The organism is Blastococcus sp. SYSU DS0533, from assembly GCF_054050775.1.
Genome location: NZ_JBJGZZ010000002.1, coordinates 170434 through 282809, shown reverse-complemented (window position 1 = coordinate 282809; position 112376 = coordinate 170434). Strand labels below are relative to the sequence as shown.

At 73.6% G+C, this 112376-nt stretch carries 109 protein-coding genes and 2 pseudogenes (2 of these 111 only partly in view); 57 read left to right on the top strand and 54 right to left on the bottom strand.

What is annotated here, in order from left to right; translation table 11 throughout:
• The 8 genes from ACI79W_RS04435 to ACI79W_RS04400 all read right to left on the bottom strand — a co-directional run.
• Window positions 1-24, bottom strand: the 5' end (the start) of a protein-coding gene (locus ACI79W_RS04435) for an aldo/keto reductase (RefSeq protein ID WP_456560863.1). 951 nt of this gene lie to the left of the window's left edge; the window shows 24 of its 975 coding nt (coding positions 1-24); its start codon is at window positions 22-24; its stop codon lies off the left edge, out of view.
• Window positions 25-26: 2 nt separating this feature from the next.
• Window positions 27-782, bottom strand: a complete 756-nt coding sequence (locus tag ACI79W_RS04430) for an enoyl-CoA hydratase/isomerase family protein (protein ID WP_456560862.1) — start codon at window positions 780-782, stop codon at window positions 27-29.
• 23 nt (window positions 783-805) lie between these two features.
• Complete coding sequence (locus tag ACI79W_RS04425; RefSeq protein ID WP_456560861.1) at window positions 806-1333, bottom strand: acyl-CoA dehydrogenase family protein; 528 nt, start codon at window positions 1331-1333, stop codon at window positions 806-808.
• Entirely contained in the window at window positions 1297-1866 is a 570-nt protein-coding gene (locus tag ACI79W_RS04420; protein WP_456560860.1) for an acyl-CoA dehydrogenase family protein, read from the bottom strand. The genes ACI79W_RS04425 and ACI79W_RS04420 overlap by 37 nt, the downstream gene beginning before the upstream one ends.
• Window positions 1863-2357: an acyl-CoA dehydrogenase family protein gene (locus ACI79W_RS04415; protein WP_456560859.1), complete on the bottom strand. Its 495-nt coding sequence runs from the start codon at window positions 2355-2357 to the stop codon at window positions 1863-1865. Before ACI79W_RS04415 ends, ACI79W_RS04420 begins: the two co-directional genes overlap by 4 nt.
• A complete protein-coding gene (locus tag ACI79W_RS04410) occupies window positions 2285-3022 on the bottom strand; it encodes an acyl-CoA dehydrogenase family protein (protein WP_456560858.1) in 738 nt (245 codons plus the stop codon). Before ACI79W_RS04410 ends, ACI79W_RS04415 begins: the two co-directional genes overlap by 73 nt.
• Window positions 3023-3095: 73 nt before the next feature.
• Window positions 3096-3827 carry an NADPH-dependent F420 reductase gene (npdG, locus tag ACI79W_RS04405; RefSeq protein WP_456560857.1) on the bottom strand — a complete coding sequence of 244 codons (732 nt, stop codon included), beginning with the start codon at window positions 3825-3827 and terminating at the stop codon, window positions 3096-3098.
• Complete coding sequence (locus ACI79W_RS04400; RefSeq protein ID WP_456560856.1) at window positions 3824-5461, bottom strand: AMP-binding protein; 1638 nt, start codon at window positions 5459-5461, stop codon at window positions 3824-3826. The genes npdG and ACI79W_RS04400 overlap by 4 nt, the downstream gene beginning before the upstream one ends.
• 104 nt (window positions 5462-5565) lie before the next feature.
• Between ACI79W_RS04400 and ACI79W_RS04395 the strand changes: the two genes are divergently transcribed.
• From ACI79W_RS04395 to ACI79W_RS04385, 3 genes are read left to right on the top strand one after another with little or no spacing between them, the layout of a single operon-like run.
• Window positions 5566-6399, top strand: a complete 834-nt coding sequence (locus ACI79W_RS04395) for a MaoC/PaaZ C-terminal domain-containing protein (protein WP_456560855.1) — start codon at window positions 5566-5568, stop codon at window positions 6397-6399.
• Window positions 6392-7513 carry a CaiB/BaiF CoA transferase family protein gene (locus ACI79W_RS04390; RefSeq protein ID WP_456560854.1) on the top strand — a complete coding sequence of 374 codons (1122 nt, stop codon included), beginning with the start codon at window positions 6392-6394 and terminating at the stop codon, window positions 7511-7513. The genes ACI79W_RS04395 and ACI79W_RS04390 overlap by 8 nt, the downstream gene beginning before the upstream one ends.
• Before the next feature lie 15 nt (window positions 7514-7528).
• Entirely contained in the window at window positions 7529-8467 is a 939-nt protein-coding gene (locus ACI79W_RS04385; RefSeq protein ID WP_456560949.1) for a zinc-binding dehydrogenase, read from the top strand.
• Window positions 8468-8473: 6 nt separating this feature from the next.
• Here ACI79W_RS04385 and ACI79W_RS04380 read toward each other — a convergent pair whose 3' ends face one another.
• A complete protein-coding gene (locus ACI79W_RS04380; RefSeq protein ID WP_456560853.1) occupies window positions 8474-9271 on the bottom strand; it encodes a sugar phosphate isomerase/epimerase family protein in 798 nt (265 codons plus the stop codon).
• A gap of 66 nt (window positions 9272-9337) precedes the next feature.
• Between ACI79W_RS04380 and ACI79W_RS04375 the strand changes: the two genes are divergently transcribed.
• A complete protein-coding gene (locus tag ACI79W_RS04375; RefSeq protein ID WP_456560852.1) occupies window positions 9338-11299 on the top strand; it encodes an oxidoreductase in 1962 nt (653 codons plus the stop codon).
• Between the two features lie 10 nt (window positions 11300-11309).
• Here ACI79W_RS04375 and ACI79W_RS04370 read toward each other — a convergent pair whose 3' ends face one another.
• The 5 genes from ACI79W_RS04370 to ACI79W_RS04350 are packed head-to-tail and all read right to left on the bottom strand — an operon-like array spanning window position 11310 to window position 15929.
• Window positions 11310-12041 (bottom strand): SDR family NAD(P)-dependent oxidoreductase, encoded by a 732-nt coding sequence (locus ACI79W_RS04370; protein WP_456560851.1) that lies wholly within the window; start codon window positions 12039-12041, stop codon window positions 11310-11312.
• Between the two features lie 8 nt (window positions 12042-12049).
• Entirely contained in the window at window positions 12050-13063 is a 1014-nt protein-coding gene (locus ACI79W_RS04365; RefSeq protein ID WP_456560850.1) for an LLM class flavin-dependent oxidoreductase, read from the bottom strand.
• Window positions 13064-13120: 57 nt separating this feature from the next.
• Window positions 13121-13984 (bottom strand): ABC transporter permease, encoded by an 864-nt coding sequence (locus ACI79W_RS04360; RefSeq protein WP_456560849.1) that lies wholly within the window; start codon window positions 13982-13984, stop codon window positions 13121-13123.
• Window positions 13984-14817, bottom strand: coding sequence for an ABC transporter ATP-binding protein (locus ACI79W_RS04355; protein WP_456560848.1), 834 nt, complete (start codon window positions 14815-14817; stop codon window positions 13984-13986). The genes ACI79W_RS04360 and ACI79W_RS04355 overlap by 1 nt, the downstream gene beginning before the upstream one ends.
• A gap of 23 nt (window positions 14818-14840) precedes the next feature.
• Entirely contained in the window at window positions 14841-15929 is a 1089-nt protein-coding gene (locus ACI79W_RS04350; protein WP_456560847.1) for an ABC transporter substrate-binding protein, read from the bottom strand.
• A gap of 129 nt (window positions 15930-16058) precedes the next feature.
• Here ACI79W_RS04350 and ACI79W_RS04345 point away from each other — a divergent pair, with 129 nt between their 5' ends.
• Both ACI79W_RS04345 and ACI79W_RS04340 read left to right on the top strand, forming a co-directional pair.
• Window positions 16059-18224, top strand: a complete 2166-nt coding sequence (locus tag ACI79W_RS04345; protein ID WP_456560846.1) for an acetate--CoA ligase family protein — start codon at window positions 16059-16061, stop codon at window positions 18222-18224.
• Complete coding sequence (locus tag ACI79W_RS04340; RefSeq protein ID WP_456560845.1) at window positions 18221-19651, top strand: MFS transporter; 1431 nt, start codon at window positions 18221-18223, stop codon at window positions 19649-19651. Before ACI79W_RS04345 ends, ACI79W_RS04340 begins: the two co-directional genes overlap by 4 nt.
• On the opposite strand, the gene ACI79W_RS04335 is transcribed toward ACI79W_RS04340, so the two are convergent.
• Window positions 19626-20084 carry a MaoC family dehydratase gene (locus tag ACI79W_RS04335; RefSeq protein WP_456560844.1) on the bottom strand — a complete coding sequence of 153 codons (459 nt, stop codon included), beginning with the start codon at window positions 20082-20084 and terminating at the stop codon, window positions 19626-19628. The genes ACI79W_RS04340 and ACI79W_RS04335 overlap by 26 nt on opposite strands.
• Entirely contained in the window at window positions 20081-20986 is a 906-nt protein-coding gene (locus ACI79W_RS04330; protein ID WP_456560843.1) for an HpcH/HpaI aldolase/citrate lyase family protein, read from the bottom strand. The genes ACI79W_RS04335 and ACI79W_RS04330 overlap by 4 nt, the downstream gene beginning before the upstream one ends.
• Window positions 20987-21091: 105 nt before the next feature.
• Between ACI79W_RS04330 and ACI79W_RS04325 the strand changes: the two genes are divergently transcribed.
• The 4 genes from ACI79W_RS04325 to ACI79W_RS04310 are packed head-to-tail and all read left to right on the top strand — an operon-like array spanning window position 21092 to window position 25088.
• Complete coding sequence (locus ACI79W_RS04325; protein WP_456560842.1) at window positions 21092-22258, top strand: acyl-CoA dehydrogenase family protein; 1167 nt, start codon at window positions 21092-21094, stop codon at window positions 22256-22258.
• Between the two features lie 7 nt (window positions 22259-22265).
• On the top strand, window positions 22266-23099 hold the full coding sequence (locus tag ACI79W_RS04320; RefSeq protein WP_456560841.1) for a sugar phosphate isomerase/epimerase family protein: 834 nt from the start codon (window positions 22266-22268) through the stop codon (window positions 23097-23099).
• A 4-nt stretch (window positions 23100-23103) separates the two neighbouring features.
• Complete coding sequence (locus ACI79W_RS04315) at window positions 23104-24339, top strand: MFS transporter (protein ID WP_456560840.1); 1236 nt, start codon at window positions 23104-23106, stop codon at window positions 24337-24339.
• Window positions 24336-25088: an SDR family NAD(P)-dependent oxidoreductase gene (locus tag ACI79W_RS04310; protein WP_456560839.1), complete on the top strand. Its 753-nt coding sequence runs from the start codon at window positions 24336-24338 to the stop codon at window positions 25086-25088. Before ACI79W_RS04315 ends, ACI79W_RS04310 begins: the two co-directional genes overlap by 4 nt.
• 3 nt (window positions 25089-25091) lie before the next feature.
• Here the strand turns inward: ACI79W_RS04310 and ACI79W_RS04305 are convergent, their stop codons facing one another.
• From ACI79W_RS04305 to ACI79W_RS04290, 4 genes are all read right to left on the bottom strand, one after another.
• The gene (locus ACI79W_RS04305) at window positions 25092-25862 is read right to left on the bottom strand and encodes an enoyl-CoA hydratase/isomerase family protein (protein ID WP_456560838.1); all 771 of its coding nucleotides are present in this window, start codon (window positions 25860-25862) and stop codon (window positions 25092-25094) included.
• Window positions 25859-26707 (bottom strand): amidohydrolase family protein, encoded by an 849-nt coding sequence (locus ACI79W_RS04300; RefSeq protein WP_456560837.1) that lies wholly within the window; start codon window positions 26705-26707, stop codon window positions 25859-25861. Before ACI79W_RS04300 ends, ACI79W_RS04305 begins: the two co-directional genes overlap by 4 nt.
• Window positions 26704-27921 (bottom strand): CaiB/BaiF CoA transferase family protein, encoded by a 1218-nt coding sequence (locus ACI79W_RS04295; protein WP_456560836.1) that lies wholly within the window; start codon window positions 27919-27921, stop codon window positions 26704-26706. The genes ACI79W_RS04300 and ACI79W_RS04295 overlap by 4 nt, the downstream gene beginning before the upstream one ends.
• A 117-nt stretch (window positions 27922-28038) precedes the next feature.
• Window positions 28039-29172: an acyl-CoA dehydrogenase family protein gene (locus ACI79W_RS04290; protein ID WP_456560835.1), complete on the bottom strand. Its 1134-nt coding sequence runs from the start codon at window positions 29170-29172 to the stop codon at window positions 28039-28041.
• 115 nt (window positions 29173-29287) lie between these two features.
• Between ACI79W_RS04290 and ACI79W_RS04285 the strand changes: the two genes are divergently transcribed.
• Genes ACI79W_RS04285 through ACI79W_RS04275 form a run of 3 tightly spaced genes read left to right on the top strand, consistent with a single transcriptional unit; the run spans window position 29288 to window position 32045 of the window.
• Window positions 29288-30502 (top strand): thiolase family protein, encoded by a 1215-nt coding sequence (locus ACI79W_RS04285; protein ID WP_456560834.1) that lies wholly within the window; start codon window positions 29288-29290, stop codon window positions 30500-30502.
• A gap of 2 nt (window positions 30503-30504) precedes the next feature.
• Window positions 30505-31269 (top strand): SDR family NAD(P)-dependent oxidoreductase, encoded by a 765-nt coding sequence (locus ACI79W_RS04280; RefSeq protein ID WP_456560833.1) that lies wholly within the window; start codon window positions 30505-30507, stop codon window positions 31267-31269.
• A complete protein-coding gene (locus ACI79W_RS04275; protein ID WP_456560832.1) occupies window positions 31266-32045 on the top strand; it encodes a crotonase/enoyl-CoA hydratase family protein in 780 nt (259 codons plus the stop codon). Before ACI79W_RS04280 ends, ACI79W_RS04275 begins: the two co-directional genes overlap by 4 nt.
• A 3-nt stretch (window positions 32046-32048) precedes the next feature.
• Here ACI79W_RS04275 and ACI79W_RS04270 read toward each other — a convergent pair whose 3' ends face one another.
• Together ACI79W_RS04270 and ACI79W_RS04265 are read right to left on the bottom strand one after the other, a co-directional pair.
• Window positions 32049-32801, bottom strand: coding sequence for a FadR/GntR family transcriptional regulator (locus ACI79W_RS04270; RefSeq protein WP_456560831.1), 753 nt, complete (start codon window positions 32799-32801; stop codon window positions 32049-32051).
• A gap of 249 nt (window positions 32802-33050) precedes the next feature.
• A pseudogene (locus tag ACI79W_RS04265) lies at window positions 33051-34415 on the bottom strand (IS1380 family transposase); the annotation flags it as partial.
• Between the two features lie 582 nt (window positions 34416-34997).
• Between ACI79W_RS04265 and ACI79W_RS04260 the strand changes: the two are divergent.
• Window positions 34998-35405 (top strand): integrase core domain-containing protein, encoded by a 408-nt coding sequence (locus ACI79W_RS04260; RefSeq protein WP_456560830.1) that lies wholly within the window; start codon window positions 34998-35000, stop codon window positions 35403-35405.
• Between the two features lie 573 nt (window positions 35406-35978).
• A complete protein-coding gene (locus ACI79W_RS04255; protein ID WP_456560829.1) occupies window positions 35979-36791 on the top strand; it encodes a class I SAM-dependent methyltransferase in 813 nt (270 codons plus the stop codon).
• A 187-nt stretch (window positions 36792-36978) separates the two neighbouring features.
• On the opposite strand, the gene ACI79W_RS04250 is transcribed toward ACI79W_RS04255, so the two are convergent.
• The 6 genes from ACI79W_RS04250 to ACI79W_RS04225 all read right to left on the bottom strand — a co-directional run bounded on the left by ACI79W_RS04250 (window position 36979) and on the right by ACI79W_RS04225 (window position 41353).
• Window positions 36979-37257, bottom strand: a complete 279-nt coding sequence (locus ACI79W_RS04250; protein WP_456560828.1) for a hypothetical protein — start codon at window positions 37255-37257, stop codon at window positions 36979-36981.
• A gap of 207 nt (window positions 37258-37464) precedes the next feature.
• Window positions 37465-38280: an SRPBCC family protein gene (locus ACI79W_RS04245; protein ID WP_456560827.1), complete on the bottom strand. Its 816-nt coding sequence runs from the start codon at window positions 38278-38280 to the stop codon at window positions 37465-37467.
• A 233-nt stretch (window positions 38281-38513) separates the two neighbouring features.
• Window positions 38514-39287: a tyrosinase family protein gene (locus ACI79W_RS04240; RefSeq protein WP_456560826.1), complete on the bottom strand. Its 774-nt coding sequence runs from the start codon at window positions 39285-39287 to the stop codon at window positions 38514-38516.
• Window positions 39288-39580: 293 nt separating this feature from the next.
• A complete protein-coding gene (locus ACI79W_RS04235; RefSeq protein ID WP_456560825.1) occupies window positions 39581-39895 on the bottom strand; it encodes a tyrosinase family protein in 315 nt (104 codons plus the stop codon).
• 238 nt (window positions 39896-40133) lie between these two features.
• Window positions 40134-40364 (bottom strand): hypothetical protein, encoded by a 231-nt coding sequence (locus ACI79W_RS04230; protein ID WP_456560824.1) that lies wholly within the window; start codon window positions 40362-40364, stop codon window positions 40134-40136.
• Window positions 40365-40588: 224 nt separating this feature from the next.
• Window positions 40589-41353, bottom strand: coding sequence for an AfsR/SARP family transcriptional regulator (locus ACI79W_RS04225; RefSeq protein WP_456560823.1), 765 nt, complete (start codon window positions 41351-41353; stop codon window positions 40589-40591).
• A 334-nt stretch (window positions 41354-41687) separates the two neighbouring features.
• Here ACI79W_RS04225 and ACI79W_RS04220 point away from each other — a divergent pair, with 334 nt between their 5' ends.
• On the top strand, window positions 41688-42584 hold the full coding sequence (locus ACI79W_RS04220; RefSeq protein ID WP_456560822.1) for a response regulator transcription factor: 897 nt from the start codon (window positions 41688-41690) through the stop codon (window positions 42582-42584).
• On the opposite strand, the gene ACI79W_RS04215 is transcribed toward ACI79W_RS04220, so the two are convergent.
• A complete protein-coding gene (locus tag ACI79W_RS04215) occupies window positions 42560-43246 on the bottom strand; it encodes a pyridoxamine 5'-phosphate oxidase family protein (RefSeq protein WP_456560821.1) in 687 nt (228 codons plus the stop codon). The genes ACI79W_RS04220 and ACI79W_RS04215 overlap by 25 nt on opposite strands.
• 337 nt (window positions 43247-43583) lie before the next feature.
• Between ACI79W_RS04215 and ACI79W_RS04210 the strand changes: the two genes are divergently transcribed.
• Entirely contained in the window at window positions 43584-44555 is a 972-nt protein-coding gene (locus ACI79W_RS04210; protein WP_456560820.1) for an NAD(P)H-dependent flavin oxidoreductase, read from the top strand.
• Between the two features lie 259 nt (window positions 44556-44814).
• Entirely contained in the window at window positions 44815-45234 is a 420-nt protein-coding gene (locus ACI79W_RS04205; RefSeq protein ID WP_456560819.1) for a nuclear transport factor 2 family protein, read from the top strand.
• Window positions 45235-45422: 188 nt separating this feature from the next.
• Here ACI79W_RS04205 and ACI79W_RS04200 read toward each other — a convergent pair whose 3' ends face one another.
• From ACI79W_RS04200 to ACI79W_RS04190, 3 genes are read right to left on the bottom strand one after another with little or no spacing between them, the layout of a single operon-like run.
• Window positions 45423-46223 (bottom strand): ABC transporter ATP-binding protein, encoded by an 801-nt coding sequence (locus tag ACI79W_RS04200; RefSeq protein WP_456560818.1) that lies wholly within the window; start codon window positions 46221-46223, stop codon window positions 45423-45425.
• Window positions 46220-47050 carry an ABC transporter permease gene (locus ACI79W_RS04195; protein WP_456560817.1) on the bottom strand — a complete coding sequence of 277 codons (831 nt, stop codon included), beginning with the start codon at window positions 47048-47050 and terminating at the stop codon, window positions 46220-46222. The genes ACI79W_RS04200 and ACI79W_RS04195 overlap by 4 nt, the downstream gene beginning before the upstream one ends.
• Window positions 47047-48042 (bottom strand): ABC transporter substrate-binding protein, encoded by a 996-nt coding sequence (locus ACI79W_RS04190; protein WP_456560816.1) that lies wholly within the window; start codon window positions 48040-48042, stop codon window positions 47047-47049. The genes ACI79W_RS04195 and ACI79W_RS04190 overlap by 4 nt, the downstream gene beginning before the upstream one ends.
• A gap of 194 nt (window positions 48043-48236) precedes the next feature.
• Here ACI79W_RS04190 and ACI79W_RS04185 point away from each other — a divergent pair, with 194 nt between their 5' ends.
• From ACI79W_RS04185 to ACI79W_RS04090, 20 genes are all read left to right on the top strand, one after another.
• Entirely contained in the window at window positions 48237-49307 is a 1071-nt protein-coding gene (locus ACI79W_RS04185) for an acetamidase/formamidase family protein (RefSeq protein WP_456560815.1), read from the top strand.
• Window positions 49304-50821 (top strand): AtzH-like domain-containing protein, encoded by a 1518-nt coding sequence (locus tag ACI79W_RS04180; protein ID WP_456560814.1) that lies wholly within the window; start codon window positions 49304-49306, stop codon window positions 50819-50821. Before ACI79W_RS04185 ends, ACI79W_RS04180 begins: the two co-directional genes overlap by 4 nt.
• Window positions 50822-50866: 45 nt before the next feature.
• On the top strand, window positions 50867-51364 hold the full coding sequence (uraD, locus tag ACI79W_RS04175; protein WP_456560813.1) for a 2-oxo-4-hydroxy-4-carboxy-5-ureidoimidazoline decarboxylase: 498 nt from the start codon (window positions 50867-50869) through the stop codon (window positions 51362-51364).
• Entirely contained in the window at window positions 51361-51675 is a 315-nt protein-coding gene (gene uraH / locus ACI79W_RS04170) for a hydroxyisourate hydrolase (RefSeq protein ID WP_456560812.1), read from the top strand. Before uraD ends, uraH begins: the two co-directional genes overlap by 4 nt.
• Window positions 51675-52571, top strand: coding sequence for a factor-independent urate hydroxylase (gene pucL / locus ACI79W_RS04165; RefSeq protein ID WP_456560811.1), 897 nt, complete (start codon window positions 51675-51677; stop codon window positions 52569-52571). Before uraH ends, pucL begins: the two co-directional genes overlap by 1 nt.
• On the top strand, window positions 52568-53908 hold the full coding sequence (gene allB, locus ACI79W_RS04160) for an allantoinase AllB (protein WP_456560810.1): 1341 nt from the start codon (window positions 52568-52570) through the stop codon (window positions 53906-53908). Before pucL ends, allB begins: the two co-directional genes overlap by 4 nt.
• Window positions 53908-55128, top strand: coding sequence for a pyridoxal-phosphate-dependent aminotransferase family protein (locus ACI79W_RS04155; RefSeq protein ID WP_456560809.1), 1221 nt, complete (start codon window positions 53908-53910; stop codon window positions 55126-55128). Before allB ends, ACI79W_RS04155 begins: the two co-directional genes overlap by 1 nt.
• A complete protein-coding gene (locus tag ACI79W_RS04150) occupies window positions 55125-56378 on the top strand; it encodes an allantoate amidohydrolase (RefSeq protein ID WP_456560808.1) in 1254 nt (417 codons plus the stop codon). The genes ACI79W_RS04155 and ACI79W_RS04150 overlap by 4 nt, the downstream gene beginning before the upstream one ends.
• Entirely contained in the window at window positions 56375-57190 is an 816-nt protein-coding gene (locus ACI79W_RS04145; protein WP_456560807.1) for a MurR/RpiR family transcriptional regulator, read from the top strand. Before ACI79W_RS04150 ends, ACI79W_RS04145 begins: the two co-directional genes overlap by 4 nt.
• Window positions 57190-57999 (top strand): FAD binding domain-containing protein, encoded by an 810-nt coding sequence (locus ACI79W_RS04140; protein WP_456560806.1) that lies wholly within the window; start codon window positions 57190-57192, stop codon window positions 57997-57999. The genes ACI79W_RS04145 and ACI79W_RS04140 overlap by 1 nt, the downstream gene beginning before the upstream one ends.
• Window positions 57996-60638, top strand: a complete 2643-nt coding sequence (locus ACI79W_RS04135) for a molybdopterin-dependent oxidoreductase (protein WP_456560805.1) — start codon at window positions 57996-57998, stop codon at window positions 60636-60638. Before ACI79W_RS04140 ends, ACI79W_RS04135 begins: the two co-directional genes overlap by 4 nt.
• Window positions 60635-61111, top strand: a complete 477-nt coding sequence (locus ACI79W_RS04130) for a nucleoside deaminase (protein ID WP_456560804.1) — start codon at window positions 60635-60637, stop codon at window positions 61109-61111. The genes ACI79W_RS04135 and ACI79W_RS04130 overlap by 4 nt, the downstream gene beginning before the upstream one ends.
• 170 nt (window positions 61112-61281) lie before the next feature.
• On the top strand, window positions 61282-62340 hold the full coding sequence (locus tag ACI79W_RS04125) for an ABC transporter substrate-binding protein (RefSeq protein ID WP_456560803.1): 1059 nt from the start codon (window positions 61282-61284) through the stop codon (window positions 62338-62340).
• Between the two features lie 28 nt (window positions 62341-62368).
• On the top strand, window positions 62369-63196 hold the full coding sequence (locus tag ACI79W_RS04120) for an ABC transporter ATP-binding protein (protein ID WP_456560802.1): 828 nt from the start codon (window positions 62369-62371) through the stop codon (window positions 63194-63196).
• Entirely contained in the window at window positions 63193-63984 is a 792-nt protein-coding gene (locus ACI79W_RS04115; RefSeq protein ID WP_456560801.1) for an ABC transporter permease, read from the top strand. The genes ACI79W_RS04120 and ACI79W_RS04115 overlap by 4 nt, the downstream gene beginning before the upstream one ends.
• A complete protein-coding gene (locus tag ACI79W_RS04110) occupies window positions 63981-64826 on the top strand; it encodes an ABC transporter permease (RefSeq protein ID WP_456560800.1) in 846 nt (281 codons plus the stop codon). The genes ACI79W_RS04115 and ACI79W_RS04110 overlap by 4 nt, the downstream gene beginning before the upstream one ends.
• Window positions 64823-65935, top strand: a complete 1113-nt coding sequence (gene add / locus ACI79W_RS04105) for an adenosine deaminase (RefSeq protein WP_456560799.1) — start codon at window positions 64823-64825, stop codon at window positions 65933-65935. Before ACI79W_RS04110 ends, add begins: the two co-directional genes overlap by 4 nt.
• Window positions 65932-66981, top strand: a complete 1050-nt coding sequence (locus tag ACI79W_RS04100; RefSeq protein WP_456560798.1) for an isopenicillin N synthase family dioxygenase — start codon at window positions 65932-65934, stop codon at window positions 66979-66981. The genes add and ACI79W_RS04100 overlap by 4 nt, the downstream gene beginning before the upstream one ends.
• 124 nt (window positions 66982-67105) lie before the next feature.
• Window positions 67106-67546 carry a hypothetical protein gene (locus ACI79W_RS04095; RefSeq protein ID WP_456560797.1) on the top strand — a complete coding sequence of 147 codons (441 nt, stop codon included), beginning with the start codon at window positions 67106-67108 and terminating at the stop codon, window positions 67544-67546.
• Complete coding sequence (locus ACI79W_RS04090; RefSeq protein ID WP_456560796.1) at window positions 67543-68325, top strand: DUF6544 family protein; 783 nt, start codon at window positions 67543-67545, stop codon at window positions 68323-68325. The genes ACI79W_RS04095 and ACI79W_RS04090 overlap by 4 nt, the downstream gene beginning before the upstream one ends.
• Before the next feature lie 33 nt (window positions 68326-68358).
• On the opposite strand, the gene ACI79W_RS04085 is transcribed toward ACI79W_RS04090, so the two are convergent.
• A complete protein-coding gene (locus ACI79W_RS04085; RefSeq protein ID WP_456560795.1) occupies window positions 68359-68784 on the bottom strand; it encodes a phosphatase PAP2 family protein in 426 nt (141 codons plus the stop codon).
• The gene (locus tag ACI79W_RS04080; RefSeq protein ID WP_456560794.1) at window positions 68754-69062 is read right to left on the bottom strand and encodes a hypothetical protein; all 309 of its coding nucleotides are present in this window, start codon (window positions 69060-69062) and stop codon (window positions 68754-68756) included. Before ACI79W_RS04080 ends, ACI79W_RS04085 begins: the two co-directional genes overlap by 31 nt.
• 209 nt (window positions 69063-69271) lie before the next feature.
• Here ACI79W_RS04080 and ACI79W_RS04075 point away from each other — a divergent pair, with 209 nt between their 5' ends.
• Both ACI79W_RS04075 and ACI79W_RS04070 read left to right on the top strand, forming a co-directional pair.
• Window positions 69272-70075, top strand: a complete 804-nt coding sequence (locus ACI79W_RS04075) for an ABC transporter ATP-binding protein (protein ID WP_456560793.1) — start codon at window positions 69272-69274, stop codon at window positions 70073-70075.
• 1 nt (window position 70076) lies between these two features.
• Complete coding sequence (locus tag ACI79W_RS04070) at window positions 70077-72611, top strand: ABC transporter permease (protein ID WP_456560792.1); 2535 nt, start codon at window positions 70077-70079, stop codon at window positions 72609-72611.
• 65 nt (window positions 72612-72676) lie between these two features.
• Here the strand turns inward: ACI79W_RS04070 and ACI79W_RS04065 are convergent, their stop codons facing one another.
• Window positions 72677-74317, bottom strand: coding sequence for an ATP-binding protein (locus ACI79W_RS04065; RefSeq protein WP_456560791.1), 1641 nt, complete (start codon window positions 74315-74317; stop codon window positions 72677-72679).
• A gap of 133 nt (window positions 74318-74450) precedes the next feature.
• On the opposite strand from ACI79W_RS04065, the gene ACI79W_RS04060 reads away from it, so the two are divergent.
• The 4 genes from ACI79W_RS04060 (at window position 74451) to ACI79W_RS04045 (ending at window position 77279) form a co-directional block, all read left to right on the top strand.
• Window positions 74451-75647, top strand: a complete 1197-nt coding sequence (locus tag ACI79W_RS04060) for a sensor histidine kinase (RefSeq protein ID WP_456560790.1) — start codon at window positions 74451-74453, stop codon at window positions 75645-75647.
• A complete protein-coding gene (locus ACI79W_RS04055) occupies window positions 75644-76309 on the top strand; it encodes a response regulator (protein WP_456560789.1) in 666 nt (221 codons plus the stop codon). The genes ACI79W_RS04060 and ACI79W_RS04055 overlap by 4 nt, the downstream gene beginning before the upstream one ends.
• Window positions 76310-76783: 474 nt before the next feature.
• Window positions 76784-76912: a hypothetical protein gene (locus ACI79W_RS04050; protein WP_456560788.1), complete on the top strand. Its 129-nt coding sequence runs from the start codon at window positions 76784-76786 to the stop codon at window positions 76910-76912.
• 184 nt (window positions 76913-77096) lie between these two features.
• Window positions 77097-77279, top strand: a complete 183-nt coding sequence (locus ACI79W_RS04045) for a hypothetical protein (protein WP_456560787.1) — start codon at window positions 77097-77099, stop codon at window positions 77277-77279.
• On the opposite strand, the gene ACI79W_RS04040 is transcribed toward ACI79W_RS04045, so the two are convergent.
• Both ACI79W_RS04040 and ACI79W_RS04035 read right to left on the bottom strand, forming a co-directional pair.
• Window positions 77249-77560 carry a ubiquitin carboxyl-terminal hydrolase 14 gene (locus ACI79W_RS04040; protein ID WP_456560786.1) on the bottom strand — a complete coding sequence of 104 codons (312 nt, stop codon included), beginning with the start codon at window positions 77558-77560 and terminating at the stop codon, window positions 77249-77251. The genes ACI79W_RS04045 and ACI79W_RS04040 overlap by 31 nt on opposite strands.
• Window positions 77557-77916: a rhodanese-like domain-containing protein gene (locus ACI79W_RS04035; RefSeq protein ID WP_456560785.1), complete on the bottom strand. Its 360-nt coding sequence runs from the start codon at window positions 77914-77916 to the stop codon at window positions 77557-77559. The genes ACI79W_RS04040 and ACI79W_RS04035 overlap by 4 nt, the downstream gene beginning before the upstream one ends.
• Before the next feature lie 122 nt (window positions 77917-78038).
• On the opposite strand from ACI79W_RS04035, the gene ACI79W_RS04030 reads away from it, so the two are divergent.
• Window positions 78039-79724 (top strand): FAD-dependent oxidoreductase, encoded by a 1686-nt coding sequence (locus tag ACI79W_RS04030; RefSeq protein WP_456560784.1) that lies wholly within the window; start codon window positions 78039-78041, stop codon window positions 79722-79724.
• A 79-nt stretch (window positions 79725-79803) separates the two neighbouring features.
• Here ACI79W_RS04030 and ACI79W_RS04025 read toward each other — a convergent pair whose 3' ends face one another.
• Together ACI79W_RS04025 and ACI79W_RS04020 are read right to left on the bottom strand one after the other, a co-directional pair.
• Window positions 79804-80724: a CPBP family intramembrane glutamic endopeptidase gene (locus tag ACI79W_RS04025; RefSeq protein WP_456560783.1), complete on the bottom strand. Its 921-nt coding sequence runs from the start codon at window positions 80722-80724 to the stop codon at window positions 79804-79806.
• Window positions 80721-80990 carry a 2TM domain-containing protein gene (locus tag ACI79W_RS04020; protein WP_456560782.1) on the bottom strand — a complete coding sequence of 90 codons (270 nt, stop codon included), beginning with the start codon at window positions 80988-80990 and terminating at the stop codon, window positions 80721-80723. Before ACI79W_RS04020 ends, ACI79W_RS04025 begins: the two co-directional genes overlap by 4 nt.
• Before the next feature lie 102 nt (window positions 80991-81092).
• Between ACI79W_RS04020 and ACI79W_RS04015 the strand changes: the two genes are divergently transcribed.
• Window positions 81093-81785 (top strand): TetR/AcrR family transcriptional regulator, encoded by a 693-nt coding sequence (locus ACI79W_RS04015; protein WP_456560781.1) that lies wholly within the window; start codon window positions 81093-81095, stop codon window positions 81783-81785.
• Window positions 81786-82312: 527 nt separating this feature from the next.
• Here ACI79W_RS04015 and ACI79W_RS04010 read toward each other — a convergent pair.
• The 11 genes and pseudogenes from ACI79W_RS04010 to ACI79W_RS03960 all read right to left on the bottom strand — a co-directional run.
• Window positions 82313-82585 (bottom strand): annotated as a pseudogene (locus ACI79W_RS04010) (HXXEE domain-containing protein); the annotation flags it as partial.
• On the bottom strand, window positions 82582-83175 hold the full coding sequence (locus ACI79W_RS04005; RefSeq protein WP_456560780.1) for a hypothetical protein: 594 nt from the start codon (window positions 83173-83175) through the stop codon (window positions 82582-82584). The pseudogene ACI79W_RS04010 and the gene ACI79W_RS04005, both read right to left, overlap by 4 nt.
• Window positions 83172-83795 (bottom strand): GNAT family N-acetyltransferase, encoded by a 624-nt coding sequence (locus ACI79W_RS04000; RefSeq protein ID WP_456560779.1) that lies wholly within the window; start codon window positions 83793-83795, stop codon window positions 83172-83174. Before ACI79W_RS04000 ends, ACI79W_RS04005 begins: the two co-directional genes overlap by 4 nt.
• 40 nt (window positions 83796-83835) lie before the next feature.
• On the bottom strand, window positions 83836-84465 hold the full coding sequence (locus ACI79W_RS03995) for a GNAT family N-acetyltransferase (RefSeq protein WP_456560778.1): 630 nt from the start codon (window positions 84463-84465) through the stop codon (window positions 83836-83838).
• A gap of 14 nt (window positions 84466-84479) precedes the next feature.
• A complete protein-coding gene (locus ACI79W_RS03990) occupies window positions 84480-87746 on the bottom strand; it encodes a heavy metal translocating P-type ATPase (RefSeq protein WP_456560777.1) in 3267 nt (1088 codons plus the stop codon).
• Window positions 87747-87848: 102 nt separating this feature from the next.
• Window positions 87849-88811 carry an EamA family transporter gene (locus ACI79W_RS03985; protein ID WP_456560776.1) on the bottom strand — a complete coding sequence of 321 codons (963 nt, stop codon included), beginning with the start codon at window positions 88809-88811 and terminating at the stop codon, window positions 87849-87851.
• Window positions 88812-88941: 130 nt separating this feature from the next.
• Window positions 88942-89475 carry an N-acetyltransferase family protein gene (locus ACI79W_RS03980; RefSeq protein WP_456560775.1) on the bottom strand — a complete coding sequence of 178 codons (534 nt, stop codon included), beginning with the start codon at window positions 89473-89475 and terminating at the stop codon, window positions 88942-88944.
• A 43-nt stretch (window positions 89476-89518) separates the two neighbouring features.
• On the bottom strand, window positions 89519-92047 hold the full coding sequence (locus ACI79W_RS03975; RefSeq protein ID WP_456560774.1) for an FtsX-like permease family protein: 2529 nt from the start codon (window positions 92045-92047) through the stop codon (window positions 89519-89521).
• Between the two features lie 6 nt (window positions 92048-92053).
• Complete coding sequence (locus ACI79W_RS03970) at window positions 92054-92833, bottom strand: ABC transporter ATP-binding protein (protein ID WP_456560773.1); 780 nt, start codon at window positions 92831-92833, stop codon at window positions 92054-92056.
• Window positions 92834-92955: 122 nt separating this feature from the next.
• Window positions 92956-93093 (bottom strand): hypothetical protein, encoded by a 138-nt coding sequence (locus ACI79W_RS03965; protein WP_456560772.1) that lies wholly within the window; start codon window positions 93091-93093, stop codon window positions 92956-92958.
• Window positions 93094-93198: 105 nt separating this feature from the next.
• Window positions 93199-93432: a heavy-metal-associated domain-containing protein gene (locus ACI79W_RS03960; RefSeq protein ID WP_456560771.1), complete on the bottom strand. Its 234-nt coding sequence runs from the start codon at window positions 93430-93432 to the stop codon at window positions 93199-93201.
• A 346-nt stretch (window positions 93433-93778) separates the two neighbouring features.
• On the opposite strand from ACI79W_RS03960, the gene ACI79W_RS03955 reads away from it, so the two are divergent.
• The 4 genes from ACI79W_RS03955 (at window position 93779) to ACI79W_RS03940 (ending at window position 98821) form a co-directional block, all read left to right on the top strand.
• Window positions 93779-96496: an AAA family ATPase gene (locus ACI79W_RS03955; RefSeq protein WP_456560770.1), complete on the top strand. Its 2718-nt coding sequence runs from the start codon at window positions 93779-93781 to the stop codon at window positions 96494-96496.
• Between the two features lie 116 nt (window positions 96497-96612).
• A complete protein-coding gene (locus tag ACI79W_RS03950) occupies window positions 96613-97101 on the top strand; it encodes a hypothetical protein (RefSeq protein WP_456560769.1) in 489 nt (162 codons plus the stop codon).
• A gap of 46 nt (window positions 97102-97147) precedes the next feature.
• Window positions 97148-98290, top strand: coding sequence for a flavin-containing monooxygenase (locus ACI79W_RS03945; RefSeq protein WP_456560768.1), 1143 nt, complete (start codon window positions 97148-97150; stop codon window positions 98288-98290).
• Between the two features lie 180 nt (window positions 98291-98470).
• Window positions 98471-98821 (top strand): hypothetical protein, encoded by a 351-nt coding sequence (locus tag ACI79W_RS03940; protein WP_456560767.1) that lies wholly within the window; start codon window positions 98471-98473, stop codon window positions 98819-98821.
• A 413-nt stretch (window positions 98822-99234) separates the two neighbouring features.
• Here the strand turns inward: ACI79W_RS03940 and ACI79W_RS03935 are convergent, their stop codons facing one another.
• Together ACI79W_RS03935 and ACI79W_RS03930 are read right to left on the bottom strand one after the other, a co-directional pair.
• Entirely contained in the window at window positions 99235-99894 is a 660-nt protein-coding gene (locus tag ACI79W_RS03935) for a response regulator (protein WP_456560766.1), read from the bottom strand.
• Complete coding sequence (locus ACI79W_RS03930) at window positions 99891-101003, bottom strand: sensor histidine kinase (RefSeq protein WP_456560765.1); 1113 nt, start codon at window positions 101001-101003, stop codon at window positions 99891-99893. The genes ACI79W_RS03935 and ACI79W_RS03930 overlap by 4 nt, the downstream gene beginning before the upstream one ends.
• Window positions 101004-101156: 153 nt before the next feature.
• Here ACI79W_RS03930 and ACI79W_RS03925 point away from each other — a divergent pair, with 153 nt between their 5' ends.
• From ACI79W_RS03925 to ACI79W_RS03915, 3 genes are read left to right on the top strand one after another with little or no spacing between them, the layout of a single operon-like run.
• Window positions 101157-101501 (top strand): YrdB family protein, encoded by a 345-nt coding sequence (locus ACI79W_RS03925; RefSeq protein WP_456560764.1) that lies wholly within the window; start codon window positions 101157-101159, stop codon window positions 101499-101501.
• Window positions 101498-102337, top strand: a complete 840-nt coding sequence (locus ACI79W_RS03920; RefSeq protein ID WP_456560763.1) for a hypothetical protein — start codon at window positions 101498-101500, stop codon at window positions 102335-102337. Before ACI79W_RS03925 ends, ACI79W_RS03920 begins: the two co-directional genes overlap by 4 nt.
• Window positions 102334-102525, top strand: a complete 192-nt coding sequence (locus ACI79W_RS03915) for a hypothetical protein (protein ID WP_456560762.1) — start codon at window positions 102334-102336, stop codon at window positions 102523-102525. Before ACI79W_RS03920 ends, ACI79W_RS03915 begins: the two co-directional genes overlap by 4 nt.
• A 294-nt stretch (window positions 102526-102819) precedes the next feature.
• On the opposite strand, the gene ACI79W_RS03910 is transcribed toward ACI79W_RS03915, so the two are convergent.
• Window positions 102820-104220 carry an FAD-binding oxidoreductase gene (locus ACI79W_RS03910; protein WP_456560761.1) on the bottom strand — a complete coding sequence of 467 codons (1401 nt, stop codon included), beginning with the start codon at window positions 104218-104220 and terminating at the stop codon, window positions 102820-102822.
• Between the two features lie 104 nt (window positions 104221-104324).
• Window positions 104325-107774 (bottom strand): BTAD domain-containing putative transcriptional regulator, encoded by a 3450-nt coding sequence (locus ACI79W_RS03905; protein ID WP_456560760.1) that lies wholly within the window; start codon window positions 107772-107774, stop codon window positions 104325-104327.
• A 424-nt stretch (window positions 107775-108198) separates the two neighbouring features.
• Here ACI79W_RS03905 and ACI79W_RS03900 point away from each other — a divergent pair, with 424 nt between their 5' ends.
• The 4 genes from ACI79W_RS03900 to cydD all read left to right on the top strand — a co-directional run.
• On the top strand, window positions 108199-109398 hold the full coding sequence (locus ACI79W_RS03900) for an MFS transporter (RefSeq protein ID WP_456560759.1): 1200 nt from the start codon (window positions 108199-108201) through the stop codon (window positions 109396-109398).
• A 335-nt stretch (window positions 109399-109733) separates the two neighbouring features.
• Entirely contained in the window at window positions 109734-111167 is a 1434-nt protein-coding gene (locus ACI79W_RS03895; RefSeq protein WP_456560758.1) for a cytochrome ubiquinol oxidase subunit I, read from the top strand.
• Between the two features lie 2 nt (window positions 111168-111169).
• Complete coding sequence (gene cydB / locus ACI79W_RS03890) at window positions 111170-112204, top strand: cytochrome d ubiquinol oxidase subunit II (protein WP_456560757.1); 1035 nt, start codon at window positions 111170-111172, stop codon at window positions 112202-112204.
• Between the two features lie 25 nt (window positions 112205-112229).
• Window positions 112230-112376 carry the 5' end (the start) of a thiol reductant ABC exporter subunit CydD gene (cydD, locus tag ACI79W_RS03885; RefSeq protein ID WP_456560756.1) on the top strand. The gene runs 1485 nt beyond the window's last position, so 147 of the gene's 1632 nt are visible here — the first part of the coding sequence; it begins with the start codon at window positions 112230-112232; the stop codon falls past the right edge of the window.

Genomic DNA, 112376 nt, shown 5'->3' with positions numbered 1-112376 from the left:
GGCCCCCAGCTTCCGGTAGCGCATGATCAGCTCGCCGACCGGCGCATCGACCACATCTGGGCCGGCCGCTCGAATTGCGTCGCGACCTCCCAGCTGACCGCCCCGTCGATCACCTCGCGGCGGAAGTTGCCCACGGCCGCCCGCGCCAGCTCTGGATCGGCCGCCACCCGCGCGGCCAGCTCCCGCGCCCGGCCCTCGACCGCGGCGTCGTCCACCGACTCCCACGCCAGCCCGAGCTGCACCGCCCGCGGCCCGTTGACCTCCTCGCCGAACAGCGCCATCGCCGCCGCGGCCTCCCGGCCGATCAGCCGCGACAGGATCACGAAGTGCCCGCCACCCGGGTGCAGCCCCCGCTTGAGGAAGCCGCAGATCAGCCGGACGTCGTCCGCCACGATCCGCAGGTCGGCCGCCAGCAGCATGTTCATGCCTGCGCCCACCGCCGAACCGCGCACCGCGGCCACGGTCGGCACCTTCACCTGCCCGAGCCGGTAGAAGGAGTCGTAGATCCGCCCCATGCCGGCGTACGCGTCCGGCGCCGCCGGGTCCTTGCCCGCCGACGTCAGTGTCGCGATGTCCCCACCCGCGCAGAACGACTTGCCCACGCCCGTGATCACCAGGGCGCCGACGTCGGAGCGGCCGTCCACCTCATCGAACGTGGCGATCAGCTCGTCGGCCATCGCCGGGGTCAGCGCATTGCGGCGGTCGGGCGCGTTGAGCGTCACCACCGCCACGCCACCGTCGACCTCGAGCAGGACCTCACCGGAACCCGACAACGCACACACCTTTCAGAAGTTGCAGAGAGAGATCAGACGACGCGGGTCAGGGCCGGCCAGATGTCCGGGCCGTCGGCGAGCAGACCGGCGGCCAGCACCCGCGACCACACCAGCTCGCTGCCGGCCTCGTCGCGCCACGACCACAGCCGCAGGGTCAGGTGGTGCAGCTTGTGCTCCTGCGTGAAGCCGATGGCCCCGTGCACCTGGTGTGCCAGCCGCGCGACGACCTCGACGGCGGCCCCGGCCCGCACCTTCGCCGCCGCGGCGGCGAGCACGAAGGACGCATCACCGTGCTCCAGCGACTGGACGGCGGCGTCGGTCAGCGCCGTCACCGCGGTCACCTCGCCGGCCATCTCGGCCAGCTCCATCTGGATCGCCTGGAACTTGCCCAGCGGCCGGCCGAACTGCTGCCGCTCCCCCGCGTACTGCACCGTCCACGCCAGCACCTGCTCCAGCGCCGCGGCCAGCTGCACCGACCGCGCCAGCGCATACCGGGCCTTCAGCTCCTCGACCTGCGCCGAGGTCAGCAGCGCACCCGAGGCCGCCACGTCGTCCAGCACGATCGAACCCCGCGGCTCCCCCGCCAGGTTGAACGCGTCGGTCGCCGCCAGCTTCGAGACGTGACCAGTGTCAGCACCGGACCGGCCGCACCGGCCGCCAGGACGACCAGGTGCGACGCCACCCCGGCCCACGCCACGTCGGCAACCGTCCCGCTCAGCGTGAACCGGCCCGGGCCGTCGCCGTCGTCGGAGGCGTGCGCGGTCACGTCCGGCCCCAGCGCGAAGGTCATCGGTTCCTCGACCGGCGGCAGGTCCAGATCGGCCGCCACCACCGCCGGGCCCGCGACCAGCAGCTGCTCGGCCACCGGCACCGCGCCGGCGCCCGCGGCCAGCGTCCGCACGATCGCCACGGCGTCGGCCAGCTCGCCGCCCGATCCCCCGGACGACTCCGGCAGCCCCACCCCGGTCAGCCCGGCCTCGGCCAGCGCCGACCACAGCCCGTCGTCCCACCGCCGGTCGGCCGACAGCGCGAACGGCTCGAAGCCGGACAGGATGTCCTTGACGGTCTCGACCACCAGGTCCTGGTCGCTCATCGCAGCCCCAGCCCGCGCGCCACGATCCCCCGCAGAATCTCGTTGGTGCCGCCCCGCAGCGTGTAACCCGGCGCGTGCAGCTGCGCCTCGGCCAGCGCCCGCGCCAGCGGATCCGGCGAGTCCAGCGACGGTGTCCCGTCCACGACGCGACGGATCTCCTCGATCACGTCCCCCTCGAACGTCGTCCCCACGTCCTTCACCAGTGCGGCCGGGATGTTCGGCAGCTCCCCGCGGTCCAGCGCCGCCGCGATCCGCAGCGACATCTGCCGCAGCGCCAGCAGCCGAGCCGACAGCCGGCCCAGCACGGTCAGCGCCGCCGGGTCACCGGAGTCGGCAACTCGACGAGCGAACTCGGCGACAAGTGGATAGGTCGACAGGAACCGCTCCGGCCCCGACCGCTCGAAGGCCAGTTCCGCCGTCACCTGGTGCCAGCCGTTGCCCTCCTCGCCCAGCAGCATGTCGCCGGGGACGACGACGTCCTCGAAGACCACCTCGTTGAAGTGGTGCCCGCCGTCGAGGATGCGGATCGGGTTGATCGAGATGCCGGGCAGCGACAGGTCCACGAGGAGCTGCGACATGCCCGCGTGCGGTTCGCCGGGTCGGACGGCGCCGTGCGCACCAGCACGATCCCGTAGTGCGAGTGGTGCGCGTTCGACGTCCAGATCTTCGCGCCGTTGACCACCCAGTCCCCGTCGGCATTGCGCACAGCGCGCGTGCGGATCGACGCCAGGTCCGAGCCCGAGTCCGGCTCGCTCATCCCGATGACGAAGAAGCACTCCCCGGCGACGATGCGCGGCAGGATCTCCTGCCGCTGCTTCTCCGTGCCGTAGGTCAGCAGGTTCGGACCGGACTGGCGGTCGGCGATCCAGTGCGCGGCCACCGGCGCACCAGCGGCCAGCAGCTCCTCGGTCACGGCGTAGCGCTCCATCGCCGAGCGCTCGTGGCCGCCGTACTTCGCCGGCCAGGTCATGCCCAGCCAGCCGCGCTCGCCGAGCTTCTTCGAGAAGGCCGGGTCGACACCGGACAGCCACGTGTCGACGTGGGTCTCGAACGTGCCGGCGGCGCGCTCGGCGGCCAGGAACTCGCGGACCTCCGCGCGCACCGCCTCGGCGGCCTCCGACCGCGGCGCAGGCGCCAGCGTCAACGAGTTGCTCATGCGACTCCTCAGTCCCGGGTGTTCGCGCTGGGGTCCGTTCTACAGGCGACCGCCCGGCGGCGCGCCCGCGGCCTCACACGTCGGTGACGCGGATCCCGGCGTGCACCTTGTAGCGGCGGTTGACCGACACGAGGTTGATGGTGAGCGCCTCGACCTGGCGCGCGTTGCGCAGCCGCCCCGCGTAGATGCCGCGCATGCCCGGGATCCGGTCGGCCAGCGCCTGCACGGTGTCGGTCGCCTCGCGGTCGTCGCCCACCACCATCACGTCGCCGTCCAGCGAGGGCCGGAACAGGTCCTCCAGCAGGACGGCGGACAGGTGGTGGAACGCCCCGACCACGGAGCTGTCCGGCAGCAGCGCCGCCGCCTGCTGGGTGACGCTCCCCTCCGGCACGTCGAGCACGTAGGCGCCCTGCTTGTCGAAGGCCATCGGCACGACGCAGTCGACGACGACCTTCCCGGCCAGCGGCGCGGCGAGCTCGGCCAGCGTCGCCGCGTGGCCGGCGAACGGCACCGCGACGATGACCAGGTCGGCCTCCGCGGCGACGTCCACGTTCGACCCGCCGCGCACCTGCACGTCGACGTCCGGCGCCGCCTCGGCCGCCCGCTCGGCGACGTCCGCGGCGACCTCCGCGGCCCGCTCGGCGTCCCGGGAGCCGAGCAGCATCCGCTGCCCGGCCGCGGCCAGCCGGACGGCGAGGCCCCGCCCCTGCGGTCCGGTGCCGCCGAGCACGCCGACGGTCAGCCGGGAGACGTCGACGGTCGAGTCGCCGGGCCGGGGAGCCGTGCTCGTCGGTGCGGCGCTCACGACGCGGCCGCCAGGCGGTCGAAGGTGCCGGGCGCGACGCCGTCCGAACGCAGCACCGCCTTCTGCACCTTCTCCGACGGCGTCTTGGGCAGGGCGTCGAGGAAGCGCAGGAACCGCGGGACGGCGAACGCCGGCACCCGGGTCGAGCAGAAGTCCCACAGCTCGCTCGGCGACGGGTCGCCCTCCACCACCAGGCAGGCCATCACCTCGTCCTCGCCCGCCTCGATGCCGGCCGCGACCGCGATGACCGCGCACTCGAGCACCGCCGGGTGGGCCAGCAGCGCCTGCTCCACCTCGTAGGAGCTGATGTTCTCCCCACGCCGCCGCAGCGCGTCCTTGTACCGGTCGACGAAGTAGTACCAGCCGTCCTCGTCGCGCCGCAGCGCGTCGCCGGTGTGGAACCACAGGTTCCGCCACGCCTCGACCGTCTTCTCCGGAGCCCCGTAGTAGCCCGAGCTCACCGTCCACGGCTGCTTGGGGCGGATGACCAGCTCGCCGACCTCGCCGACCGGCACCTCGTCGTCGGTCTCCGGGTCGACCAGCTGCACGTCGAACCAGTCGGCGACCGCCAGCCCCGCGGCACCCGGCGGCCGCTTCTCGCCGTAGGGCGACAGGATCGGCATCGAGATCTCCGTCAGGCCGAAGACCTCGACGAACGCCTCGACGCCGAACCGCTCGCTGAACCCGTCCACGATCGAGCTCGCCGTGGGGGCGGCGAAGATGCAGCGCAGGCCGTTGACCGCGTCGTTCTCGCGCGGAGGCTGCTTCCAGACGAAGTCCATCATCACGCCGAGGAAGTTCGTGACCGTCACGCCGCCCTCGCGCACCCAGTCGATCCACCGGGAGGCGCTGAACTTCCGCCGGAGCACGAACCGCGCCCCCGCCACCAGCGCCGGGTAGGCCGCCAGCCACTGCGCGTTCCCGTGGAACAGCGGGGTGGTGACCATGTAGGTGTCCTCGGCCGTCAGCCGGGTGAGGTTCACGCACTCGACCGCGTCGAAGTAGAACTGGGCGTGCGGCATGGCCACGCCCTTGGACGGGCCGGTCGTCCCCGATGTGAAGAAGATGGCCCCGAGGTCCTCGCTGACGATCTCCGGCAGGACGACGTCGCGACGCGTGCGCAGGTCCTCGAACGGCTCCGCGGTCCAGCCGGCCTCGCGCAGTGTCTTCAGCGCGGTGTCCTGGTCGCCGGTGTCGATCACCCAGAACTTCTCGATGCCGCCGCAGTCCTCCGCGATCTGCACGAAGCGGTGCGCGAAGACGTCGTCCACGACCGCCAGCCGCGGCTGGGAGGTGCGGATCTGGTGGGCCAGGAAGTCGTACTCGTAGGCGGTGTTGATCGGCACCTCGACCAGCCCGCCGACCGCCGCGCCGAACCAGGTGAGGACCAGCTGCGAGGAGTTCCCGGCCTGGATCATCACCCGGTCGCCGTAGCCGGCGCCCGCGGCGTGGAAGCCGGTGGCCACGGACTCCGCCGCCTCCAGCGTCTCGGCATAGGTCAGCCGGAGGTCCTCCTCCGGAGCGTCCAGGTAGACCGCATCGGGCCGCTCGGCGGCCTGGTGCCGGAGCACGGTGGCGAGGTTCCAGTCCTTGCGGTCCTGGAACGGGATCTCGAGTCCGGTGTACGTGCGCATCGTCGCCCTTGCTGCCGGAGGTCGCAGGCTCGTCGGCCTCTATAATGCTGCGCACTATAACTAGGTTTGGTGTCACAGGCCAGCACCGCCCGAACGGAGACCCCGTGGACCCTCAGACACCCCCTGTCGGGCACACCGCCGAGCCGTTCCGCATGGTCGTCGAGGAGGGCAAGGTCCGGGAGTTCGCGGTGGCGACCCACGCCGTCCTGGACGAGAGCACGCGGCCGCTGCGGTCGACGCCCACCTTCCTCGCCGCCTCGGCCCTCTGGATGCGCCCGGAGAACAGCGTCTGGCACGGCATCGAGCGCGACTACCGCCGGGTGCTGCACGGCGAGCAGGAGTTCACCTTCCCGGCCGGCCCGCCCGCCGTCGGCACCGCCCTCACCGCGGTGCAGCGGATCGACGACAGCTACGTCAAGACCGGCAGCCGGGGCTCGATGACCTTCACCGTCGTCGTCACCGACTTCCGGGACGAGCGGACGACGGAGCTCCAGGCCAGCGCGCGGTCGACGTCCATCACCCTCGAGCAGCCGCCCTCGGGCGGGGCCGGGAGCGGCACCCCCGGGCCACCGGCGCAGGACCCGCTGGCCGTGGTCACCGAGTCGCCCCTGACCGTCACCGACTTCGTCCGCTACCAGGGCGCATCGGGCGACTTCAACCCGATCCACCACGACACCGAGTTCGCGCAGGCCGCCGGTTACCCCGGCCCGATTGCGGTCGGCATGCTCACCGCCGGCATCGCCGCCGCCGTCCTCACCCGCGACCAGGACCCGGCCACCCTGCGCCGGTTCAGCGCCCGGTGGAAGAGCCCGGCCCAGCGCGGCGACGCGCTCACCTATGCCGTGCTCCCGGGGTCCGACGGCGTCCGCGAGGCCCGCGTCACGCGCCCGACCGGTGACGTGCACCTGCTCGCCCGAGCGGAGTTCGACCGTGGCTGACCGGCCGGGCCACGGGCCGCTGGCCGGGCTCCGGGTGCTGGAGATGGCCGGCCTCGGGCCGGTGCCGCACGCGGCGATGATGCTGGCCGACCTCGGCGCCGACGTCGTCCGAGTCGGCCGGCCCGGTCCCCGACCGATGGCCGAGCTCGCCGGCGCCGTCGACCACGTCCTCCGCGGCCGCACCGACACGACCGCCGACCTCAAGTCGCCCGACGGGCTCACCGCGGTGCGGGCGCTCGCGGCGCGGGCCGACGTCCTGCTCGAAGGCTTCCGGCCCGGCGTCATGGAGCGGCTCGGCCTCGGACCGGCCGAACTGCTGGCGGCCGACCCCGGCCTCGTCTACGGGCGGATGACCGGCTGGGGTCACCAGGGACCCCTCGCCCTCTCCGCCGGGCACGACCTCAACTACCTGGCGGTCACCGGCGTCCTGCACGCCCTCGGGCCCGCCGACCAGCCGCCGCCGGTGCCGCTCACGCTGCTCGGCGACTACGGCGGTGGGTCGATGTTCCTCGTCACCGGGGTCCTCGCCGCCCTCTGGGAACGCGCCCGCTCCGGCCGCGGCCAGGTCGTCGACGCCGCGATGGTCGACGGGATCGGGGTCCTCGCGCAGAAGTTCTGGGCCATGCGCGGCGCCGGCACCTGGACCGACGACCGCCACGCGAACCTGCTCGACGGCGCCGCGCCGTTCTACGACACCTACGTGTGCGCCGACGGCCGCCACCTCGCGGTCGCCGCGATCGAGCGCCCGTTCTTCGCCCGGCTCATGGCCGGCCTCGGCCTCGACCCCGCGGCCCACGGCGACCAGTACGACCGAGCGGCGTGGCCGCAGCTCCGGACCGCGATCGAACGCGCCGTCTGCTCCCGCACCCGCGACGAGTGGGCGGTGGAGTTCGACGGCACCGACGCCTGCGCGAGCCCGGTGCTCACCTTCGCCGAGGCGCTCGAGCACGCCCACCACCGCGCCCGCGACGCGTTCGTCGAGATCGACGGCGTCCCCCAGCCGGCGCCGGCACCCCGGTTCGACCGCACTCCGCCACCCACCCCGGCCCCGCCCGGGTCGACCACCGTCCCTCTCGAGCAGGCCGTCCTGCTCTGGAGCACCGATGCGCGCTGAAGCCACCATGGCGGCCTGACGGTTCGTCGGCACCGGTCAGCCACTGCAGCTGGCGACGGTCGAGCGCCCCCGGCCAGGTCCGGCCCAGGTCGTGGTGGAGATACGGGCGGCGGGCTCTGCCACATCGACGTCGGGATCCTGGACGACGAGGAGTGGCTCCAGCGGCTCGGCCCGCGGCCGCTCACCCTCGGGCACGAGGTGGCCGGCGTGGTCGCCGAACTCGGCGAGGGCGTGACCGGCGTGCGCGTCGGCGCCCCGGTCGGCGTCTCCCCCTCGGGCTCGACCCGGCCCGGCCTCGCGCGGGACGGCGGCTACTCCTCCGCGTGCGTCGCCGACGTCGGCGACCTGGTGCCGATCCCGCCCGGCGTCGGCTTCGCCCAGGCGGCGGCCGGCGCCGACGCCGGCCGGGCGGCCTACCGCGCGGTCATGGTGCGCGGCCAGGTCACCGCCGGGCACCGGGTCGGCATCATCGGCCTCGGCGGCCTCGGCCAGTTCGCCGCGCGGATCGCCGTGCTGGCCGGCGCCGAGGTCTACGTCGCAGAGGTCAAGGAGTCGCACTGGCCGCTCGCCCGCGAGCTGGGCGCGGCCGACGTGGCCGCCGACATCCGCGCCTTCGCCGACCGCGACCTCGACGTCGTCGTCGACTTCGCCGGCTTCGGCACGACCACCGCGGCCGCCATCGAGGCGGTGCGCCGCGAGGGCCGGGTCGTACAGGTCGGCATGGCCCGGTTGGAGGCGACGATCCCCACCGGCACGCTGATCTTCAAGCAGGCGACACTGCTCGGCTCCCGCTCCGGCACCACCGCCGACATCGCGGCCGTCTACGAGCTGATCGCGAGCGGCGACCGGCGTCCGCGGCTCACCGATATCACGTTCGACGACGTCCCGGAGGGACTGCGCCGGCTCCACGATGGCCAGGTGGCCGACCGGCTGGTCATGACCCGGCCGGGATGACCCGCCTCAGCCCAGCAGCGCGCGGGTCGCGTCGGCGGCGCGGGCGGCCGCGGTCAGCGGGTCCAGCGCCCGCATCTCGGTCGAGATGACCTCGACGCCGACGGGCACCTCCACCCCCAGTGCCGTCAATCGGTCGAACAGCGCCGGGAGGTCGAACTGCCCCTCCCCCGGCACCCGGCGCAGGTGCTTGGTGTCGTGCTGTTCCTCCACCACGACCTCGAGCGGCCCGTCGCTCAACTGGACGGCGACGATCCGCTCCGGCGGGACGTCGTCCAGGTCGGCCAGCACACTGGTGCCGCGGAAGAAGTGCCAGGTGTCGAGCATGATGCCGGCGTTGGGCCGCCCCGCCGACTCGACGACCTGCCACGCCTCGCGCAGCCCGCTGACGTCCCGCCAGGGCAGGAACTCCAGGGCCACCGCCAGCCCGTGCCCGGCCGCCCGGTCGCACACCGCGGCGAACCGCGCCGCCACCTCCGCGAGCGGGGCCTCCAGCGGGCCGCCGACGGCGAGCAGGTGCCGGCCACCGAGCGCGTCGGCGAGGGCCAGGATCTCCCGCTCGCTCTCCCGCGAGGCGGCCTCGTCGCCGCCGGGCCACCAGTCGGCGAGGAAGCCGACCTCGACGACCTCGAGCCCGCCGTCGGCCAGCCGCGACCGGACGTCGGCCACCGACCACCCCTCGGCCAGGGCGCGCTCGAGGTGCACGGGCCGCAGCCCGACGCCCTCGTAGCCGGCCGCGGCGGCGGCGTCGAGACGCGCGCCGAGCTCGGCGTCGAGCATCGTCGATGCGCAGAGGTAGAGCTCCACTGCCGGCCTCCGTGAGTACGCGGTTCAGGCGTTGACCCCGTCGATCGATCTGGACATACTATTATTATGGATAACGCTCTGGAGCAGTTGTTCACGCCCGTGCAGCTGGGCCCGGTGACCGCGCGCAGCCGCGTCATGATGCCGCCCCACACGTCGGCGATCGGCAACCTCTGGGGCACCGAGGACGAGGCCGAGAAGAACCTCGCCTACATGCGGCTCCGGGCCGAGTCCGGCATCGCCTGGGCCACCATTCCCGGCCGCATCGCCAACGTGCTCAACACCGGCTTCGAGCCGTCGGGCATGAGCGCCGAGACCCGCGGCGTCTTCCGCCTCCCGATCTACCGGGAGCGGGTCCAGCGCTTCGCCGACGTTCTGCACGAGGCCGGCGCCCTGGCCGCTACCCAGTTCACGATGGTCGGCGGCTACCCCCACGCCCCCTCGCCGGTGGTCAGCTCGCCGTTCTCCAACCTGATGCCGCACGTGCTGACCCGCGGCGAGATCCAGGCCTTCATGCAGGAGTACGCCTTCTCGGCGCGTACCGCCGCCGACGCCGGCCTCGACATCTTCGAGCTGCACATGAACCACGATGACCTGCACGAGTGGTTCATCTCGCCGCTGACCAACCAGCGCTCCGACGAGTACGGCGGCGACCTGGCCGGCCGGCTGCGGTTCACCGAGGAGACGCTGCGGGCGATCCGCGGCGAGCTCGGCCCCGACCGGTGCCTCGGCGTCCGGATGAACATGTTCGAGCACGACGCCCGCGGCTACGACATCGAGGCCGGGCTGGCGATCGCCCGCGCGCTGGAGGCGACCGGGCTGGTCGACTACTTCCACATGGTGCTCGGCACCCCCTGGGGCAACCCCAGCTACATCCAGCCGCACTTCCACGAGCCCGGCTCGTGGTCCGGCTCGGCCCGGCGCTTCCGCGAGGCGCTGTCGGTGCCGGTCATCCACACCGGCCTGGTCAACAGCGTCGAGGTGGCCGCCCGCATCATCGCCTCCGGCGACGCCGACCTCGTCGGCATGGCCCGGGCGCACGTCGCCGACGGCGAGCTGCTGGTCAAGGCGAAGGCCGGGAAAGCGGCGTTGGTGCGGCCCTGCGTCGGCGGCAACGACTGCATCAACCGCCGCTACGTCGACGGCCTGCCCTTCGGCTGCGCGGTCAACCCGCACACCGGGCGCGAGCTCGAGGGCCCGTGGGGACGGCGCCGGATCGACCGTGACCTGGTCGTCGTCGGTGGCGGACCGGCCGGCCTGGAGCTCGCCGCCCTCGCGGCCGAGGCCGGCGCCCGGGTGCGGCTGCTCGAGCGGTCCGACGCGCTCGGTGGGCAGCTCCGGACGGCGGCGGTGGCGGCCTCGTTCGGCAGGTACGGCGACTACCTCGCCTGGCAGGTCGCCCGCGTGCGCGACCTCGGCGTCGACGTCCGGCTGGGCACGGCCTTCGAGCCGGGCGACGAGCACGACCTCGCCGCGGGCACCGTCCTCGCCTTCGCGACCGGCGCCGTCGAGCGGGTGCCCGACATCGAGGGCGTGAAGTCCGACCACGTGCTGCTCTCCCGGGACGTCCTCGACGGCCGGGCCACGCCCGGGCGCTCTGTCGCCGTCGTCGCCCAGGACGACCACATGCCGCCGCTCGCCCTCGCCGAGCACCTGGCCGCGCAGGGCGCCGAGGTCACGATGTTCTACGGCACGCAGAGCCCGGCCCTCCTGCTCGGCCGCTACATCGCCGGTTCCGCGCTGGGCCGGCTGGACTCCCTCGGCGTCGTGATCCGGACGATGGAGGAGGTCGTCGGCATCGAGGACGGCGCGGTACGGGTGCGGCACATCTACTCGGGCCGGGAAACGACGGTGGGCGGGTTCGACTCCGTCGTCCTGTCCTGCGGCGGGGTGTCGGACTCCGCGGTGTTCGACCGGGTCTCCGCATCGCGGCCCGACGTCCACGTGCTCGGGGACGCCTACGCGCCGCGCCGGCTGGTCTTCGCCACCCGCCAGGCGATCGCCCTGGCCGACCTGCTGCTGACCGGCTGACTGCGAGCCGCTACTCGGCGGTGAGGCCCCCGTCGGCCAGCAGTGCCTGACCCGTCACGAACGACGCGTCGTCCGAGGCGAGGAACGCCACGACCGACGCGATCTCCTCCGGCCGGCCGTGGCGGCCCATCGGGGTCTGCGTGCTGCTGCCGACGGTCATCGGCGTCTCGATCGGCCCCGGGCACACGCAGTTCACCCGCACGCCCCGGCTCGCGTACTCGACGGCCAGGGCGCGGGTCAGCATGAGGACGCCGCCCTTGCTCGCCCGGTAGGGCGCACTCCCGCCGCGCACCGCGACGAAGGACGACGTCGAGCCGCAGAACACGATCGCCCCTCGGCCGCGGCGCATCATCGAGGGCAGGACCGCCTGGGCGGCGAAGAAGGAACCGTCGAGGTTGACCGCGAGCGTCCGGGTCCAGTCCGCCTCGTCCAGCTCGTGCGTCGGGGTCCGTGGCCCGGAGATGCCGGCCGCGGTGAACAGGACGCCGATCCCGCCGGTGCGGGCGACCACCTCGTCCACCGCGTCGCGGCACGCCTGACGATCGCGCACGTCGGCCGTCACCGCGTCGACCCGCCCGCCGTCGCCGGCGATCCGGTCCACGACCGCGGTCAGCGCCTCGCCGTCCCGGTCCACGGCGACCACGTGCGCGCCCTCGGCGGCCAGCCGCGCGGCGGTGGCCGCGCCGATCCCGGAGCCGGCGCCGGTCACGAACGCGACCTCGCCGGCAAGCCGCTGGTGCACGGCCGGGATCAGCAGAAGTGCGGGAGGACCTGCTCGCGGAACAGCTCGAGGCTCCGCAGCACCCGCTCCTGCGGCATGTCAAACCACTGCATCCGGAGCACGACCTGGGTGACGCCGATGGCCTCGAGCTCCTTGAGCGCGGTAACCGCGCCCGCCGGGTCGGAGAAGATGTAGGCCTCGCGGGCCTTCTTCTGCAGGGCCTCGGCGTCGGCGAGGTGCGAGTAGTCGGCCGTCTTGTCCGGGGCGTTGTAACGCGAGTACTCGCGGGTGAGCGCCCCGCGCGCGGCCTCCCCGGCCGACCAGGCGCGGTCGGCGTCCTCATCGAGGAAGATCTCGCGGCGCACGACCAGCTGCGGCGTCCGGTCGGGCGCGTGCTTGGTCCGCTCCTCCGCATAGGTCGACAGCGCGCTGACCAGCCGGTCTCCGGTCACGTGCGGCGGGACGATCCAGGCGTCACCGAGCGCGGCGGCCCGCTCGACGCCCTTGCGGTGCGCGCCGGCCCCGACCCAGATCTGCGGGCCGCCAGGCTGCACGGGCGCCAGGCTGATCTTCTCGTCGTCCAGCCGGAAGTGCTTGCCGGCGTAGCTCACCCGCTCGCCCGACCACAGCTTCCGGATGATCTCGACCGACTCGGTGTAGCGGCCGACCCGCTCCTCCATCGGCACGCCGAAGGCAGCGAACTCGTTCTCGCGGTACCCCATGCCGAGGCCGGCGACCGCGCGGCCGCCGCTGATGTGGTCCAGCGTCGCGAACTCCTCGGCCAGCCCGACCGGGTGCCGCAGCGGGAGGATGTACATGTTGGTGCCGAGCCGGCACTCCCCCGAGAACGGCGCGAGCGAGGCCAGCAGCAGCAACGGCTGCAGCGTCGGCATCGAGCCGAGGTAGTGCTGCAGGACCCACAGGGAGTCGATCCCCGACCGGCTCGCCTCGGTCGCCTGCTCGCGGAGCTGGGCGATCCGGTCCGCGGGCCGCGACCCGGGCGGGAAGTCGTTCATCAGGGCAAGACCGAACTTCAGCGCCATGTGCCTGTACCGCTCTCTTCCAGGTTCGGGGACGTGCCGGGGACGCGCGGCGCGAGATCACATCGCGGACTTCGAGTTCTTCCACTGCAGCGGCCGCTTCGTCACCAGCGTCATCAGCCGGTCGATCACGAAGCCGATGATCAGCAGGGCGAAGATCGCGGCGAAGGTGCCCTTGCTGTTGAACAGGCCGGCGTTGCGCGCGACCAGGTAGCCCAGCCCGCGGTCACCGGCCAGCATCTCGGCGACCACGACGCCGACGATCGCCTGGGGCACCGCGAGCTTGAGCGCCGCGACCACCCAGATCAGCGCCGAGGGCAGCCGCACCCGGGCCATCACGTCCAAGTTCGACCCGCCCATCACCCGCACCGAGTTGATCAGGGCGCGGCTGACGTCCTTGATCCCGAAGAAGGTGTTGAAGAAGACCAGGAAGAAGACGATCACCGCCGCGGTCAGGACGCGCAGCTCCGTGCCGATGCCGACCCACATGATGAACAGCGGGATGAGCGCGTGCTTGGGCAGCGTGTACAGCGCGGTGATGAACGGCTCGAAGATCTCCGCCAGCCGCTCGGACTGGCCGAGCACCGCGCCGACGATCAGACCGGCGAGACCACCGGCGAGCAGCCCCATCACGGCGTCCTTGAGGGTGCTGGACGCGTGGTAGAAGAGGTCGCCGTTGGTCACCCAGGTCCAGAAGGTCGGGAAGATCTCCGACGGCCGGCTGATCAGGAGGTCGTCGATCAACCGTCCGGCGGCCAGCTCCCACAGCCCGAGGAAGCCGGCGATCACCGCGATCTGGATGAGGATCACGTTGCGGCGGTGGGCGTTGCGGGCCCGGCGGTCCTTGCGGGCCCGTCCGGCCTCGGCCTCCGCCTCGGTCAGCGGGTCGGCCAGCGGATCGGTGTCGATGGTGGCACTGGCCATCAGTGCTGCCCTCCCAGCTTGTGCGCCGGCCGGGCGTTGAGCAGCCCGGCGTGCAGGGTGCGCTCGACCTGCGCGAACTCCTCGGAGAAGCGCAGGGCGGCGAGGTCGCGGTCCTGACCGAAGGGCATCCGGTGCTCCTCGACGATGCCCCCGGGAGGGCCACCGCCGACGATGAGCACCCGGTCGGACAGGGTGGCCGCCTCGGAGATGTCGTGCGTGACGAACAGGACGGTCTGCTTGAGCTTCTTGACCGTCTGCCGCAGCTCGACGTGCATCTGGTGCCGCATCTGGGCGTCCAGCGCCGCGAACGGCTCGTCCATGAGCATCAGCTTGGGCTCGTAGATCATGCTGCGGGCCAGCAGCGCCCGGCGGCGCATGCCGCCGCTGAGCTGGCCCGGCAGCAGAGAGCCGGCGTGCCCGAGGTCGAGCAGCTCCAGGTAACGGGTGACCCGCTCGTCGATCTCCTGCTTGGGCACCTTGCGCAGCTTGAGCGGGAGACCGATGTTCGAGTGCACCGACCGCCAGGGCAGCAGCGTGTCGTCCTGGGTCATGTAGCCGACATCGGTGTTCACGCCGCTGATCTGCTTGCCGGCGAAGCGGACGTAGCCCGACCGCGGTGCGAGCAGACCGGCGGCGAGGTTCAGGATCGTCGTCTTCCCGCAGCCGCTGGGGCCGAGCAGGGTGAGGAACTCACCCTGCTCGATCTGCAGCGTGACGTCGCGGAGGACGTCCTTCCCCTCGTTGAACCCGATGGCCAGGTCCCGCACCTCGAAGATGGGCTCGCCCTCGGCCGGCGTGGCGGGCGCGGTGCGCCCTGCGGTGCGTCGGCTCATCTGTGCCCTCATCTCGGTCAGCATCACGCGTTCCCCCGGGCCGCCTTGACCACGAAGTCGTCGTAGTTCAGCGAGGCGTAGTCCTTCTCGGAGGCCTCGTCGAAGAGGTCCACGAAAGTGTCCCAGTTGTCCTCGGTGAAGCTCATGCCCTCGGGGTAGGCGCTCTCGACCTGGCTCCACACCTCGTCGAAGACCTTCTGGTCGAGCTCGGCGAAGATCGTGCTCTTGAGGACCTTGGCGACCTCGTCGGGGTCCTCGGTCGTCATCTCCTGCGCGGCGACGAGGGTGTCGTGGACGGCGTCGATGGTGTCGGGGTTCGCCTGGGCGTAGCGGCCGCTGGTGAACGCCACGATGCCCATGAAGTCGTTGAGCTCCTCCAGGTCACCCTTGGGGACCGAGAGCCAGAGAACGGCGTCGCCGGACGCGACGCTGACCTCGCCGGCGCCGACGGCCACGAAGCTGGCGTCGAACTGGCCGCTGTTCAGACCGGCGGGGATCGCGCCCAGGTCGGTGATCGGCACCATCTCGACGTCCCGGTCGGGGTTCAGCCCGGCGTTCTCGAGGATCGTGCGGAGCACGCTGTTGCCGGTGGAGCCGGGCGGGCTGACGGCGATTTTCAGGCCCTTGAGCGCCTTGACCCGGTCCTCGGGGTCGTCCTCGACGTCGACGTCGAGACCGTCGGCCACCTTCTTGTTCAGGACGACGCTGAAGTTCAGCGGACCCACACCCGCGATGATCTTCACGTCGGCGCCCTCGGCGATGGCGTCGACAACGGTGTTCGTGCCGCCGATCGCGACGTCGAGGTCACCGGACAGCAGGGCCGCGACCTGGTTGGTGCTGCCCGCACCGGCGATCGTCGTGCTCTGCAGGTCGATGCCGAACTCCTCGCCGAGGTGCTCCTCGACCGCCAGGTGCGGCATCGCGGTGTTGACCGTGGGGACGAGCCCGATCTTGACGGTGGTGAGCTCCTGGGCGCCCTGCTGACCGCCCGAGTCGGCGGAGGACTTCTCGTCGTCGCCGCCCCCGCAGGCGCTGAGCGTCAGCGCGAGCACGGCGGCCGAGGCGACCCCGAGCCGTCGAAGAGTGCGAACGTCCCTGACCGTGCTCGCCATGCCGGTTCCTCTCGCCATCCGTTCTCGCCCGTCGGTTGAGGGCCTTAACGAGGCGTACTATGCCTATGATTTTCATCTCTGTCAACGAGGTCACATTCGGCCCTCACGAGGGCCTCGGGAGGAGCACCGATGTCCGCAGAATCCGGCCTGGCAGGCGGCCTGGACGGGGATGGACGAGCGGGCGGAACCGCCGCTCCGGCCGGCCGCGGCGCGCCTCCGCTGAACCTCCGGGCACTGCTCGCGCCGCGTTCCGTGGCCGTCATCGGGGCCTCCCCCGACCCCGGCCGGCACAACGGCCGGCCGATCGCCAACCTGCTCCGCACCGGCTTCGCGGGCGCGATCCACCCGGTGAACCCGCGCCACGAGACGGTGGCCGGGCTGCCCTGCGCCGACTCGGTGCTCGACATCGACACCCCCGTCGACCTGGCGTACGTGATGGTCCGCGCCGACCTCGTGGAGAAGGCGGTGACCGAGTGCGCGCAGGCCGGCGTCCCCGCCATCGTCGTCTGCACGTCCGGCTTCGCCGAGGAGGGGGGTGCCGGCGCGGAGCAGCAGCAGCGGCTGCGCGACATCGCGTGGGCGGGCGGCTCGCGGCTCGTCGGGCCCAACTGCATCGGCGTGGCCGGCATCCCGGAGAACGCCGTCTCGTGCACGACCCTGAACGTCACGACGACCTTCACCCCCGGATCGGCGGCGATCGTGAGCCAGAGCGGCGGGATGGCCGCCAACCTCTTCAACATCGCCCAGGGAGAGGGCATCGGGGTCCGCGCGATGCTGAGCCTGGGCAACGAGGCCGACGTCGACGTCGCCGACGTGGTGCTCGCGCTGGCCGACGACCCGCAGACCGACGTCGTCCTGCTCTACGTCGAGCAGGTGCGGGACTTCCCCCGGTTCGCCTCCGCCGTCGCCCGCGCACGGGCGACCGGGACGCGCGTCCTCGCGCTGAAGGCCGGACGCACGGCGGCCGGGACGCGCAGCACGAAGAGCCACACCGGCGCCATGTCCGGGTCGTTCGAGGTCTTCCGCGACGTCATGACGTCGATCGGCGTGGTCGTCGTCGACTCGATCCCCGATCTGCTGAACGGCGCCCGCGTGCTGCAGCAGCTGCCCCTGCTCCGGGGACGGCGGCTGCTGGTCGTCTCCCCCTCGGGTGGCGAGTGCGGCTACGTCTCCGACCGGGCGGAGTCCTCCGGCCTGTCCATGCCCGACCTCAGCGAGGAGCTACGGGCCGAGCTCGCCGGCGCGATGCGCTTCGGCACCCCCGGGAACCCGCTCGACCTCACCGGTCAGGTGATCGGCGACGAGGAGCTGCTCGACTCGGTGTTCGGGATCATCGCGAAGTACGACGAGTTCGACGCCGTCCTGGTCGCCCTGCCGACCTGGGGCGAGTTCGACTCGGCGCGGCTCATGCCGCCGCTGCTCCACGCGGCCCGGAGGTCCGGCGTCCCGCTCGCGATCTCGGCGTGGCGCGCGCGCAACCTCACCGAGTACCGGGACGAGCTCCTCGACGGCGCGGGCGTCGCGCACTTCGACAGCGCCGACCGCGCGGTGGACGCGCTGGCCGTGCTCGCCGACCTGAGCGAGCGCGCCGCGGAGGCGGCGGCCGACGAATCCGCCACCGGGACCCCGGAGCCCGTCGACGTGCCGGCGGAGGCGCTCGCGAACGAGGCCGACGCGAAGGCGTTCCTCGCCGCCCAGGGCGTACCGGTCAGCCAGGAGTGGGTCGCCGCCGACCTGGCCGGGGCCCGCGCGATCGCGGCGGGTTCCGGCTGGCCGCTGGTCGTCAAGGGCATCGCCCCGGGGGTGGGCCACAAGTCCGAGCTTGGGCTGGTCGCTCTGGGAGTACGCGACAAGGAGGCCCTGGAGCGGGCGGTCACCGGGATCGAGGACGCCGCCCGGCAGCACGGCGTCGATCTCGAGGGGTACCTCCTGGCCCGCCAGTACGAGGGGCTCGAGGTCATCCTCGGCATGGCCGCCGATCCGGAGTTCGGTCGCGTCCTGCTCCTGGGCGCCGGCGGGGTGCTCGCCGAGGTGATGGACGACAAGGCCTTCCTGCGATGCCCGGCCAGCAGAGCCGACGTCGAACGAGCGCTGCGCCGGCTCCGCATCGGGCGGGTGCTCGCCGGGCATCGCGGCCGCACGTACGACGTCGAGAGCCTGGTCGACCTGGTGGTGGGCTTCTCCGAGCGGGCGCCCACGTTCGCCGGTGTCGAGCAGATCGACCTCAACCCGGTCATCGTGAGGGAGGGGCGGGGCGGCAGCGTCGTCGTCGACGCGCTCCTGGTCGGCAGGTGACCCGGACCGACCGACCACGCCCCGCCGGCGCCGCCGCCGAACCCTTCCCACCGCTGCGGCGCGGGGTGGTCCCCGCGCTCGTCTACTGCGGGTTGTGCACGTCGGTGGTCGGGTCCCTGGGGGCCTTGCTCATCCCGACCATCGCCGACGTCCAGCAGATCCCGCGCGGCACCGCCCAGTGGGTGCTCACCGTCGCCCTCCTGGTTGGCGCGGTGGCCACCCCGGTCCTGGGCGCGCTCAGCGACGGCCCGCGCCGGCGCCGCGTCCTGCTCGGCACCCTCGGGCTGGTCGTCGTCGGCTCGGCGCTGGCCGCCACCGCCGAGTCCTTCGGCCAGCTGATCGCCGGGCGGGCCCTCCAAGGCCTGGCCTACGGCGTCATCCCGATGGCGACCGCGACGGCCCGCGCCCTCCTGCCGCCCGAACGGGTGCGCCGCACCATCGCCGCGCTGTCGGTCACCACCGTGACCGGGGCCGGCCTGAGCTTCCCCCTCACCGGGCTCGTGGTGCAGGTGTGGAACCACCACGTCGCCTTCTGGCTCGCGGTGGTCTTCACCGGCGCGGCGTTCCTGGCCGTCCTGCTCACCGTGCCCCGGGACGCGCCGGCCGCTGCCAGGTCGGCACCGCGGCTGGACTGGATCGGCGCGGTCCTGCTCGCAGGCGGACTGGTCTGCCTGCTCGTGGCGGTCAGCGAGGGCGGCACCTGGGGGTGGAACTCCCCCGCCGTGGTCGCCCTGTTCGCCGGGGCCGCCGTTCTCTTCCCGCTCTGGACGTGGGTGGAGCTGCGCGCCGCCCGGCCACTGGTCCAGCTGCGGTCGCTGGCCCACCGCGACGTCGCGCTGGCCAGTCTCACGACGCTCGCGCTGGGCGCCATGCTCTTCGCCGGCGCGTCGGCGGTGAGCCAGCTGCTGCAGACCCCGGCGTCGACCGGCTACGGGTTCGGGCTGCTGATGTTCGCCGCCGGGCTGGCGATGCTGCCGACCTCGATCGGCAGCGTGGCGGCCAACGGCGTCGTGCAGGTCCTCGAGCGCTGGTTCTCGCCCCGGGCGTTGCTCCCGCTCGGGCCGCTGTTCATCGGCATCGACATGGCGTTCGTCGCGCTGTTCCACGAGCACCTGTGGCAGGTGCTCGTGGGCGTCTTCTTCCAGGGCCTGGCCATCGGGGCCAGCCTGGTGCTCATGCCGGTGCTGATCCTCGGCGCCGTCCCCGCCGACCAGACCGGCAGCGCGATCGCGCTCAACCAGGTGCTGCGGACGGTCGGCGGGTCGATCGGCAGCGCGCTGACCAGCGCCCTGCTCGCGACGGCGACGCCGCTCGGCGAGCGGCTGCCCCTGGAGTCCGGCTACACCCTGGTCTTCGCCTCCACCGGGATCGGGTGCGCGGCGCTCACCCTGGCGCTGCTGCTCACGCCTCGGCGGGCCGCCGCATGATCATGCCGACGCGCTTGCAGAGCATGACCAGCTCGTCGCGCTGGTTGTAGCCGCGGTGCTCGAACCAGACGATGCCCCGGTCGGGACTGCTCTTGGACTCGCGCTTGTCGAGAATCGTGGTCTCCGCGCGCAGGGTGTCGCCGTGGAAGACCGGTGCGGGGAACTGGACGTGCTCGTAGCCGAGGTTGCCCAGCGAGGTCTGGAAGACCAGGTCCGGCACGCTCATGCCGCCGATCAGCGCCACCGTGAAGAGGCTGTTCACCAGCGGCTTCCCGTACGGCAGGGTCTTGGCGTACTCCGCGTCGAGGTGCAGCGGCGCCACGTTCATCGTCAGCGACGTGAACAGGACGTTGTCCATCTCCGTCACGGTGCGGGTGAGGACGTGCTTGATCACCGTGCCCGGGACCATCTCCTCGAAGTACAGACCCTTCACTTCGCTTCCCTCCGCTCCGCGACGAGCCGGTCCAGCTCGCCGGCCCGTGCCAGCCATTCCCGCGCCTTGTCCACGTGCGCCTTGTCGATGTGGCTGCCCCGGTAGACCACCGCGCCGGCGCCGGCCGCGGCACCCTGCTCGTAGGCGGCGACCAGGCCCTCGAAGAACTCCCGCTGCTCGGCGTCCGCGCCGTAGACCTCGTTGATCACCGGGACATGGCTCGGGTGGATCGCGATCTGGCCGCGGAAGCCCAGCCGGCGGCCCTGGAGGCAGAACTCGCGCAGGCCGTCGAGGTCGTGGATGCGCTCCCACAGGCCGGTCATGGCGTGCACTCCGGCGACGCGGCAGGCCAGGAGCACCCGGCTGCGCATCGCGAGGGTCTCCAGACCCTCGGGCGTCCACTCGTAGCCGACCTCCCGGGCGACGTCGGCGTGCTCGGCGGTGGAGCCGATCACCGCCCCGATGCGCGGCGTGCTGGCCGCGATCTCCTCGCAGCGCGAGAGCGCCCGGGCGGTCTCCATGGGGACGACCAGCTGCACGTCGCGCGCGCCGTTGCGGATCTCGAAGTGCTCCAGCAGCGTTGCGAAGCGGTGCGCATCCAGCGCCGACTCGACCTTGGGCGCGAAGACGCCGTCCAGACCGGGGACGACGGTGGCCTCGAGGTCCAGGCCGGCGCGCCCGGTGGCCAGCGCGTTCGGCCGGACGAGCACGCCCACGCCGGAGCCCTCGGCGCGGAGCCGCTCGATGGAGGCGGCGACGACGGCGCGCGCGGCGTCCTTCTCCTCCTCCGGGACCGAGTCCTCCAGGTCCAGGACGACGGCGTCGGCGCCCGACCGCACCGCCTTGTCCACCCAGTCGGCCCGGTGCCCCGGGACGAAGAGCATCGATCGGTACGCCCGCATGCACGGCCTCCTCGTCTGGTGCCACCGCTCCGGCGGTGTGGTCCTCGACACCTCGGACCATCAATGGGTATCATACCCATAGTTTTTTCGAGGAGGCCGATCTGCATGCACGACGTCAGCGCCGAGGCTGAATCCGACATCCGCTCGTCCGTCCGCGCGATCTGCGCCAAGTTCCCGGACGAGTACTGGATGAATGCGGACACCGACCACGAGTTCCCCTGGGACTTCTACAAGGCCGTCGCCGAGGGCGGTTGGCTGGGCATCTGCACCCCCGAGGAGTACGGCGGCGGCGGCGCGGGCGTGCAGGAGGCCGCGATCTTCATGGAGGAGATCGCCGGCAACGGCGGTGCGCTGAACGCGGCGACCACGGTGCAGGTCGCGCTGTTCGGCCTCGAGCCGATCGTGAAGCACGGCAGCGAGGAGCAGCGCAAGCGCTTCCTCCCCCTGGCCGTCGAGGGCAACCTCCAGGTCTGCTTCGCCGTCACCGAGCCCGACGCCGGCACCGACACCAGCCGCATCTCCACCGTGGCCACCAAGGTCGACGGCGGGTACCGGATCACCGGCCGCAAGGTGTTCATCTCCCGCGCGCTCGAGGCCGACCGGATGCTGCTGATCACGCGGACGACGCCCCGCGACCAGTCGGCCCGGTCGACCGACGGCATGACCCTGTTCTTCGCGAGGATGGACCCCGACCACGTCAAGATCCAGCCCATCCCGAAGCTCGGCCGCAACGCGATCGCCACCAACTCGCTGTTCATCGACGACCTGTTCGTCCCCGACGAGGACCGCGTCGGCGAGGAGGGCAAGGGCTTCACGTACCTGCTCAGCGGCCTCAACGCCGAGCGGATCATCGTCGCCGCCGTCTGCCTCGGCATCGGGCGGGCCGCGCTGCGCAAGGCCGTGCAGTACACGAAGGAGCGCCAGGTCTTCGGCCGCCCGATCGGCATGAACCAGGGCGTGCAGTTCCCGCTCGCCGACTCCCTGGCCAAGCTGGACGCCGCCGAGCTGCTCGTGCGCCGCGCGGCCTGGCTCTACGACAACGGCCTGCCGTGCGGCAAGGAGGCCAACGAGGCGAAGTACCTCACCTCGGAGTGGGCCTTCGAGGCCGCCGACCGGGCGATGCAGGTGCACGGCGGCTACGGCTACACGAAGGAGTACCACGTCGAGCGCTACTGGCGGGACGTCCGCGTGGAGCGGATCGCCCCCATCTCCAACGAGCTCGTGCTCGCCTTCCTCGGCGAGAAGGTCCTCGGCCTCCCCCGCTCCTACTGAGGGCCCGGTGACCGCCGCGTTCGCACCGCTCTACCTCTGCGCGTCGACGATCGACGACGCCGACCTCGACACCCGCATCGCCGCCGCGGTCGCGGCCGGCTACGCGGGCATCGGGCTGCGCCCGGGGCACCTCGCCCGGGCGCTCGCCGGGGGCGGGACGGTCGCGGACGTCCGGGCCAAGCTGGCCGACGCCGGGCTCGAGCTGGTCGAGATCGGCTTCCTCGCCGAGTGGTGGCACGGGGACGACGTCCGCGCCGCCCGCACGCTGGAGCACGAGCGGGCGCTGCACCGGCTCAAGGACGAGGTCGGCGGCAGGCACGTCATGGTGATCGGCGGCCCCCTGGAGCAGCCGCTGGACGTCGTGGCCGAGCGGTTCGCCGGGGTCTGCGACCGGGCCGCCGAGCACGGCCTCGTCGTGGGGCTGGAGTTCCTGCCCTGGACCGACACCGACAGCGCCGTCCGCGCCTGGGACGTCGTCCGGACGGCCGGCCGGCCCAACGCCGGGATCGTCCTGGACACCTGGCACCACGTCCGCGGCAGCCGGACCCTCACCGACCTGGACGCCGTTCCGCCGGAGCGGGTGGTCGCCGTTCAGCTGAGCGACGGGCCGCTCGCCCCCGTCGGCACGGAGCTCGAGGACACCTTCCGGCGCCGTCAGCTGCCCGGCCACGGCGAGTTCGACCTAACCACGCTGCTCCGGCGCGTGCTCGAGCTCGGCGTGCGGGCACCCCTCGGCGTCGAGGTGCTCTCCGACGAGCTGCGAGCGCGCAGCCCACAGGTCGCCGCGGCCGCGGCTGCCGACGCGACCCGGGCGCTGCTCGAGCGGGTCGGGACGCGGTAGCGGCGTGGACGTCATCCCCGGGCCGGTCGAGCCGGCCGCGCGCGAGCACGGCGGCGTCGTCGCCACCCTGTCCGTGACCGCGATCGTCACGCTGTCGGTCCTGCCCGTGATCCTCACCGGCGCCGCGGCCGTGCTCATCGCGCGCGAGGAGGGCATGGCCGTCGCCCAGCTGGGCGCCACGATCACCCTGTTCTTCCTCGCGGGCGCGGCCACGATGTACGCGGGCGGGCGGGTGGCCGACCGGGTCGGGCCGCGGCCGGTGCTCCGGCTGAGCGCGGTGCTCAGCAGCGTCACCCTGCTACTGGTGGGCTGGGTCGTGGAGCAGCCGTGGCACCTCCAGGCGCTGCTCACCGTGGCCGGCGCGGCGAACGGGTTCACCCAGCCGGCGACCAACCTGGCCATGCAGGGCGTGGCGCGCCGGGTCGGCGTCGCGTTCGGCGTGAAGTACTCGAGCGTCCCGCTGGCCTCGCTCGTGGCCGGGGCGATCGTGCCGACCCTCGGGGTCGAGCACGGCTGGCGCGTCCTCTTCCTCGCCGCCGGCGCCGGCGGGCTCGTCATCGCGCTCCTGGTGCCGCGGCTCGTGCCCGGCGAGGCAGGGCACCGCGGGCAGGGCGTGCGGCGCCGGCCCGAGTCCGGCCGGGCGACCCTGCTGTCGCTGGCCGGGGCGTCCGGGGCGGGGAACGCGGCGACCACCTCTCTGGGCGCCTTCGTGGTCGCCGGCGGTGTCGCGGCCGGCCTGCACGTCTCGACCGCCGCGTGGCTGCTGAGCATCTGCGGCGTAGCGGGGGTGGCCTCGCGGATCCTCGTCGGCCTGCTGATCGACACCACCCGGGTCACGCCGATCCCCGTCGTGGTGGTCCTGCTGCTGCTGGGCTCGGTCGGCTACGGGCTGCAGGCGATCGGCGCCGTCACCGTCTACGTCGTCGGCGCGCTGGTCGCGCACTTGTTCGGCGCCGGGTGGATCGGCCTGCTCAACCTCGCCGTCGTGCGGCTGAACCCGACCGCGCCGGCGACGGCGAGCGGGTTCGTCGGCACCGGCGGCATCCTCGGCGGCGCGCTGGGACCGGTGGTAATCGGCGTCGTCGCCGACACCTCCGGCTTCTCCGCCGCCTGGGCCGTGATGGCCGGGCTGGCCCTCACCTCGGCCGGGCTCATGGTCGTGGCGACCGTCGTCGCCCGGCGTCCCCGGCCGGTCGACTCCGCTCCACCCTTGTCCACGATCTCCGGAGGGTCCGCATGACCGATCAGTTCAGCCTCGAGGGCCGGGTCGCCCTGGTCACCGGTGGCAGCCGCGGCCTGGGCCGCGCCATGGTGCGCGGCTTCGCCGAGGCCGGCGCCGACGTGGTCATCGCCAGCCGGGACGGAGCCGCATGCGAGGCCTACGCCGAGGAGATCCGGGCCACCACCGGCCGGCGCGCACTCGGCCTGGGCGCGCACGCCGGCCGCTGGGCCGACCTCGACGCCCTCGCCGACGCCGCGTACGACGAGTTCGGACAGGTGGACGTCCTGGTGAACAACGCCGGCATGTCACCGCTGTACGACTCGATCGAGAGTCTCTCCGAGGAGCTGTTCGACAAGGTCCTGGCGGTGAACCTCAAGGGGCCGTTCCGGCTCGCGGCGACCGTCGGGACCCGCATGGCCGCCGCGGGGCGCGGCTCGATCATCAACATCTCCAGCGCCGCGTCGCAGCGGCCCAAGCCGCACGTGCTGCACTACGCGGCGGCCAAGGCCGCGCTCAACGCGCTCACCGTCGGGCTGGCGCACGCACTCGGTCCGGCCGTCCGCGTCAACGCCATCCTCGCCGGCACGTTCATGACCGACGTGAGCAAGGCCTGGGACGAGCGGGCGTTCGCCGAGCGGGCGCAGGGCTTCGCCCTGCGGCGGGGCGGGCAGCCCGAGGAGATCGTCGGCACCGCCCTCTACCTGGCGTCGGACGCGTCGTCCTACACGACCGGCGCCCTGCTCGCGGTGGACGGCGGGCAGCCCTGAGGGTCAGGCGTCCGGTGCGGGGAACCGGGGGCGGCGCTTCTCCATGAAGGCCTGCGCGCCCTCGGCCATGTCGGGGCTGCCGATGGCCTGCACGAGCATGCCCAGGCCGGTGCTGAACGAGTCCCGTGCGGCGTTCCACCACATGTTGGAGCTGACCTTGGTGATCTCCAGGTAGCGAGGCGAGAGCTGGGCCAGCTCCCCCACCAGGGCGTCGACCGCGTCCACCAGTTCGTCGTCGGGGACGACGCTGTTCACGAGCCCCAGCTCGAGGGCCTGCGCCGCGGTGTACCGGCGGCACAGCATCGCCATCTCCTTGGCCCGCTTCTCGCCGATCTGCACGCCCAGGACGTTCGTGGCGCCGGTGACCGGGGCGCTGCCCACGCGGGGGCCGGTCTGGCCGAAGGTCGCCGACTCGGCCGCGACGGCCAGGTCGCAGGCGATGACCAGCTCGTTGCCCCCGCCGGCGGCGGGGCCGTTGACCGCGGCGATCACCGGCCGCGGGCACTGCCGGATGGCGTCGAAGAGCCGCAGCGAGCTGCGGTACATCTCCCGCATGCCGGCCATGTCCGGCTTCGCCAGGCTGCCCAGTGCTCCCCCGGCGCAGAAGCTGCCGGGGACGCCGGTGATCACGACCGCCCGGCTGCGGGTCGCCGCCTCGACGGCGTCGACGATCCGGTCGGACATGTCGGGGTCGAAGGCGTTGCGCCGGTCGGGCCGGTTGAGGGTGATCCAGGTCGCGTCGCCGCGCTGCTCGACCAGGACGTCGTCGGTCACGGGATCTCGTCCTCTCCCAGGGGGCCGGGCGCGGGCTCGCCGGGGGCGATCCCCATGAGCCGCGCGAAGTTGCCGCCGAGGATCCCGGCGGTGGTCTCGTCGTCGTAGCCCAGAGCGCGGATCGCCGCGATCTCCCGGGCCGGGTCGGCCATCGGCCAGTCAGAGCCGAACACGATCCGGTCCGCGCCGTGCCGGTCGATGATCGCGCGCACCCGCTCGGGGGCCAGCTCGGCCATCGTGGGCGGCCACGAGGTCTCCAGGTGCACGTTCGTGCCCAGGAGCTCCGCCTCGGCTTCCTCCAGCCGGTGGTAGCCGCCGAAGTGGCAGGCGATCAGCCGCAGGTCGGGGAAGCGCCGCACGATGTCGCGGATCATCGCCGGGGTGGCCCGGTCGTTGCTCTCGCGATCACCGCCGGCGCCGACGTGCGCGATGACGGCGATCTCGGAGCCGAACGCCTCGAGCAGCTCCCACACGCGCGGGTCGTCGTAGGCGAAGCCCTGGAACAGCGAGTGCAGCTTCACGCCGGGGATCCGGTTCCGGCGGAGGGACGCCAGGTTCTCCTCCGCCGGAAGGTCTGGGTGGACGGTGCCGAATCCGAGCAGGTTGCCGCCCCGGCTCCGGGCCACGAACCGGTTGGTGCCGTCGACGTACTTGGCGGTGTCGGCGATGCCCAGCAGCACGCCACGGTCGACGCCGGCCGCCTCCAGCACCCGGGGAAGGGTCGAAATCTTCCCGTCGCCGACCCGGGGCAACTGGGGCACCCGCGGGCCGAGCGCGCGCTGGGCGAGGGCGTCCGGCCAGGCGTGGCAGTGGACGTCGATGATCAGGTCGGTCGCCGTGCTCATCGGGCCGCCACCGGCACCGGGCCGACGACGCCGGCGGCCCCGAGCCCCGACAGCTGCTCGGCGCTCAGGTCGAGCAGCTCCGGCAGCACCTCGATCGTGTGCTCCCCCACCGAGGGGACGCCATCGTAGACGGGGCCGTCGTAGCTGCCGAGGTGCAGGACCGGCCCCGGGACCAGCGCCTCACCCAGCGGCGTCCCCGACAGCCGGCGCAGGGTGCGGTCCAGGAAGTGCGGGTCCTCCGCGACGTCGCGCGCGTCGTTGACCGGCGAGGCGACCACCTCGTGATCCTGCAGGTGCGCGATGACGGCGCCCCGGGGGCGCTGGGCGACCCAGGCCTTCACGTGCTCCTGCAGCTCGTCGTTGTGCTGCATCCGCGCGACGTTGGTGGCGAACCTCGGGTCGTCGCAGAACTCCGGCCGGCCCATGGCGGTGAACAGCCGCATCGCGATCGTCTGGTTGGAGGCGGCGATGGCCAGCCAGCCGCCGTCGGCCGCCTGGTAGATGCCGCGCGGGGACGCCGAACCCGAGCCGTTGCCGACCCGCTCCTGGACGAAGCCGGTGGCGGTGTAGTTGAGGACCAGGTCGCCGAGGATGAACAGCAGCGGCTCGTACAGCGCCACGTCGACGACGTCCCCGCGCCCGGTCCGGGCCCGCGCGGTCAGCGCGGTCGTCGTCCCGAACGCGGCCGCCAGGCCCGCGATCGAGTCGGCGAAGCCGAACGGCGGCGAGGTCGGCGGGGTGTCGGGCCAGCCGTTGACGTAGGCGTAGCCGCTGGCCACCTCCGCGACCGTCCCGAACCCGGGGCGCTCGCGGTACGGGCCGGTCTGGCCGAAGCCCGACACCCGGGTGAGCACCAGGCCGGGGTTGTCGGCGGAGAGGACGTCGTACCCAAGCCCCCAGTCCTCGAGCCGGCCGGGGCGGAAGGACTCCACCACCACGTCGACGCGGGCCGCCAGCCGACGGACCAGGTCGCGGCCCTCGTCGCGCCGCAGGTCGATGCCGACGGACTCCTTGCCGGAGTTCAGCCGCGCGAAGCCGAGCGAGAGGCCCTCGTGAGAGGGCTCCCACTGGCGGGCGAAGTCGCCGTTGCGCGGGTCCTCGACCTTGATGACGCGGGCACCGAAGTCGCGCAGCATCCGGCCGGCGGTCGGGGCGGCGTACATCGTGCCGAGCTCGAGCACGGTGATGCCGGCCAACGGCGCGCTCTGGGTCATGGGTTCTGCCTCTCGGGGGGCGCTCCGGGCCGGAAGCTCGGGGGTTGGGCGACCGGCCGTCTCGACTCCACTTTACCTAACCATGATTAGATTTGGAAACCGGTCTCGGAAGTCTCTTCAGCGCGGCGCGGGCCGGGTGAGGGTCTTGGCCAGCTGCCCCAGGAGCACCTCGTTGCCGCCCTCGTAGATGCGCATCGGTCGGGCATTCCGGTAGAGCCGCTCGATCGTCGAGCCGGTGACCACCCCGAAACGGCCCATCATCTGCACGCACCGGTCGGCGACGCGGCTCGCGGTCTCGGTCGCGGCCACCTTCGCCATCGACGACCAGTGCAGCGCGCCCAGTGGGTCGGCAGCGGCCTTGGTGGCCGCCGCGTAGGTGAGCAGCCGGGCCTGCTCGACCTCCATCCAGCTGGCGCCGAGCATCTGCGGGATCGGGCCAAGACGCGCCAGCGTGGACCCGAACTGCTCCCGCCCGGTGGTGTGGGCGACGGCCTCGTCCAGGGCGGCCTGGGCCAGGCCGACCGCCGAGCCGGCGACCGAGACCCGGAAGGTCGCCAGCGTCTGGAGCACCAGCGGGAACGCCTGGCCCGGCACGCCGACGCGCGAGTCGAGGGGCAGCCGGACGCCGGTGAAGCGGACGTCGCCGATGATGTGCGGCGCGATCAGGTCCGGGCCCGAGCGCACCTCGACACCCGGGGTGTCGGCCGGGACGAACACCAGCGAGAAGCCGTCGTCCTCGCGGGCCAGCACGGTGAAGAAGGCGGCGGCCGGCGCGTTGGTGATGAAGGACTTGTGCCCGTCGAGGACCAGTTCGCCGTCGCGCTCCACCACCCGGGTGCTGATCGACTTCAGGTCCGAGCCGACGTCGGGCTCGGTGAGGCAGAGCGCCGCGATCGCCTCGAGCGCGACCACGCGCGGCAGCCACTCCTGCTGCACCCGCGGGGCGGCGGCGAGGGACAGTCCGTAGGTGCCGATCCCCTGCATCGCGAACAGCGAGTCCAGGTGGGCCGAGACCGCGCCGAACGCCTCCCGGACGACGGTGACGGCCAGCGGGTCGACCGTCTCCGCCTCGCCGCCGTGGGCCGCGGGGACGGTGAGCCCGACCAGCCCGCTCTCCTGCAGGGCACTGCGCACGACAGGGTCCACGTTGGTGGCCGCGTCGGCCTCCGCGGCCCGCGGGCGCACCTTCTCGGCGACCTCGCGGGCGCGGTTCCGAAGGTCCTGGTGGGTGGCGGGCAACTCGAACGTCATGAGGGCGGCCTTCCTGTGCGAGCCGCGGCGACGGACTCCCGGGCGCTGATGCATCCATGTTATTGGTGAACATGGTTATTGTGTCAACGCCCACACCGGTTCCCGAAAGGTCGCCATGACGATCCCGCGCACGCACCAGCCCTCCGCCGTCATCGTCGACGCCGTCCGCAGCCCGATGGGCCGCGGGAAGGCCGGCGGCGCGCTGTCCGGCCTGCACCCGGTGGACCTGCTCTCGCAGGTGCTCCAGGCGCTGGCCGCACGCAACGACCTCGACCCGGCCCTCATCGACGACGTCCTGGTGGGCTGCGTCGGGGGTAACGGGGAGCAGTCGGCGACACCGGGCCGTCAGGCGGTGCTGGCCGCCGGCTGGCCCGAGTCGGTGCCGTCGGTGACCATCGAGCGCAAGTGCGGATCGGGTCAGCAGGCGCTGAACTTCGCCGTCCAGGGGATCGTGGCCGGCGCCTACGACGTGGCCGTCGCCGCGGGCGTCGAGTCCATGAGCCGGGTGCCGATGGGATCGGCCCGGGGGGACGCCGACCCGCACGGTCCGCGGGTCGCCGCGCGCTACTCCCCCGGCCTGGTCCCCCAGGGCATCAGCGCGGAACTCGTCGCCGACAAGTGGGGACTGTCCCGGGAGCGCCTGGACGAGTACGCCGCCCGCTCCCACCAGCGCGCCGCTGACGCCACCGCCGCGGGAGCCTTCGCCCGCGAGCTGGTCCCGGTGACGACGCCCGACGGCGTCGTCGACGCCGACGAGACGATCCGCCCCGGGACGACGCCCGACAAGCTCGGCGGCCTGCGCCCGGCGTTCGCCGAGAGCCCGCACGCCGCCCGCTTCCCGGAGCTGGACTGGAAGATCACTGCCGGCAACTCCTCGCAGCTGACCGACGGCGCCGCCGCCCTGCTGGTGATGAGCGAGGAGAAGGCCGCGCAACTGGGCCTCACCCCGCGCGCCCGCGTGGTGGCCAGCGCGGTGACCGGCGACGACCCGCTGCTCATGCTGACGGGGCCGATCCCGGCTACCCACAAGGTGCTCACCCGCGCCGGCATGTCGATCGCGGACATCGCCGCCTTCGAGGTCAACGAGGCCTTCGCGTCGGTGCCGCTGGCCTGGCAGGCGGAGTTCGGGGTCGCCGCCGAGCAGCTCAACCCCCGCGGCGGCGCCATCGCGCTGGGCCACCCGCTGGGGGCGTCGGGCGCCCGGCTGGCCACGACCCTGCTCGGCTACCTCGAGGACACCGGGTCGCGGTACGGCCTGCAGACGATGTGCGAGGCGGGCGGCATGGCCAACGCCCTGATCCTCGAGAACCTCGGCCACGGAGGGCAGTGAACATGGATCTCGGCAACGGTTCCGCGGTCGTCACCGGAGGTGCGTCCGGGCTCGGCCTGGCCACCGCCCGTCGGCTGGTCGAGAAGGGGGTGCCCACCGTCCTGGTCGACCTGCCCACGTCGCCGGGCGCCGAGGTGGCCGAGGAGCTCGGCGGCAAGACCCGCTTCGTGGCCGCCGACGTCACCGACCCCGAGGCGGTCGGGCAGGCGGTGGAGGCCGCCGACGAGCTGGCCCCGCTGCGCACCCTGGTGCACTGCGCCGGGCGCGGCGGCGCGATGCGGGTCGTCGACAAGGAGGGCAACCCGGGCTCGCTGGAGTTCTACGAGCAGATCGTCCGGATCAACCTGATCGGCACGTTCAACGTGCTCAGCCAGGCCGCGGCCCGGATGGCGCGGCACGAGCCGGTCGACGGCGAGCGCGGCGTCTGCGTCCTGACCGCGTCCGTGGCCGCCTGGGAGGGCCAGATCGGTCAGCTGCCCTACGCCTCCTCGAAGGCCGGCATCGTCGGGCTCACCCTCGTGGCCGCGCGCGACCTCGCCAGCAAGCTCATCCGGGTGGCCACGATCGCGCCCGGCACGTTCGACACCCCCATCCTCGCCCGGCTCCCCCAGCACGTGCGGGACTCCCTCGGCGAGATGACGCCCCACCCCCGGCGCCTCGGCCGGCCCGACGAGTTCGCGCGGCTCGCCCTCGCCATCGTCGACAACCCGATGATCAACGGGGAGACGATCCGGCTGGACGGCGCGATCCGGATGCAGCCGAAGTGAGCGCCCCGGCCGACGCCCCCGAGGTGCTGACCGAGCGGCAGGGTCCGGTCCTGGTGGTCACGATTAACCGGCCGGCGGCGAAGAACTCGATCAACACCGCCGCCGCCCAGCAGATCGCCGCCGCCATGGACCAGCTCGACGAGGACGACGGCCTGTTCGTCGGCGTCCTCACCGGTGCCGGCGGGGTGTTCAGCGCGGGCATGGACCTCAAGGCCTTCCTGGCCGGCGAGAAGCCGCACGTGCCGGGCCGCGGATTCGCCGGCATCGTGGAGCGGCCGCCGTCCACCCCGCTGATCGCCGCGGTCGAGGGCCCGGCCCTCGCCGGCGGGTTCGAGATCGCGCTGGCCTGCGACCTGATCGTGGCGGCCGAGGACGCCTCCTTCGGGCTGCCCGAGGTCAAGCGCGGGCTGCTCGCCGGGGGCGGTGGCCTGCTGCGGTTGCCCACGAAGGCAGGGTTGCCCAAGGCGACCGAGTGGGCGCTGACCGGCGACCGGATCCCGGCGCCCGCCGCGCACGCGGCGGGCGTGGTCAACCGGCTGGTCCCCTCCGGGGAGGCACTGTCGGCCGCCCTCGAGCTGGCCCGGCAGATCGCCGCGAACGGCCCGCTCGCGGTGCAGGGCACCAAGCGGATCCTCACCGAGAGCGCGAACTGGCCGGCCAAGGAGGCCTTCGCGCGTCAGTGGGAGATCTACGCGCCGATCCGCGCCTCGGAGGACGCGCAGGAGGGTGCCCGGGCGTTCACGGAGAAGCGACCGCCGGTCTGGCGCGGCCGCTAAGGCTCACTTCCAGTCGATGACGTGGTCCATCAGGTGCGGGTGGCGCTGACGGACCCAGTCGGCGTACTCGCTCATGTGGTCGCGCATCAGCCGCTCGGCCTCGGCGGCCTCGCCGCGCTCGATGGCCTCCGCGATCGCCGCGTGCACCTCAAGGACGTGCACGCGGTCCTCCGTCGGGGAGAGCACCCCGCCGACCTGGTCGCGGAAGATGTCCTCCAGCGACATGCACATCAGATTGAGCACCGGGTTGCCCGACAGCGAGGCCACCTCGCGGTGGAACCCGGCCGTGGTGGCCGAGTAGGCCACGTCGTCCTCGACCGTCACCGCGGCGGGGTCGACCGCCCGCAGCTCGGGCGCCTTGCGCTCGGCCGCCAGGCGGGCCATCAGCGGCTCCATCACCAGGCGCGCCTCGAGCAGCTGCTCGAAGGTCATGCCACCGAGGTGGAAGAACAGCGTCGACATGCGCCCGAAGTCGCGGGTGCCGACCTCGATCACCATGGGCCCGCCGTTGCGGCCGGGCTTCATCGTGATCAGGCCGTGGACCTCGAGGATGCGCAGCGCCTCCCGCAGCGAGCCGCGCCCCACACCGTAGTCCTCGAGCATCTGCGCCTCGGAGGACAGCAGGGTGCCCGGCGGCAGCTTGCGGGAGACGATCTCGTGGACGATCTCCTGTGCCAGGGCCTCGGCGACCTTGGCGCCCCTCTTGATCGAACGCGGAGCCGAGCCGTCGGCCCGGGCGGGGCTGCTTGCCGTCATGGAGTCGAAGCGTAGCGGGGTTGCAACGCTCAGGTCTCGAAATCCCTGATATTGGTGAGCAGCTAGCAGTTCATCGCTAGCCCGGATCTTTCGCGGTCATGATCATCTGCTCCGTCGTCGGGGTTCTGGCCCCGCGTGGGCGTGAGACTGGCATCGGGGTGTGACGGTTCCCCCGAGGTCGCTCGGGTGGGCGCCGGTTCCACGGGCCGGCCGGTTCCTCGGGTGGTCGGGACGGGGGCCGAGCACTCGACCGGGAACAGCCAGGGCGTCGAGCCGCCCGAGGGCGTCGAGGGCCAGGTCGGTGAACGGCGCGGCGGCGGCCAGGTGCAGCAGGCGCCGGCGGCCGGTTACCGCGAGCCGGCCGGCGATGGCGAGCAGGCGCAGCCGCAGCCGTTTGGGTTCCCACCGGCGGGCGTCATGCCCGGCCAGGGCGAGGGTCTACATGCAGGCGAGCAGGTCGGCGGCGAGGGCGACGATGGCGCACCAGATCCGGTTCTGGGCAAAGTTGTGCAACGGCAGGTTGGCCAGGCCGGTGTCCTTCGCGCAGCGGATGCGGTCCTCGGCTCGGGCTCGACGGCGGTGGCGCAGCTCGAGATCGGCGAGCTGGCCCCGGCGGGTGTTGGTGACGAAGGCGGTGATGCGCATGCCGTCGAGGTCGGTAATCCGCAGTTGCGCACCCGGATGCGGGCGTTCCTTGCGCACGATCAGCCGCATCCCCGGTGGCCAACCCGAGAGGTCGAAGACGTCGGTGAGCTCGGCGATGAACGCCCCCGGCCGGGGCTGACCGTCGGCGTCGTAGGCCAGCTCCCACCCCGTCTGCGGGATCTCGGCCAGCGTCTGCTGGATTGCGTGCAGGTCGCCGGGGAGGGAGAAGCCGACCGAGTAGGACAACCGGCGCCGGGTCAGCCAGGCCAGCAGCTCGTGCGTGCCACCGGCGCCGTCGATGCGGATGAGCACCTCCTTGCCGCGCGCATGACCGCCGGGCAGCTGCGCCAGGGCGCCAGCGATAACCGTCTTGTGATCGACCACGGTGTTCGAGCCGGCGTTGCCCGCGCGCAGCAGGAAGCTCAGCGGCTCACCGGTGCCCTCCGGTTCGTGGTCGACGAAGGCCCACAGCGGGGGGAAACCGAACCCACGCCTGAACGTCGGCGCCGCGTGCTCCTTCTCCGAGTGCGCGGTGACCAGGGTGGCGTCCACGTCGATGACCAGCGGCGCGGCGGCGTCCGCGCCGGAGTCCGGGGCGTGCTTGCCGGCCAACCGCCAGGCGGTGGCCCGCGCCGTGGCACGGGCGGCGGCGATCGCTGCGAGCGCGGCCGGGGCAGTGGCGGCCAGGGTGTCGAGGCAGCGGGACACCGTCGGGTCCGAGGCCACGGGTCCGAACACCTGCGGATGCGCGCGCAGCTGGGCGATGTTGGCCAGGCAGTCCCCGCCGACGGCCAGGCTGATCGCCAGATCCAGCACGATCTTTCCGGGATCGTGCCGGGCGAACGGCCGCCGCCACCGGGCGAGCGCCGCGCTCAACGCGCTATTCAGCCCGACCGCCGTCGCGGTGCGGGTGAGCAGCGCCCCGCCGGTGGCGGAGACGACCTGGCGACCGGAGCCATCCACCACCAGACGCGGGTAGAGCCCGCTACGCTTTTTGTCGGGTAGCCCGGGCGCCTTTCAGCGCCCGGGCCCCCTCAGAACCGGACGTGCGACTTTCACCGCATCCGGCTCAAGCAAGCCACGAGGGCGTCTGGTTGAGCGTGCCGGGCCCACTGCCGCCCTGCGAGTGCAGTGGGCGTGTAGGAGACGGCGCGTGGTCGGATCGTCCGACGTACCGTGCCCGCCGACCGTCGTGATGCCCTTCTTTCGCATGGCCTTCGTGACGGTGCGGGACCACCGTTCCCAGTCATTCGGGGATAGGGCCCGGGTTTGTCATCGGCGTGCAACAGCAGCGTGCCGCAGGCTGGGCAGCGTCCCCGTTGCCGGATCAGCAGCGTGGATGTTGCGCCGCCGACCTTGGCGTAGGAGCTGCGCCGCCGCTCGGCCCAGTAGCGGTCAAGGGCGGGGTCGTCGGAGGACGCGGAGCCAGTGACCAACCGATGGCGGACGATCTTGGTCCAGGCGAACCGGCGGAGGTAGGCGACGCTGTCGCGGTCGCCGAAGATCCACCGGTCCGCTCGGGCCTGGTTGAAGCGGCCGAAGTAGCGGGAGGTGACCCACTTCTTCGGCTTGTTCGGATGGGCGCGACTGCCCGACGAGCGCGCCGGTACCTGCGCCGGCTTCCTGACCCGGGCCGCGGCCTGGTTCGCCGCCCAGGGCGTGACCGTGCGCCGGGTGCTGACCGACAACGCCAAGAGCTACCGCATCGGGCGGGCCTGGATCACCGCCTGCGACACCCTCGGCATCGGTCGCCGATTCATCAAGCCCGGCCACCCATGGACCAATGGCAAGGCCGAGCGGTTCAACCGCACCCTGCAGACCGAATGGGCCTACGCCACCGCCTGGACCGGCAACGACGAGCGCACCGCGGCCCTGGTCAGCTGGCTGGCGGACTACAACACTGCCCGCAGCCACTCCGCACTCGGAGGCCGCCCACCGGTCAGCCGCCTCGCCGCGTGAACAACGTGTCCGGTCACGACAGCTAGCCGCTAGCCACGCGTCCCACAAGGACCGAACTGATCGCAACCAGGACGCCCAGCGGCAGTACCGACAACTCGCCGCCCAGCCGACAACGCGTCGTCTGCGTGGGATGGCATACCCGGGACCGAGCTGGCCGACCGGTCAGGAGTCGGGTCCGCGAAGGATCGCCTCGTGATACTCCGCGTGATACTGCCGCCCGCGCATTCAGGAGTATCTGAATGCGAATCTGGGCCGTCTCGGCGTCGCCGGTGAAGGCGAAAGCGCAGGCCAAGCGCGAGGACGCATCTAGATGCTCAGCTGCGGACAGGGGTTCAAGTCCCCCCTCGGACACCGAGTTGAACCCCCACGGCTTCTCGGCCGGCGGGGGTTCTTCTGGCTTCCTGGTGCCGGCACGTCCGTCCGACCCCTCCGAACTGGAGACTCCTGTCCCCAGCTGTCGCACTCGAGGGCGCCCGCTCCGCCGATGAAACCCGGCGAACCATCTGTCGATGGTCAAGGCGCACCGTCAGGCCCAAACGGCGCATCTGCGTGATGACGAGGACCGTGGCGACCATGGCACACGAAGACGACCAGTCGGGGGCAGCGACGGTCGACTGGGATGCCGACTCCTATGCGCAACTATCCACACCTCAGCAGGCCTGGGCACAGGAGGTCCTCGCCCGGCTACGCCTCCGGGGCGACGAGACCGTCTACGACCTCGGCTGCGGCGCTGGACTCATCACCGAGCAGCTCGCCGACCTCGCCCCCCGCGGGTGGGTCGTCGCAGTCGACGCCTCCCCGGCGATGGCGCGAGCCACCAAGGCCCGCCTCGGGGACCGCGCCGAGGTCATCGTCGCCGACGTCCGACGATTCACATGGCCGCAGCCTGCCGACGTCCTCGTATCCACGGCGACCCTGCACTGGATTCCTGACCATCCGGGCCTGTGGCGACATCTGCACACCCTGCTTCGCCCCGGGGGGACCCTCGCGGTCCAGTGCGGCGGTGCCGGCAACATCCCCGGCGTCGAGCGCGCCATGGCCTACTTGGCCTCTCAGGCACCATTCGCCGCGCACCTGTCACCGTTCCGGTCACCCTGGACCTTCGACTCGGTCGACACGGCGCGACGTGACGTGGCGGCTGCAGGCTTCGTCGACGTCCGGGTCTGGTCACAACGGCGAACGGCACGACCGCCGGACATGCTCGCGTTCCTGGCGAACTCCGTCGCCGTGACCGAGCTCGACCGCTTGCCACACGACTTGCACAGCCGATACACGGCTGACCTGTTCACCGCTCTGGGAGCTCCCGAGGAACTCGCCTACGTCCGCCTCAACGTCGACGCACGGGCGGGCAGTTCGGGCGATCTCGACGACCACGCGACCCGATGATCGAGTCATCCGGTAGCTCCCGTTGCGGCCCGCAGGCCCGGGCGCACCGCGCGCGACGGCTGCCCGCTGCCAGAAGTGTCAGCCCGGTGCTGCGCCGCCCTGCGACGGTGCAGTTCCGCTAGCCAGCCGTCGCACACCACCTGGCGGACGGCTATTCCGGCACGTGGCTGCCCTGAACCGTGCTGCACTACACGTCGTGCACCAGCAGCACCCTTTGCACCACGTCAGCGCCCCCAAGCAATGCACGGTGCGACTGTCGGTCTTGATCTGCCATGTAGGACGCGTAGCCGTCCTGGGACTCGAACGAGACGATGTGGACCTCGTTGAGCGCGTCCTCCGTTCGCAGACGCCGTTCGAGCCGTCCGCCGTGGCGAGCCAGCAACGGCAGCACCAGCGACTCGTACCGCTGAAATGCCGGCTCGGCGCCTGGAGCGATGTCCGCGACCATGACGAAGGTAAGCCTCATGGGCCGACGCTAGTAGCCGACTACCTCCTGAGACGGAGCCCCGGGAGTAGCCGTGTGCGCATGTAGCGTGTCGCCCCTCGGACACAGCTTCGATGTCCCGAGACACCGTGCAGGTGTCTCGGGACATCGGTCATGCTGAAGCCGGTGGTCGGTGTCCTGTCCGGTCGGGCCCGAGGTGCGGCCCGACTCGGCCGCCGACCGTGCGGATCAGCGGTTGCCGCCGCCGATCATCGGGTCGTCGTCCGGCTCGGCCCCGCCCCTCTCCACCCCCTCGGTGGAGGTCCGACTGGTGTAGCCGGCCGGGTCGGACTCATCCACGACGACCTCGTCGCGCACCACCGCGACCGGCGGCTGCGGAACGACCGCAACCGGTTCCTGTGAGGGGCTCACTTGCTCATGGCCCTCGCTCCGGCCACCGCCGGCCGCGGCAGCGGCACCTGCGGCCACGGCCGCCGCCCCGGCCACCGCAGCCGCGCCTGCGGCCACGGCCTTGCCCGACACGCCCGCCTTGCCGCTGTCGCCGCGGGAGGCGAAGGCAGCGTTCGCGCCGGGAGTGCCGACGTCCTGCCCGGGGTTGATCGCGCCGCGCCATCCGCCGGTGGCGTAGCCCTCGCTCTCCACGAGTGCCTTGAAGCGCTGGAGATCGGACTCGACCTGCCGCTCCACCACGCCGAGCTTGTCCCCGACCTGCTCCACGAGACCCTCGGGCTCGTACTCCAGCGACAGGTGGATCAGGGTCGAGCCCACGCCGACCGGCTCGAACCGCACGGCTCCGGCGTTCGTCGCACCCTCCTTGGCGGCCCAGGCGATCTTCTGGTCCGGCACCTGCTCGATGATGGTGGCTTCCCACTCGCGACGGACGCCCGCGATCTCCGCCACCCAGTGCAGGCTCTGGTCGCTGTGCTGGTGCACCTCCTTCACCCCGCCCATGAAGTGCGGGAAGTCCTCGAACTGGGTCCACTGGTTGTAGGCCGTGGACACCGGCACGTCGACCTGGATCGATTTCTCGGCCTTGGTGGTCATCTTGACTCCTTCTCGCTTGGCATGCGCTCTACGACCGTCCACCCGGCTACCCCGACCGTGACGGGTCGATGCCTTCCCTCGCCGTTCGCTCCATCGCCCGACCAGTCGTTCCAGACCTGCTGGCGGCGTCGTGGGAAGACGACCACCGCGTCGACCGACGAGCAGACCGAGCCGACGACGAGCCGGGAACCCGCGAACTCCCCGCGCCGGCGCCACCGCGGCGCTGCCCCGCGTCACCCGCTCAACCGCACGGGTGCGCTCGGAGGGTGTCGCCCCTCGGACACCAGCGGATGTCGCGGGACCTCGTCCTCGGTGTCGCGCGACATCTTTCGCAGCGAGGACCGTCGCTGGTGTCCCGGGATGGCGTGCGCATCACGACCGCGCGAGCGCCGCGGCGAGCTGGCTGCCGTCGTGGAACTGGGCGCCCTGGCAGGCTGAGCTCGATGCCGGAGAAGGACAGGGTCCCGGCCAGGTGCTCGATCCGGACGGCGTCGTCGGTCTCGTCCGGCAGGTTGAGGTAGACGCCGACGACGACGCCCGGGTTCGCATCTCCTCGATGTCGCCACGTTCAGGTACGTCCGGGGCGTGCCCGCCCGTTCCCCGCCTGCGCCGGACTCGCGTACCGGGCCGATCTCGACGGCCACGGTCGCTCCCCGAGGGGTCAGCTCGGTGATCTCCTCCGTGGCGCCGATCAGCACGGGACGGGGCCGGTCCGACACGTCGATCCCCCTCTCCGGCACGGGTGCCGCCTCGGGCAGTCCTTCGTACGAGTGGTCGAGCTGCCCGGCCATGTCGAGCACGTCGGAAGGGCGCATCCGGACAGCCGTCCCTTCCTCGGTCCGCAGGGAGAACCGCCGGCCGAGCCATGCATGGCTGCCGGGGTCCCGGTGTCCGGCGGCGATCCACGCGGCCCGCAACCGGTCGATGTTGGCGTGGTGCAGCCAGAAGATCGGGTCGAGGGCCGCCGTGTTGGGGTCACGCATGGGCCCCGCGCGCCGCCGACCCACACGTGGACCGGCCCGTGGGGCTGGGCCTCGAGCGTGCCGAAGGCCGGACCCTGGTGCGCGAATCCTGTCCGCGGCCCGCCGAAACCCGTCGAAGCGCCCAACCCGACCTCCGTGAAGACGTCCTCGGCAAGGGCGGCGGACGTGTCCGTGACGACGTCGGGCAGCGGGAGCCCGTCGTTCACCGAGGGGCGCCGTGCTGCCACGAAGAGCGGGTTGTCCGTTCCGTCAGGCAGGCGTGGGACCCGGAAGGCGGGAGGCCGGGCCGACCCCGGGGTCCCGTCGCCGTAGTTCCATCACGGCAGCGCCCAGGAGTCGCGCTCGTCCCCGGCGGGGATGAGGGACCGCAGGATGCGCTCGAACCGGTAGAGGTACATGCGGTGCCACGGCAGGAAGTACCACGACGCGTGCTGGCACTCGTTCCACGGTGCCCCCGCCGGTGGCCGGACGCCCGCGATGCCGTGGACAGCCGCTGGGAAGCCCCAGCTCCGCGGATCGGCCAACGGCAGCTGCTGCATCGACCGCACGCCGTGCGCGTGGCCGAGGAGAACCGGGTGCCATGGTTGCTCCTCGGTCCCGAGACTCCAGACGTCCCTCCGGATGGTCGTCATGACGGGCCCCCGCTCCCTGCGGCATCGCGACGCCAAGCGGCGGGCGTCACCCGCTCGTCACCGCGGCCTGGTGGCTACCACGTCCTCCCACCTGCCGCCCTCGCTCACGGCCGGGTGGCCCGACGAGCCCACTCCCGGCCGTCGCACCGGGGCACGGTGCCGGAGGTCCACCTGCGCGCGGACGTGCGGCGCGCTCCCCGGGTGGCCGTGCCCACGGCCACGGGGGGCACCTGTGCGCTCAGCCGTCGCGGTTGACCGGCTCCACGGTCTGGCGGTGGAGATCGTCGAGCCAGTTCCGGACCGCGTCGAGGACGCCATCGGGGGACGACGCCACCGCGACCGTCTCCTCCTCCGCCGCCCCTCCGGCGGCCGCGCTCCCCTGGGTCAGGAGCCGCGCCCGGAACGCGCCGGCATCCTCGAGCCAGACGCGGATGAGCAGTGCGGCACTCCGGTGGTCGACCAACGTCATCTCTCCTATGGGGTGCCACGCAGCAGCACAGACCCCTTCCGGCGACCGCGTGACGCGGCCGATGTCCCGGGTTCCATGCTCAGCGGTGACGCTGCGCGACGCAGTCCCCTGGACGGATGACGCACCGACGTGGACGACGCTCCTCCCCCGGTGGCCCTCGACGGACGGACGTCTGCCGACCGTCGCGCACATGTCACCGCAGCACGTCACCGCCCCGTTCCCGGTCATGCCCGCCGCACCATCCCGGGTGGTGGCCGGAGTGCCCGACGGATGCGCGGTACGTGCCCGATCAGCCGAATCATCAGCTCGCTGGGGGGCACGCCGAGCTCGTCCTCCAGCATCGTCCGGAACAACTCGTAGGCGCGGACTGCCTCCGCCACGTTCCCCTCGGCCAGGTGGATCCTGACCACCAGCCGGTGGGCGCTCTCCCGCAGCGGTTCGGCGCGAACCGCTGCGTGGGCTGCCTGCAGTGCTTCACCATGACGGCCGCATGACGCCAGTCGCTCCGCCACGGTCTCCAGCGCCCGCAGACGGAGCTGCCGCAACCGCTCGCGCTCGAGGAGGACCCAGTCGTCGTACCACCCTGGGAGGAGATCGCCCAGCAGATCCGTATCGGGCACGGCCAGGTCGTCCGTCCCTCCGGAACGGAGCATCACCCGTCGCGCCCAGTCGTTGAGGTCGCGCACGTCGACGCGGACATCCGCCGCCAGCTGGAGGCATGTCCCGGACGCCTCGACGAGGCCCGGTACCGCCTTGTTCAGCCGCCACAGAGTCGACCGCAGGCTCCCGTGCGCGTGCTCCTCGGGGACGTCGGGCCACAGGTGGCCGGCCGTGGCCGTCCGTGACGCCCTGGTGGACAGACACAGGTGTGCCAGCAGCCGCTGCACCGCACGGGGGAGGTCGTCGGCGGTCGAGCGCAGGGTGCGACCCGGCCGCGCCAGCCCGAAGCCGTCGAGCAAGGTGACGCGGGTGAGGGACGAACTGTCCACCTGAGGGCTCCCATCTCCGAGGGACGAAGGGATGCCGCCTGCGGCCGGAGCGGTCGCCCGGCCACGGGAGGGCGGGCAACCCTCGCGCCGGCGCCGGTGCGGCACCGGTGTGGCCGGACCGCCCGGTGCTCACACGACTGCGGACGACATGGCTCCTCCTGGACGCAGGAACGTGAACTGCGGAGGACAAGGCTATTGAGACGGGGGCCACGGATCCGTACGCACTTGTGCGTAGTGGTGGGAGGCCGGTGACGGGCCGGCGAGGTGCGTGCCGGAACAGCATCGTGCCAAAGGGCCCTGCACCGTCGGCGACCGGAGCAATACGGTCAGCTCCATGCCGAGGCGCAAGTCTTGTCACGCAGCGTGGCTCTCGCTCGCCGGCGACATCCTGGAGGGGCAGCCCAGGGCGCAGGGGTTCCCCCATGCCCAGGTGGCGGATCTCCTCGTGAAGTCCTTCGACGCAGCCTGCTGCTCACTCAACGTGGTGGACGGCGCGTGGGTGGACCACGTCGTCGGCGCCTGGCCTGACGGCTACCTGCCCATGAAGCCGCCATCCGGTGAGCTCCCCGACGGCACCACGCACCCGCTCATCCGCTGGTACTCGGTCACGGGCAGCTCCTCGGCCCAGATCCTGGGCAGGGTGCCCCGCCAGGTGGCGCCCGCGCCCATGGCGGCCCGGTGGTCGGAGTTCGCCCGCCAGTTCGGGATCACCCACCAGATCGCGCTGCCGCTCCGGGTCGGCGACGGTATCCGGGCCTACGTGGTCAGCCGTCCGGACGACGACTACGCCGACGCCGACGCCGAGCTCGCGGACCTCGTCCGCCCTGTTCTGGTAGCGCTGGTCCGCCAGCACGGGGTCCTCGCGGACATGGGGGAACGCCAGTACGAGCACGCTCGCGGCACTCGCTTGACGGAACGCGAGTTCGCCGTCCTCAGGCTGCTCGGCTCGGGACTCACCGCGGCGGCGATGGCCCGCCGGCTGCACACGTCGCCCCGGACGGTGCAGAAGCATCTCGAGCACCTGTACCGCAAGCTCGGCGTGCGGGACCGGCTGATGGCGGTCCAGCGAGCCCGTGAGGCCGGCCTCCTGGCCGCACCCGCCTCGAGCGGTGGAGGTGAGGGCACGACGGGATCTCCGGCGCCGGAGCTCTCCATCGGCAGCGGGCACGCCATCACTACCGCGCCCGCGCCGGTGTCCACGAGCGATCACATGCGCTGCACCACTGGCTGATCCCCACCGGCTCGTGGCACCACCGTGCCGGGAGCGGGAGCGGGTGCGGTCCACGGTCGCGGGAGGTGCTTGGCCTCGAAGTAGTCGCCGCACGTACGCGCCGCGTCCTCGGTCTCCACCGCCTGGCTGGACTGCGACTGCCTCACCAGCCGTGGGATGTGCTTCGAGCAGTGGATGTACGCCTCCGTGACGCTGACGCGCACCCAGCGATCCGGTCGGCGCCCGCCCTGCTGCAGCAATCCGTCCACCACCTGCTCGGGCAACGGGCCGGCGGACAGCAGCTGCTCGTTCTCCAGGATCGCCGCCCGGCCGTTCACGTGCAGCCCGATGGCATCGCCGCAGAAGTCGATGAACAGCATGCCGATGCCCCGGGTCTCCGCGATGTTGCCGAGACTGCTCATGACGCCGTTGCCCCGGTACTCGGGGTAGAGGAGGGTCCGCTCGTCCAGGACGCCGACGAACCCCGGTCCCCCGGAGCGGAACGAGCAGTCAGCGTCCCCGCTCCCGTCGGCCGTCGCGATGAACACCATGTCCATGCGCTGGATGAACGTCTGCATCCGCTCGCTGAGGTGCTCGAGGACCTGGTGGTCGTAGAAGGCCCGGGCGCGGGTGGACGTCCCGTAGCGCTCCTGCAGATGGTGCTCACCGTTCGAACCGGGCATGCCCCGCCCCCTTCAGGTGACGCTCCGAACCTCGCAACCGGAGGCTAGGGACGGCGCGGACGACGGTCTGTACGTACACGTGCGTACAGCCCGCCGCGGGCAAGCGGCAGCGCCTGTGCGCTGTCCCGGGTCGCCGCTCGAGCTCCGTCTGGCAACCGCACGGCCTTCGGGCCAGCAGGCTTCCCATGACGTCGGCATGTGCTCCGGCGGCCACGGGCGCTTGCCGCCGTCGTGCCCGCCTGCCCGGGAGCCCAGGGCCGTAGGACGGACCTGCTTGACCAGCGCGCGCCCCGGCGCGACCGTACCTGCACGCCACCACCCACAGGGGGTCGCAGACGTGCAGACTCGGTTCACGACGCTGGTCGGCTGTTCGGTCCCGATCCAGCAGGCGCCCATGGGGGCGGTGTCGTCGCCGGACCTGGCGGTCGCAGTCGCGGACGCGGGGGCTGTCGGCACCCTCTGTGCGCTGGGTGTGCCCGGTGAGACCTTCGTCCGCCGCCTGGACGACATGCGGCAACGCACGAGCGGCGTGCTGTCGGCGAACATCCTCCTCGAGGACACCGACGAAGAGCTCATCGTCGCCGCCGCGGAGCGGGTACGGGTGGTCGACTTCTTCTGGTTCGATCCCTCGCCGCGACTGGTGGAGCTCGTCCACCGGGCGGGGGCTCTGGCCGGCTGGCAGGTCGGGTCCGCGGAGGAAGCGCGCGCCGCCGCGGATGCCGGCTGCGACCTCGTCGCCGCGCAGGGCCGCGAAGCCGGCGGCCACGTGAGAGGGGACCAGCCGCTACTGCCTCTGCTGCGCGAGGTCCTCGACGCCGTGCCGATCCCGGTGCTCGCCGCCGGTGGCATCGCCGACGCCCGCACCTTCGCCGCGGTGATGGCCGCCGGAGCGGACGGAGCACGGATCGGCACCCGGTTCGTCGCCGCCACCGAATCCGCGGCACACCCTGCCTACAAGCAGGCACTCGTCGACGCGGCCGGTGACTGCACCGTCATCACCGACACGTTCACCCATGGCTGCCCCCTCTGCGCCACCCGCGCACGGCACCGGGTGCTGCGCAGTGCCATCGAACGGGTAGCGGCCCTGGACGGTGACGTCGTCGGGACGGTGACGATGGGCGGCCGGCACGTCCCGCTCCCGCGCGGGGCCGGCCTGCCACCGCTCGCTGCCGTCGACGGGGACGTGGCGGCCATGGCCCTGTACGCCGGCGCGGGCGTCAGCTCGGTCACGGCCATCCGGCCGGCCGCAGAGCTGATCAGCGACCTGATGATCGCTCTCGGCTCCCGCGAGGCACCCGCACTCGGCTGAACGCGCACCGCCCTGAGACCTGGCCAGGGCACCTGATCGGGAGCGTCGACAGAGACGAGCCGGGCCTGGTGCCGGACTCGGCCGCCTCGGTGGTGACGGTGCGCGCGGGCGACCTGGACTGGACGGTGGTGCGCATCCCTCGAGCCGTCCTCGGCCGGCATCACGGCGGGGTACCGATCGGTGCCCACGTGACCGTTGCGCGACACCGCGGTGACGGCGGAGGCTGTGCCCTGCTGGCCGTCGCCGGTGAGGAGTTGCCATGGACGTCCGCGTGCAGCCCCATGACGAAGCGTCTCGCGCGATCGCGCGTCGGCTGGCCGAGATCCTGGACGCGGTGCATGCCGGCGACCTCGAGCGGCTGGCCGGCTACCACCTCGACAGCCCGAAGTTCACCAAGTTCAACGACTCTCCGCCGCTGGATCGACAGGACTTCGCCACGGCGATGGAAGCGGAAGCGGCCGAGTTCACGGCACTCGACGAGATCCGCGGCGCGTTCGAGGACGTGAAGATCGACGTCTTCGGAGCAGCTGCGGTGGTCACCGGCATCTTCGCCTACGAGGCGTGGATCGGCGACGACCGGGCGAGCGGCCGAGTACGCACCACCGTGGTCGTGGTGGACGACGCCGGCGACTGGAAGATCGCCCACGAGCATCTGTCGGTCCTGCCTCAACCCGGGTGAGCCCGGGGCGGCGGACGGCGACCTGCGGATCGCTCATCGGCCCCGGGAGCGTGTGCGTGTGTACCGTGTCGCCCCTCGGACACCGGCTCGATGTCCCGGGACTCCTGCATCGGTGTCCCGGGACATCGCCTTTCGGGGCCGGCGGGTCGTCGTTCCGGGCGAGGACCTAGCGCGGGGGCTCGGACCGGTCAGCCGGCGTGGACCCGTTCGGAGATCTCGCGCTCGAGGGCGTTGAAGTCCGCCGCGTTCACGTCCCGGTCGTCCCCCAGCTGCACGGGGATGACGTCACTGATGTGCCCGGGTGCACCCTTGGCGGCGCCGCCGGTCATCACCACCACCCGGTCGGCGAGGTACACCGCCTCCTCGATGGAGTGGGTCACGAAGACGACGGTGGTCCCGGCCTCGCGGTAGAGGCGGCGCAACTCGTGCTGCATCTGGGTCCTCGTGAGCGCGTCGAGGGCACCGAACGGCTCGTCCATCAGCAGCACGGCCGGGTCGTTGGCGAGCACCCGTGCGATGGCCACGCGCTGCTGCATCCCGCCCGAGAGCTCCCCCGGGAACCGGTCGGCGAAGCGCGTCAGGCCCACGACCTCGATGAACGCCTCGGCGATGTCCCCCGCACGGCGGCGGGGCGTCCCCCGCTGCCGCAGCCCGAACCGGACGTTCTCGGCCACGGTGAGCCAGGGGAACAGCCCGTAGTCCTGGAAGACCACTCCCCGGTCCGGACCCGGACGCGTGACCGGCCGGCCGCCCACCTCGACCCGCCCCCGGGTGGGCGCCTCGAAGCCGGCCAGGATGCGCAGCAGGGTGCTCTTCCCGCAGCCGCTCGCGCCGACGACGGCGACGAACTCCCCCGGCGCGATGTCGAGGGAGACGCCGGCGACGGCGTCCACGCCCGCAGCCCCGCCGTAGCGCTTCCCGAGGTCGTCGACGAGCACCCGGCCGGCGCCGGTGTGCCGGGTGAGACGGGACAGGTCGGACACGCTCATGTGGACCTCACCAGGGGACGTCGGCGGAAGATCCCGCGCAGGCCGTGCAGCAGGATGCGGTCGGACAGGAAGCCGGCCAGGCCGATCACGATCATCCCGACGACGACGCGGTCGGTGCGGACCTGCTCGCGGGCCAGGGTGATCATGCTGCCCAGTCCCCACTCGATGCCGTTGCTCTCGCCGAGCACGAGGATGACCCAGGCGAGGCCCAACCCGATCCGCAGCCCGCTGACGATGCCGGGGGTCGACGCGGGGACGACCACCTTGAGCAGCACGTTGGCGCGCGAGGTGCCCAGCATCTGCGCCGCCTCGACCAGCCGGGGCGGCACCTCCCGGACCGCGGCCACGGTGTTGAGGAGGATCGGGAAGAAGGCCGAGAGGGTGATCAGGAAGATCGTCGCCTGGCTGCCGAAGCCGATGATCAGCAGGATCAGGGGCACCCATGCGGTCGCCGGGATGGGCCGGAACAGGTTCACCGCCGGGTCGAACGCCGCGTGCACCAGCCGGTAGCGGCCCATCAGCACGCCGAGCGGGATCGCCAGCGCCGCGGCCAGGCCGAATCCGGCGAGGACCCGGCCGGTGCTGGCCCACAGGTGCTGCCACAAGGTGCCGCTGAAGGCGTCGTCGAAGACCCCGCCGAACGCGAAGTCCCACAGCAGGCGGGCGACCTCGGCCGGCTCGGGCAGGAATGCCATCTTGATGTCGAAGACGAGGACCCACCGCCCGCGGACGCCGAGGTGCCACAGGACGACGATGCCGACGAGGACGCCGAAGCCCAAGGCCGCCCGGCCCGCAGCGGCCGACCGTCCGGTCGCCGGGGACGTCACGAGCCTGCGGGCTCGTCGCGCGACGCGAAGGACGCGTCCACGACGTCCTCGAGGGCCGGGGCCTCCTGGATCATCCCGAGACGGGCCATCTGCGCGGCGAGGTTGCCGATCTGGTCCTCGTAGGTAGGCGAGAGGTCGGCGCGGAGCCAGAAGTTCTCCAGCGCACGCTCGAGAACCGCCTGGTCGCCGCCGTACTCCGCGATCATCTCCGGGAGCCACTCGTCCTGGTTCTCGGCCATGTAGGCGGTGGTCGCGGCGTGGGTGTCCACCACCGCCTGCACGAGGTCGGGGTCCTCCTCGATCATCCCGCCCGTGGTGAGCAGGGCGATGTTCAGCCGGCCGATCTCGGTCGAGTACGGGTCGGCGATCACGTGCCCGTCGGCGCCGAGCGCGAGGGACACGCCGATCTCAGGGGCGGCGAAGGCATCGATCTGTCCGGTGTTGAAGGCGTTGAAGAACTCCGGCGCGCTGAGTGACACCAGCTCCACGTCCTCGACGTCCACGCCCTCGCGCTCGAGGATGAGCCGCAGGGCGACCAGCTGGGAGCTGGACTCGAGGTAGCCCAACCGCTTGCCGACCAGGTCGCGCACGGACTGGATCTCCGGGGTGCCGACGATGCCGCTGCCGCCGTCCGCAGCAGCGGCGACGATCCGCACGTCGCGGCCGGCCGCGGCGCCGGCGATCGTCGCCGTGATGCTGCCGACGGCGAAGTCCACGGAGCCGCTGGCGAGCGCGTCGTTGAGCGCCGGTGCGGTCTCGAGCGCGACCACCTCGAACTCGACACCGCCTTCGGCGTGCTCGGCGTAGAGGTACGGCGCGTAGAAGTGAGGTTGGCCCCGCAGGGTCCCCACCTGGACGACCCGGGTTTCCCCGCTCTCGTCCGTGCTGGCGCCCGTCGACGTGCAGCCGGCCATCGCCGTCACCAGGGCGAGCGGCGCGAGGGCGCCGACGGATCGGCGCAGGAAGGAGGAGGACAGGGACGCAGTTGGCATGGGCCGATGCTCGTGGGGATGTGTTGCGGGGTCGTAGCGCGGACATTTCCCGCCGGGATCACGCGCTCCGCCGGGTGTGCTCCTCGTCGCATGCCGACGTCGCGCAGCCCTGCACCGCGACGCACGTGCGGGGAGCAGCGGTGGGCCGCGCCCGCGGAACACGGCTGAAACCTCGGTTCCGTACCTTCCCACCGGTGATCACACCAGTGCTCCAGCCGGGGAGCGGCCCGATCGCCGCCGGCACGTACCTCCCCGCCACCCCGGACGCCGTGCTGTGGGGCCGGCTGCCGTGCGCGGCGGACTCCCCGGTGCTCACCGTCGCCGCCGGCACCGAGATCACCGTCGACACCGTGAGCCACGAGGGGATCCTGGAGGACCAGGGCCGCGACCCCGTGACCTACTTCGGCCGGCACGGCGTCGCCGAGGTGCTCGAGGACGCCGTCGCCCTGGCGAAGAGCGACGACCCGCACCGGTTCGGCGTCGACGGGCCGCACGTCGTCAGCCGGCCGATCGCCGTCGAGGGGGCCCGCGTCGGCGACCTGCTGGCGCTCACCCTCCTCGACGCCACGCCGCGCGTCCCCTACGGGGTCATCTCCAACCGGCACGGCCGGGGCGCGCTGCCCGGTGAGTACCCCGGCGACGACCTGCCCGTCTTCAGCGCCTTCGCCGGCGTGGACGCCGACGGAGCGCACGCCTCGCTACCGCTGACCCCGGGCGGTGAGCGCAAGGCGCGGTTCCCGCTGCGCCCCTTCCTCGGCATCATGGGTGTCGCCGTGCCCGGCGGCGAGCGGCCCCACTCGGTACCGCCCGGCCGGCACGGCGGGAACCTCGACATCGCCCTGCTCACCGCCGGCAGCACGCTGTACCTCCCGGTCCAGGTCGACGGCGCGCTCGCCTACGTCGGCGATCCGCACTTCGCGCAGGGCGACGGTGAGGTGAGCCTGACGGCGTTGGAGGGCAGCCTGCGCGCCACCGTGCGGCTCGACGTGGTCGCGCGCGAGGACGCGCTCGCCCGGTTCGGCGAGCTGGCCGGGCCGCTGGCCGAGACGTCGGACTTCCTGGTGCCCACCGGTCTCGACGAGGACCTCGACGTGGCGGTGCAGAACTGCGTCCGCGCCGCCATCGCCCTCCTGCAGGCCGGGTTCGGCATGGACCGGCGGCTGGCCTACGCCTACCTGTCGGCCGCCACCGACTTCCGCATCAGCCAGGTGGTCGACGTGGTGAAGGGCGTGCACGCCACGATCCGCAAGGCGGACTTCGCGTGACGGGCGAGACCCCGCCCGGGTTGCTGGAGGCGGTCGCCGCCTACGAGGCCGCGCTCATGGCCGACGACGTCGCCGTCCTGGACCGGCTCTTCGCCCCCGGCCCGGACACGCTGCGCGCCGACGCCGACGGCGTGCTGGTCGGGCACGACCGGATCGCCGCCTTCCGGGCGCGCCGCGGCGGCGCGCCTCGGCGCACGCTCGCAGAGACGCACGTGCAGGTGATCGGCGCCGACTCCGCCCTCGTCGTGGCGGTGACCGACCTCGCCCGCGGTGGGCGCGGACTGCAGACCCAGCTGTGGCGGAGGGCCCCCGGGGTGTCGGAGCACGGGGGCTGGCGGGTCACCGCCGCGCACGTCTCCGTGGCGCCGCCCGCCCTGGACACCCGGGTCTGGCGCGTCGTCGGCGACCCGCTCGTCCGGCCGACGGGCACGGGCCCGCTGACCGGGCAGACCGTCGCGGTCAAGGACCTGTACGCGGTGGCCGGCCACCCCGTCGGTGCGGGCAACCCGGCGTGGCTGGCGACCGCCCGCCCGGAGCCCCGGCACGCGACCGCCGTCGCCGAGCTGCTGGCAGCAGGCGCGGCCGTGCGCGGGATCGCCCGCACCGACGAGCTCGCCTACTCCCTGGCCGGGACGAACCCCCACTACGGCACTCCGCCGAACCCCCGGGCCCCGCACCGCATCCCGGGTGGCTCCTCCAGCGGCAGCGCCAGCGCGGTCGCCCTGGGCCACGCCACCGTCGGCCTGGGCACCGACACCGGCGGGTCGATCCGCGTGCCGGCCGCCTACCAGGGGCTGTTCGGCATCCGGACGACCCACGGAGCCGTCGACCGGACCGGCCTGGTCCCGCTGGCACCGGAGTTCGACGCGGTGGGCTGGCTGACCCGGTCCCCGGAGCTGCTGCGCACGGTCGGGGACGTGCTCCTGCCACCGGGATCCCCGGGCGGCCGCACCGAGATCATCGTCGTCGACCAGCTCGTCAGTACTGCGCAGCCCGACGTCGCCGTGGCCGTGCGGGCCTGGACGGCCGCGGCCGGCGCGAGAACCCTCGACGTGCTGCTCGACGAGCTCGACGAGTGGCGCACCGCGTTCCAGACCTGGCAGGCATTCCAGGCATGGCGCGTGCACGGCGCGTGGCTCGACGAGGACCTCGACGTGCTGGGCGACGACGTGCGCTCCCGCTTCGAGGCGGCCGCACGCGTCGACGGCGCGGCCGCCGAGCGGGCGCGCGCGGTGCTGGACGGCGCCCGCACCCGGGTACGGGACCTGGTCGGCGACCGCCTGCTGGCCCTGCCGAGCGCGCCCTCGGTGGCTCCGCCGATCTCCACCGGCGCCACCCTCGCGGACCGCAACGCCACCATGCGGCTCACCTGCCTGGCCGGGATCGCCGGGCTGCCCGCCGTCAGCATCCCCGTCCGGACCGCCGACGGGCTTCCCGCCGGCGTCTGCCTGGTGGCCGGAGCGGGGCGCGACCGCGACCTGCTCGACCTCGTCGTCGAGTACACACAACGCTGAAACGGACGCAACGCGCCTGAAACGGCGGTTTCCTACGTTCGCCCGGTGCGCATCGCCCAGTTCGACACCCTCGCAGCGGAGGAGGCCGCGGCCCTGCTCCGGCGCTGCGCCGACATCCCCTCCTTCGCGGCCGCCGTCTCGGACGGGCGCCCCTACGGCTCGGTGGACGCCCTCCTCGCCGCCGCCCGGGAGCGGACCGCCTCCTGGACCGACGCCGAGGTCGATGCCGCCCTGGCCGACCACCCGCGCATCGGTGAGCGACCGGCCGGCAACGGGCCGGCCGCCGCGCTGGCCGGCCGGGAGCAGGCCGGCGTCGACCCGGCGGACGAGCTGCTGCGGCAGCGGCTGGCCGAGGGCAACCGGAGGTACGAGGAGCGCTTCGGGCGGATCTACCTCGTACGCGCCGCGGGGCGCACCGGACCGGAGCTGCTGGACATCCTCGAGCAGCGCCTGGCCAACGACCCCGCCACCGAGCGCGCGGTGACCCGGGCCCAGCTCGCCGAGATCGCCCTGCTCCGCCTGGAAGGGCTGGTCACCCCGTGAGCTCGTTCAGCACGCACGTCCTCGACGCCGCGCTCGGCCGCCCGGCAGCCGGCATCGACGTCGTCCTCACCCTTCCCGACGGCAGCACGGCCGGCGGCACGACCGACGCCGACGGGCGCGCAGGGCTCGACGTCGACCTGCCCCGGGGTGAGCACGTCCTCCGGTTCGCGACCGGTCGGTGGTTCGCGGCGCAGGGACGCGCCACGTTCTTCCCCTCGGTCACCGTCCCCTTCGAGGTGGCCGACGACGGGCACCACCACGTCGCGCTGCTGCTCAGCCCGTTCTCCTACACCACCTACCGGGGGTCCTGATGAGCAGTTCGTACGTGCTCGGCCCGCACCAGTACGGCAAGGCGGAGGTCCGCCTGGTCCGCCTCGAGCGGGGGACGCCGGAGCACGGCATCGCCGACCTCACCGTCACGACCCAGCTGCGCGGCGACTTCGGCGCCGCCTACACCGACGGCGACAACGCGCACGTGCACGCCACGGACACGCAGAAGAACACCGTCTACGCGCTCGCCAAGGAGCACGGCGTGGCCTCGCCCGAGGCGTTCCTCCTCGTGCTGGCCGGCCACTGGCGCGCCCAGCCGTGGGTGACCGGCACGCAGATGACCGCCGGGCAGCACGCCTGGGTCCGGGTCGGGGCCGGCACACCGGGGGCGGGCCACTCCTTCGCACGCGACGGCGGCGAGGTGCGCACCGCGGTGGTGCAGACCGACGGCGACGAGACGTTCGTGCTCGGCGGGCTCACCGGGCTGACCCTCCTCAAGAGCACCGGCAGCGAGTTCTCGGGGTTCCCGCGCGACCGGTTCACCACGCTGGCCGAGACGACCGACCGGATCCTCGCCACCAGCGTCACCGCCTGGTGGCGGTACGCGGGGGCCCCGCCGGACTGGGACGCCGCCCACGCCACCGTCCGCGCCGCGCTGGTGGAGGCCTTCGCCGCGACCCACAGCCTGGCGCTGCAGCAGACCATCCACGCCATGGGCGCCGCCGCGATGGACGCCGTCCCCGAGGTCGCCGAGATCCGGATCAGCTGTCCGAACAAGCACCACTTCGAGGTCGACCTCGACCCGTTCGGGCTGACCAACGGTGGTGAGGTGTTCGTCGCGGCCGACCGGCCCTACGGGCTGATCCAGGCCACGCTCCAGCGCGCCGGCGTCCCCGCGGAGCCCCGCGCCTGGGCCGCCGTACCGGCCTTCGCGTGACCGCCGCCCAGACGGCCACCTCCACGCTGCGTGCGCGGCGGGTGCTGATCGGTGACGACGTCCGGCCGGCCACGGTGCGCATCGCCGGTGGCCGGATCGCGGCGATCGAGCCCTACGACGGCGACCTCCCCCCGGACGTACCGGACACCGCCTACCTGCTGCCCGGGGTCGTCGACACCCATGTGCACGTCAACGAGCCGGGGCGCACGCACTGGGAGGGGTTCGCCACCGCGACCCTGGCCGCGGCGCTCGGCGGCGTCACGACGCTCGTCGACATGCCGCTCAACTCCATCCCGCCGACGACGACCGTGGCGCACCTGCGGCGCAAGCGGGAGGCCGCCCGCGGCCGGCTGGCCGTCGACGTCGGGTTCTGGGGCGGGGCGGTCCCGGGCAACGAGGGCGACCTCGAGCCGCTGTGGGACGCCGGCGTGCTCGGCTTCAAGTGCTTCCTCTCCCCCAGCGGCGTCGACGAGTTCCCGCCGCTGGACCCCGCCGGCTTCCGCCGGGCGCTGCGGACCGTCGCCGGGTTCGGCGGGCTGGTCGTCGTGCACGCCGAGGACCCCGCCGTCCTGGACGCCGCACCTGCCCGCCCGAGCCGGGCGTACGCCGACTTCCTGCTCAGCCGGCCCGACGAGGCCGAGACCCGCGCCATCCGGCAGGTGCTCGACGGCGCCCGGGAGACCGGCGCCCGCGTGCACGTGCTGCACCTGTCCAGCGCCCGCGCCCTGCCGCTGCTGCGTGCCGCACGGGACGAGGGCCTGCCGGTCACCGTCGAGACCTGCCCGCACTACCTCCTCTTCACCGCCGAGCAGGTGCCCGACGCCGCCGCGGAGTTCAAGTGCTGCCCGCCGATCCGCGACTCCGGCAACCGCGACGAGCTGTGGGCGGCGCTGGCCGAGGGGGTCGTCGACTGCGTGGTCAGCGACCACTCCCCCGCGACCGCCGAGGAGAAGACGCGGGGCGGCGGCGACCTGCAGCAGGCATGGGGCGGGGTGTCCGGGCTCCAGGTCGGGTTCACCGCGGTCGCCGCCGAGGCCGCCCGGCGTGGCATCGACGTCGCGACGGTCAGCCGCTGGATGTCCCGGAACACGGCCGACCTGGTCGGCCTCGACCGGAAGGGCCGGATCGCCGTCGGCGCCGACGCGGACCTCGTCGTCCACGACACCGCCGGCGAGACCGCCGTCGACGCCGCCCGGCTGGCGCACCGCAACCCGATCTCGGCCTACGACGGGCTGACCTTCCCCGGCCGCGTGACCCGCACCCTCGTGCGCGGCCGCGCCGTCGACCCCGACCGCCCCGACCACGGATGGGGCGCCCAGCTGAGGAGGAGCGCCTGATGGACGCCACCGCCGGCCTCGACGTCCCGCCCCGGCTGCTCATGGGCCCCGGGCCGATCACCGTCGACCCACGGGTGCTGCGGGCGATGTCCGCCCAGCTGGTGGGCCAGTTCGACCCGTTCATGACCGAGGCCATGACCGGCACGATGGCGCTCTACCGCGAGGTGTTCCGCACCGCCAACGAGCAGACCTTCCTCGTCGACGGCACCTCCCGGGCCGGGATCGAGGCAGCGCTGGTCTCGCTGCTGGAGCCCGGCGACCGGGTGCTCGTGCCGGTCTTCGGCCGGTTCGGCGCGCTGCTGCGCGAGATCGCCGGGCGGTGCGGCGCGGAGGTGCACACCGTCGAGGTGCCCTGGGGGCAGGTCGTGCCGCCGGAGGTGGTCGAGGAGGCGGTGCTGCGCGTGCGGCCGAAACTGCTGGCGGTGGTGCAGGGCGACACCTCGACGACGATGTGCCAGCCGCTGGCCGACCTCGGGGAGATCTGCCGCCGGCACGGGGTGCTGCTCTACTGCGACGCCACCGCCTCGCTCGGCGGCAACCCCTTCGAGGCCGACGCCTGGGGGGTCGACGCGGCCACCGCCGGGTTGCAGAAGTGCCTCGGCGGTCCGCCGGGCAGCGCGCCGATCACCCTCTCCCCGCGGGCGGTGGAGCTGATCGAGGCCCGCACGCACGTCGAGGCCGGCATCCGCGACGACGGGGACACCGACCGCGGCACCCGTATCGCCAGCAACTACCTCGACCTCGCCCAGATCATGGCGTACTGGGGCCCGCGCCGGCTCAACCACCACACCGAGGCGAGCTCCATGCTGTACGCCGCCCGGGAGTGCGCACGGCTGCTGGTCGAGGAGGGCATCGACGCCGCGATCGTCCGGCACCAGCTGCACGGGCGGGCGATGCTCGCCGGCGTCCGTGGCCTGGGCCTGGAGGTCTTCGGCGACCCCGCCCACAAGATGAGCAACGTCGTCGCGGTGCACGTCCCGGACGGCATCGTCGCCGACACCGTGCGCGCGGCGCTGCTGGACGACTTCGGAATCGAGATCGGCACCTCGTTCGGGCCGCTGCACGGCCGGGTCTGGCGGATCGGGACGATGGGCCACAACGCCCGCCGCGACGCCGTCCTCACCACGCTGGCCGCCCTCGAGCAGGTGCTGCGCGGCTGCGGGGCCGCCGTGCCCGCCGGCGGCGGCGTCGGCGCCGCGCGCGAGGTGTACGCAGCATGACCACCGCCACCACCACCGCCGAGGCCGTCCTGGCCCGCTGTGCCGAGCTCGACCGGCTCTCCGCCAGCCCCGACCACCTGGAGCGCGTGCACCTCACCCCGGAGCACGCGGCGGCCAACCGGCTCGCGGCCTCGTGGATGGCGGCGGCCGGGCTGACCCCGTGGCAGGACGCGGCGGGCAACCAGTGGGGCCGCCGCGAGGGCCGCTCCCCCGGGCTGCCGGCGCTGGTGCTCGGCTCCCACCTGGACACCGTCCCCGACGCCGGCAGCTACGACGGGATGCTCGGCGTGGTCATGGCCGTCGCGGTGGCCGAGCGGCTGCGCGGCGCCGACCTGCCGTTCGCCCTCGAGGTCGTCGGGTTCGGCGACGAGGAGGGCGCCCGGTTCGGCAAGGCGCTGCTCGGCAGCCAGGCGGTCGCCGGAGCCTGGGACCCCGCCTGGGAAGACCTGCGGGACGCCGACGGGGTGACGCTGCGCCAGGCCTTCCTCGACTTCGGCCTCGACCCGTCGCGGGTGGGCCAGGCGACCCGCCGGCCCGGGGAGCTGGTCGGTTACCTGGAGGCCCACATCGAGCAGGGGCCCTGCCTGGAGGCCGCCGACCGATCGCTGGGCTACGTCACCGCCATCGCCGGCGCCCGGCGCTTCCGGCTGTCGGTCCTCGGCGAGGCCCGGCACGCCGGGGGCACCCCCTACGACCGGCGCCGCGACGCGCTGGTCGGGGCGGCCGAGGCGGTCGTCGCCGTGGAGCGGATCGTGCGGGCCTCGGACTGCATCGCCACGGTCGGCCGGGTCGAGGTGCACCCGGGCGCGGTGAACGTCGTGCCCGGCCGGGCCGACCTGACCCTGGACCTGCGGGCCGCCACCGACGCCGACCGCGACGGCATGTGGGAGGTGCTGCGGGCGGAGATCGGCGCGATCTGCCGCCGGCGCGGACTCGACCTGGAGGTCGTCGAGACCCACCGGGCACCCGCCGCGCGCTGCGCCCCCTGGCTGCAGGAGGCGGTGGTCGCCGGGATCGGCGCGACCGACGACCGCGGCGCCGCCGAGCCGCTGGGGCTGTGGAGCCGCGCCGGGCACGACGCCATGGCGATGGCGGCGGTGACCGACGTCGGCATGCTCTTCCTCCGCTGCGCGGACGGGATCAGCCACTCCCCCGACGAGGACGTCCGCGAGGTCGACGTCGCCCGGGGGCTGGACGCGTTCGAGGCCGCGGTGCTCCGCGTGGCCGCCGCGGTGGAGGCGCGCGCGTGAACGGGCCGCGGATCGACGAGCGGATCGCCCGCTGCCACCCGGCGCTGACCGCGCAGGAGCGGCGCGCCGCCGAGACGCTCCTGGAGCACCTCGACGACCTGGCCACCTACCGCGCGGCCGAGCTGGCTGCCCTGGCCGGTGTCTCCAAGGCGACGATGAGCCGGCTGTTCCGCTCGCTGGGCTTCACCGACTTCGACGAGGTCCGCGACCACCTCCGCTCGCTGCGCACCGCGGGTGAGCCGCGGCGCGTCGGCGGGCCGCCCGACCTGGCCACGCACGCCGGGTCGGAGGCGACCGCCGTCGCCGCCGCCGTGCTCGAGCCGGCGGTCGCCGAGGCCGTGGCGGTGCTCGCCGACGCCCGCCAGGTGCTCGTCGTGGGATGGCGCAACAGCCACCCGGTCGCCCTGCACCTGCGCGAGCAGCTCGTGCAGGCCCGGCCGCGGGTGCACCTGGCGCCGCTGCCCGGCCAGGTGGTGGGCGAGGAGCTCGCCGACCTCGGCCGCGGGGACGCCGTCGTGGCCGTCGGCTTCCGCCGCCGCCCGGCGGGGTTCGCCGGGTTTCTCGCCACCGCCGCGGCGACGGGTGCCGACGTCGTGCTGCTCGGCGACCCCACCGCCGTGGGGCACTCCGGCGCCGCGCGGGTGTGGCTGCCCTGCCCGGTGCAGGGCACGCTGGCCTACGACTCCTACGCCGCCGCCATGAGCGTGGTGGCGGTGCTGGCCGACGGTGTCTTGTCCCGCGTGGGGCGCACCGGCCGGGACCGGATCTCGGCCATCAGCGCCACCTACTCGCGCCTGGGCGAGGTGGAGTAGTGGACCTGGCCTGGGTGGAGACCTACCGCGGCGCGCGGGACCGGGAGGGCCTGCGGCTCCGGCCCGGCGAGCGGCTGCTGGCCGGCGGGACGTGGTTGTTCTCCGAGCCGCAGCCGGCGGTCACCGGCCTGGTGGACCTCACCGCGATGGACTGGGACGCCTGGGAGCCGCTGCCCGGCGGCGGCCTGCGGCTGGCCGCCACCTGCACCGTTCAGCAGGCCCGGACGGCGCCGTGGCCCGATCCGGTGCTGGCCGGGCGGTGCGCCGACGCGCTGCTCATGTCGTTCAAGGTGCAGTCGGCCGCCACGGTGGGCGGCAACCTCTGCCTCGGGCTGCCGGCCGGGGCCATGATCGCGCTCACCGCGGCGCTCGCCGGCGAGATCGTGCTCTGGACCCCCGAGGGCGGGGAGCGGCGGGTCCCCGTCGCCGGGTTCGTGCGGGACGTCGGCGTCGTGGACCTGCGGCCCGGCGAGGTGCTCCGTGCCGTCGAGCTGCCCGGATCCGCACTGCGTGCGCCCACGGCGTTCCGCCGCGCCGCCCTCACCGACCACGGCCGCAGCGCCGCGCTCGTGATCGGCCGCCGCGACCCGGGCGCCGTCGTCCTCACCGTGACCGCCTCGGTGCCCCGGCCGGTGGTGCTGGCGGTGCCGCCGACCGCGACCGGTACGGCGGTGCACGACGCGGTGGCCGACGCGTGCGGCGCGGCGGGGTGGTTCGCCGATCCCCACGGGGCCGCGGACTGGCGGGCCGCCCAGACGGTGCGGCTCGCGGCAGAGGTGCACGCCGAGCTGGGAGGGGGAACCCCGTGATCCTCGACGGCAGCGAGGTGCCCGGTTCGCCGGCGCCCGGCCAGTGCCTGCGCAGCTGGATCCGCGAGTGCGGCGGGACCGCGGTGAAGAAGGGCTGCGACTCGGGGGACTGCGGCGCGTGCACCGTCCTGCTCGACGGCGTGCCCGTGCACTCCTGCATCACCCCTGCCACCCGCGCCGGCGGCCGGCAGGTGACGACGGCGGCGGGGCTCGGCACGCCCGAGCACCTCTCCCCCGTGCAGCGGCGCTTCGTCGAGGCGGCCGCCTTCCAGTGCGGCTTCTGCACGCCCGGCTGGGTGGTGACGGCGACGGCGCTGGCCGCCGCGGACGGCACCGTGGACGTCGCCGAGCCCGAGCGCGCCTTCAAGGGCAACCTGTGCCGCTGCACCGGGTACCGGTCCATCCGGGACGCGCTCGAGGGCCGGGCGAACGTGGCGACCGGCGGCGGCGTCGGCTGCTCGGTCGCCGCCCCGGCCGGGCCGCGGGTGGTCACCGGCCGGGAGGAGTTCACGCTCGACCTCCCCGACGCCGGGCTGCTGCACGTGGCCCTGGTCCGCTCGCCGCACGCCCACGCCCGGGTCCTCTCGGTCGACGCGGCCCGGGCCGAGGTGCTCCCCGGTGTCGTGCTGGTCCTCACCCGCGCCGACTCCCCCGACGTCCTCTACTCGACCGCGCGGCACGAGAGCCGGCTGGACGACCCCGACGACACCCGGCTGCTCGACGACGTCGTCCGCTTCCAGGGCCAGCGCGTCGCGGTGGTCGTGGCCGAGTCCGCCGCCGTCGCGCAGCGCGCCGCCGCCCTGGTCGAGGTCCGGTACGAAGTCCTGCCGGCCGTCTTCGACCCCGAGACGGCGCGGGCCCCCGGTGCCCCGCTGCTGCACGGCGACAAGGACCCGGCCGCCTCCCGGATCGCCGAGCCGCACCGCAACGTCGTCGCCGCCACGCACGGTGAGGTCGGCGACGTCGCGGCCGGCCTGCGCGCCGCCGCGCACACCGTCCGGGGCACGTGGACCAGCGGCCGGGTGGCGCACGCGGCCCTCGAGACGCACGGCGCCCGGGCGTGGGTCGACGACGACGGCACCCTCGTCGTGCGCACCAGCACCCAGGTGCCCTTCCTGGTCCGGGACGAGCTGGCCCGGGTGCTCGGCCGCGACCGCGACCGGGTGCGGGTGGTCGCCGCGCGGGTCGGCGGCGGGTTCGGCGGCAAGCAGGAGCTGCTGGTCGAGGACGTGGTGGCGCTGGCCGCGCTGCGGCTGGCCGAGCGCGGCGACCGGCGCCCCGTGCAGCTGGAGATGACCCGCGAGGAGCAGTTCACCGCCATCCCGCTGCGGCACCCGATGCGGGTCTCGGTCGAGGCCGGCGCCGACGGCGAGGGGCGGCTCACCGCCCTGCGCGTGGAGGTCCTCAGCGACACCGGGGCCTACGGCAACCACGGGCCCGGCGTGATGTTCCACGGCGTCCACGAGTCGGTCGCCGTCTACCGCTGCCCGGCCAAGCGGGTCGACGCCGAGGCGGTCTACACCAACAACCCGCCCAGCGGCGCCTTCCGAGGCTACGGCCTGGGCCAGGTGGTCTTCGCCGTCGAGTCGGCGCTGGACGAGCTGGCCCGCGAGGTCGGGATCTCCCCGTTCGAACTGCGCCGCCGCAACGTGGTCGTGCCCGGCGACCCGCTGGTGGTCAACGGGCCGCCGAGCACCGACCTCGAGTTCGGCAGCTATGGCCTGGACCAGTGCCTGGACCTCGCCGAGGCGGCGCTCCGGGAGACCGGGCCGGCGGAGCCCCCCGCGGAGGGCTGGGTCATCGGTGAGGGGATGGCGCTGGCGATGATCGCCACCATCCCGCCGCGGGGGCACCACTCCCACGCCCGCGTGGCACTGGCCCCGGACGGCACCGCCACCGTCTCCGTCGGCACGGCCGAGTTCGGCAACGGCACGGCCACCGTGCACACCCAGCTGGTGGCCGACGCCCTCGGCATCGCCCCCGACCGCGTCCGCCTGATCGCCTCCGACACCGCCACCTCCGGCTACGACTCCGGCGCCTTCGGGTCCACCGGGTCGGTGGTCGCGGGGCTGGCCGTGCAGCGCGCCGCGGCCGACGTGCGCCGCCGGCTCGACGCCCTCGGCGGCCTCCCCGCCCTCGCCGGCCTGGAGGGGCCGCTCGTGGCCACCGGCACCAGCGACGGCGGCCGGCGCTCGGTGGCGTTCAACGTGCACGCCGTCCGCGTCGCGGTGCACCCGGCCAGCGGCGAGCTCCGCGTCCTGGACTCGGTGCAGGCCGTGGACGCCGGCGTGGTGCTCAACCCCGAGCAGCTGCGCGGCCAGGTCGAGGGCGGGGTCGCCCAGGCCTTCGGCTCGGCGCTGCAGGAAGAGGTCCTCGTCGAGGAGGGCCAGGTGCTCACCCGCGGTTTCCGCACCTACCGCACCCCGCAGCTGGGCGACGTGCCGACGACGCGGGTCCTGGTCGCGGACACCGTCGACGCCCTGGGCCCGCACGGCGCGAAGTCGATGAGCGAGGCCCCCTACAACCCGGTCGCCCCCGCGATCGCCAACGCCGTGCGCGACGCCGTCGGCGTCCGGCCCCACGCCCTGCCGATGAGCAGGGACCGCATCTGGCGGCTCACCCGAGGAGGCACCGCATGACGTCCACCGTCGACGAGAAGTGGCTGCAGCAGGCCGTGGACCTCGCCACCGCCAACGTGGCCGCCGGGGGCGGCCCGTTCGGCGCGGTCGTGGTCCGCGGCGACGCCGTGATCGCCACCGGGGTCAACCGGGTCACCCGCGACCTGGACCCCACCGCGCACGCCGAGGTCACCGCGATCCGGTCGGCGTGCCGGGAACTGGGCACGTTCTCCCTCGCGGGGTGCACGCTCTACACCTCCTGCGAGCCGTGCCCCATGTGCGCGACCTCGGCCCTGTGGGCGCGGCTGGACCGGGTGGTCTTCGCGGCGAACCGCCACGACGCGGCCGACGGCGGGTTCGACGACCGAGCGTTCTACGACCTGCTCGCCGCCGAGCCGCCCACGTGGCCGACCGCGGTGCACGAGCTGCGGCTGGGATCCGCGATCACGCCGTTCGCGGCCTGGCGGGACAACCCGCGGCGCGTGGACTACTGACCTGGTGGAACGACCGTTCCGGGCCGGGATGGGAGTTTCTTTTACGCCGCCGAAACGCTGCTCCACCTGCGCCGAAACCCTCCGCTCCTAGCGTCCCGCACGGACGACGACGGGGCCGGCTCACCGCTCCGCCGTCGAGGAGACCGCCCCTTCCCGACCAGGAGAAGCTCATGAACAAGCGCGCCCTGCGCACCGCCGCCGCCCTCACAGCGGCCGCCCTCGCCCTGACGGCGTGCGGCGGCTCTGAGGAGACGGACACCGCCGCCGCCGAGGGCGGGGACCTCGGCCCGCTGACGCTCCAGCTGTCCTGGATCAAGAACGCCGAGTTCGCCGGCGAGTACTTCGCCGACACCAACGGCCACTACACGGCGGTCGGCTTCTCCGACGTGACGATGGACCCCGGCCCGGGGCCGATCGAGACGCTCGTGGCCAGCGGGGAGGCCGACTTCGGCCTGAGCAACGCCGTGGCCACCGCCCAGGTGGTCGCCGAGGAGGACGCTCCCCTCAAGATCGTCGGCACCAAGTTCCAGAAGAACCCGTTCACCATCCTGTCCCTGGCCGACGGCGGGAACATCGCCACCCCCCAGGACCTCGTGGGCAAGCGGATCGGCGTCCAGGCCGGCGGCAACGAGACGCTGTTCGACGCGCTGCGCGAGGTCAACGGCATCGACCCCGGCTCCGTGGAGAAGGTGCCGGTCGAGTACGACCCGGCGCCACTGATCGACGGCGAGGTCGACGGTTTCCTGGCCTACCTGACCAACGAGTCGATCACCGTGCAGGCCGCCGGCTACGAGGTGACCAACCTGCCCTTCGCCGACAACGGCCTGCCCTTCGTCGCCGAGAGCATCATCACGACCGACGAGATGATCGCCGAGAACCCCGAGACGGTGAAGGCGTTCCTCGAGGCCGAGATCCTCGGCTGGCAGGACTACCTGCGCGACCCGGAGGAGGGCGCCCGCCTCGCGGTCGAGGAGTACGGGGCCGATCTGGACCTGGACATGGCCAAGGAGGTCGAGCAGGCGGAGGTGCAGAGCACGCTGATCGTCACACCCGACGTCGAGTCCAACGGGCTGCTGACGATCTCCGACGAGCTGATCGACCAGAACCTGGCCACCCTGGCCGCCGCCGGCATCGACATCTCCGACGCCGACGACCTCTTCGACCTCTCCATCCTCCAGGAGCTGCTGGAGGAGAAGCCGGAGCTCGTCGAGGTGCCCAGCGCGGCCTGACCGCCCCGACACGGACAGGAACTCCACCGTGACCTCGCTCTCCGAGGCCGAGGTCCCCCGGTCGGCCGCACCGCGACCGGCCGGGGGCACCGGCATCCACCTCCAGGGCCTGACCAAGACCTTCGGCTCCGGCCGCAAGCAGGTGCAGGCCCTCACGAACGCCACCCTGCACACCGCGCAGGGCAGCTTCTCCTCGCTGCTGGGCCCCTCGGGCTGCGGCAAGTCCACGATCCTGCGGATCCTCGCCGGCCTCGAGCAGCCGACCGGCGGCACCGCGCTCGTCGACGGCACCACCCCGGCCGAGCTGCGCCGGGCGCACGCCCTGGGCATCGCCTTCCAGGACTCCGCGCTGCTGCCATGGCGCACGGTGGAGGCGAACGTCCGGCTGCCCTTCGAGGTCGCCGGCACCCGGCCCGACACCGCCCTGGTCCGCGAGCTGATCGAGCTCGTGGGTCTCACCGGGTTCGAAAAGGCGAAGCCGGCCCAGCTCTCCGGCGGCATGCGGCAGCGCGTGTCCATCGCCCGCGCGCTGGTCGTTAAGCCGTCGGTGCTGCTGCTCGACGAGCCGTTCGGCGCCCTGGACGACATGACCCGGCAGCGGCTGAACGTGGAGCTGCTGCGAATCTGGACCGAGAAGCCGGCGACCACGCTGATGGTCACCCACGGGATCTCGGAGGCGATCTTCCTCTCGGACCAGGTCGCGGTCATGAGCGCGCGGCCGGGGCGGATCGTGGAGGTCATCGACGTGGACCTCCCCCGCCCCCGGCACCCGGAGATCATGCGGACGCCGGAGTTCCACGACCTGCACGACCACGCCTCCGAGCTGCTGTTCGGCAGCGGGACGGCGGCGGGGTGAACGGCCTGCTGTCCCGCGAGCCGGTGCGCGCGGCCGGCTTCGGCGCGCTGGGCCTGCTGGGTGCGGTGGCGGTGTGGTGGCTGCTGGTGCTCACCGTGCTGGCCGACGCCCGCATCCCCTCCCCCGCCGGGGTCGTGGGCGCGGCGGCCGACCGGGGCTGGACCTTCTACGCCACCCACTTCGGGATCACGCTGCAGGAGGCCGCGGTCGGCTTCGGCTACGGCACGGTCGCAGCGGTCGCACTGGCCGCCCTGACGCTGCTGGTGCCGGCGCTGGAGCAGCTCGTCATGCAGGTCGCCGTCGTCACCTACTGCGTGCCGCTGGTCGCGATCGCGCCGGTGCTCTTCATCGTCATCGGCAATCCCGACGAGGGCCAGCGGGCCGGCACCGCGACCGCCCTGGCGGCGCTGTCGGTCTTCTTCACCACCGTCGTCGGCACCGTGCTCGGGCTGCGCTCGGCCGACCCGGCCACCCTCGAGGTGGTGCGCGTCTTCGGCGGCGGGGCGGTGCGGCAGCTGACCAAGGTGCGGCTGGTCGCCGCGCTCCCCTCCGTGCTGGCCGCGCTCCGGGTGGCCGCGCCGCTGGCCTTCCTCGGGGCGATCCTGGGCGAGTACGTCGGGGGCGTGCAGCGCGGCGTGGCGATCACGCTCAAGATCGCCCAGCAGAACGTCGACGTCGAGGGCGCCTGGGCCATCGGCCTGGGCTGCGCGCTGGTCGCGGGCACCTTCTACGGGTTGTTCGCCCTGCTGGGACGGGTCGTCACGCCGTGGTCCCGGGGGGCCGCGTGAGCGCCGACCTGCTGGCGCCCCGCCCGATCGGGGGCCCGGGCCGGGGCCGGCACCCGCTCCTGCTGGCCACGCTGCGGGCCGTCGGCACGATGGCGGTGGTCCTGGCCGTCGTCGTGGCCCTGTGGGTGGGGGGCCTGTGGGCGTTCGACGTATCGAGCTACGTCGGCAAGGGTCCGCTGGACGTCGTCGACATCCTGTTCGTCGACGAGGACGCCCCCGCGCTGCGGGCGGAGATCGCCGGGCTGCTCGGCCGGACCCTGCTGGACGCGGGCATCGGCTTCACCGCCGGGATCCTCGTCGCGGTGGCGCTGGCCGCGGTCGTCGTCCGGTTCCGTGCCGCGGAGAGCGCCGTCATGCCGGTCGCGCTCGTCCTGCAGACCGTTCCGCTGATCGCGCTGGCGCCGATGCTCATCCTGCTCGTGGGCCGCGGCTACGTGATCGTCGCCGTCATGAGCGCGGTGGTGGTGCTCTTCCCGGCTCTGGTCAACATCGTCGCCGGGTTGCGCTCGGTCGGCCCGCAGATGCGCGACCTGGTGCTGGTCTACGGCGGAACCCCGATGACGGTGCTCACCAAGGTGGCCTTCCCCTCGGCGCTGCCGGCGTTCTTCGCCTCGGTCCGCATCGCGGTGCCGGGGTCGATGACCGGCGCGCTGCTGGCCGAGTGGCTGGCCACCGGCAAGGGCGTCGGCTACGCCGTCGTCTCCGCCGCCGCTCGCTCGCAGATCGGCAAGGTGTGGGCCCTGGTCGTGGTCATCACGCTGGTCTCCCTGCTGCTCTACCTCGTCGCCCAGCTCGTCGAGGCGGCGGTGCTCAACCGCTTCGGGCAGGCGGACCGCGCATGACCGCCACCGCCCCCCGCCCGCCCGGCTACCCGCCGCACTCGCGCCCCGTGCCCGCCGACGCGGCGGTGGACGCGATGGTCGGGGCCCTGCCCAAGGTCAGCCTGCACTGCCACCTCATCGGCACGGTGGCGCCCGGGACCGTCGTGGAGCTGGCCGCCAAGCACGGGGTGCCGCTGGAGCGGGGCGCCGAGGACCTCTACGACCACGACAGCTACGAGGACCTCGGCGAGTTCCTGCGGGTGCTCGACGTCGTCGGCTCGGTGATCCGCGACGCCGACGACTTCTGCCGCGTGACGTACGAGTCGCTGACCGCCGGCGGCGCCGACCACGGCGTCCTCTACCGGGAGCTGCACCTCAGCCCGCCCGGGCACCCGGGCGTCCCCTACCGACGCATCCTCGAGGGCGTCCTCACCGGGTTGCGCGACGCCCGCACCGACACCGGCATCGACTCCCGTCTCGTCGTCGGCATCAACCGGGAGCGCAGCGGCGCGGCCGCCGTCGAGCTGGTCGAGCAGGTCGTCGAGCACCGCGTCGACGAGGTCGTGGGCGTCGGGCTGGACTACGCCGAGGTCAACGGCCCGCCCGGCCGGTTCGTCGAGGCCTACCGGCTGGCAGGCCGGGCCGGGCTGCAGCGGACGGCGCACTCGGAGTCCGGTCCGCCTCGGCACGTGCTGACCCTGCTCGACGAGCTCGGCTGCAGCCGGGTCGACCACGGCTACCACGTCGTCGACGACCCGGAGATCACCGCCCGCTGCGTCGCGGAGCGGATCCCGTTCACCTGCACCCCGGTGAGCTCCGACATCGGCCGCTACTCCGGGAGCGGCGACGGCACGCACGCGCGCATCCGGGAGATGGTCGACGCCGGGCTGTGCGTGACCATCGACTCCGACGACCCGCCGATGTTCGGCACCGACGCGACGCACGACCTCCGGGTCCTCGCGCACGCCCTCGGCTACCGCCGCGACCAGCTGGCCGCCTTCACCAGCAACGCCATCGACGCCTGCTGGCTCGATGAGACCGGCAAGGCCGACCTCCGCCGCCGGGCCGCGACGGCCCTCGCCGCCACCCCCGACGCCCCTCCCCCCGCACTTCCCGAGGAGACCCGATGACCGAGTTCACCGTGCCCGTCGTCGACATCGCCGCCTACGTCGACCCCGCCGGCAGCGCCGAGGCCAGGTCCGCCGCCGCGCGCGCCTTCGACGAGGCCGCGCGCACCGTCGGCTTCGTCCAGGTGCTCGGCCACGGCGTCCCGACCGCGGTCACCGACGCCTTCGCCACGGCGCTGGACTCGTTCTTCGACCTCCCGCTCGAGGCGAAGAAGACCTACCGGACGCCCCCGGAGGTGAACCGGGGTTACAGCCCGCCGAAGACCGAGTCGCTGAGCCTGAGCCTGGGGCTGGCACCCTCCAACCGGATGCACGACTTCTTCGAGGCCTTCAACGTCGGCGCCGCGCACACCGACTACCCCGGTGTCGAGCTGCCGGCCGTCGACTACGCCGAGAACGTGTGGCCCGCGGAGACCCCGGGCTTCCGCGAGGCGGTCTCGGCGTACTTCGACGAGGCCGGCCGGGTGGCACGCACGCTCACGACGCTGTTCGCCGACGCCCTCGGACTGCCCGCCGGCTTCTTCGAGCGGTACACCGACCACAGCCTCGACGTCCTGCGGATGAACAACTACGCGCTGCCTCCGGGCGAGGTGACCCTCGACGGCGACCTCACCGGCATGGGTGAGCACACCGACTACGGCATCGTCACCGTGCTCTGGGCCGACCAGGTCAAGGGCCTGCAGGTGCTCGGCCGGGACGGCTCGTGGAGCGACGTGATGCCCGCCGACGGGGCGCTTTTGATCAACCTCGGGGACCTCATGGCGCGGTGGACCAACGAGCGGTGGATGTCGACGCTGCACCGGGTCAGGCCGCCGATCGTCGATGGCAGGATCGAGCGCCGGCGCTCCGCGGCGTTCTTCCACGACGGCAACATCGACGCCGTCATCGAGACGCTGCCCACGTGCCTGGACGCCGACGGCACCTCGGCCTACCCGCCGATCACCGTGGGCGGGCACATCCGCGCCAAGCTGGCCGGCTCGCGCGCCGGTGTCGCCAACGCCGACGCCGAGCGGGAGGCCGCACGGGTCCTGGCGGCGCGGTCGGCGTGAAGGCCTTCGGCTCCTGTCGCGAACCCGTGGGCGGCGGGCCGCGCACGTGACGAGCCGGCCGCCCGACCCGATGACCGAGCTGCCGCACGCCCGCGGAACTGCGGGGGCCGGTAGCGTCGTGGGAGTGAACGGCGTCCTCCGGCGGACGGGTGGTCGGCGCTTGATGCGGGTGCTGCGGCTGGTGGCCGCGGTCGTTCTGATGGTCCACGGAGTGGTGCACCTCATGGGGGTGGCGCTGCTCTGGCGGTGGGGGCAGCCGGGTGAGCTTCGTTACGCCGACGTCCGGCCCGAGGCCGGCTCGACGGCGGCGATGGCCGTCGGAGGCGCGTGGCTGATCGCCCTGCTGCTGTTCCTGGTCACCGCGGCTCTGCTCGCCGCCGGGCGCCCGACGTGGCGTCCGGTCGGACTGCTCGCCGCCCTGGTGTCGGTCGCGGTGCTCCTGCCCTCGGCGTCGATCGCGTGGGCGGGTCTGGTGGTCGATGCGGCCGTGTTCGTCGGCGCGGGGGTGACCGTCGCCGCGGCCAATCGCAACCGTGGAACCCCCGGTGCGGGGAGCAACGGGTGAGCGCTCCGCCCGTCCCGAGGGCCGCCCGCAGTGTCCGGCGCGAGTGGGAGCTGCTGTCCGGCGCCGACCAGCAGCCGCCGGAGCCGTTCGACGCCGCGATGGTCGCCGACCTGCCCGAGGCCGCCCGCCGCTGGCTCACCCACGCCGTAGCCCCCGGCACCCCGCTGTGGCCGTCGGTTCTCCTCACCATGCGGGGGGAGATCCGCCTCGGGTCCTGGCGTCCCTTCACCGCCACCCAGATCCTGGCCCCGCCCCGCGGGTTCATCTGGGCCGCGACCGCCCGCGTCTTCGGGCTGCCGGTGACCGGCTTCGACCGCTACAGCTCCGGAACGGGGCAGATGAACTGGCGACTCGGCGGGCTGCTCCCGGTCATGACAGCGATCGGCACCGACGTCACGCGCAGCGCCGCAGGTCGCCTGGCCGGTGAGATGGCCCTGGCGCCCACCACCTTCCGCGGCGCGACGTGGGCGCCCGGCGCCGACGACGACCACTGCATCGTGACCTGGCGGATCGGGGACCAGGACGAACGCGCCGAGTTCTCCGTCGGCGCCGACGGCCGGCTCGTCGGTGTCGTCATGCAGCGATGGGGCAGCCCGAGCGGCGAACCATTCGGCTGGTACCCCTTCGGCGTGGACATCGAGGCCGAGCAGACGTTCGCCGGGGTGACCATCGGCTCACGGCTACGCGCCGGCTGGTGGTGGGGCACGGACCGTCAGGCCGAGGGCGAGTTCTTCCGGGCCACCATCACCGGGGCCGAGTTCCCCACGCCCGACAGCTGAGGGGCCGGGCGCTGAGGCAGGACCGCCGTGGCGTCACCGCCGCCGGCCTTCCGCCGACGACATGCGTCGCGGCCCGGCGAGCACCACCCCGAGCGCCGGCACCCGCTCACCCGCGGTCACCCAGCGGGTCGCGGGCCGCCGCAGCAGGAGAACCAGCGCCGATCCGACCACTGCACCAAGAATCAGGCCGTCGACGACGTCGTGCGGGTAGTGCACGCCGAGCCCCACACGCGCGGGCGCCACGAGAAGAGCCAGTGGCGTCACCAGCGGCCACCACCGGGGGGCTGACCAGATCAGCGCCGTGGCCAAGGCGGCGGCGAGGGTCGCGTGGTTGCTGGGCAGGGACCAGTCCCCGACCGGAGGGCACGGAACGGCGGCGTCCAGGCCGGCGACCTCGCGGCAGGGCCGATCCTGCCCGGTGAGCACCTTCAGCGATCCGCTCGCGGCGAGCGCCAGCACGACGCCCGCCCCCCAGGACCGCCGTGGCGACCTGCCGCGGCCCCTGCGAGCGCGCGCCAGGAGGAGGCCACGAGAAGCAGCCCCAGCACGACGAGGCCGCCCTCGCTGACGGCGGCCACGGCGTCCCGGGCCCAGGCGGGCCAGTCGGCCACCGTCCCAGCGAAGGAGCGGGCGGCGTCGGGGCTCGCGGTGTCGTTGGTGAGGAGCAAGCCGACGGCGGCGCCCAGCAGGAGCGCCGGTACCGCCCACGCCCGCACCGTCGGCCAGGTCGTCGTCATGTCGTCGATGGTCCGCAGCCCGGCGGTCCCGGGGGCTCCTGCCGCAGGACCCTCGTCGGCCTCCTCCTCGAGGAGTAGGCGTGCGCCGGTCTCCTCCTCCTGGCCTACCGCAGGTCCCGTCCTGCGGCCGATGGCGGGACGCCGTCCCCGCTCCAGAGTTCATGGCGCCGCAGCTGGTGCGGCATCCCACGGACCCTTGAGGAGGGATCGTGACAACGGTCCACCGGACGATGACCGCAGCCGACGGGCTCGCGGCCGCCCACGCGTACGCCGCTCGCGGAGCGGCGCTGAGCAAGGTGTACGGCGAGGGCGACACGCGGGTCGTCGCCCTCGACACCGTCGACGTCGCGTTCCGCCGCGGTCAGTTCACCGCGATCATGGGCCCGTCGGGGTCCGGCAAGTCGACGCTGATGCACTGCATGGCCGGTCTGGACGGCCTGACCTCCGGCCAGGCGTGGATCGGCGAGACCGAGATCAGCGCCCTGGACGACAAGGGCCTCACCCGGCTGCGCCGGGACAAGGTCGGCTTCATCTTCCAGGCCTTCAACCTGCTGCCCACGCTGACCGCGCTGGAGAACATCACGCTGCCCATGGACATCGCCGGTCGCACCCCCGACCGGGCCTGGCTGGACGGTGTCATCGACGCCGTGGGCCTGCGGGAGCGGCTGGGACACCGGCCGACCGAGCTGTCCGGCGGGCAGCAGCAGCGCGTCGCCTGCGCTCGCGCCCTGGCGAGCCGGCCGGACATCATCTTCGCCGACGAGCCCACCGGGAACCTCGACTCCCGCAGCGGCGCCTCGGTGCTGTCGTTCCTGCGCACCTCGGTGCGCGAGATGGGCCAGACCGTCGTGATGGTGACCCACGACCCGTCGGCGGCCTCCTACGCCGACCGGGTGCTGTTCCTGGCCGACGGGCGCATCGTCGACGAGATGGCGGCTCCGACCGCCGATCGGGTTCTCGAGCGCATGAAGGCCTTCGACACCGCCGGCCGCGGCGCCACCGAGGTGATCTGAGATGTGGCGGACCACCTGGCGCAGCCTGATGGCGCACAAGCTGCGGCTCGCCTTCTCCGGACTCGCCATCGTGCTCGGCGTCGCCTTCGTCGCCGGCACCATGATCTTCACCGACACGCTCAACCGGACCTTCACCGCGCTGTTCGAGAGCACCGCGGCCGACGTGAGCGTCGAGCCCGCAGCGGCCTTCGAGGAGGGCGTCAACGGCCCCAGCGGCACCACCGCCCACCTGCCCTCGGCCCTGGTGGAGCAGGTGCGTGCCGTCGACGGCGTGGCCGCGGCCGAGGGGTACGTGCAGACCGAGGGCGTCTACGTCCTGGACCGGGACGGCGACGTGCTCGACACCGGCGGCGCACCGGGTGTGGGCGTCAGCTGGTTCGACGACCGGGACCTGTCACCGAGCGAGCTCACCGACGGGCGGGCACCGGCTCACGACGGCGAGGTCGCACTCGACCGGGCGACTGCCGAGGAGATCGGCTACACCGTCGGCGACCGCGTCACCCTGCTCACCCCCGGACCGCGCATCGAGGCAGAGGTCGTCGGCATCTTCACGTTCGGCGAGGACGGCGGTCTGGCCGGTGCCTCCCTGACCGCGTTCGACCTGGGCACCGCGCAGACCCTCCTCGGGCTGGGGGACGACTTCACCGGCATCAACGTGCTCGCCGCCGACGAGGTGTCCCACGACGAGCTCCGGAACCGCATCGCCGCCGCCGTGGGCGACGACTACGACGTGACGACCGCGCAGGAGCAGGCCGACGAGCAGTCGGCGGCACTGGAGGAGGGCCTCTCCTTCATCACCGTGCTGCTGACGGCGTTCGCCGGCATCGCCCTCTTCGTGGGGTCGTTCATCATCCTCAACACCTTCTCCATGCTCGTCGCCCAGCGCACGCGGGAGCTGGCGCTGCTGCGCGCCCTGGGCGCCGGCCGCGGACAGGTGACCCGGTCGGTCCTCACCGAGGCCCTCGTCATGGGCGTCCTCGGTTCGACCCTGGGACTGCTGGGCGGGTTCGGCATCGCCTCGGCCCTGCGGGCGCTGTTCGGGAGCTTCGGCCTGACGCTGGACGGGAACCTGGTCCTGTCGGCGGGCACGATCGCCTGGTCCTACGCCGTCGGCGTGGTGGTCACGCTGGTCGCGGCGTACCTGCCCGCCCGCAGGGCCGCCGCCACCCCCCCGGTCGCGGCCATGCGTGACGACCACGTGGCGACGGAGCGCTCGCTGCGCCGGCGCACCCTCGCCGGTTCGGTGCTGGCCGTCGTCGGTGCCGGTGCACTCGTCATCAGCCTCCTGGCCGACGGTGGAGGCGCCGCCCAGCTGGTCGGGTTCGGTGGGCTGGGCCTGGTCCTGGCCGCCATCGCGCTGAGCCCGGTCCTGGCGCGGCCGTTCGCCCGGTCGGTGGGGGCCGTCCTGCCCCGGGTGTGGGGAACGACCGGGCACCTCGCCCGGGAGAACGCCCAGCGCAATCCCCGCCGGACGGCGGCCACGGCATCGGCGCTGATGGTCGGCCTCGCGCTGGTGACGGCCTTCAGCATCCTGGGCGCCTCGACCAACGCCTCGGTGGACAAGTTGATCGGCACGGCGCTGAGGGCGGACTTCGTCGTCTCGACCTCGGTGGGTCAGCCCTTCACCCCGGAGGTCGCCGACCGGCTCCGCACGATCGACGGGGTCGACGCCGTCACCCAGGAGCGGTTCGGCCAGGCCATGCTCGACGGGCAGGGAACCCTGCTCGCGGCGGTCGACCCCGGAACGCTGGACAGCACGGTGCTGCTGGACTACCGCGACGGCAGCAGCGCGGGCCTCGCCGGCCGGGGGCTGGTGGTCGACGAGCCGACGGCAGACAGCCACGGCTGGGACGTCGGTGACACCGTGGAGATGGTGACGGCCACCGGGGACACGGCACAGCTGACCGTCGGCGGCGTCTTCGCGGCCAACCAGGTGATCGCACCGGCGGTCGTGTCGTTGGAGACCTTCGCCGTCACCGGCGGTGCGGAGCTGGACCGGTACGTCTACGTGGACCTGGCGGACGGGGCGGACGCCGCGTCCGTGCGATCGGCCATCGAGACGGCGATCGCCCCCTACCCGGTCGTGACCCTCAAGGACCGCGACGAGTTCGCCGGCGAGCAGAAGGGGCAGGTCGACCAGATCCTGATGCTGATCAACGCCCTGTTGGTGCTGTCGGTGCTGATCGCCGTCCTGGGCATCGTCAACACCCTGGCGATGTCGGTGCTCGAGCGGACCCGCGAGGTGGGCCTGCTCCGGGCGATCGGCATGACCCGCACCCAGCTGCGCCGGATGGTGCGGCTCGAGTCGGTGCTCATCTCGGTGTACGGCTCGGTGCTGGGGCTGGCGCTCGGCGGGCTGATCGGGATCAGCCTCAGCCGGGCGCTGTCCGACCAGGGCATCTCCGAGCTGGTCGTGCCGGGCGGGCGGCTGGTCCTCTTCCTCGGGATCGGCGCGGTGATCGGCGTCCTGGCCGCCGTCTGGCCCGCCCGGCGGGCCGCGCGGATGCAGGTGCTCGACGCCATCGCCACCACCTGACCGGAGGACCGAGGGCCACGACGACGGAGGGGCGCCCCGCACGGGGCGCTCCTCCGGTGCTCGTGTCAGCCGACGAGAGGAACCCGGACCACGAGGCGGGTGCCGAGGCCGGGAGCGCTGTCCACGTGCACGGTCCCCCCGCAGAGCTTCGCCCGCTCCTGCATCGTCCGCTGCCCGTGGCCCCCAGCCCGACGGGCGGCCGGGTCGAACCCGCGGCCGTCGTCGGTGACGGTGAGGACCAGTTCGTCATCGAGCACGTCCAGAGCGACGGTCGCCGATGAGGCGCCGGCGTGCTTGAGGCAGTTGTGCAGCGCCTCCCCCGCGATCCGGACCAGGTGCTGGGTGGCCTCGGCCCCCACGGGCGGCACCGCGTCGTCCAGCTGCAGCCCTACCGGCAGCCCGTGGCGCGTGGTGCAGGTGGTCGCCAGCTCGCGCAGCGCCTCCCGCAGATCCACGGGCGGCTCGGAGTCCTCCCCGCGCATCCCGGAGACCATCTGCCGGAGCTGGGAGACCGCCTCCCTGGACAGGACCTCCAGGTCCCGCGCCGCCTCGGCCACGACCTCGGACGCGCCCGCGGCCAGCCCCCGCTGGATCGCCTGCGCTCGTGCGTGCATCGAGAACAGGGCAGCGCTCACCGAGTCGTGCAGGTCGCGGCCGAGCCGGTGCCGTTCCAGCTCGGCGGCGTGCGCGGCGGCCTGTTCCCGCAGCTGCTCGTCGGCCAGCGCCACCGACGCGTGCGCTCCCAGGGCCGACCACGAGGTCAGCTCCGCCTTCGTGGGCGCGGTGACGGTGGCCGGCAGCAGCAGGACGAGGGCGCCGACGATCTGCCCGCCCCGGTGCAGCGGCACCTTGACCGACCCCTCCCACGCCAGTCCGGCGGTCAGCTCGGCGATGATCGCTGTCGACGGCGACGCGGCGAGCCGAGTCCGCCCGTCGGACAGCAGCATGAGCCGTCCCGTCGTCAGCTGGTCACCGCCGGGCAGGTCGGCCAGTCGCAGGTGGGCAGCCCGCACCGCGACACCGAGTTGCTCGGGCAGCCCGGCGCCGGCGCCCAGGGCGAGCCGGCCGTCGGGGCACTCCACGAGCACCAGGCAGGCCACCGCGCGTGACCGGGCGACGGCCTCCTCGGCCAGGGAGTCCAGCACGTCGCCGACCGACCCGCCCTCGGCGATGCGGGCGGCCGCCGCGCCCAGGGCCACCGCGTCCTGCCCGGCGCTGGCCAGCCCGAAGGTGGGGTGGAAGATCGCCGGGGCGAGTTCCTCGCCGCCCGCGTGCAGCACGGAGCCCGACCACGTGATGCCGACCTCGCGGCCGTCCGGCCGCACGATCGTGTTGGCGTAGAAGCCGGTGTCCCCGTCCCGCTGGTCGTGCTCCAGGGCCAGGAGGTACGCCCGCTCGTGCTCCGGGAACGACAGCAGGTAGTCCTCGCCCTGCAGCTCGGTGAACGAACGCCCGACGAGGCGGCAGCCGCTGGGGTTCAGGTACACCCACCGGTGGTCGTCGCCGGTCACGCAGACGCCGTAGCCGGAGGTCTCCAGCATCTCCACCAGCGCGTCCAGCCCCAGCCCCCGCAGGACGGCGGCGGACCCGGACCCGCTCTCCGGCACGGCGGGGAGCGGGTCGACGTCCGGGTCCACCCCCCGTACCTCTCCCACGCCCGTGGGTCGCCGCGCGTCGTCGGCGGTCGCGCTGTCGGTGGTCCACACGGCTGGACAGGCTACTGAGCCACCGGCCGTCGGTGAGCCGTTCCCGACCTCCTCCTCCGAGAGGAGGAGGTCGTGGCGGACCGGTCCTCGAGGAGGATCCGGCCGACCCGAGGAGTGACCTACCGTTCCCCTCGTGCGACGACCGGCCGCTGCAGCGGCGGACTTCCTGCGGCGACACGCAGCGCGGCTCGATGCAGCGCTCGGCGCCCTGGTCGCCGCGCTCGGTGCCCTGTCGCTCTGGTCGAGTCCGGCGCTGGCGACGTTCGACCACCGGGAACCGGACGCGCTCGGTGTGGGGCTGACCCTGCTCGCCGGCGCGGCCGTCGCCGTGCGGACCCGCTGGCCCGTGCCGGCGCTCCTCGTCGCCTGCGGCGCCTCGCTGGTACCGCTCCAACTGGGCTACCCGCAGAGCGTGGCCACCTTCGCGCCGCTGCTCGTCCTGTACACCGTCACCACCCGGCGTCCGGTGTCGGTGAGCGCACCGGCCGCAGCGCTCGTGTACCTGCTGGTGGGACTGCTCCTGGTCGCCGGACCGATGCAGACCACGCTTGCGGACTGGGTCAGCAACACCTTCATGATCGTCGCCGTCTGGGCCGTCGGCCGGTCCGTGCGCAGTCATCGGGCCGAGAGCGCCGGCCGCGAGGAGCGCAACCGCGCTCTCTACGAAGCACGTGAGGCCCGCGCGCGAGCCACGGAGGTGGACGAACGGGCAGCGATCGCCCGGGAGATGCACGACCTGGTCACCCACGGCATCACGGAACTGACCGTGCAGACCTCGGCGGCCCGACGACTGCTTCGCGACGACCCGGACACCGCGGAACAGCTGCTGGCGGACGTGGAGAGCAAGGGCCGCGACGCCATCGCCGAGATGCGACGCATCCTGAGCGTCCTGCGCCCCACCGGGGACGCGGCAGCGATGCGACCCCAGCCCGGGCTCGCCGATCTGGAGACTCTGCTGGCCGAGGCCCGCGCGGACGGCGTGGAGGTCCAGCTGTCCACCGCAGGCACCCCGGCAGAGGTCGAGCAGGGCGTGGCCCTGACTGCCTACAGGATCGTCCAGGAAGCGTTGCGGAACACCCAGCAGCACGCCGGGCGGGCCACCGCCCGGGTCACCCTGGACTGGCGACCGGGGAACCTGTGCCTGGCTGTCGACGACGACGGCCGGGGCGCCCTGAGCTGGTTGGCCGAGTTCCCGGCCGACGGCCACGGGCTGAACTCGCTCCGAGAGCGCGTCGCGGCCTACGGCGGCAGCCTGCGGACCGGCCCCCGGCCGGGGGGCGGCTTCACCGTCACCGCCAGCCTCCCGACGACCACCCGGAGCCAGTCATGACGATCCGCGTCCTGCTCGTCGACGACCAGCCGCTACTGCGTACCGGCTTCCGTCTGATCTTGCAGACCGAGCCGGACATCGAGGTCGTCGGTGAGGCCGCCGACGGCGAGGTCGCGCTCGCCCAGGCCCGCGCACTGCACCCTGATGTCGTCCTCATGGACATCCGCATGCCGCGCATGGACGGCGTCGAGGCCACCCGCCGGCTCGGCGAGCTCGACGCCCCGCCGCGCGTGCTGGTGCTGACCACCTACGACCTGGACGAGTACGTGGTCGACTCACTCCGTGCCGGGGCGTCGGGGTTCCTGCTCAAGGACGTCCCCGCCGACGACCTCGTCGAAGCCGTCCGCGTCGTCCACCGTGGTGAGGCGGTCGTCGCGCCCCGGGTCACGCGCCGTCTGCTCGACCGCTTCGCCCGGCAGCTGCCGACCACCACGACGACCGCGCCGGCGCCCCTCCCCCAGCTCACCGAACGCGAGCACCAGGTGCTGCTGCTCGTGGCCCGGGGGCTGTCCAACGCCGAGATCGCCAGGGAGCTCGTCCTCAGCGAGACGACGGTGAAGACCCACGTGAGCAACGTGCTCATGAAGCTGCGCTTGCGCGACCGGGTCCAGGCCGTCGTGCTGGCCTACGAGCGCGGGCTGGTCACGCCGGCCGGGTCGTGACGACCATGCCGACGGCCTCGCTCCTCCTCCAGGAGGAGCACGGAACAGGACGTCGGCAGGACGACCGGATCGGCCCCCGCTCCTGGCGTCGGCGACGAGCGGGGCACCCGGCCCCGACGCGAACCACGGAGCCCGATGACCGCGAGCCACGTCTCCGACGACACCCTCCCCGTCCGGGTCCCCCGCTTCGGCCCGTCCCTGACCACCACCCGGGAGAACTCGTGACCGCCGCCACCAGCCGTCCGCCGGGCGCTTCCGGCGTGCACCGCGGGGCCACGACCGTCCGGCCGCTCGGGCTGTGGCGGCTGGAGTGGCTGCGCCTGACCGGCACCCGACGGTGGATCGGGTCGGCCGTTCCGTTCCTGCTCTTCGCGTGCACCGGCCCGTTGATGGGCCGCTACGCCGACGAACTCCTGTCCGCGGTCGGCACGGCCCGGAACAGCACCGTGCAGGCCACAGCGCCCACGCCCGCCGATGCCGCTCGCTGTCTTCTCCCGCGCCCGCGTGCCCTCCGCCGACCGGCTGGTCCTCCCCCGCTGGACGGTGGAGGAGACCGGCATCCTGATCGGCCTGCCCGATGTCCCGGCCGTGCTGACCGGGTGAGCACTGGGCTCCCTGTACCTCGTCTGCGCCCTCGGAGTCACCGCGGCGGTCGCCACGCGTGCCCGTAGCACGTTGTCGGCCGTCGCGGTCGCACTCGCCGTCGTCCTGGTCCTCCCGCTGCTCGCCGCGATCCCGGCTTTGGAGCCGTGGCTGCCCTCGGCGCTGGCCGGCCGCCTCCACCGCGTTGCTCCAGGGCGCCGACACGGGCGACTACCTGCGTGCCGCTCTCGTCGCCGTCCTGGCCACCGGTGCGGCGTTGCTGCTCGCCGTCCGCGGCGTGGCCCGCCGGGGCTCTGATCCCGTCACGCCCGACTGCTTCGGCGCCGGGCACGGGCCTCAGCGGGTGAGCATGACCTGGTCGACGTAGCACCAGCGCCACGTCTCGCCAGGCTGGCGTGACTGCACGAGCGGATGGGCGGTCTCGTGGAAGTGCGCGGTGGCGTGCTTGTTCTTCGACTGGTCGCAGCAGCCGACCTTCCCGCAGATCAGGCACATGCGCAGGTGCACCCAGGCGTCACCGGCCTTCATGCAATCCTCGCACCCGTCGGCACTGGGCGAGACGTCGCGCACGGCGTCCAGGTGGCTGCAGGTGCCGCCGCGGCGCAGGAACCACGGCAGCCGGCCGCGCAGCGCGGTCGCAAAGGTCATCGCCGGGCCTCTCCCGTGTCGACCGGCAGCCCGGCTCCTACCCGGTCGCTCATCCCGCCGGCGTAGCGGCGCACGCGACGGAACCCGCTCTGCCGCAGCGCCTCGAGCGCGTACCGGCTTGCCCGGCACTTCCCGTCGGCGCAGCGGACGACGATCTCGTCATCCGGTGAGAGGTCGGCGGCCAGCGCCTCGTAGGACTCGTGGTCGCGGCTGCCGGGGGTGTGCGAGCGCGCGAAGACGGGCGGCGGATGCATCGTCACCAGCGCGACGTCGCGCTCGGCGAGCGTGCGGTGCAGGCTCTCGCGGGTGATGAGGTCCGCGTCGACGGCTGTGGCGGGACCGGCTGGAACGCTCATGACGGTCTTCTCCTCGGGCGTCGCGACGTGACGACGCGGACGATCCGGCGGGTGCGGACGAGATCCGCTGACCGCGGGCGGGAGGGGCCGATGGGCCAGCGAGATCCGGCAGAGTAGATGGCATGTCCCAGTCGTCGGAAGCCCTTCCGGGGGCGGTCCTGGTCGTCGTCCCGGACGACGACGTCCGAAGCGGTCTGGTCGCCGACCTGTCCGCCCACCTGGGCGCCGAACGGGTGCTCGCTGCGGCCACCGGCGAGGTGGCCAGGGACCTGCTCGTCGAGCGGTCCCGGACCGTGGCTCTCGCGCTGGTCGCCAGCCGACTGCCCGGCGGGCAGGGGCCGGCCCTGCTGGCCGAGATCCGCCACCGGTTCCCCGGGGTGCGACGCGTCCTGCTGTCCGCCGCGTACGTCACCGACCCCGCGCAGTACGACGAAGGCGAGCTGGTCCGCGGCGCGCTCGCCAGCGGCGACGCCCACGCAGCCGTTCCGCACCCGTGGCGCCCCGCAGCAGACCGCCTGCACCCACCAGTGGACGACCTGATCGAGGAGTGGCAGTTGGACCAGCTGATGGCCGTGCAGACCATCACGGTGGTGTGTGCGCCGACCTCGGCGCGCGGTAACGAACTGCGTGACTTGCTCACCCGCAACGGCCTGCCGCACGAGTGGCTGGACCCGGGATCCGGGCGCGGCAGCCTGCTGCGCGGACATCACGCCGCGCGCCCGGACCAGGTGCTGTTGCTCTTACACAACGGCGCTGTGCTCCTCGACCCGGAGCCGCGCCAGGTGGCCGACGCGCTCGGCGCCCGGACCACTCCTGCCCGCGACCGCTACGACCTGGTCGTCGTCGGCGCGGGACCGGCCGGTCTGGCCGCTGCGGTCTACGGCGCGTCGGAGGGACTGCGCACCCTCGTCCTGGAGTCGCAGGCCTACGGCGGCCAGGCCGGCACGAGTTCCCGGATCGAGAACTATCTCGGTTTCCCGAGCGGCATCAGCGGCGGCGCGCCCATGCAGCGCGCGGGCACCCAGGCGGTGCGGCTGGGCGCCGAGGTGCTGGTTCCGCGACGGGTCTCGTCGCTGCACAGGGAGGACGCCGAACACGTGATCCGCCTCGAGGACGGCAGCGAGGTGCGTGCCCGCGCCGTCGTCCTCGCCATCGGCGTCAGCTACCGACGCCTGCCTGCGGCCGGCGCCGAGGCGCTGGTCGGGTCGGGCGTCCAGTACGGATCCCCCACCGTCCAGCTTCCCGGCATCTCCGGTGGGCGGGTGTTCATCGTCGGTGGAGGCAACTCGGCCGGCCAGGCGGCGGTCAAGCTCGCCGAGTCCGCCGATCAGGTCACCCTCGTCGTCCGGTCCGGATCGCTGGCGTCCGGCATGTCGCACTACCTGGTCGAGCAGTTGGCGGCCCTGCCCAACGTCCAGGTCCTGACCGGCACGGAAGTCATCGCGTGTGGCGGCACCGAGTGGCTGACGTCGTTGACGCTCCGGTCAGGAGGTGAGCAGATCGAGGTCCAGGCCGACGCGATGTTCGTGATGATCGGCGCTGTGCCGGACACCGGGTGGCTGCCGGACGAGATCCGCCGGGACGCCCACGGCTTCGTCCTCACCGGCCCGGATGTGCGGGCCGAGCATGCGCCCGGCAGGGCGGCCCACCAGGCGCTGCTGCTGGAGACGAGCCTGCCGCGGGTGTTCGCCGTCGGGGATGTCCGGGCCGGCTCGGTCAAGCGGGTGGCGTCGGCCGTGGGTGAAGGAGCGACAGTCGTGTCGCTCGTGCACTCCGCACTCGCCGAGGGCGCCGGCGTCCCGGCCTGACGCCGCCGGTGGACGGGGTCCGCCCACCGGCCCGGCCGTGAACAGCGGCGGCCTCCGCCGCGCTCCGATGGCGCCCGAGCTACAGATTCGTCCAGGCCAGAGTCAGGGCGGAGAAGATCACCACGTCCTGCAGCCAGTGGATGATCCAGGCCCACCGGGATCCGCCGGTCTCCACCATGCTCTTGGCCAGGAGCACCCCCAGGAAGCCCGCCAGCACCACGCCGGAGGCACCGGGCGGATTGCCGTGGTAGTGGGCCAGGCCGAACAGCAGGCCGGTTCCAGCCAGCGCCCCCCGTGTGCCGACGACGGATGGCAGCACGGCGAGCGGGACGTTGCGGTAGCCGAACTCCTCGTTGACGGTGTTGGTCGCAGCCAGCAGCGCGACGAACGGCAGGGACCACACCAGGACCGTCGCGTCGCCGAAGTCCGAGCCGAGGGCGAACCACATGGCGGTTGCTGTGCCGGCGGTGATGCCGACCGCCCAGAAGGTGCCGAGCCGGCGCCAGACCGGACGGGCGCCGGCCGTGTAGACGCCCGCCCGGGCGCGGACGCGGTCGTCGCCGGCACGCAACCGCAGCGCGTTGCGCCCGAGCCGGCCGGGTCCCAGGAGGACCAGCAGCACGGTCGGGACCATCAGCAGGGCCTGGACGACGGCGCCGCGGGCGATCCACGGGACGGTGTGCTGCCAGTTCTGCCAAGCCTCGGTGCTCGTCAGGCCGCCGATGACCAGGTGCCACCCGGCCGCCATCGCCAGCAGCCAGCGGAGTGACGCGTCGAGAGCCCGCAGGCGGTCGGTACGCCGGGCGGCGATCAGGAGCAGCACGAGCGCCAGCACCTGCATGATCGGCAGGAGGGACAGCGCCTCCCCGGCCACCTCGGCGACGACGATCTGCGGCAGGGCGCTGGCCAGCGTCAGCGCCCCCCAGAACACGGTCTGCGCGAGGCGGTCAGCCGGCCGCCGGTCGACGGCCGCGGATCGCCCCGGCAGGACCTCGGTCACCGCGCCCGCCCCCGGTCGAGCTCCCGCTGCACCAGCCGCTCCCGGACCCCGCCGAGGTCCCCCACGACATAGGCGGTGTGCACCGCCAGGCCCAGCCCCCATCCCGCGAGCCGCCACCCGGAGCCGGTGAGGCCGCCCGCGGCGATGACCAGCCCGGTGTTGACCGCCAGGTAGACCAGCCAGTGCAGCGCCAAGCCGAGTTTCTGCTCGACCCGCTGCCGCGCTCGCCGCTCCGCCGCCACCTGCCGCACCGCATCCGACGCCATCGCCGTTCCCCTTCGGGTGAGTGAACACCGTTGACCAACTGGCGGGAGCGTAGGTGAACGGTGTTCACTGAAGCAAGGGATGTCTTGAGGAAGGGCCATGCCGTGCCACGACCACAGCGGATCACCCGCAACGGGCTGCTCGAGGCGGCGATGCAGATCGCCGATACCGAAGGGTTGGACGCGCTCACCATGCGCCGCCTCGGCCAGGCCGTCGGGGCCGTCCCGTCGATGGTGTACCGGTTCTTCGCCGACAAGTCCGAGCTGGTTGAGGCCCTGGCCGACCGGCTGTTCGCCCAGGCCGACAACGAGCAGTCCGGTACCGAGCCGCCGCAGGGGCTGCCGTGCCGCCCGGCCGAGCTCGAGCGGCTGCGCCTCGCCGCCCACCGGATCCGCCGAGCGCTGCTGGCCCACCCGGCCCTGGTGCCCGCGGCGGTGAGACGTCCGCCCCGTCAGAAGGCGACGTTGCAGGGGCTCGACGCCGGCCTCGGGTTGCTGCTGACCGCCGGGCTGGCCCCGACCGCGGCGGCGGCGGGCTACCAGGCCGTGCTCTTCTACACGCTGGGGTTCGCCGCGCTCGAAGCCCCGTTCGCCGCCTCGCCGGACGGCGGGGTGCAGGACCAGACGGACACCCAGGCGGTCCTCGCCCGGCTGCCGTCCGACCACTACCCGCACATCGCCGCCACCGTCGACCACCTGTACGGGCCCGACCTCACCGCCCAGTTCGACCACGGCCTGCGGCTGATGCTCGAAGGCCTGCGGACCCAGCTGCCGGCCCCCGCCCACGAGGCGAGGTGACGGTGAGCCGGATGCCGGCCGGCGACCGGGTCACCGTGACCGGGACCGGGCGGCGACGACATCCCGCGGCGGCCCGGGTTCCGCGGGACCAGCAGCCAGCGTCCTGGGGTACCGCCTCCGGCGGCCGGCGTCGGCAGCCGTTCCGGCGGCGGACGAGTGGCTACGTACGACCGGCGAGCCCAGGCCGGCGCCGGTCGCCCGGATCGGACCGCGCCTCGCTGTTCTGTGGATGGCGATCTCGACGCCGCGCCCTCTTGGTGGCGGCCCACCTGCGGAGCGTCCCTGCCTGGACCGGCGAGGTGGACGGCGCCTCCTCGACGGAACCCTGCAGCGCGCTGCGCTGCGGTCCGCCGGGCGACAGGCACCCCGGGATCCGTCCGATTCACCGTAGGCTGCCGGGCGTGGCAGGTATCGCCCGCTGGCGGCGCTGGGTGCCGGTCCCGCGCACCCACTCCGGTCCCCCGGATCGCGCGGGCCTGTCGGCGCCGGGGACGGACGTCCTGTAGCGGGCTGACCCAGCCGGTGCGGGCCCCGCGGGCCGCCGCCGTCCCGATGAAGCAGGCCATCACCCCGATGGCGGCGGTGGCGTGCTGCTGCGACACCGACATGCGGTCCCACACCCGTGCCGGCACCCACGGCAGGTTCTGCTCCAGCCGCGGCCGGGCCCGGTCGGCCCAGCCGGCCATCGTGGCCAGCTCCTCGGCGTCGTGCACCGCCCAGGCGGCGAACAGTTCCCAGGTCACGGTGCGCGGGAGGCGCCCGGCCCTGGGAGCGGGGCCGCTGGTGCTGGTCGTGGTCATGCCTTCGTCCGCTCATCAGCCGCCTCGGCGGAGCGGGATTCGGTGGTCGGTGGCTTCTTGGGCCAGAGGGTCCAGGGAAGCGGCCAGGCCAGCGCCCAGATGACCAGCCAGACGGTCAGGCCGTTGATCCAGCCGGACAGGTGCGCGGTGCGACCCGGGTCGTCGACGGCGACGATCGCCAGGCCGAGCAGGCCGCAGGCCACCGCCCAGCCCACGAGCGCGCGGCCCCACAGCTTCCACTCGTAGCGGGCGCGCGCCCGCTCGTGCTGCGGCGGCCGGTCCGGAGGCGGACCGCCGGCGAACCGGTGAGCGAAGCGCTGGTCGGCCCACTGCACGGCCCTCGGGCCGAACGCCACGGAGAAGCCGATGTAGACGGCAGCCAACCCGTGCGCGAAGCCGGCAGTGCTGCCCGAGCGGAGGTCGAGGATGGACGCGATCAGCAGGAAGAGGTCGAGCACCGGGGCGCCGGCCAGCAGGACGGCGCTGAGCCGGCGCAGGCCCAGGACGTAGCGGGCCACCAGGCCGGCTCCCAGGAAGCACCAGAAGCCGATCTCGCAGGCGACGATGAGGGTGAGCAGGATCGGGTTCACCGGGTGCGCCGATCCACGGTGGCCGCGACGGCCTCACGGCGCATCAGCCAGGTGCGCGGGCCGCCGTCGGGCAGGTCGACGACGTCGGTCACCGCGAAACCGAGACGCTCGTAGAAGCGCACGTTGGACTGGGCGCTGGTGTCCAGGTGCACCGGTAGCCCGGCCCGGTCGGCGCGGGCGAGCCCCGGAGTCAGCGTCGCGGCACCGACGCCCCGGCCCTGCCGCCGGGGCAGGACACCGAGGCTGGCCAGCGTCACGTGCGTGTCCGGGCGCCGACGTCCGGCCAGCGCCGCCTCGGCCTCCTCCGCTGCTGCCGCCCGTTCCCCCGCCAGCTCGGCGGCCGCCGCGCCGACCCGGGCCGCAACGTCGTCGGGCACCTCGGTGCCGGGCATCCACACCGCGACGCCCACCAGCTCCTCCCCCGCCTCGCCGAGGTCCACGTGCCCGAACGGCACGGCGATCGCGGACAGGTACAGGCGGTGCAGCGCGCTCAACCGCTCGCGGTGGCGATCGGCGTCGACCGTCCACCGGGTCCAGGGGTAGTCGCTGAATGCGTCGGCCAGCACCTCGGCGGCGGCGGGGACGTCCTCCGGCGTCGCTGGGCGTACGTGCAGTGTCATGCCTTCCTCGATCGGTCGTCGGGCGGTTCGCGCCCAGGGGTCAGTCGGGGAGCAGGCCGGCGTCGTGGACCGGGATCGGTGCGTGGCACGGCCCCGGTCCGACGCCGGACGCCGGGCCGGCGATGCGCTGGAACAGCAGGTGGTCACGCCACCGGCCCGCGATGTGCAGGTATCCCGGGGCCAGCCCGATGAGGCGGAACCCGGCCCGCCGGAGGACCGCTCGGGACGCGCGGTTGTCCACCAAGGTGGCCGCTTCCAGCCGGTGCAGTCCGTGGCGGCCGAAGCAGTCGCCGACGACCTGCCGAACGGCGCGGGTAGCCACGCCACGGCCGGTCCACGCAGCCGCGACCCAGTAGCCCAGCGAGCCGCTGCAGAACGGGCCCCGGCTGACGTTCGTCACGGTGACCCGCCCGGCCAGCTCGCCCCGCACCTCGATCACATACGGGTGGGCGACGCCATCGGCGTGCTGGTCGAGCAGGGCCGTGAGCCGCCGGCCCTGGCCCCGGGTGGTGAAGAAGTCCTCGTCCCGGTGCGGCTCGAACGGTGCGAGGTGGTGGCGGTTGGCTCGGTGCAGAGCGGCCAGGGGCCCCGCGTCGTCGCGGTGCGCCGGGCGCACCAGGACCGCGCCGCCCGGCACAGCCGGAACCACGGACCCGGTCGTGGCGATCATCGGCTTCTCCTGCCTCAGTCGGCGTCAACGGTGAACGGGGCGGTGATCACCGAGCCGTTCGCCAGCCTGAACTGGGCCCACAGCTGGTACGTCCCCGCGGCCGGGAACTCGGCGTGCACGTCGAGTTCCGGGCCGAAGGTCTGTCCCGGGGTGGCGAAGACCGGTCGCCCGGAGTCGTCGGTCACCTCGGCGTGCTCGTGGGCGAAGGTGGACCCGTCGGCGCCCATCACCACGACGTGGCCCGCGGCGGCGAGGTAGGGCTGCAGGTCGTCGAGCGGCCGGCCGGTGTCCGCGTCGGTGACCGTGAAGTGCAGGTCGCTCACGCCGCCGGCCTCTGCCTCACCCTCGAGCGCGACACGGACACCGCTGACGACGACGCTCCGCGGTCCGGCCTGGAGGACCACCGGCTGCGGCGCGGTGCCGGCCACGGTGATCACCTGGCGCTGGTGGACGTCGCTCATCTCGCCCTGCCGGCGGAACTCGGTGTTCACGATGTAGCGGCCGGGTGTCGGGAAGGCGAGGTCGACGGCCAGCTGCCCGGGCTTCCCGGTCGGCTGCGGGTGGACGTGGGCGAAGGTGCCGAGGTCGTCCCGCGTGGCGATCAGGTGCATCCACGCCTCGTGGCTGCGGGTGAGGTCCTCGACCGGCTCTCCGGTGACGGCGTCGACGACGGTCGCGACCAGCCGGGTCGGCTCGCCGGGGCGGACCCGTGCGGGCAGGTCCAGCCGCACGTCCACGCCGGCCTCGGCGGCATCGGTCGGTGGCACCTCGGCGGTCATCATCTCGCTCATCGCCGGGCGCATCGGCATGCCGGTGCCCTGCATCCAGGCCAGGGTGCCGTTCATGCCGCGTTCGGCGACGTCCATCCGGCTGACCGCCGTGAGCCCAGCGCCGAGTGCGAGCGCGACGACGGCGACACCGGTCAGGTAGGCGTAGTGGCCGATCCGTGCGCGCAGCGGCGGTCGCAGGATCTCCTGGACGGTCGCCGGCCGCTGGAACCGGCGCAGCCGGAGGGCGTTGGTCAGCACGCTGACCGAGCTCATGGCCATGGCGGCGCTGGCCAGCACCGGGTCGAGCAGCAGCCCGTCCCACCAGTAGAGGGCGCCGGCGGCGACCGGGATCAGCAGCACGTTGTAGCCGAAGGCCCAGGCCAGGCCCTGCTTCATGGTCGCCACCGTGCGCCGGGACAGGGCGATGGCCGAGACGATGCCGCGCAGGTCACCGCCGACGAGCGTGATGTCGGAGGCGGCGATGGCGACGTCGGCGCCGGTGCCGATGGCGATGCCGACGTCGGCGGCCGACAGGGCAGCGGCGTCGTTGATGCCGTCGCCGGCCATCGCGACGACGTGCCCCTGTCCCTGGAGCTCGCGGACCTTGGCCGCCTTGTCGGCGGGCAGCACCTCGGCGAGCACGTTGTCGATGCCGACCTGGTCGGCGATGGCCCGCGCGGTCGCGGTGTTGTCCCCCGTGAGCATCCACACCTGCAGGCCCAGCGCCCGCAGCTGGGCGACCGCCTCGGCGGACTCGGGCTTGACCGTGTCGGCGACGGCGATGCTCGCGGCCGGCTGCCCGTCGACGGCGACGAACATGGCCGTCTGCCCGCCCGCCGCCGCAGCGGCGGCCGCCTCGGCCAGCGCGGAGACGTCCACCCCGCGTGCGCGCATGAGCGCCTGGTTGCCGGCGAGCACGTGGCGGCCCTCGACGACGGCGTCGATGCCGTGACCCGGGACGGCGTCGAACGAATCGAGGTCAGGCAGGTCCAGCCCGCGGGCGGCGGCGGCGGCGACGATCGCCTCGGCGACGGGGTGCTCGCTGCCGGTCTCCGCTCCGGCGACCAGGGCCAGCAGGTCGTCCTCCGCCCAGCCGCCGGCGGTGGTCACCGAGGTGAGCGCCGGCCGTCCGCTGGTGAGGGTGCCGGTCTTGTCCAGGACCACGGCGGTGACCCGGCGGCCGCTCTCCAGCGCGTCGCCGTTGCCGACCAGGATGCCGAGCTCCGCGGCGCGGCCGGTGCCGACCATGACCGCGGTCGGGGTGGCCAGGCCCAGCGCGCACGGGCAGGCGATGATCAGCACCGCGATCGTGGTGCTGATCGCCATCGTCAGCCGGCCGGTGTCCGGGCCGAAGAGCGCCCAGGCCGCGAAGGTGGCCACGCCGAGCAGCAGGACGATCGGGACGAACCAGGCGGAGACCCGGTCGGCCAGCCGCTGCATCGGCACCTTCGCGCCCTGCGCGTCCTCGACCAGGCGGACGATCTGCGCCAGGGCGGTGTCCTTCCCGACCGCGGTGGCCCGCAGCAGCACGGTGCCGGTCCGGTTGAGCGTGGCGCCGATGACCGTGTCGCCGACCCCCTTGTCCACCGGGAGGCTCTCGCCGGTCAGCATGCTCTCGTCCACGGCCGTCGCCCCGTCGGTGACGACGCCGTCGACCGGCACCTTCTCCCCCGGCCGCACCCGCACCAGGTCGCCGACGACGACCCGCTCGACCGGCACGTCCACCTCCGCGCCGTCGCGCATCACCCGCGCGGTCTTCGGGGCGAGCCCGACGAGCGCGGTGATCGCCGCGGCGGTGCGCTTCTTCGCGCGGGCCTCCATCCACCGGCCGGCCAGGACGAGGGCGAGGATGACCAGCGAGGTCTCGAAGTACACGTGCAGCGGCAACCCCCAGCTCTCCGCGGCGGCCGGCCACAAGGTGACGAAGGCGCTGTAGCCGTAGGCGACGCCGGTACCGAGCGCGACCAGGGTGTTCATGTTCGTCGACCGGTGCCGCGCCGCGGTCCACGCCGCGGCGTAGATCGCCCGGCCGGCCCAGAACTGCACGACGGTCGCCACGACGAGGATCGCCGGCATGAGCCAGTCCATCGTGTCCAGGTACAGCGGCACGTACATCAGGGCCATCAGCCCCAGGCCCACGGTGAGGGTGAGCTGCCACTTCCGCTTCAGCGCGGTCAACTGCTCGTCGCCCTCGTGTTCCGCGGCCCCCGCGGCGGCACCGGTGCCGAAGCTCTGGGAGCCGGGGTCTGCCTCACGGCGGGGCGTGGCGGTGTAGCCGGCACGGGCCACCGCCGCGGTCAGCTCCCCGACGGCCACCCGGGCCGGGTCGAACCGGACGGTGGCGACCTCGGTCGCCAGGTTCACCTCCGCGGCCGCAACGCCGTCGACACGGCGCAGCGCCTTCTCCACCCGGCCGACGCACGAGGCGCAGGTCATGCCCCCGATGTCGAAGGCGCAGCCGGCGGTCGGCTCGGTCGCCGTCGCGGCGGCCGGAGGGACGGTGGTCGTCATGGCAACTCCCGGTCGGGACAGGTCGATGGGGCGGAATCGATGCTCGGGGGTGACCCAAGGGGTCGGACCGGCGATTTCGCCGGGTTGTCGGCTCGACGCCGATCAGCGGCCGGCTGCCTGCGGGGGAAGTGGCGCGGCGGGAACCCGCGGCGCGATCCCGATCGCGCTGCGTCCCGCCGCCCGCCGCACCGGGGCGGCTGGACCGCTGCCGAGCAGGACGCCGCCGACGACGACCGCACCGCACACCAGCTCGACGGCGAACGTGGGCTCGCCGAGCACCAGCGAGGACGAGGCCATGCCGGCCACCGGCACCAGCATCGAGTAGGGGGCGACCACGCTCGACGGGTAGCGACTCATGAGCCAGGTCCACACGCCCGACCCGCCGATCGTGGCGACCAGAACGGTGTAGGCGAGGCCGGCCAGGGCCAGGGCGCCCTGCCCGGTGCCCAGCGAGGTCACCGACGCCGAGATGCGGGCCGGACCTTCGAGGGCCAGGGAGGCGACCAGCATGGGCAGCGGTGGAACCACCGTCATCCACAGCGTCAGCTTGAACGGCTCGGTGGCCCGGGCCTGCCTGCTGCACAGGTTCCCCAGGGCCCAGCCGAGCCCGCCGCAGAGCGTCAGCAGGAACGGCAGCAGCACCGCACCGCCACCCAGCTCGGCCCGGTGGACGGCGATCCCTGCCAGGCCGGCTGCCGCGGTGGCGACGCCGAGCGCCTGGCGGCCGCTCAGCCGCTCGCGCAGCAGCACGCCGGCCAGCACCACGGTGAAGGGAGCCGAGGACTGCAGCACCAGCGAGGCGAGGCCCGAGGGCATCCCGGAGGCCATGGCGAGGTAGAGGAAGAGGAACTGCAGCACCCCGAATCCGGCGCCGTAGCCGAGGATCCACCGCCATGGCACCGCCGGCCGCCGGACCAGCAGCACCGTCGGGACCGCAACCAGCGCGAAGCGCAGGGCGACGAGGAGGAACGGCGGGAACTGAGCCAGCGAGAGGTGGATCGCGGGGAAGTTCAGCCCCCAGGCGACGGCGACGGCGACGGCGAGGAGCCGGTGGCGCAGGTGCATGAGGGACCTCCACCAGGGGCGGTTGATCCGGGCTCGGTCGGACTCAGACGCTCCGCCGTCGTGAGCGCCGTCGAACCGGTGTTTTCGCCGGGCTGTGCCCTGCGCCCGCTGGTGTCGGCCGTGGTTGCCATCAGACGGTGTCAGGAGGTGCTGCGTCGGCGACGTCCGCGTATGCGGTCGGCGGCCAGGCGGCGAGGACCTTGTGCCGCAGGGTCGCGCCCAGCCGACGGTAGAACCGCTGCGCGTCGGCGTTGTCCACTTCCATGCCCCAGCGGATGAGCAGCTGCTCCGGCTCCGCCAGTGCGGCCAGGGCGGCCATGAGCCGCCGGCCGACGCCGGCGTCACGGTGCCCGGGGCGGACGTAGAGGTCGTCGAGGTCCACGACGTCGCCACCGGTCCACAGGTGCAGCTGCCGGACGGCGGAGACGTAGCCCACCGGCCCGCCGCGGCGTTCGGCCAGCAGCACGATGACCTCGGGCCGGGCCAGCAGACGGCGCCACTGCTCCTCGTCGACGTGCACGGAGGCCGCTCGGTCCTCGTGCGCGGCGATCTCGGCAACCATGACGGCGACGTCCGCGGCATCGGCCGGCGTCGCTCGGCGGATCACGGCGGCCGCGTGGCGGTCGGGGAGCGTCGTGGGGCGGGTGGTGGACAGGTCGGTCATCGGGGACTCCCGGTGGACGGTGGTGCGCGGGTGGGATGGGCGGTCAGTGGGTGGCGATGGCGGTGAGGACGTCGAGGCGGGCCGCCCGGCGGGCGGGCAGCAGGCCGGCGGCGAGGCCGGCGACCACGGCGACCGCGACGACGACCAGGAGCTGCCCCACGGGAATCCGGATGGTCAGCAGCTCGTCCTTGCTGAGGCCGGCCAGGGTGGCCGCAGCGAGGCCGAGTCCGAGGGCGACGCCGGCGACGACGGCCACGACGGCCACGAGGACGGCCTCGGCGCGGATCATCGACCGGAGCTGTTCGCGGGTCATGCCGACCGCCCGGAGCAGCCCGATCTCCCGGGCCCGCTCCACGATGGACAGGGCCAGGGTGTTGGTGATCCCGAGCAGCGCGATGACCACGGCGAAGCCGAGCAGGAGGGTGATCAGGCCGAGGGCCTGGTCGACGGTGGCGGCCCGGGCGGCGACCGCCTCGGTCTGGTCGAGGACCTCCGCGTTCGGGAAGTCGGTGACGGCGGCCTCCAGTGCCGTCCGCCCGGCCTCCGCGTCGACGCCGTCGGCGAGGGCGACGAACACGCTGGCGTCGACGTCCTCGTTGAAGTGCTCGGCGTAGGTGGTCAGGGAGAGGATGTAGCCGCTGCTGAGCGCCTGGGCGGAGTCGTCGGCCATGACGCCGACGATCCGCATGTCCTGCTCGCCGTCGCGGGGAAAGGTCATCGTCAGCTCGTCGCCGACCTGCAGGCCCCGTTCGGCGGCGATGTCGTCGGCCAGCACGACGCCTGACTTCTCGAGCGCCCCGAGGTCGCCGGCGACCATCTCGACGTCGGCGACCTGTGGCAGTGTCGCCGGGTCGACGGCGGTCAGCGCGCTGGTCATGCCGCCGTCCAGCCAGTGCCCGTAGCGGATCGAGGAGGTCGCGCCCACCTCCGGCAAGCTGGCGGCGCGGGCCGCGACCTCCGGGGACAACCCGCCGAGCATCTCGTCGCCGGCGCTCTGGATCAGCAGATCGGCGGTGAGGGCCTCCTGCTGGCCGGCGTTGATGGCCTTGACCGACGCGCCGAGCACGGACACGAAGCTGATCAGGGTCAGGCCGAGGGCGAGAGCCATGACGGTGGCGGCCGTGCGCCGGGGATTGCGGACGGTGGACTCGCGGGCCAGGCGGCCGGGGATGCCGAGGCCGTTCAGCGGGCGGCCGACGGCGTTGGCCAGCCGCGGTGCCAGTACCGGGCCCAGCACGGCGAGACCGGGGAGGAGCAGCGCTGCGCCGAGAGCGACGCCGGCGATGTCCCGCAGGAAGGCGGCGGCGGTCAGCTCCGCGATCCCGAGGGCCAGCAGCACCCACCCGGTGATCGACCGGCGGCGGCGGGGTCGTGCCGGTGCCGGGTCCGAGAGCCGCATCGCCTCGACGGGGGCGATCCGGGCGGCACGGCGGGCCGGCCCGAGGGCGGCGAGGAGCGTCACGAGGGTGCCGGCGGCCAGGGCCAGCATCACCGTGCGGGCGGTGACGGCCAGCGGCCCCTCGGGGAGCGCCAGCCCTGCGCTCCGCGCGAGGCCGCGGAGCCCGTAGGCGGCGCCGATGCCGGCCGCGGTGCCGCCGGCGGCACCGGTGATCCCGATCAGGAGGGCCTCGGCGAGCACCGAGGCGAGCACCTGACGGCCGGTGGCACCGGCGGCGCGCAGCAGGGCCAGTTCCCGGCTGCGCTGGCTGAGCACGATGCCGAAGGTGTTGGCGATCAGGAACGCGCCGACCAGCAGCCCGGCGGCGGCGAGCGCCAGGAGCACGACGCGGAGGTAGCTGATGCTCTCCTTGGCCGCCTCGGCGCTGGCTTCGGCGGCGTCCTGGCCGCTGGTCACCACGTACTGCTCCCCCAGGGCCTGGGCCAGGTCGCTCCGGAGCTCGGCGACGGGGACGTCGGGGGCGGCGATCACGTCGACCGACGTCACCCCGGTACCCAGGTCGAGCAGGGCCTGGGCGGTGCTCAGGTCGACCATCACGACGGCGCTGTTGGACAGCCCGTCGTCCTCCCCCACGCCGGTCAACCCGACGACCTCCAGCCGGCGGCTGGCCGTGGCGGAGACGGTGACGGTGTCGCCGACGGCGATCTCGTGCGCGGCGGCGGTGGCCGCGTCGACGACCACCTCGTCACCGCCGTCCGGAGCGCGGCCGGCGCGCAGCTCGTAGGCGGTGAACGGGGCTTCGGCCCAGGTCCCCACGATCGTCGGGCCGTTCGGGCGCACGGGTTCCCCGCGGACCTGCAGCTGCCCGGGCCCGGAGGCGACCGAACGTGCCTGCCCGACACCGGGGGTACCGGCGACGCGCTCGGCGAGGTCGGCCGGCAGCGGGTCGCGCTCCACCTCCACGCCCATCGCGCTGCCGAACGCAGCCGCGCCGCGGACCGTGAGGTCCACGCCGGCGGCGGCCGTGCGGAACTGCGCGTCGAGCAGCCGGCTGCTGGTGTCGGTGAGCACGAGGCTGCCGGCGACGAAGGCGACGCCCAGGGCGACGGCGAGCCAGGTCAGGGTCAGCCGTGAGCGGTGCGCGACAGCGTTCCTGAAGGCGAGGCGCCACATCACAGATCACGCTCCGATCGCTGAGGTAGGAGCGTCCAGGCGCGCCATGCGTGCCAGTACCGTCTCGGGGCTGGGGGCGGACAGCTCGTCGACGATGCGGCCGTCGGCGAGGAAGACGACCCGGTCGGCATGGGAGGCGGCGACGGGGTCGTGGGTGACCATGACGATCGTCTGGCCCAGCGAGCGGGTGGCGTCGCGCAGGAAGCCCAGCAGCGCGGCGCCGGCGCGGGAGTCCAGGTTGCCGGTCGGCTCGTCGGCGAAGACCAGGTCGGGCCGGGCGATCAGCGCCCGGCCGACCGCCACCCGCTGCTGCTGGCCACCGGAGAGCTCGGCCGGCCGGTGACCGAGCCGGTTGCCCAACCCGAGCATCTGCACGAGCTCGGCCAGCCACGCGGGGTCGGGGCGTTTGCCGGCCAGGGTGAGCGGAAGGGCGATGTTCTCCGCAGCCGTCAGGGACGGCACGAGGTTGAACGCCTGGAACACGAAGCCGAGCCGCTCCCGGCGCAGCAGCGTCCGCCCGCGCTCGGGCAGGGTGGTGAGGTCGGTGTCCCCGATGAGGACCCGGCCGGAGTCGATCGTGTCGAGGCCGGCCAGGGCGTGCACCAGGGTGGACTTGCCCGAGCCGCTGGGCCCCATGATCGCGGTGAGCCGGCCGGAGAGGATCGTGACGTCGGCGCCGTCGAGGGCGCGGACGGCGGCCTCCCCCTTGCCGTAGGTCTTGACGACGTCGCGGGCTTGCGCCGCGACGGCGAGCGACGTGCTCGCAGCTGGGGCGACGGTGGTCATGGCGGTCTCCTTCTCGCGGATGGCGGGGTCAGGTCTGGCCGGTGGTCGGTCAGCGGAGAGGTGCGGCCGGCGAGCGGGACAGGGCGCGATCGCCGGGTGTTCGCGGAGGCGCGGGCTGACGGTCAGGTGCGGGCCCGATGGGGGCGGCGCCCCCACCGCCGTGGCGGCTGCCGCGAACGGGCCAGCTGTTCGCGCTGGGTGTCGCGGATCAGCTCCTGGCGGCGGGAGCGGGCGAGGTGGTCGTAGGTGATGGAGGACATGCCGGTCTCCTGCGAGGGGGGGGACCGGACCGGTCACGCCGGCGGGGCGGGTGGTGAGAGGGGCGGCGGCGGAAGCCGGGCGGGGCTCCCGCCGCCGAAGGGCGGTCAGGACCGGAGGGTGTAGCCGGCCTCGTCGACCGCCGCCGCGATGTCGGCGCGGTCCACGGGCCGGTCGGCGGTGACGGTCACGATGCCGCTGGCCACGTCGACGGTGACGGAGTCGACGCCGTCGACGGCGGCGATCTCGTCGGTGACCGCGCGCTGGCAGTGCGCGCAGGTCATGCCGGTGACGGTGAAGGTGGTCGAGCCGATGAAGGTGCGGGGGGTGCCGGACAGCATGGGAACTCCTCGGGGGTGGGTGGTGCGATCGGTCGGTGGAAGAGTCGCCGCGAACCGGCGGCCTTCTCACCGGGCATTTCGCCGGGTTCCCTGCCGGGGATGGCCGGCAGCGGCTCAGTGGCCGTGGCCTCCGTGCCCGTGACCGCTGGCGCCGGCCGCAGGGCGCCCGGCGGTGGCGGGGAGGCGCGGCCGTGGTCCGCCGCCGGTTTCGGCGCTGGGATGGGCCGACATGGCTCGTCCTCGAGGTATGGGCTGTTGATCGCCATCGCCGAGATGACCCACGCCGGTGATGTCGCCGGGTTCCCGACCCGGGGCCTGGACCGCTCCGATCGGTACGGTCCCGGTCGTGCTTGTCGGTCGGGATGACGAACGTGCGGCGATCTCCGCTCTGCTCGACGCCGCCCGCGCCGGAGCCGGCGGGTCGCTGGTGCTCCGTGGCGTGGCCGGGTCGGGCAAGTCGTCGCTGTTGGCGGAAGCGGTCACGGCGGCCTCCGGGATGCGGGTGCTGCGTACGTCGGGAGTGGAGTCGGAGTCCCCGCTGGCGTTCGCCGCGCTGCAGCGGCTGCTGTGGCCCGTGCGTGCGCGCATCGAGAACCTGCCGGCACCGCAGGCCGCGGCGCTGCGGGCGGCCCTGGGCGAGGCGACCGGTGGTGGGGACGGTGACCGCTTCCTGGTCTTCCTCGGCACGCTGAGCGTGCTCGCCGACGCCGCGGAGGAGACGCCGGTGCTGGCCGTGGTCGACGACGCGCACTGGCTGGACGACGCCTCCGCCGCGGCACTGCTCTTCGCCGCCCGGCGGCTGCAGGCCGAGCGCGTCGCGCTGCTCTTCGCCACCCGCGACGGCGAGGCCTACGGCTTCGACGCGCGCGACCTACCCACCGCATTCCTCGGTTCCGTCACCGGGGCCGACGCGGGCGAACTGCTGGCGTCGCGGGCCGGCGGCGCCGTCGACCCGGCGGTGCGTGATCGGCTGGTGGCCGCAACCGGCGGCAACCCGCTCGCCCTCGGCGAGCTCGCCGCCGCCCTCACCGGCGACCAGCTGGCCGGCCGGACGCCGCTTCCGACGCCGCTGCCACTGACCGGCGGCGTCGAGCGGGGGTTCCTCGACCGGGCCCGGCACTTGAGCGACCCGGCCCAGCGCTTCCTGCTGCTCGCCGCGGCCGACGACACCGGCCGGCTGACCGTCGTCCGGGACGCCGCGACTCGTCTCGACCTCGGCGACGACGCCCTGGAGGAGGCCGAGCGGATCGGTCTGCTCCGGGTCGACGGCGACGCTCTGACCCTCTACCACCCGCTGGTCCGCTCGGCGGTGTACCGGGCGGCCACGAGCGCGCAGCGGCGCGCCACCCACCGGGCGCTGGCCGACGTGCTGCCCGAGGACCCGGATCGACGGGCGTGGCACCTGGCGGCGGCGGCCGACCGGCCGGACCTGGCGGTGGTCGACGCGCTGGATTCGGTCGCCGAACGGGCTGCCGGCCGCGGCGGGCACGAGGCCGCTGCCGCCGCGTGGGCGCGCGCCGCCGAACTCACCGGTGGAGGGGAGGCCCGGGGCCGGCGGCTGTACCTGGCTGCGTCATCGAGCTGGCTCGGGGCCCACCCGTCCAGGGCGGCGGCGCTGGCGACCGCGGCCGCGGCCGACGTGACCGAGCCCGCACTGCGCGCGCGGTTGCTCACCTTGCAGGGGCAGATCGAGTGGAACACCCGCTCGGTCGACGACGGCTACGACTACATCGTGCACGCCGCCCAGGTGGCAGCCGGCGCCGAGGAGGCGCTGGCCCAGCAGCTCGCGATGCTCGCCGCGTCGCTGGCCGCTTTCGGCGCCCGGTCCGCGCGGGAGTTCGATCCGGCAACGCTGGTCCCCCCGCCCGGGAAGGACGCAGCCCCGCACTCGCACGCAGCCTTCGCCCTCCTGCAGGGATTCCGTGCCGTCCGCCGTGAGGACTGGGCCACCGCGACCGACCGCTTCCACGACGCCTTCGCCCTCACCGACGACGCCCCGGTGGACGACCACGTGCTGCAACCCAACCTCGGCGTCGCGGCGATGCTGATCGACGACGACGAACGCGGCCTGCGCCTGCACCAGCAGCAGCTCACCGCGGCCCGGAGCGCCGGAGCGCTCAGCATGGTGGAGCACGCCCTCACCCGCGGAGCGCTGTTCCAGATCGCCACCGGCGCCTGGTCGCAGGCGGCCGGCGCCGCGACCGAGGCGCTGACGCTGACCTCGAGCACGGGGCATGCAGGGCTGACCGCGTTGCCGGCCGCGGAGCTGGCCCTTCTCGGCGCGCTGCGCGGGGACGACGCCGCCGATCAGCACGTGGCCGAGGTGTCGGCGATCCGGGACGCACACCCGGTCGGGCTCACCGGATCCATCGTCGTCGACATGGTGCACTGGGCGCAGGGGCTGCGTGCCCAGCAGCCGGCGTCCGCCCTGCACCACCTCGAACGGATCAGCTCCCCGGCGTACCGCCGCATGGCCGCTCTGGACCGGCTCGAGGCCGCGGTCCGCGCCGGACGGGAAGATCTCGCACGCACTTGGCTGGCCGAGCTGGAGGCGTTCGCGGCCGGCACGCGCGCCCCGGCCGCGGTCGCCGCCGTGGAGCACGGCCGCGCCCTGCTCGCCGGCGACGGCGACGTCGAAGAGCACTTCCGCCGCGCCCTGGCCGCCCACGCGACATCGCTGCGGGTACCCGATCGGGCGCGCACCGAGCTCGCCTTCGGCGAGTACCTGCGCCGCGCGAGACGCCGGGTGGACGCCCGTGCGCACCTGCGGGCGGCGCTGGGGCTGTTCGAGGAGCTGGGCGCGGCGCCGTGGGCCGAACGAGCCGCGCAGGAACTGCGCGCCTCCGGGGAGACCGCCCGCCGCCGCGACGTCACCACGTCCACCGACCTGACCGCCCAGGAGCGCCAGGTCGCGGCACTCGTGCGGCAGGGGCTGTCCAACCGGGACGTCGCCGCGCGGCTGTTCGTGTCCCCGCGCACCGTCGACTTCCACCTGCGCAACGTGTTCAGCAAGCTCGGCGTGGCCTCCCGCGCCGAGCTCACCGCGCTCTCGCTGGACCTCTGACCGGCCGGCTGCCGCGACGCGCCCCGGCAGCCGACCTGGCGATTCTCCCGGCGTGACGCCGGCTCCCTGCTCCTAGCGTCCGAGCGTCACCACGACCCGGACGCCAGGAGCTCCCGATGACCAGCACCGTCGACACCCGCACCCCCGAGGCGACCGCAGTCTCGGGTTCTCGCCGGCGCGGCGGCGTGCGCACCACGCTCGCCCGCCGCTGGCCCACCGGCATCGGCGTCGCGGCGGTCGCCGCCAGCCTCACCGCCCTGGCGCCGCTGCCCGACCAGGTGCACGCCTGGATCAGCGCCTGGTGCGTGCTGCTCGCCGCGGTCGTCTACCTGCTGTGGGGCACCGTCCGCGGCGATCTGGACGATCGGCGGCTGCTGACCGCCCAGACCGCCGCGGTGCTCGCCTTCGGCGCGGTGGCGATGGCTGCGGTCGCCGTCGACCCGGCCGCCGCGCGCTACGTGCTGGCCGCCGGCTGGCTCGCGCACGCCGCCTGGGACGTCGTCCACCACCGCATCGACCGGGTCGTGCCCCGCTGGTACGCCGAAACCTGCCTGGTCGCCGACCTCCTGATCGCCACGGCCCTGCTCACCGTCGGCGTCGTCTGACCGCCCATCCCGCCCACGTCCGTCCTCACCTCGTCCGGAGATCACCATGCCCACGCCCCCGCCCTCGCCTACCGCCTCCGGCGATGTCCTGGATGTACTCGTCGTCGGCGCCGGCCAGGCCGGCCTCGCCCTCGGCCACCACCTCGCCGCCCGCGGCGCGGACTTCCTGCTGGTGGACGCCGGCCCGGAGATCGGCTCCTCATGGCGTTCCCGCTGGGACTCGCTGCGGCTGTTCAGCCCCGCCCAGTACGACTCGCTCCCCGGCCTGCCGTTCCCCGCCCCGGCCGACACCCACCCGAGCAAGGACGACGTCGCCGACTACCTCGCCGCCTACGCCGCCCACTTCGCGCTCCCCGTGCGGCTGGACTCCCCGGTGCTCCGGCTGCACCGAGACGCCGACGGCACCTTCGCGGCCACCACCCCGACCGGAACGCTGCCCGCGAAGCAGGTCGTCGTCGCCACCGGCCCCTTCCAGACGCCGCACATCCCCGCTCTCGCCGACGGGCTGGACCCGCAGGTGCCCCAGCTGCACAGCGCCGGGTACCGCAACCCCACCCAGGTCCCCGGCGGCGGCCGGGTCCTGGTCGTGGGTGCCGCCAACTCCGGTCTGCAGATCGCCGCCGAGCTCGCCGCGACCCAGCCGGTCACCGTCGCGGTCGGCACCCGGCCGACCGAGCTGCCCCAGCGGATCGCCGGCCGCGACCTGTTCTTCTGGCTGAGCCGCTCCGGGTTCTTCACCGTGCCCGCGCACACCCGCATCGCCCGCCGGCTGCGCGCCCGCGGCGACATCGTCATCGGCACCCGCAGCCGCACCCTTCGCCGCCGGGGCATCGACTTTCGGCCACGGCTCGTCGCCCTCGACGGCCGCACCGCCACCTTCGCCGACGGCACCACCGTCCACGTCGACGCCGTCGTGTGGGCCACCGGCTTCCGACCCGACTACTCCTGGCTGCACGTTCCCGGCGTCGTCGTGGACGGGCAGGTGTGCCACACCGGCGGGACGACCGACGTGCCCGGTCTGCACTTCCTCGGCCTGCCCTGGCAGACCTGCCGTGGCTCGGCCCTGCTCGGCTTCGTCGGCGCCGACGCCGATGCGCTGGCCGCCCGGCTGACCGTGGACGCCGCCGAGCCGCAGCAGCGCACCGGGTCCCGCCCCGGCGCGGCGACCCACACGGGCCTCCCGGCGTGACGCCGGCGACGTATTCCTGGCGTCGACCTCGGCCCACCGACCTCCGTCCACCCGCAGGAGACAGCGATGACAACCGCGATGCACCCGCCGGTCAGTGTTGACCGCCTCCCCGCGGCGACGTCGCGGGGAACGTCGCCGCCGGATCGGTCGGCGCCCTCGCCGACGGAGTTCACCTCCGCAGTGGTCCGGGCATTCCTCGTCCGTTTCACGGTCACGCTGCTGCCGATGGTGGCCACCCTGGTCGGTCTCGAGGCCGGGTGGTTGCTGCTCGCCGCCGACACCTGGGCCGCCGCGGCCGGGTTCGTCGCCGGGTGGGCGCTGACCGTCGCCGGCTGGCTCCGCCGTCGCGCCTGGCAGGTCGGAACGGTGCTGACGGTCATCGGGGCTCCGGCCGCCCTGTTGGCCGGGCCGGCCATGCTCACCTGGCTGGCCCCGGCCGGGCTCGTGCTGTGGGCACCGGTGAGCATCGTCCTCGCGGTGGCGCTGGCGATGGCCGCTCACCCGCTCGCAGCGGCCGGCTCGCAGCCCTAGGACCGCCGGCTCGCCACTGATCGCGCCCTGCCCGACCTGCTCGCCTACTGCCCGTCGACCGACCCGTCGTGCTCGACGCGCACCTCGCGGTTGCCGATCGACCTCTCGCAGACCTCCACTGGCCCTCTCACTCCCCCAGCCGGTCCGACCGATCGTCGGCTCGGCGCGTCGACGGTCCCGCGGCACCCGCCACCGGGCTCAGGCCACACCCGTGGCCGCCCCATCGCCCCGCCGTGAGTGCCCGAGGAGAACCAGTCGTGCCGCCGCGGGAGGGCTCGCTGACGCCGGCAGCCGACGGTAGGCGGGATGTGGGTGGGGTCCACGGTGACCGGTCGCTCGCCGACGTGGGGAGTCGAGACGTCCGCACGGACGGAGCGCGGGTCGAGCGGCTCACTCAAGCGGACCCGTGGCGATCAGCGGGGGGCGAGTCCCGTTCGGTAGGCGTAGGCGACAGCCTGTGCGCGGTCGCGCGCACCGGTCTTGGCAAAGATGTGGTTGACGTGCGTCTTCACGGTGGCCTCGCTCACGACGAGCCGGGCGGCGATCTCGGCATTGGTCAGGCCCTGCGCGATGAGGCCCAGCACCTCCGCCTCGCGCTGGGTGAGGTCGTCGGGCAAGGAGCGGATGGCCGGCGTTCGGGCGCCCACCGGTTGGCCACCGAGGTTTCCTACGACCCGCGCCTGGGCGGCGGTGTCCAGGACCATCTGCCCGGAGGCCACCGCCGCGATGGCCCGCGCGATCTCGTCCGCGCCCGCGTCCTTGGTCAGGTACCCGCGGGCGCCGGCGCGCAGGGCTCCCAACACGGACTCGTCATCGGCGTAGGTGGTCAGCGCCAGGACGGCGACGGCCGGGTGTTCCGCAAGGAGGCGCCGGGTGGCCTCGATGCCGTCCATCCGCGGCATGCGCAGGTCCATGAGGACGACGTCGGGAGAGAGCCGGGCCACCGCGTCCAGGGCCTGCTCGCCGTCCTCGGCGCTGGCGACCACCTCGATGCCGGGGAGCAGTCCCAGGAGCACGGCCAGCCCGTCGCGCACGACCCGCTGGTCGTCGACGACGAGGACTCGCACGGTCACGAGGTCACCGGCACGGAGAGCTCGACGCGGAACCCGTCGGCGCTTTGCGTGGCGCGGAACCGCCCACCCAGCAGGTCCGCCCGTTCGGCGATGCCGGTGAGGCCGTACCCGGCCGGACCGGACGCAGGCTGCCCCGGCCGCGGCCCGCCGTGGTCCTCGACGATGACCACCACCGCACTGTCGCTCCACCGGATGGTGACCTCGGCTGTGGCGTCGGGCGCGTGCTTGCGGACGTTGCTCAGCCCTTCCTGCACGGTGCGGTACACGGCGAGCCGTGCGTTCGGGGCCAGTACGACGGGGTCCCCGCTGACGTCCAGGGTGCAGCGGCCGCCGGATCGGCGGTGTTCCTCGATCAGCTGGGGCACCTCTTCAGGTCCCGGGAGATCGTCACCCCGGAGCGCCGCGACGGCCCGCCGGGCCTCGGTGAGACCGGCCCGGGCCAGCTGAGAGGCGTCGTCCAGCGCCGTGACCACCTCAGGGGCCGCGTGACCGGACCGGGCCAGCAGGCGGGCACCTTCGAGGTGCACGGCCAGGCCGGAGAGCGTGTGGGCGAGGACGTCGTGCATCTCCCGGGCCAGCCGGGAGCGCTCCGCCAGGGCGGCGGCCAGCCGCTCGGCGTCTCGGGTGGCTTCCAGCTCCTGGCGCTGCTCGTGTTCCCGGCGCAGCAGCCATCCCATGAGGAAGAAGAACGCCGCGCCGCCGTCGGTGACCAGGACGAACAGCGCGGGCGACTGCGCGCTCTGGAACTGCTCGAGGTTGAACAGGAGCGCCGAGGCGACCGCGGTGGCTGCCGCGTCACGGACCGGCAGTCGGAGCGGGGCGAACGCCATGATCAGGAAGAGCGCCACCACCGGCCCGGCCGGGTCGGCGTTGCGGACGGCTGTCGCGGCGACCGCCATCGCGAACAGCAGCGCGACCACGAACCGGCGCGGCGCGTCCACCCACAGCAGGAACACTCCCGCGGCCACCGCGTACGCCGCGGTGGCCGTCGTGACCTGGGCCGCCGAACCGCTGAGGCCGAAGCCGACGGCGCCGGCGGCGTTGGCCACGACGACCAAGGCGACGACGGCGAACCCGACCGAGGTCAGCAACCTGGCGCGAACCTGCACCCGGCGACAGTGCCAGGTCCGCCCGCTCCGCGGGATCCACCTCCGGGTGGATCCCGAGCCTGGCGGGTGGAGACCGCAGGTTCCACCCGGACGCCGATGACGGGGACCGCGGCCGCGGCCAGGCTCCTGACATCCGTTCGGAAAGGAGCCGAGATGGTCCTCGCTGCACTTCAGGGCGCCAATCTGGCCGCCCGCTTCGCCCTCGAGCTCAGCGCGCTGGGCGCGCTGTCCTACTGGGGCTTCCAGGTCTCGGCCTCGCTCGGCGTGCGGGTGCTGGCCGGGCTCGGGACACCGCTGGTCGCGGCCGTCGTGTGGGGTCTGTTCGCCTCGCCGCGGGCCAGCGTGCAGCTCCCGGCGCCGGCGCAGCTGGCCGTCCAGCTGGCCGTCTTCGCCGTGGCCGTCGCCGCCCTCGTCGCTGCGGGCCGGCCCCAGCTGGCCGGGGCACTCGGCGTCGCCGCTGCCGTCAACGCGGCGCTGATGGCGTGGTGGGACCAGTGAGCGCCCCCGCCACGACGGCGCGCTGGGCGGCAGCCGCATCGGTCACCTACGTCGTGTCCTGGGTCCTCGGACTGCTGGCAGCCCCCGCTGTCCCCGCCGGCGCGTCGCCGGTCGAGGTGCACGAGCAGCTCGTGGGCCACCGACTCGGCCCGCTCGTCCAGTCACTGCTCGTCCATGGCACGGCCGGTGCCGCCCTGGCGGTGCTGGCCGTCAGCCTGGTCCGGCTGGCCGCCCGTCGGGTCGGCGGCCGCGGTCCCGTCCTCATCGGCGGTGTGGCGGCGGCCGTGCTGTCCTGGGTGCAGGTCGCGCTGTTCGTCGTCCTCCTCGCGGGGCTCGACGGCGGCGACCCCGGGAACACCTGGGCCCTGCGGCAGGCGATCGACCGGGCGGACGGCGCCAAGCTCGTCGCGCTCGCGGTCTTCGCGATCGCCGCGACCGTTCTGGCGCGTCGGGCCCGGCTCGGCGAGCGATGGCTCGTCGTCGCGGCCCGGGCGTTGGCGCCGCTGCTCCTGACCGGAGCGACCTCTTTCGTCGTTCCGTCGGCACTGCTGTCGGCGACGCTGTACGTGAGCCTGCCGCTGCTGTTGCTCGTCGTGGGCGGTACCGGGGTCGCCGCGTGGCGGCGATCCCGGATCCGGGCTGAGGGTGCCGGCGCCGCCGGTGACACCCCCCATGAGGAGCAGGGTGGCGGCGAGGGTCCACCACGTCGACCGCAGTGGGAGCAGCTTGATCCACTCACCTCCCTCGTCCGCGACGAGGGGGGTCGCCCAGCGACCCGCCGCCCCGACCCACGACGCCCATCCCGCCGCCGTGGAAGCACCATCTCGCACTGGTGATCTGGCTGGCCGTGATGCCGACGCTGACCGTCCTGGACCTCGGCTCGAGCAGCGTGCTCTCGGCCGCCCCGGTCGTCTCGCGCACGTTCGTCGTCGCCACGGTCGCGGTCCCGATCGTCCTGTACGGGCTGATGCCGCAGCTGCACCGGCTGCGCGTCCGGTTGCTCGCCCGTCAGGTCCGCCCGTGACCACCGCGCTCGTTCCGCGCGCGCCTGTCCTCGGCGCCGTCGTCGGGCTGCCCGTTCAGTGCTCGCCTCCGATGCGGATCGACCACGCCGTCATGGCTCACCGGGCACCGGGCCCGACGACGTTCGGGCACAGGGCGGCGGCGAACCCGGCAGCTCGCGACCTCCGTGACGGAGCGTGGCCCGGCGGCACCCCGTCGCACCGACTCGGGGAAGGGTTCCGGAGGACGCCGGCGCCGGACCGCCCGCTCGACGCCGGCGCCGCCCCGTCGGGACGACTCACGCTCCTGCCGTCGATCATTCCTCGTCCCCGCCTGCGACCGCGTGGTTCGCGACGATGACGCCCAGCGGGTCGACCTGCTCCCGCACGGCGCGCAGCCGCTGCCAGTCCTGCTCGCGATACCCCTGGCGGACGTCGACCCTCGATTCGCTGAAGTTCAGGTATCGCCGTCCGTTCGCCCACGGGGCCATGGCACGGACCACGCCCGTGGTGCGCCGCTCGGAGTCGGCGCTCATCTCCGGCGTGAACGCCAGCCCGCCGGTGAACAGCGCGAACCGTCCGTCGAGCTGGGGCAGGACACCGGCACCGGGAGCCGGACGCCCGAGAGCGCCGCCCAGCTGCCGCAGCTCGATCATCGGGGGCGCGTCGGCGGCCCCGGCGCCCGCCACCTCGAGCAGCCGGTCGATCGCGGCCGCGGACAGCGGGCCGAGCAGCGCGTCCGCGGAGATCCCCGGGGTGGGTGCTTCGGGGTCCATGTGCAGCCGGATCAGTGAGGAGGTGGGCACACGGCCGAACGTGTCGATCTCCGGAGCGAGGTCGCGGAGCGGCGCGAGCACCCTTCCCGCGGCTGCGTCGTCCGCGAGCACGGCACCGTCGACGACGAGCAGCGACCGACCTCGGAAGGGGGCCGGGAGCTCGGGCACGTCCGGGAACCGGAGGAACCGGAAAGCGGTCGTGACCTCGTCGGGTGCCTCGTCGGCCCACTCCGCCCAGCGCGGGAGCACGGCCTCGGCCCGGGCCACGTCCCACACGAGCATGCCGGCGTAGGCCTCGGTGAAGGGAAAGGCCCGGAACTCCAGCTCGGTGACGATCCCGGCGTTGGCGCCCCCACCGCGCAGCGCCCAGAACAGGGCCGCGTCGTGCTCCGCATCGACCCGGCGGATCTCCCCGTCCGCTGTCACGAGCTCCGCGGCCGTGATCGCGTTGGTCTGCAGCCCCAGGGACCTGGCGTACCACCCGATGCCGCCGCCGAGCGAGTAGCCGACGACGCCGACGTCGGGCGAGGAGCCGTGCAGGACGGTGAGCCCGTGCTCGGCCGCCGCGCCCACCACGTCGATCCAGAGGCAGCCGGCTCCCACGGTGACCCGCTCTCGGGCCCGGTCGACGTGCACCTGCCGCATGCCCGCCGTCCGCAGCAGCACGGTGCCGCTGAGGTCCCCGAGCGGGCCGGCGTTGTGCCCGGTCCCCTGAGGGGCGACCCGCAGGCCGGCGGCGGCCACGGCCCGGACGACCTCGGCGACCTCCGCCGCGGAACCGGGGTAGCAGACGGCGGCAGGGCGCTGGTCGACGGCCAGGTTCCACGCCATGCGGGCCTCGTCGTAGGAGGGATCGCCGGGGAGGTGGACGGCCCCGCCGCACAGCGTGCGCAGAGCGGAGGCAGCAGGGTGCAGGCGTGCCGCAGCATCGGTGACGGTCACCGGAGTCTCCTTCGGATCGGTTCGGCAGGGACACCGGCACCGTGCCGCGGCTCGCTGAGCGGCCACCTGGCAGCAGCTTGGCAGCGGCTTGGTGGCCCGTCGGGCTAGGGCGACGGCTCCTCGCCCAGCCCCCGGAGCGTCGCCGTGACGTCCTCCACCAGGCTGTGCGCGCCGCAGCTCTCCGCCCGGCCGCGCGCCGAGCGGAGGAGCGCTCCCGCCTCGTCCGGATCCCCGACCACGCGGGCCAGCGCCGCCTCCGCACGGGCGAGCTCCAGCCGTGCAGGCGTCTCGGCGAGGATCCCGACGGCGTCCCGGAGCGCGGGTTCGCCCCGGGCAGCGAGCAGCTCGCCGAGCCGGCGCAGAGTCCTTCCGATCGGTCGCGGCGCGCCCCACTCCCTGGCCAGCGCCAGCTCCTGCTCGAGCAGCGGGACCGCCTCGGCGGGCCGGCCCAGTCCGGCGAGCCCGGCGGCCATCAGGGACCGCCACGGTCGCCAGGCGGGGTTGCGCCACCTGGGCTCCAGCTGCGCCAGCGTCCGCGCCCGGCCGACCACCTCGTCGAAGCGGCCCTCGGCCAGGGCGAGCCGTCCGCGGGCGTACACCCCGAAGCACCCGCCGTCGCCGAGGAGGGCGAGATGCCCGAGGCCGGAGGCGACCGCGCGCGCGGCAGGGACGTCGCCGCGCTCCAGCGCGACCTCGAGCGCGAAGGCGTGGCTGTACAACGCCCCGAGCCGCACGTGCCAGCGCGCCGTGAGGTCGATCGCCACAGCGAGGGAGTGCTGGGCGGCCTCGAGCTCGCCCCGTCGCAGGAGCGCGTGCCCCCACCACAGCCGCACGGACAGCAGGGAGAACGGTGAGCCCGTCGCCTCCGCATCGAGGTGGGCCTGGGCCCAGTAGGCCGACAGGTCGTCGTCGGCCAGCTCGAGCACGTTCGCGGCGCTCAACTCGAACAGGCTGAGACCGTTCGCCCGCAGTGCCCCGTCCTCCAGGGCGAACCGGGCGAGGGCGACCGCTCGCTCGCGGTCGCGGCCGTCGATGGTGAGCTGCAGGGCGCGTTCCGCCGCGGCCATCCGCGCTCCCACGTCGTTCCCCTCGGGCCACGACGTCTGCGTGCGCCGCCACCGATGCGCGGGCAGTCCGTGCATGTACCCGCACATCCGCGCCGACGCCTCGAGCCCCTGGCGGCGATCGACGAGGTCGGCAGGGAGGTCGGCCTGGGCGTTGCCGGCGAAGTCGGCAGCCTCGCCGACCCGGCCGGCGAAGATCAGCGTCTGGGTCAGCGCCTGGGCGATGTCCGCCCGCAGCCGGGGGTCGCGTGCCAGGTCGTAGGCCTCGCGCAGGTGCGTGAGGGCGGCGGGGCCGTCGACGTGGGCTTCCACGCGGCCCAGTTCGGCCAGGACGTCGGCACGGGTGGCGGCGTCGGGCGGCTCGGCCAGGGCGCGGCGGAGCACGAACACGGCGCTGTCCGTGGCACCGCGGCTGACGGCGTCCCGGGCCGCGGCGCGGAGCGTCGACACGACCCACGGGTCCGCGCGTGGCGGGATGACCAGGAGGTGCGAAGCGATGGCCTCCAGGGGCGCCTGCCTGGCGGCCAGCAGGCGCGCGGCCCGCTCGTGCCGCAGTTCGCGCACCCCCGGTGGCAGCCCGCGCTCGACGGCCTCGGCCACCAGCGGGTGCACGAAGCCGAGCGGGGGTTCCTGCCGGAGCACCTCGGCGCGCGCCAGCGCGGCGATGGCGCCGGCGCACGCCGCTTCCCCCACCTCGGCGAGCGCAGCCACCGCGGGGAGCTCTGCCCGCTCCCCCAGCACGGCGACGGCGGCCGCCACCGCAGCGGCGTCCTTCCCGAGGCGGGCGAGCCGGAGCTGCACGAGGTTGGCGATCGCTCGCGACCCGATCGCCATCGTGGCGTCGGCGTGTGCCGCGTCGGGCGGCACCCGCTCGGCCTCCAGTGCGCGGAGCAGCTGCCGGAGGAGCAGCGGGTTCCCGCCCGTGGCCCCGTGGCACGCACGCACGAACTCGGGGTCCGGCGCCCGCCCCAGCTGCCTGGCGACGAGAGCGGTCACCCCCGTGGGCGTCAGCGCCTGGGGGCGCAGGAGCCGGACCTCGGGGTGCTCGGTGAGCTCCGCGTACAGCTCGGGGGCGTCGTGCGGCTCGCCGTCGCGGCGGGTGGCCGCGACCAGCACACGGAGGCCGTGGAGGCGTCCGACGACGTAGGCGACCGCGCGCAGCGACGTGACGTCGCACCACTGCAGGTCGTCGATGGCCAGCACGACCGGGCAGTCGGAGGCGAGGGCGGCGACGAGGCGGTACACACCGTTCAGCACCGAGAACGCGATGTCAGGACCCGGGGCGCCGACGGGGGCGAGGTCGAAGACGCTCGCGGCTGCCGATGCCGCCCCACCCAGGAGCGCCGCCCGGCGTTCCGGGTCCTGCAGGGGTGGTTCCAGGAGCTGCCGGACGACGCCGAAGGCGTAGCCCTTCTCCAGCGGCGTGGCCCGTGCCGTCAGCACGAGCGCGTCCCGGGCGAGCAGGGCGGCGAGCTCCTGCAGCAGCCGGGTCTTCCCGACGCCCGGCACCCCCTCGATGAGCGAGAAACCGCCTCGCCCGCGACGCAGGTCGTCCGCCCACGAGCGGAGCGAGGAGAGTTCCCCCTCCCGTTCCAGGACGAGGTCCTCCGGCGGCGCGCCCGCCGGCTGGTCACCGGGCTGCTCCGTGGGTGCGGCCGGTCCCGGTCGCCGGGAGGTGGGGGCCTCCGGACCGTCCAGTTCCGGGGACTGCGCCAGGACGGCCGACTCCGTCCGGCGCAGGGCAGGTCCCGGGTCGACCCCGAGCTCGTCCGCGAGCACCTGCCGTGCACGACGCAGGGCAGCGAGGGCGTCGGCCTGCCGCCCGGTGCGGTACAGCGCCAGCGCGAGCAACCGCCAACGCTCCTCGCGCAGCGGGGACTCCGCGACGAGTACCTCGAGCTCCGGGACGACGAGGCCGGGCCGACCCGCGTCGAGCCGTGCCGCCGCGAGGCGTTCGACCGCGACCTCGTGCAGCTCGCGCAGCCGCGCCGCCTCGCTCCTGGCCCACGGTTCGTCGGCGAACTCCGGGAAGGGCGGACCGCCCCACGAGGCCACCGCCTGCCCGAGGACCCGGACCCGTTGCACCGGGTCTGCGTCCTCGGCTTCGCGGAGCAGCTGCTCGAACCGGAAGGCGTCCACCGCCCCGACCGGGATGGTGCAGCGGTAGCCGGCACCCTCCCGCATGAGAACCGGCCCGCCTCCGGGCGTCCGGAGCCGTCGCCGCAGCGTGGAGATGTAGGACTGCAACGTGTTGGTCGCCGACGCCGGGCGCCGGTCCGGCCAGAGCTGGTCGAGCAGCGCGTCGACGGACACCGGCATGCCGCCGGCGAGGACGAGCCGCAGCAGCACGCTGCGCTGCTGGGGACCGCCGAGGGCGACACGGGAGCCGGCGCGCTCGACCGCGACCGTGCCGAGGACGCGGACCGACCACGTCGGCGTCGACGTCCGGACATCGGCAACGGACGAGGCGACGACGTCGTCCCCTGTCATCGGCTGAACCTCCGCACACGCGCCGTGCTCCGTCCGCGACCGCCGAGGATGCCAGGCGCGGGCCGGGGCCGGGGGCCGCGCGGTCACCGTGACGGGTGCCGCTGCCGGCCCCACCGCCCCGCGGCGTGGCGGCTCTGCCCGCCGGTCAGGGGCGGTCGGTCCGCAGCCCGGGATCACGGGCCGCGCTGCCCTCTCGGCCCGCGCCGCAGTCCGCCGACCAGCAGCGCACCGGCGGCTTCGTCACCATCGGTTCCATGTGGGCCCACCAGGCGATCGCCGCCACCGAGTCCTCCGCATCCTCACGGCCGAGGCCGGACCGCACCCCGTACCCCTGGACGTGGGCGTGGAGCTCGCCGGCCACCGGATCGGCGTCGACGGCGGCGTCATGCCGGGCGTGACCGAGCGACGGACGACCGCCGAACCGATGACTGCAGCAACCCAACGCGCCGCGATCGCGGTGGTCCAGGTCCTCGGTCTGGCGGTGTGGTTCTCGGTGTCGGCGGTCGTCCCCAGCCTGCAGGCCGAGTGGGCGATCTCGAGCGCCGCGGCGGTCTGGCTCACCGGGACCGTGCAGCTGGGGTTCGTGACCGGGGCGCTGGTCTCGACCGGGCTGAACCTGCCCGACCGCTTCGCACCTCAGTGGCTGATGGCCGGCAGCGCCGCGCTCGCCGCCCTGGCGACGCTCGCTCTGGCCCTGCTCGCCGAGGACCTGGCGCCGGCGCTGGTCCTGCGGTTCCTCACCGGGGTGTGCCTCGCCGGCGTCTACCCGGTCGGCATCAAGCTGATGGCCTCCTGGGCGACCAGCCGGAACCGGGGGGCGGCCATGGGCCTGCTCATCGGCGCGCTCACCGTCGGCTCGGCACTTCCGCACCTGATCGGGGGGCTGGTGACCCTGCCGTGGCGGGGCGTCCTGCAGGTGACGGCCGCGGCCGGTCTGCTCGGTGCCGTGCTCGCCCTCGGCGTGGTGCGGCCAGGACCCCACCTGTCCAGCGGGGCCGTCACCTTGCACCCCAGGTACGCGCTGCAGATGTTCACCCAGCGCGGACCCCGGCTGGTCAACCTCGGCTACTTCGGGCACATGTGGGAGCTCTACGCCTTGTGGACGTGGGCTCCGATGTTCCTGCTGCACGCCGACGCGGCGGACGAGTTCGGCTCCTACTCCCAGGTCCTGGTGTTCGTCACCATGGGACTGTTCGGCCTGGCCGGGTGCCTGCTCGGTGGCTGGGCGGCCGACCGGTTCGGGCGCTCCGCGGCGGCCGTCACCGCGCTGACGGTCAGCGGCGCGTGCTGCCTGCTCTCCCCCCTGTCCTTCGTCGCCCCGGCACCGCTGCTGGCCTTCTTCCTCGCGGTCTGGGGCGCGTCGGTGATCGCCGACTCCGGGGTGTTCTCCACCGCGCTGTCCGAGGTCGCCGACCGTCGCTTCGTCGGCACCGCCCTCAGCGCGCAGACCGCGATCGGGTTCGCCCTCACCGTGGCCAGCATCCAGCTGGTGCCGATGCTGGCCGACGCCGTCGGTTGGCAGTACGCGTTCTTGCTCCTCGCACCCGGGCCCGCCTGCGGCGCGCTCGCGATGCGTCGCACCACCTCGCACCCCCCGGCCCGGGGCGCTGCCAGCAGGCGGTGATGCCGACCGGTCGGAGCTGGCCCGATCCGGGAGGTCCCCTCCGCCGGCGAGGGTGGCTCCACGGCCGCCTGCGGCCGAGGGCTGTTCGAGCTCGTCGCTGAGCACGGCGGCGGGGTTGTGGAGTCACCGCCGCCACCGTGATCCGGGGTGATGCCGCGCCACCGGCCGGCGGCGGCGCGCGCGGGGCGGGCGGTCGGGCTCGCCGCGCTGGGAGTGGCGGTCCTCGATGCGACGTCTCGGGCTGCTGGTGCGACGCAGACGTGCCAGGCTGGGCCTCCTCGGCAGACCGGCGCCCGACGACACCGCTGGTGCGGTGGGACGGCCCAGAATCGGCGGTGGAGCCTGTGGACGTGCTGGAGCTGTCGCGCTTCCAGTTCGCGACGACGAGCATCTTCCACTTCTTCTTCGTCTCGCTGACCGTAGGGCTGGCCTTCCTGATCGCGATCATGGAGACGGTCGCCTACGTCCGGAAGGACCGTCGCGAGCGATACGACAGGATGACCAACTTCTTCGGTCACCTGTTCCTCATCAACTTCGCGGTCGGGGTGGTCACCGGCATCGTGCAGGAGTTCCAGTTCGGGATGAACTGGAGCCAGTACTCCTACTTCGTCGGCAACATCTTCGGGGTGCCGCTGGCCCTCGAGGTGCTCATGGCCTTCTTCCTCGAGAGCACGTTCATCGGGCTGTGGTGGTTCGGCAAGGACCGGCTCAAGCGCTCGCTGCGGCTGGCTGCGATCTGGCTGGTGGCCATCGGCACGCAGATCAGCGCCTTCTGGATCGTGCTGGCCAACGCGTGGATGCACCACCCGGTCGGCTACGAGGTCGTCGACGGCCAGGCCCGCCTCACCGACTTCATGGCCGTCGTCCTCAACTACAAGGCCTGGCTGTACTTCGCCCACGTCCAGGGCAGCGCCTGGATCGTCGCGGCCTTCTTCGTCCTGGGGATCAGCGCGTACCACCTGCTGCGGCAACGCAACGTCGAGGTGTACTCCCCCGCCCTCCGGATCGGCCTGGTCTTCGCGGCGATCGGCACCGTGTTCTCCGTGGTCAGCGGGCACACCGCGGCACAGGTCGCGCGGGAGGACCAGCCGATGAAGTTCGCGGCCATGGAGGCGCAGTGGGAGACGTCGGAGTCGCCCGCCCCGTGGTCGCTGTTCGCCGTCATCGACGAGGAGGCGCGGGAGAACCGCTTCACCGTCGAGATCCCGTACCTCGGCTCCATCCTGGCCTACAACAGCCTCGAGGGCCGCTACGAGGGCATCAACCAGCTGGAGGAGGCGTACGACGCCGCGTACGGCGAGGGGGACTACATCCCGCCGGTGACCTGGGTGTACTGGTCATTCCGGATCATGGTCGCCATCGGGTCGCTCCTGCTGGCCACCGCCTTCCTCGGGCTGTTCCTCTGGTGGCGCCGCAGACAGGGGCTGAACCAGACCCGCTGGTTCCTGAAGGCGCTGGTGCTGTTCATCCCGCTGCCGTGGATCGCCAACTTCACCGGCTGGATGACGACCGAGATGGGCCGTCAGCCGTTCATGGTCTACGGCCTGCTGACCGTGGAGGAAGGCGTCAGCGCCAACACCTTCGGCGAGGTGCTCGCCGGGCTCATCGGGCTGTGGGTCGTCTACCTGGCACTCATCGGGCTGGACATCTACCTCCTCACGGTCACCGCGCGTGCCGGCATCCACCGGAAGCCGGAGGTCCAGATGCTGTCGGCGCCTGCTCCGGACTACGAGGGCGCCGGCTTCCAGGGCTACGACCGGAAGGACTGACGGTGGATCTCGTCGCGCTCTGGTTCTGGTTGATCGCGCTGACGTTCACCCTGTACTTCTTCCTGGAGGGGTTCGACTTCGGGGTCGACATCCTCCGGCCCACCTTGGCCAAGAACGAGGCGGAGGAGCGTGCCCTCACCGGCACCATCGGCCCCTTCTGGGACGGCAACGAGGTCTGGGTGATCGCGGCCGCCGGCCTCATGTTCTCGACCTTCCCCATCTGGTACGGGGCGGTCTTCAGCGGTCTCTACCCGGTGTTCGTGCTGATCCTCCTGGCCCTGCTCCTGCGGGGGGTGTCCTTCGAGTACCGCAACCAGGTGGACACGCAGCGGTGGCGCAACTTCTGGGACTACATGTCCTTCGGCGGCAGCGTCGTCCCGTCGTTCCTGTGGGGCGTGGTGATGGCGAAGCTGATCGAGGGGCTCCCGGTGAACGAGGACGGCCGGGTCCTCAGCCCCTTCGCCGAGCTCTTCACGCCGTTCGCCCTGGTCGGCGGGCTGGCCACCCTGCTGCTGTTCATGCTGCACGGCGCGAACTTCCTGCTGCTGCGCCTGCACAAGGACACCGACCTGTACGCCCGGGCGCGCAAGGCGGCGCTGACCTGGGGCGCGCTGGCCACCGTGGCCATCCTGGCCTTCGTCGTCATGGGGTACGTGACCGAGGGGTTGTTCGAGGACTTCGGGGTCTTCCCCTGGCTGTTCCCGGCCGCCGCGTTCCTCACCCTGGCCAGCATCTGGCTCGCGCTCACCCGCCGGCGGGACACCCTCGCCTTCACGATGAGCGGCCTGACCATCCTGTTCGCGACCGTCACCGTCTTCATCGCCCTGTTCACCGGCGACGTCGTGCTGCCCTCGACGCTGGACGCCGACTACAGCCTCACCCTCCAGGAGTCGGCGAGCCAGCACTACACCCTGGTGCTCATGACCTGGGTCGGGGCGATCTTCCTACCTCTGATCATCGGCTACCAGATCTGGAACTACTACGTCTTCCGGGAGCGCGTCCGTCCGGACGAGGGCGCCCTCGACCACGGGTACTGAGGTGCGGGGCCCGGCCCGGCGACTGATGACCCTGCGCGGCCCCCGGCGGTTGGTCGCCGCCTGCGCCGTCCTCGCCGTCCTGACCTGGGCGCTGGCGGTCGTGCAGTGGTCGCTCGTGGCCCTCGTGGTCAGCCGGGTCGCCACCGACCGCACGGCACCCGAGCAGATCGGG

Excerpts from the sequence above, each read along its gene's own strand:
- ACI79W_RS04420 (WP_456560860.1), bottom strand. The coding sequence starts at position 1,866 with ATGAGCGACCAGGACCTGGTGGTCGAGACCGTCAAGGACATCCTGTCC.
- ACI79W_RS04410 (WP_456560858.1), bottom strand. The coding sequence starts at position 3,022 with ATGAGCAACTCGTTGACGCTGGCGCCTGCGCCGCGGTCGGAGGCCGCC.
- ACI79W_RS04400 (WP_456560856.1), bottom strand. The coding sequence starts at position 5,461 with ATGCGCACGTACACCGGACTCGAGATCCCGTTCCAGGACCGCAAGGAC.
- ACI79W_RS04375 (WP_456560852.1), top strand. The coding sequence starts at position 9,338 with ATGGATAACGCTCTGGAGCAGTTGTTCACGCCCGTGCAGCTGGGCCCG.
- ACI79W_RS04365 (WP_456560850.1), bottom strand. The coding sequence starts at position 13,063 with ATGGCGCTGAAGTTCGGTCTTGCCCTGATGAACGACTTCCCGCCCGGG.
- ACI79W_RS04360 (WP_456560849.1), bottom strand. The coding sequence starts at position 13,984 with ATGGCCAGTGCCACCATCGACACCGATCCGCTGGCCGACCCGCTGACC.
- ACI79W_RS04355 (WP_456560848.1), bottom strand. The coding sequence starts at position 14,817 with ATGAGCCGACGCACCGCAGGGCGCACCGCGCCCGCCACGCCGGCCGAG.
- ACI79W_RS04350 (WP_456560847.1), bottom strand. The coding sequence starts at position 15,929 with ATGGCGAGCACGGTCAGGGACGTTCGCACTCTTCGACGGCTCGGGGTC.
- ACI79W_RS04345 (WP_456560846.1), top strand. The coding sequence starts at position 16,059 with ATGTCCGCAGAATCCGGCCTGGCAGGCGGCCTGGACGGGGATGGACGA.
- ACI79W_RS04330 (WP_456560843.1), bottom strand. The coding sequence starts at position 20,986 with ATGCGGGCGTACCGATCGATGCTCTTCGTCCCGGGGCACCGGGCCGAC.
- ACI79W_RS04325 (WP_456560842.1), top strand. The coding sequence starts at position 21,092 with ATGCACGACGTCAGCGCCGAGGCTGAATCCGACATCCGCTCGTCCGTC.
- ACI79W_RS04310 (WP_456560839.1), top strand. The coding sequence starts at position 24,336 with ATGACCGATCAGTTCAGCCTCGAGGGCCGGGTCGCCCTGGTCACCGGT.
- ACI79W_RS04300 (WP_456560837.1), bottom strand. The coding sequence starts at position 26,707 with ATGAGCACGGCGACCGACCTGATCATCGACGTCCACTGCCACGCCTGG.
- ACI79W_RS04295 (WP_456560836.1), bottom strand. The coding sequence starts at position 27,921 with ATGACCCAGAGCGCGCCGTTGGCCGGCATCACCGTGCTCGAGCTCGGC.
- ACI79W_RS04290 (WP_456560835.1), bottom strand. The coding sequence starts at position 29,172 with ATGACGTTCGAGTTGCCCGCCACCCACCAGGACCTTCGGAACCGCGCC.
- ACI79W_RS04285 (WP_456560834.1), top strand. The coding sequence starts at position 29,288 with ATGACGATCCCGCGCACGCACCAGCCCTCCGCCGTCATCGTCGACGCC.
- ACI79W_RS04280 (WP_456560833.1), top strand. The coding sequence starts at position 30,505 with ATGGATCTCGGCAACGGTTCCGCGGTCGTCACCGGAGGTGCGTCCGGG.
- ACI79W_RS04270 (WP_456560831.1), bottom strand. The coding sequence starts at position 32,801 with ATGACGGCAAGCAGCCCCGCCCGGGCCGACGGCTCGGCTCCGCGTTCG.
- ACI79W_RS04255 (WP_456560829.1), top strand. The coding sequence starts at position 35,979 with ATGGCACACGAAGACGACCAGTCGGGGGCAGCGACGGTCGACTGGGAT.
- ACI79W_RS04250 (WP_456560828.1), bottom strand. The coding sequence starts at position 37,257 with ATGAGGCTTACCTTCGTCATGGTCGCGGACATCGCTCCAGGCGCCGAG.
- ACI79W_RS04245 (WP_456560827.1), bottom strand. The coding sequence starts at position 38,280 with ATGACCACCAAGGCCGAGAAATCGATCCAGGTCGACGTGCCGGTGTCC.
- ACI79W_RS04235 (WP_456560825.1), bottom strand. The coding sequence starts at position 39,895 with ATGACGACCATCCGGAGGGACGTCTGGAGTCTCGGGACCGAGGAGCAA.
- ACI79W_RS04230 (WP_456560824.1), bottom strand. The coding sequence starts at position 40,364 with ATGACGTTGGTCGACCACCGGAGTGCCGCACTGCTCATCCGCGTCTGG.
- ACI79W_RS04220 (WP_456560822.1), top strand. The coding sequence starts at position 41,688 with ATGCCGAGGCGCAAGTCTTGTCACGCAGCGTGGCTCTCGCTCGCCGGC.
- ACI79W_RS04215 (WP_456560821.1), bottom strand. The coding sequence starts at position 43,246 with ATGCCCGGTTCGAACGGTGAGCACCATCTGCAGGAGCGCTACGGGACG.
- ACI79W_RS04205 (WP_456560819.1), top strand. The coding sequence starts at position 44,815 with ATGGACGTCCGCGTGCAGCCCCATGACGAAGCGTCTCGCGCGATCGCG.
- ACI79W_RS04200 (WP_456560818.1), bottom strand. The coding sequence starts at position 46,223 with ATGAGCGTGTCCGACCTGTCCCGTCTCACCCGGCACACCGGCGCCGGC.
- ACI79W_RS04190 (WP_456560816.1), bottom strand. The coding sequence starts at position 48,042 with ATGCCAACTGCGTCCCTGTCCTCCTCCTTCCTGCGCCGATCCGTCGGC.
- pucL (WP_456560811.1), top strand. The coding sequence starts at position 51,675 with ATGAGCAGTTCGTACGTGCTCGGCCCGCACCAGTACGGCAAGGCGGAG.
- ACI79W_RS04155 (WP_456560809.1), top strand. The coding sequence starts at position 53,908 with ATGGACGCCACCGCCGGCCTCGACGTCCCGCCCCGGCTGCTCATGGGC.
- ACI79W_RS04150 (WP_456560808.1), top strand. The coding sequence starts at position 55,125 with ATGACCACCGCCACCACCACCGCCGAGGCCGTCCTGGCCCGCTGTGCC.
- ACI79W_RS04130 (WP_456560804.1), top strand. The coding sequence starts at position 60,635 with ATGACGTCCACCGTCGACGAGAAGTGGCTGCAGCAGGCCGTGGACCTC.
- ACI79W_RS04125 (WP_456560803.1), top strand. The coding sequence starts at position 61,282 with ATGAACAAGCGCGCCCTGCGCACCGCCGCCGCCCTCACAGCGGCCGCC.
- add (WP_456560799.1), top strand. The coding sequence starts at position 64,823 with ATGACCGCCACCGCCCCCCGCCCGCCCGGCTACCCGCCGCACTCGCGC.
- ACI79W_RS04100 (WP_456560798.1), top strand. The coding sequence starts at position 65,932 with ATGACCGAGTTCACCGTGCCCGTCGTCGACATCGCCGCCTACGTCGAC.
- ACI79W_RS04080 (WP_456560794.1), bottom strand. The coding sequence starts at position 69,062 with ATGACGACGACCTGGCCGACGGTGCGGGCGTGGGCGGTACCGGCGCTC.
- ACI79W_RS04070 (WP_456560792.1), top strand. The coding sequence starts at position 70,077 with ATGTGGCGGACCACCTGGCGCAGCCTGATGGCGCACAAGCTGCGGCTC.
- ACI79W_RS04055 (WP_456560789.1), top strand. The coding sequence starts at position 75,644 with ATGACGATCCGCGTCCTGCTCGTCGACGACCAGCCGCTACTGCGTACC.
- ACI79W_RS04050 (WP_456560788.1), top strand. The coding sequence starts at position 76,784 with ATGCCGCTCGCTGTCTTCTCCCGCGCCCGCGTGCCCTCCGCCGACCGG.
- ACI79W_RS04040 (WP_456560786.1), bottom strand. The coding sequence starts at position 77,560 with ATGACCTTTGCGACCGCGCTGCGCGGCCGGCTGCCGTGGTTCCTGCGC.
- ACI79W_RS04035 (WP_456560785.1), bottom strand. The coding sequence starts at position 77,916 with ATGAGCGTTCCAGCCGGTCCCGCCACAGCCGTCGACGCGGACCTCATC.
- ACI79W_RS04030 (WP_456560784.1), top strand. The coding sequence starts at position 78,039 with ATGTCCCAGTCGTCGGAAGCCCTTCCGGGGGCGGTCCTGGTCGTCGTC.
- ACI79W_RS04020 (WP_456560782.1), bottom strand. The coding sequence starts at position 80,990 with ATGGCGTCGGATGCGGTGCGGCAGGTGGCGGCGGAGCGGCGAGCGCGG.
- ACI79W_RS04000 (WP_456560779.1), bottom strand. The coding sequence starts at position 83,795 with ATGACACTGCACGTACGCCCAGCGACGCCGGAGGACGTCCCCGCCGCC.
- ACI79W_RS03995 (WP_456560778.1), bottom strand. The coding sequence starts at position 84,465 with ATGATCGCCACGACCGGGTCCGTGGTTCCGGCTGTGCCGGGCGGCGCG.
- ACI79W_RS03990 (WP_456560777.1), bottom strand. The coding sequence starts at position 87,746 with ATGACGACCACCGTCCCTCCGGCCGCCGCGACGGCGACCGAGCCGACC.
- ACI79W_RS03985 (WP_456560776.1), bottom strand. The coding sequence starts at position 88,811 with ATGCACCTGCGCCACCGGCTCCTCGCCGTCGCCGTCGCCGTCGCCTGG.
- ACI79W_RS03980 (WP_456560775.1), bottom strand. The coding sequence starts at position 89,475 with ATGACCGACCTGTCCACCACCCGCCCCACGACGCTCCCCGACCGCCAC.
- ACI79W_RS03975 (WP_456560774.1), bottom strand. The coding sequence starts at position 92,047 with ATGTGGCGCCTCGCCTTCAGGAACGCTGTCGCGCACCGCTCACGGCTG.
- ACI79W_RS03970 (WP_456560773.1), bottom strand. The coding sequence starts at position 92,833 with ATGACCACCGTCGCCCCAGCTGCGAGCACGTCGCTCGCCGTCGCGGCG.
- ACI79W_RS03965 (WP_456560772.1), bottom strand. The coding sequence starts at position 93,093 with ATGTCCTCCATCACCTACGACCACCTCGCCCGCTCCCGCCGCCAGGAG.
- ACI79W_RS03960 (WP_456560771.1), bottom strand. The coding sequence starts at position 93,432 with ATGCTGTCCGGCACCCCCCGCACCTTCATCGGCTCGACCACCTTCACC.
- ACI79W_RS03950 (WP_456560769.1), top strand. The coding sequence starts at position 96,613 with ATGACCAGCACCGTCGACACCCGCACCCCCGAGGCGACCGCAGTCTCG.
- ACI79W_RS03945 (WP_456560768.1), top strand. The coding sequence starts at position 97,148 with ATGCCCACGCCCCCGCCCTCGCCTACCGCCTCCGGCGATGTCCTGGAT.
- ACI79W_RS03925 (WP_456560764.1), top strand. The coding sequence starts at position 101,157 with ATGGTCCTCGCTGCACTTCAGGGCGCCAATCTGGCCGCCCGCTTCGCC.
- ACI79W_RS03905 (WP_456560760.1), bottom strand. The coding sequence starts at position 107,774 with ATGACAGGGGACGACGTCGTCGCCTCGTCCGTTGCCGATGTCCGGACG.
- ACI79W_RS03900 (WP_456560759.1), top strand. The coding sequence starts at position 108,199 with ATGACTGCAGCAACCCAACGCGCCGCGATCGCGGTGGTCCAGGTCCTC.